General features: G+C 72.3%; 116 protein-coding genes (2 of these 116 only partly in view). 35 read left to right on the top strand and 81 right to left on the bottom strand.

All coding sequences use genetic code 11. The annotated features are described in order from the left end of the window. The 3 genes from ABEB17_RS17005 to ABEB17_RS16995 form a co-directional block, all read right to left on the bottom strand. Positions 1-6 carry the start of a saccharopine dehydrogenase family protein gene (locus tag ABEB17_RS17005; RefSeq protein WP_345717913.1) on the bottom strand. Its footprint begins 1,221 nt before the window's first position, so the window shows 6 of its 1,227 coding nt (coding positions 1-6); its start codon is at positions 4-6; its stop codon lies beyond the left edge, outside the window. A gap of 52 nt (positions 7-58) precedes the next feature. Next, positions 59-625, bottom strand: a complete 567-nt coding sequence (locus tag ABEB17_RS17000) for a class F sortase (protein WP_345717912.1) — start codon at positions 623-625, stop codon at positions 59-61. 96 nt (positions 626-721) lie between these two features. Next, positions 722-1,567 (bottom strand): DUF4397 domain-containing protein, encoded by an 846-nt coding sequence (locus tag ABEB17_RS16995; RefSeq protein WP_345717911.1) that lies wholly within the window; start codon positions 1,565-1,567, stop codon positions 722-724. Positions 1,568-1,696: 129 nt separating this feature from the next. Between ABEB17_RS16995 and ABEB17_RS16990 the strand changes: the two genes are divergently transcribed. Genes ABEB17_RS16990 through ABEB17_RS16980 form a run of 3 tightly spaced genes read left to right on the top strand, consistent with a single transcriptional unit; the run spans position 1,697 to position 5,292 of the window. After that, positions 1,697-2,506, top strand: coding sequence for a hypothetical protein (locus tag ABEB17_RS16990; protein ID WP_345717910.1), 810 nt, complete (start codon positions 1,697-1,699; stop codon positions 2,504-2,506). 42 nt (positions 2,507-2,548) lie between these two features. Next, positions 2,549-4,258 carry an APC family permease gene (locus ABEB17_RS16985; protein ID WP_345717909.1) on the top strand — a complete coding sequence of 570 codons (1,710 nt, stop codon included), beginning with the start codon at positions 2,549-2,551 and terminating at the stop codon, positions 4,256-4,258. Continuing rightward, positions 4,255-5,292 carry a P1 family peptidase gene (locus ABEB17_RS16980; protein ID WP_345717908.1) on the top strand — a complete coding sequence of 346 codons (1,038 nt, stop codon included), beginning with the start codon at positions 4,255-4,257 and terminating at the stop codon, positions 5,290-5,292. The genes ABEB17_RS16985 and ABEB17_RS16980 overlap by 4 nt, the downstream gene beginning before the upstream one ends. Before the next feature lie 15 nt (positions 5,293-5,307). On the opposite strand, the gene ABEB17_RS16975 is transcribed toward ABEB17_RS16980, so the two are convergent. Further along, positions 5,308-5,871, bottom strand: a complete 564-nt coding sequence (locus ABEB17_RS16975; RefSeq protein ID WP_345717907.1) for a DinB family protein — start codon at positions 5,869-5,871, stop codon at positions 5,308-5,310. 70 nt (positions 5,872-5,941) lie between these two features. After that, positions 5,942-6,973 carry an agmatinase gene (gene speB, locus ABEB17_RS16970; RefSeq protein ID WP_345717906.1) on the bottom strand — a complete coding sequence of 344 codons (1,032 nt, stop codon included), beginning with the start codon at positions 6,971-6,973 and terminating at the stop codon, positions 5,942-5,944. Positions 6,974-7,000: 27 nt separating this feature from the next. Between speB and ABEB17_RS16965 the strand changes: the two genes are divergently transcribed. After that, on the top strand, positions 7,001-7,375 hold the full coding sequence (locus tag ABEB17_RS16965; RefSeq protein WP_345717959.1) for a bleomycin resistance protein: 375 nt from the start codon (positions 7,001-7,003) through the stop codon (positions 7,373-7,375). Here ABEB17_RS16965 and ABEB17_RS16960 read toward each other — a convergent pair. From ABEB17_RS16960 to ABEB17_RS16930, 7 genes are all read right to left on the bottom strand, one after another. After that, positions 7,372-8,865: a CoA-acylating methylmalonate-semialdehyde dehydrogenase gene (locus ABEB17_RS16960; protein WP_345717905.1), complete on the bottom strand. Its 1,494-nt coding sequence runs from the start codon at positions 8,863-8,865 to the stop codon at positions 7,372-7,374. The two genes, ABEB17_RS16965 and ABEB17_RS16960, sit on opposite strands and share 4 nt — an antisense overlap. Before the next feature lie 103 nt (positions 8,866-8,968). Beyond that, entirely contained in the window at positions 8,969-10,363 is a 1,395-nt protein-coding gene (locus tag ABEB17_RS16955) for an NAD(P)/FAD-dependent oxidoreductase (protein ID WP_345717904.1), read from the bottom strand. Next, on the bottom strand, positions 10,360-11,166 hold the full coding sequence (locus ABEB17_RS16950; protein ID WP_345717958.1) for an ABC transporter permease: 807 nt from the start codon (positions 11,164-11,166) through the stop codon (positions 10,360-10,362). The genes ABEB17_RS16955 and ABEB17_RS16950 overlap by 4 nt, the downstream gene beginning before the upstream one ends. Positions 11,167-11,249: 83 nt before the next feature. Continuing rightward, entirely contained in the window at positions 11,250-12,197 is a 948-nt protein-coding gene (locus ABEB17_RS16945; protein WP_345717903.1) for an ABC transporter permease, read from the bottom strand. Next, positions 12,194-13,348, bottom strand: a complete 1,155-nt coding sequence (locus ABEB17_RS16940) for an ABC transporter ATP-binding protein (protein WP_378227162.1) — start codon at positions 13,346-13,348, stop codon at positions 12,194-12,196. Before ABEB17_RS16940 ends, ABEB17_RS16945 begins: the two co-directional genes overlap by 4 nt. Positions 13,349-13,350: 2 nt before the next feature. Further along, positions 13,351-14,562, bottom strand: coding sequence for a polyamine ABC transporter substrate-binding protein (locus tag ABEB17_RS16935; protein ID WP_345717901.1), 1,212 nt, complete (start codon positions 14,560-14,562; stop codon positions 13,351-13,353). Positions 14,563-14,608: 46 nt separating this feature from the next. After that, the gene (locus ABEB17_RS16930) at positions 14,609-16,111 is read right to left on the bottom strand and encodes an aminobutyraldehyde dehydrogenase (RefSeq protein WP_378227155.1); all 1,503 of its coding nucleotides are present in this window, start codon (positions 16,109-16,111) and stop codon (positions 14,609-14,611) included. Positions 16,112-16,373: 262 nt separating this feature from the next. On the opposite strand from ABEB17_RS16930, the gene ABEB17_RS16925 reads away from it, so the two are divergent. After that, positions 16,374-17,984: a PucR family transcriptional regulator gene (locus ABEB17_RS16925; RefSeq protein ID WP_345717900.1), complete on the top strand. Its 1,611-nt coding sequence runs from the start codon at positions 16,374-16,376 to the stop codon at positions 17,982-17,984. A 114-nt stretch (positions 17,985-18,098) separates the two neighbouring features. Here the strand turns inward: ABEB17_RS16925 and ABEB17_RS16920 are convergent, their stop codons facing one another. The 3 genes from ABEB17_RS16920 to ABEB17_RS16910 are packed head-to-tail and all read right to left on the bottom strand — an operon-like array spanning position 18,099 to position 20,670. Continuing rightward, a complete protein-coding gene (locus ABEB17_RS16920) occupies positions 18,099-18,737 on the bottom strand; it encodes a DUF998 domain-containing protein (protein WP_345717899.1) in 639 nt (212 codons plus the stop codon). Positions 18,738-18,760: 23 nt separating this feature from the next. Beyond that, on the bottom strand, positions 18,761-19,699 hold the full coding sequence (locus ABEB17_RS16915) for a phosphotransferase enzyme family protein (protein ID WP_345717898.1): 939 nt from the start codon (positions 19,697-19,699) through the stop codon (positions 18,761-18,763). 2 nt (positions 19,700-19,701) lie between these two features. Beyond that, the gene (locus ABEB17_RS16910) at positions 19,702-20,670 is read right to left on the bottom strand and encodes a helix-turn-helix transcriptional regulator (RefSeq protein ID WP_345717897.1); all 969 of its coding nucleotides are present in this window, start codon (positions 20,668-20,670) and stop codon (positions 19,702-19,704) included. A gap of 53 nt (positions 20,671-20,723) precedes the next feature. On the opposite strand from ABEB17_RS16910, the gene ABEB17_RS16905 reads away from it, so the two are divergent. Next, positions 20,724-21,011, top strand: a complete 288-nt coding sequence (locus tag ABEB17_RS16905) for a DUF1905 domain-containing protein (RefSeq protein WP_345717896.1) — start codon at positions 20,724-20,726, stop codon at positions 21,009-21,011. Between the two features lie 24 nt (positions 21,012-21,035). On the opposite strand, the gene ABEB17_RS16900 is transcribed toward ABEB17_RS16905, so the two are convergent. Together ABEB17_RS16900 and ABEB17_RS16895 are read right to left on the bottom strand one after the other, a co-directional pair. Beyond that, positions 21,036-22,217, bottom strand: a complete 1,182-nt coding sequence (locus ABEB17_RS16900; RefSeq protein ID WP_345717895.1) for a polyamine ABC transporter substrate-binding protein — start codon at positions 22,215-22,217, stop codon at positions 21,036-21,038. Next, positions 22,207-23,664 carry a gamma-aminobutyraldehyde dehydrogenase gene (locus ABEB17_RS16895; protein ID WP_345717894.1) on the bottom strand — a complete coding sequence of 486 codons (1,458 nt, stop codon included), beginning with the start codon at positions 23,662-23,664 and terminating at the stop codon, positions 22,207-22,209. Before ABEB17_RS16895 ends, ABEB17_RS16900 begins: the two co-directional genes overlap by 11 nt. 144 nt (positions 23,665-23,808) lie before the next feature. Here ABEB17_RS16895 and ABEB17_RS16890 point away from each other — a divergent pair, with 144 nt between their 5' ends. The 4 genes from ABEB17_RS16890 to ABEB17_RS16875 are packed head-to-tail and all read left to right on the top strand — an operon-like array spanning position 23,809 to position 27,766. After that, the gene (locus ABEB17_RS16890) at positions 23,809-24,297 is read left to right on the top strand and encodes an Lrp/AsnC family transcriptional regulator (protein WP_378227154.1); all 489 of its coding nucleotides are present in this window, start codon (positions 23,809-23,811) and stop codon (positions 24,295-24,297) included. Beyond that, on the top strand, positions 24,294-25,715 hold the full coding sequence (locus tag ABEB17_RS16885; protein WP_345717892.1) for an aspartate aminotransferase family protein: 1,422 nt from the start codon (positions 24,294-24,296) through the stop codon (positions 25,713-25,715). Before ABEB17_RS16890 ends, ABEB17_RS16885 begins: the two co-directional genes overlap by 4 nt. Before the next feature lie 10 nt (positions 25,716-25,725). Continuing rightward, a complete protein-coding gene (locus ABEB17_RS16880) occupies positions 25,726-26,385 on the top strand; it encodes a pyridoxamine 5'-phosphate oxidase family protein (protein ID WP_345717891.1) in 660 nt (219 codons plus the stop codon). Between the two features lies 1 nt (position 26,386). Continuing rightward, entirely contained in the window at positions 26,387-27,766 is a 1,380-nt protein-coding gene (locus tag ABEB17_RS16875; protein ID WP_378227153.1) for an NAD(P)/FAD-dependent oxidoreductase, read from the top strand. A gap of 2 nt (positions 27,767-27,768) precedes the next feature. Here the strand turns inward: ABEB17_RS16875 and ABEB17_RS16870 are convergent, their stop codons facing one another. The 3 genes from ABEB17_RS16870 to ABEB17_RS16860 all read right to left on the bottom strand — a co-directional run bounded on the left by ABEB17_RS16870 (position 27,769) and on the right by ABEB17_RS16860 (position 31,135). Next, entirely contained in the window at positions 27,769-29,406 is a 1,638-nt protein-coding gene (locus ABEB17_RS16870; RefSeq protein WP_345717890.1) for a tetratricopeptide repeat-containing diguanylate cyclase, read from the bottom strand. A 155-nt stretch (positions 29,407-29,561) separates the two neighbouring features. Further along, entirely contained in the window at positions 29,562-30,392 is an 831-nt protein-coding gene (locus tag ABEB17_RS16865; protein WP_345717889.1) for a sterol desaturase family protein, read from the bottom strand. Further along, positions 30,392-31,135, bottom strand: coding sequence for a FadR/GntR family transcriptional regulator (locus tag ABEB17_RS16860; RefSeq protein WP_345717888.1), 744 nt, complete (start codon positions 31,133-31,135; stop codon positions 30,392-30,394). Before ABEB17_RS16860 ends, ABEB17_RS16865 begins: the two co-directional genes overlap by 1 nt. A gap of 105 nt (positions 31,136-31,240) precedes the next feature. Here ABEB17_RS16860 and ABEB17_RS16855 point away from each other — a divergent pair, with 105 nt between their 5' ends. Beyond that, positions 31,241-31,768, top strand: coding sequence for a pyridoxamine 5'-phosphate oxidase family protein (locus tag ABEB17_RS16855; protein ID WP_345717887.1), 528 nt, complete (start codon positions 31,241-31,243; stop codon positions 31,766-31,768). A 12-nt stretch (positions 31,769-31,780) separates the two neighbouring features. Here the strand turns inward: ABEB17_RS16855 and ABEB17_RS16850 are convergent, their stop codons facing one another. Continuing rightward, the gene (locus ABEB17_RS16850) at positions 31,781-33,691 is read right to left on the bottom strand and encodes a propionyl-CoA synthetase (protein ID WP_345717886.1); all 1,911 of its coding nucleotides are present in this window, start codon (positions 33,689-33,691) and stop codon (positions 31,781-31,783) included. Positions 33,692-33,716: 25 nt separating this feature from the next. Here ABEB17_RS16850 and ABEB17_RS16845 point away from each other — a divergent pair, with 25 nt between their 5' ends. Both ABEB17_RS16845 and ABEB17_RS16840 read left to right on the top strand, forming a co-directional pair. After that, entirely contained in the window at positions 33,717-34,925 is a 1,209-nt protein-coding gene (locus tag ABEB17_RS16845; RefSeq protein ID WP_345717885.1) for a cysteine desulfurase-like protein, read from the top strand. 41 nt (positions 34,926-34,966) lie between these two features. Continuing rightward, complete coding sequence (locus ABEB17_RS16840) at positions 34,967-35,368, top strand: PPOX class F420-dependent oxidoreductase (protein WP_345717884.1); 402 nt, start codon at positions 34,967-34,969, stop codon at positions 35,366-35,368. On the opposite strand, the gene ABEB17_RS16835 is transcribed toward ABEB17_RS16840, so the two are convergent. The 9 genes from ABEB17_RS16835 to ABEB17_RS16795 form a co-directional block, all read right to left on the bottom strand. Beyond that, positions 35,325-35,975: a class I SAM-dependent methyltransferase gene (locus ABEB17_RS16835; RefSeq protein WP_345717883.1), complete on the bottom strand. Its 651-nt coding sequence runs from the start codon at positions 35,973-35,975 to the stop codon at positions 35,325-35,327. The two genes, ABEB17_RS16840 and ABEB17_RS16835, sit on opposite strands and share 44 nt — an antisense overlap. 29 nt (positions 35,976-36,004) lie before the next feature. After that, positions 36,005-36,541: a DivIVA domain-containing protein gene (locus ABEB17_RS16830; protein WP_345717882.1), complete on the bottom strand. Its 537-nt coding sequence runs from the start codon at positions 36,539-36,541 to the stop codon at positions 36,005-36,007. 133 nt (positions 36,542-36,674) lie between these two features. Continuing rightward, positions 36,675-37,790, bottom strand: coding sequence for a dual-specificity RNA methyltransferase RlmN (rlmN, locus tag ABEB17_RS16825; protein WP_345717881.1), 1,116 nt, complete (start codon positions 37,788-37,790; stop codon positions 36,675-36,677). Positions 37,791-37,814: 24 nt separating this feature from the next. Beyond that, entirely contained in the window at positions 37,815-38,693 is an 879-nt protein-coding gene (locus ABEB17_RS16820) for a phosphatidate cytidylyltransferase (protein WP_345717880.1), read from the bottom strand. A gap of 44 nt (positions 38,694-38,737) precedes the next feature. Continuing rightward, the gene (gene frr / locus ABEB17_RS16815; protein WP_345717879.1) at positions 38,738-39,295 is read right to left on the bottom strand and encodes a ribosome recycling factor; all 558 of its coding nucleotides are present in this window, start codon (positions 39,293-39,295) and stop codon (positions 38,738-38,740) included. 64 nt (positions 39,296-39,359) lie between these two features. Beyond that, positions 39,360-40,118 (bottom strand): UMP kinase, encoded by a 759-nt coding sequence (pyrH, locus tag ABEB17_RS16810; RefSeq protein WP_345717878.1) that lies wholly within the window; start codon positions 40,116-40,118, stop codon positions 39,360-39,362. Between the two features lie 164 nt (positions 40,119-40,282). Next, positions 40,283-41,110, bottom strand: a complete 828-nt coding sequence (tsf, locus tag ABEB17_RS16805) for a translation elongation factor Ts (protein ID WP_345717877.1) — start codon at positions 41,108-41,110, stop codon at positions 40,283-40,285. Positions 41,111-41,148: 38 nt separating this feature from the next. Continuing rightward, positions 41,149-42,165, bottom strand: coding sequence for a 30S ribosomal protein S2 (gene rpsB / locus ABEB17_RS16800; protein WP_345717876.1), 1,017 nt, complete (start codon positions 42,163-42,165; stop codon positions 41,149-41,151). Positions 42,166-42,371: 206 nt separating this feature from the next. Further along, complete coding sequence (locus ABEB17_RS16795; protein WP_345717875.1) at positions 42,372-43,721, bottom strand: MFS transporter; 1,350 nt, start codon at positions 43,719-43,721, stop codon at positions 42,372-42,374. A gap of 17 nt (positions 43,722-43,738) precedes the next feature. On the opposite strand from ABEB17_RS16795, the gene ABEB17_RS16790 reads away from it, so the two are divergent. Further along, entirely contained in the window at positions 43,739-44,926 is a 1,188-nt protein-coding gene (locus tag ABEB17_RS16790; RefSeq protein WP_345717874.1) for a pyridoxal phosphate-dependent aminotransferase, read from the top strand. Here ABEB17_RS16790 and ABEB17_RS16785 read toward each other — a convergent pair whose 3' ends face one another. Next, positions 44,927-45,655 carry an SDR family NAD(P)-dependent oxidoreductase gene (locus ABEB17_RS16785; protein WP_345717873.1) on the bottom strand — a complete coding sequence of 243 codons (729 nt, stop codon included), beginning with the start codon at positions 45,653-45,655 and terminating at the stop codon, positions 44,927-44,929. A 5-nt stretch (positions 45,656-45,660) separates the two neighbouring features. Further along, positions 45,661-46,287, bottom strand: coding sequence for a TMEM175 family protein (locus ABEB17_RS16780; RefSeq protein ID WP_345717872.1), 627 nt, complete (start codon positions 46,285-46,287; stop codon positions 45,661-45,663). Positions 46,288-46,430: 143 nt separating this feature from the next. Here ABEB17_RS16780 and ABEB17_RS16775 point away from each other — a divergent pair, with 143 nt between their 5' ends. After that, a complete protein-coding gene (locus ABEB17_RS16775) occupies positions 46,431-46,946 on the top strand; it encodes a M23 family metallopeptidase (RefSeq protein WP_345717871.1) in 516 nt (171 codons plus the stop codon). Here the strand turns inward: ABEB17_RS16775 and whiG are convergent. The 10 genes from whiG to ABEB17_RS16725 all read right to left on the bottom strand — a co-directional run bounded on the left by whiG (position 46,933) and on the right by ABEB17_RS16725 (position 56,636). Beyond that, the gene (gene whiG, locus ABEB17_RS16770; RefSeq protein ID WP_345717870.1) at positions 46,933-47,925 is read right to left on the bottom strand and encodes an RNA polymerase sigma factor WhiG; all 993 of its coding nucleotides are present in this window, start codon (positions 47,923-47,925) and stop codon (positions 46,933-46,935) included. The two genes, ABEB17_RS16775 and whiG, sit on opposite strands and share 14 nt — an antisense overlap. Beyond that, a complete protein-coding gene (locus ABEB17_RS16765; RefSeq protein ID WP_345717869.1) occupies positions 47,918-48,829 on the bottom strand; it encodes a tyrosine recombinase XerC in 912 nt (303 codons plus the stop codon). Before ABEB17_RS16765 ends, whiG begins: the two co-directional genes overlap by 8 nt. 9 nt (positions 48,830-48,838) lie before the next feature. After that, the gene (dprA, locus tag ABEB17_RS16760) at positions 48,839-49,972 is read right to left on the bottom strand and encodes a DNA-processing protein DprA (protein ID WP_345717868.1); all 1,134 of its coding nucleotides are present in this window, start codon (positions 49,970-49,972) and stop codon (positions 48,839-48,841) included. Then, positions 49,969-51,537, bottom strand: a complete 1,569-nt coding sequence (locus tag ABEB17_RS16755) for a YifB family Mg chelatase-like AAA ATPase (RefSeq protein ID WP_345717867.1) — start codon at positions 51,535-51,537, stop codon at positions 49,969-49,971. The genes dprA and ABEB17_RS16755 overlap by 4 nt, the downstream gene beginning before the upstream one ends. Further along, positions 51,538-51,894: a YraN family protein gene (locus tag ABEB17_RS16750; protein WP_345717866.1), complete on the bottom strand. Its 357-nt coding sequence runs from the start codon at positions 51,892-51,894 to the stop codon at positions 51,538-51,540. A 136-nt stretch (positions 51,895-52,030) separates the two neighbouring features. Then, positions 52,031-52,651: a response regulator transcription factor gene (locus tag ABEB17_RS16745; RefSeq protein ID WP_345717865.1), complete on the bottom strand. Its 621-nt coding sequence runs from the start codon at positions 52,649-52,651 to the stop codon at positions 52,031-52,033. Next, on the bottom strand, positions 52,648-53,835 hold the full coding sequence (locus ABEB17_RS16740) for a sensor histidine kinase (RefSeq protein WP_345717864.1): 1,188 nt from the start codon (positions 53,833-53,835) through the stop codon (positions 52,648-52,650). Before ABEB17_RS16740 ends, ABEB17_RS16745 begins: the two co-directional genes overlap by 4 nt. A 44-nt stretch (positions 53,836-53,879) precedes the next feature. Beyond that, positions 53,880-54,665, bottom strand: coding sequence for an ABC transporter permease (locus ABEB17_RS16735; RefSeq protein WP_345717863.1), 786 nt, complete (start codon positions 54,663-54,665; stop codon positions 53,880-53,882). Beyond that, a complete protein-coding gene (locus ABEB17_RS16730) occupies positions 54,662-55,639 on the bottom strand; it encodes an ABC transporter ATP-binding protein (protein WP_345717862.1) in 978 nt (325 codons plus the stop codon). Before ABEB17_RS16730 ends, ABEB17_RS16735 begins: the two co-directional genes overlap by 4 nt. Positions 55,640-55,724: 85 nt before the next feature. Continuing rightward, positions 55,725-56,636, bottom strand: a complete 912-nt coding sequence (locus ABEB17_RS16725; RefSeq protein WP_345717861.1) for a DMT family transporter — start codon at positions 56,634-56,636, stop codon at positions 55,725-55,727. 49 nt (positions 56,637-56,685) lie between these two features. Between ABEB17_RS16725 and ABEB17_RS16720 the strand changes: the two genes are divergently transcribed. Then, the gene (locus tag ABEB17_RS16720) at positions 56,686-57,633 is read left to right on the top strand and encodes a LysR family transcriptional regulator (RefSeq protein ID WP_345717860.1); all 948 of its coding nucleotides are present in this window, start codon (positions 56,686-56,688) and stop codon (positions 57,631-57,633) included. Between the two features lie 23 nt (positions 57,634-57,656). On the opposite strand, the gene ABEB17_RS16715 is transcribed toward ABEB17_RS16720, so the two are convergent. Together ABEB17_RS16715 and ABEB17_RS16710 are read right to left on the bottom strand one after the other, a co-directional pair. After that, a complete protein-coding gene (locus ABEB17_RS16715) occupies positions 57,657-59,054 on the bottom strand; it encodes a glycine--tRNA ligase (RefSeq protein WP_345717859.1) in 1,398 nt (465 codons plus the stop codon). 68 nt (positions 59,055-59,122) lie between these two features. Further along, entirely contained in the window at positions 59,123-59,494 is a 372-nt protein-coding gene (locus ABEB17_RS16710) for an antibiotic biosynthesis monooxygenase family protein (RefSeq protein ID WP_345717858.1), read from the bottom strand. Between the two features lie 46 nt (positions 59,495-59,540). Here ABEB17_RS16710 and ABEB17_RS16705 point away from each other — a divergent pair, with 46 nt between their 5' ends. The 5 genes from ABEB17_RS16705 to ABEB17_RS16685 are packed head-to-tail and all read left to right on the top strand — an operon-like array spanning position 59,541 to position 63,084. Next, on the top strand, positions 59,541-59,873 hold the full coding sequence (locus ABEB17_RS16705) for a DUF6703 family protein (protein WP_345717857.1): 333 nt from the start codon (positions 59,541-59,543) through the stop codon (positions 59,871-59,873). Between the two features lie 46 nt (positions 59,874-59,919). Next, complete coding sequence (locus ABEB17_RS16700) at positions 59,920-60,867, top strand: metal ABC transporter substrate-binding protein (RefSeq protein WP_345717856.1); 948 nt, start codon at positions 59,920-59,922, stop codon at positions 60,865-60,867. Continuing rightward, positions 60,864-61,655, top strand: coding sequence for a metal ABC transporter ATP-binding protein (locus ABEB17_RS16695; protein ID WP_345717855.1), 792 nt, complete (start codon positions 60,864-60,866; stop codon positions 61,653-61,655). Before ABEB17_RS16700 ends, ABEB17_RS16695 begins: the two co-directional genes overlap by 4 nt. Then, on the top strand, positions 61,655-62,698 hold the full coding sequence (locus ABEB17_RS16690; protein ID WP_345717854.1) for a metal ABC transporter permease: 1,044 nt from the start codon (positions 61,655-61,657) through the stop codon (positions 62,696-62,698). The genes ABEB17_RS16695 and ABEB17_RS16690 overlap by 1 nt, the downstream gene beginning before the upstream one ends. Further along, on the top strand, positions 62,695-63,084 hold the full coding sequence (locus ABEB17_RS16685) for a Fur family transcriptional regulator (RefSeq protein ID WP_345717853.1): 390 nt from the start codon (positions 62,695-62,697) through the stop codon (positions 63,082-63,084). Before ABEB17_RS16690 ends, ABEB17_RS16685 begins: the two co-directional genes overlap by 4 nt. Positions 63,085-63,153: 69 nt before the next feature. On the opposite strand, the gene ABEB17_RS16680 is transcribed toward ABEB17_RS16685, so the two are convergent. From ABEB17_RS16680 to ABEB17_RS16630, 11 genes are all read right to left on the bottom strand, one after another. After that, complete coding sequence (locus ABEB17_RS16680) at positions 63,154-63,984, bottom strand: isoprenyl transferase (RefSeq protein WP_378227150.1); 831 nt, start codon at positions 63,982-63,984, stop codon at positions 63,154-63,156. Further along, entirely contained in the window at positions 63,981-64,709 is a 729-nt protein-coding gene (recO, locus tag ABEB17_RS16675) for a DNA repair protein RecO (protein ID WP_345717852.1), read from the bottom strand. Before recO ends, ABEB17_RS16680 begins: the two co-directional genes overlap by 4 nt. A 65-nt stretch (positions 64,710-64,774) precedes the next feature. Continuing rightward, positions 64,775-66,364 (bottom strand): diguanylate cyclase, encoded by a 1,590-nt coding sequence (locus tag ABEB17_RS16670; RefSeq protein ID WP_345717851.1) that lies wholly within the window; start codon positions 66,362-66,364, stop codon positions 64,775-64,777. A gap of 94 nt (positions 66,365-66,458) precedes the next feature. Then, positions 66,459-68,243, bottom strand: coding sequence for a 2-isopropylmalate synthase (leuA, locus tag ABEB17_RS16665; protein ID WP_345717850.1), 1,785 nt, complete (start codon positions 68,241-68,243; stop codon positions 66,459-66,461). Between the two features lie 291 nt (positions 68,244-68,534). Beyond that, entirely contained in the window at positions 68,535-69,566 is a 1,032-nt protein-coding gene (locus ABEB17_RS16660) for an aspartate-semialdehyde dehydrogenase (protein ID WP_345717849.1), read from the bottom strand. A gap of 202 nt (positions 69,567-69,768) precedes the next feature. Further along, positions 69,769-70,695, bottom strand: coding sequence for a GTPase Era (era, locus tag ABEB17_RS16655; protein WP_345717848.1), 927 nt, complete (start codon positions 70,693-70,695; stop codon positions 69,769-69,771). Next, entirely contained in the window at positions 70,695-72,008 is a 1,314-nt protein-coding gene (locus ABEB17_RS16650) for a hemolysin family protein (RefSeq protein WP_345717847.1), read from the bottom strand. Before ABEB17_RS16650 ends, era begins: the two co-directional genes overlap by 1 nt. Continuing rightward, on the bottom strand, positions 72,005-72,472 hold the full coding sequence (gene ybeY / locus ABEB17_RS16645) for an rRNA maturation RNase YbeY (protein WP_345717846.1): 468 nt from the start codon (positions 72,470-72,472) through the stop codon (positions 72,005-72,007). Before ybeY ends, ABEB17_RS16650 begins: the two co-directional genes overlap by 4 nt. 4 nt (positions 72,473-72,476) lie before the next feature. After that, positions 72,477-73,556: a PhoH family protein gene (locus tag ABEB17_RS16640; RefSeq protein WP_345717845.1), complete on the bottom strand. Its 1,080-nt coding sequence runs from the start codon at positions 73,554-73,556 to the stop codon at positions 72,477-72,479. A gap of 118 nt (positions 73,557-73,674) precedes the next feature. Then, positions 73,675-75,030 carry a serine hydrolase domain-containing protein gene (locus tag ABEB17_RS16635; protein WP_345717844.1) on the bottom strand — a complete coding sequence of 452 codons (1,356 nt, stop codon included), beginning with the start codon at positions 75,028-75,030 and terminating at the stop codon, positions 73,675-73,677. A gap of 62 nt (positions 75,031-75,092) precedes the next feature. Next, on the bottom strand, positions 75,093-75,455 hold the full coding sequence (locus ABEB17_RS16630; protein ID WP_345717843.1) for an HIT domain-containing protein: 363 nt from the start codon (positions 75,453-75,455) through the stop codon (positions 75,093-75,095). A gap of 103 nt (positions 75,456-75,558) precedes the next feature. On the opposite strand from ABEB17_RS16630, the gene ABEB17_RS16625 reads away from it, so the two are divergent. Then, a complete protein-coding gene (locus ABEB17_RS16625; RefSeq protein WP_345717842.1) occupies positions 75,559-76,158 on the top strand; it encodes a SigE family RNA polymerase sigma factor in 600 nt (199 codons plus the stop codon). Beyond that, a complete protein-coding gene (locus tag ABEB17_RS16620; protein WP_345717841.1) occupies positions 76,155-77,375 on the top strand; it encodes a Gmad2 immunoglobulin-like domain-containing protein in 1,221 nt (406 codons plus the stop codon). Before ABEB17_RS16625 ends, ABEB17_RS16620 begins: the two co-directional genes overlap by 4 nt. Positions 77,376-77,458: 83 nt before the next feature. Here ABEB17_RS16620 and egtD read toward each other — a convergent pair whose 3' ends face one another. From egtD to hrcA, 7 genes are all read right to left on the bottom strand, one after another. After that, positions 77,459-78,427 carry an L-histidine N(alpha)-methyltransferase gene (gene egtD, locus ABEB17_RS16615; RefSeq protein ID WP_345717840.1) on the bottom strand — a complete coding sequence of 323 codons (969 nt, stop codon included), beginning with the start codon at positions 78,425-78,427 and terminating at the stop codon, positions 77,459-77,461. Further along, positions 78,424-79,119: an ergothioneine biosynthesis protein EgtC gene (gene egtC, locus ABEB17_RS16610; protein WP_345717839.1), complete on the bottom strand. Its 696-nt coding sequence runs from the start codon at positions 79,117-79,119 to the stop codon at positions 78,424-78,426. The genes egtD and egtC overlap by 4 nt, the downstream gene beginning before the upstream one ends. Beyond that, on the bottom strand, positions 79,120-80,436 hold the full coding sequence (gene egtB / locus ABEB17_RS16605; RefSeq protein WP_345717838.1) for an ergothioneine biosynthesis protein EgtB: 1,317 nt from the start codon (positions 80,434-80,436) through the stop codon (positions 79,120-79,122). Then, on the bottom strand, positions 80,429-81,748 hold the full coding sequence (gene egtA, locus ABEB17_RS16600) for an ergothioneine biosynthesis glutamate--cysteine ligase EgtA (RefSeq protein WP_345717837.1): 1,320 nt from the start codon (positions 81,746-81,748) through the stop codon (positions 80,429-80,431). Before egtA ends, egtB begins: the two co-directional genes overlap by 8 nt. 115 nt (positions 81,749-81,863) lie before the next feature. Then, on the bottom strand, positions 81,864-82,607 hold the full coding sequence (locus tag ABEB17_RS16595; protein ID WP_345717836.1) for a 16S rRNA (uracil(1498)-N(3))-methyltransferase: 744 nt from the start codon (positions 82,605-82,607) through the stop codon (positions 81,864-81,866). Beyond that, positions 82,604-83,731, bottom strand: coding sequence for a molecular chaperone DnaJ (gene dnaJ / locus ABEB17_RS16590; protein WP_345717835.1), 1,128 nt, complete (start codon positions 83,729-83,731; stop codon positions 82,604-82,606). Before dnaJ ends, ABEB17_RS16595 begins: the two co-directional genes overlap by 4 nt. Before the next feature lie 61 nt (positions 83,732-83,792). After that, positions 83,793-84,812 carry a heat-inducible transcriptional repressor HrcA gene (hrcA, locus tag ABEB17_RS16585; RefSeq protein WP_345717834.1) on the bottom strand — a complete coding sequence of 340 codons (1,020 nt, stop codon included), beginning with the start codon at positions 84,810-84,812 and terminating at the stop codon, positions 83,793-83,795. Positions 84,813-84,898: 86 nt separating this feature from the next. Here hrcA and ABEB17_RS16580 point away from each other — a divergent pair, with 86 nt between their 5' ends. From ABEB17_RS16580 to ABEB17_RS16570, 3 genes are all read left to right on the top strand, one after another. Then, positions 84,899-85,762: a DUF3097 domain-containing protein gene (locus tag ABEB17_RS16580; protein ID WP_345717833.1), complete on the top strand. Its 864-nt coding sequence runs from the start codon at positions 84,899-84,901 to the stop codon at positions 85,760-85,762. Between the two features lie 61 nt (positions 85,763-85,823). Continuing rightward, complete coding sequence (locus ABEB17_RS16575; protein WP_345717832.1) at positions 85,824-86,237, top strand: DUF4870 domain-containing protein; 414 nt, start codon at positions 85,824-85,826, stop codon at positions 86,235-86,237. Beyond that, positions 86,237-86,734: a DUF4870 domain-containing protein gene (locus ABEB17_RS16570; protein ID WP_345717831.1), complete on the top strand. Its 498-nt coding sequence runs from the start codon at positions 86,237-86,239 to the stop codon at positions 86,732-86,734. The genes ABEB17_RS16575 and ABEB17_RS16570 overlap by 1 nt, the downstream gene beginning before the upstream one ends. A gap of 18 nt (positions 86,735-86,752) precedes the next feature. Here the strand turns inward: ABEB17_RS16570 and hemW are convergent, their stop codons facing one another. From hemW to ABEB17_RS16555, 3 genes are read right to left on the bottom strand one after another with little or no spacing between them, the layout of a single operon-like run. Further along, positions 86,753-87,970, bottom strand: coding sequence for a radical SAM family heme chaperone HemW (gene hemW / locus ABEB17_RS16565; protein WP_345717830.1), 1,218 nt, complete (start codon positions 87,968-87,970; stop codon positions 86,753-86,755). Positions 87,971-87,984: 14 nt separating this feature from the next. Continuing rightward, positions 87,985-88,647, bottom strand: coding sequence for an MOSC domain-containing protein (locus ABEB17_RS16560; RefSeq protein WP_345717829.1), 663 nt, complete (start codon positions 88,645-88,647; stop codon positions 87,985-87,987). A 46-nt stretch (positions 88,648-88,693) separates the two neighbouring features. After that, positions 88,694-90,553 (bottom strand): AMP-dependent synthetase/ligase, encoded by a 1,860-nt coding sequence (locus ABEB17_RS16555; RefSeq protein WP_378227161.1) that lies wholly within the window; start codon positions 90,551-90,553, stop codon positions 88,694-88,696. Between the two features lie 263 nt (positions 90,554-90,816). Here ABEB17_RS16555 and ABEB17_RS16550 point away from each other — a divergent pair, with 263 nt between their 5' ends. Further along, positions 90,817-91,863, top strand: a complete 1,047-nt coding sequence (locus tag ABEB17_RS16550) for a M4 family metallopeptidase (protein WP_345717827.1) — start codon at positions 90,817-90,819, stop codon at positions 91,861-91,863. Further along, complete coding sequence (locus ABEB17_RS16545; RefSeq protein WP_345717826.1) at positions 91,860-92,171, top strand: protealysin inhibitor emfourin; 312 nt, start codon at positions 91,860-91,862, stop codon at positions 92,169-92,171. The genes ABEB17_RS16550 and ABEB17_RS16545 overlap by 4 nt, the downstream gene beginning before the upstream one ends. A gap of 29 nt (positions 92,172-92,200) precedes the next feature. Here the strand turns inward: ABEB17_RS16545 and ABEB17_RS16540 are convergent, their stop codons facing one another. The 6 genes from ABEB17_RS16540 to lepA form a co-directional block, all read right to left on the bottom strand. Beyond that, the gene (locus tag ABEB17_RS16540) at positions 92,201-93,037 is read right to left on the bottom strand and encodes an ABC transporter permease (protein ID WP_345717825.1); all 837 of its coding nucleotides are present in this window, start codon (positions 93,035-93,037) and stop codon (positions 92,201-92,203) included. Further along, positions 93,034-93,978 (bottom strand): ATP-binding cassette domain-containing protein, encoded by a 945-nt coding sequence (locus ABEB17_RS16535; RefSeq protein WP_345717824.1) that lies wholly within the window; start codon positions 93,976-93,978, stop codon positions 93,034-93,036. Before ABEB17_RS16535 ends, ABEB17_RS16540 begins: the two co-directional genes overlap by 4 nt. Beyond that, the gene (locus ABEB17_RS16530; protein WP_345717823.1) at positions 93,975-94,853 is read right to left on the bottom strand and encodes a DUF4097 family beta strand repeat-containing protein; all 879 of its coding nucleotides are present in this window, start codon (positions 94,851-94,853) and stop codon (positions 93,975-93,977) included. The genes ABEB17_RS16535 and ABEB17_RS16530 overlap by 4 nt, the downstream gene beginning before the upstream one ends. Positions 94,854-94,932: 79 nt before the next feature. Then, positions 94,933-95,421: a histidine kinase gene (locus ABEB17_RS16525; RefSeq protein WP_345717822.1), complete on the bottom strand. Its 489-nt coding sequence runs from the start codon at positions 95,419-95,421 to the stop codon at positions 94,933-94,935. 83 nt (positions 95,422-95,504) lie between these two features. After that, on the bottom strand, positions 95,505-97,901 hold the full coding sequence (locus ABEB17_RS16520) for a patatin-like protein (RefSeq protein WP_345717821.1): 2,397 nt from the start codon (positions 97,899-97,901) through the stop codon (positions 95,505-95,507). A 119-nt stretch (positions 97,902-98,020) separates the two neighbouring features. Next, positions 98,021-99,865, bottom strand: coding sequence for a translation elongation factor 4 (lepA, locus tag ABEB17_RS16515; RefSeq protein WP_345717954.1), 1,845 nt, complete (start codon positions 99,863-99,865; stop codon positions 98,021-98,023). 159 nt (positions 99,866-100,024) lie between these two features. On the opposite strand from lepA, the gene ABEB17_RS16510 reads away from it, so the two are divergent. Together ABEB17_RS16510 and ABEB17_RS16505 are read left to right on the top strand one after the other, a co-directional pair. Beyond that, entirely contained in the window at positions 100,025-101,002 is a 978-nt protein-coding gene (locus ABEB17_RS16510; RefSeq protein ID WP_345717820.1) for a GNAT family N-acetyltransferase, read from the top strand. Between the two features lie 30 nt (positions 101,003-101,032). Next, a complete protein-coding gene (locus tag ABEB17_RS16505; protein WP_345717819.1) occupies positions 101,033-101,257 on the top strand; it encodes a PLD nuclease N-terminal domain-containing protein in 225 nt (74 codons plus the stop codon). Between the two features lie 2 nt (positions 101,258-101,259). Here the strand turns inward: ABEB17_RS16505 and ABEB17_RS16500 are convergent, their stop codons facing one another. Beyond that, positions 101,260-101,736 (bottom strand): GNAT family N-acetyltransferase, encoded by a 477-nt coding sequence (locus ABEB17_RS16500; RefSeq protein ID WP_345717818.1) that lies wholly within the window; start codon positions 101,734-101,736, stop codon positions 101,260-101,262. A 147-nt stretch (positions 101,737-101,883) separates the two neighbouring features. Here ABEB17_RS16500 and ABEB17_RS16495 point away from each other — a divergent pair, with 147 nt between their 5' ends. From ABEB17_RS16495 to ABEB17_RS16485, 3 genes are read left to right on the top strand one after another with little or no spacing between them, the layout of a single operon-like run. After that, entirely contained in the window at positions 101,884-103,443 is a 1,560-nt protein-coding gene (locus tag ABEB17_RS16495; protein ID WP_345717817.1) for an MFS transporter, read from the top strand. A gap of 9 nt (positions 103,444-103,452) precedes the next feature. Next, complete coding sequence (locus tag ABEB17_RS16490; protein ID WP_345717816.1) at positions 103,453-103,692, top strand: hypothetical protein; 240 nt, start codon at positions 103,453-103,455, stop codon at positions 103,690-103,692. Next, the gene (locus ABEB17_RS16485; protein WP_345717815.1) at positions 103,689-103,976 is read left to right on the top strand and encodes a DUF1330 domain-containing protein; all 288 of its coding nucleotides are present in this window, start codon (positions 103,689-103,691) and stop codon (positions 103,974-103,976) included. The genes ABEB17_RS16490 and ABEB17_RS16485 overlap by 4 nt, the downstream gene beginning before the upstream one ends. Before the next feature lie 6 nt (positions 103,977-103,982). Here the strand turns inward: ABEB17_RS16485 and ABEB17_RS16480 are convergent, their stop codons facing one another. Then, positions 103,983-104,531 (bottom strand): Clp protease N-terminal domain-containing protein, encoded by a 549-nt coding sequence (locus ABEB17_RS16480; RefSeq protein ID WP_345717814.1) that lies wholly within the window; start codon positions 104,529-104,531, stop codon positions 103,983-103,985. A 2-nt stretch (positions 104,532-104,533) separates the two neighbouring features. Next, complete coding sequence (locus ABEB17_RS16475; protein ID WP_345717813.1) at positions 104,534-104,776, bottom strand: helix-turn-helix domain-containing protein; 243 nt, start codon at positions 104,774-104,776, stop codon at positions 104,534-104,536. A 786-nt stretch (positions 104,777-105,562) separates the two neighbouring features. Here ABEB17_RS16475 and ABEB17_RS16470 point away from each other — a divergent pair. Continuing rightward, positions 105,563-105,895, top strand: a complete 333-nt coding sequence (locus tag ABEB17_RS16470) for a hypothetical protein (RefSeq protein ID WP_345717812.1) — start codon at positions 105,563-105,565, stop codon at positions 105,893-105,895. Between the two features lie 128 nt (positions 105,896-106,023). On the opposite strand, the gene ABEB17_RS16465 is transcribed toward ABEB17_RS16470, so the two are convergent. Next, positions 106,024-106,872 (bottom strand): class I SAM-dependent methyltransferase, encoded by an 849-nt coding sequence (locus tag ABEB17_RS16465; RefSeq protein ID WP_345717811.1) that lies wholly within the window; start codon positions 106,870-106,872, stop codon positions 106,024-106,026. A gap of 76 nt (positions 106,873-106,948) precedes the next feature. On the opposite strand from ABEB17_RS16465, the gene ABEB17_RS16460 reads away from it, so the two are divergent. After that, positions 106,949-107,374 carry a YunG family protein gene (locus tag ABEB17_RS16460; RefSeq protein ID WP_345717810.1) on the top strand — a complete coding sequence of 142 codons (426 nt, stop codon included), beginning with the start codon at positions 106,949-106,951 and terminating at the stop codon, positions 107,372-107,374. On the opposite strand, the gene ABEB17_RS16455 is transcribed toward ABEB17_RS16460, so the two are convergent. The 6 genes from ABEB17_RS16455 to ABEB17_RS16430 all read right to left on the bottom strand — a co-directional run. Further along, on the bottom strand, positions 107,340-108,203 hold the full coding sequence (locus tag ABEB17_RS16455; protein ID WP_345717809.1) for a transglutaminase family protein: 864 nt from the start codon (positions 108,201-108,203) through the stop codon (positions 107,340-107,342). The genes ABEB17_RS16460 and ABEB17_RS16455 overlap by 35 nt on opposite strands. Beyond that, entirely contained in the window at positions 108,200-109,144 is a 945-nt protein-coding gene (locus ABEB17_RS16450; protein ID WP_345717808.1) for an alpha-E domain-containing protein, read from the bottom strand. The genes ABEB17_RS16455 and ABEB17_RS16450 overlap by 4 nt, the downstream gene beginning before the upstream one ends. Then, positions 109,138-110,688 carry a circularly permuted type 2 ATP-grasp protein gene (locus ABEB17_RS16445; protein WP_345717953.1) on the bottom strand — a complete coding sequence of 517 codons (1,551 nt, stop codon included), beginning with the start codon at positions 110,686-110,688 and terminating at the stop codon, positions 109,138-109,140. Before ABEB17_RS16445 ends, ABEB17_RS16450 begins: the two co-directional genes overlap by 7 nt. A 207-nt stretch (positions 110,689-110,895) precedes the next feature. Beyond that, positions 110,896-111,234 (bottom strand): MmcQ/YjbR family DNA-binding protein, encoded by a 339-nt coding sequence (locus tag ABEB17_RS16440; protein WP_345717807.1) that lies wholly within the window; start codon positions 111,232-111,234, stop codon positions 110,896-110,898. Positions 111,235-111,380: 146 nt separating this feature from the next. Beyond that, a complete protein-coding gene (locus tag ABEB17_RS16435) occupies positions 111,381-111,524 on the bottom strand; it encodes a hypothetical protein (protein ID WP_345717806.1) in 144 nt (47 codons plus the stop codon). Further along, positions 111,511-112,006 carry the final stretch of an MFS transporter gene (locus ABEB17_RS16430; protein ID WP_345717805.1) on the bottom strand. Its footprint extends 803 nt past the window's final position, so the window shows 496 of its 1,299 coding nt (coding positions 804-1,299); its start codon lies off the right edge, out of view; the stop codon is at positions 111,511-111,513. Before ABEB17_RS16430 ends, ABEB17_RS16435 begins: the two co-directional genes overlap by 14 nt.

Raw genomic sequence — 112,006 nt, 5'->3', positions numbered from 1 at the left:
GCGCATGACCGGACCCTAGCCCGCTCCGCCGTCCCGACGTGACGGCACCAGCCGGGGGTCAGGCCACCGGTGCGGCCACCACGACGAAGTTGTCCCGGTAGTGCCGGGTGGCCGGGTCGAACGGGCCCGAGCAGGTCACCAGCACCAGCCTGGACGGCGTCCGCTGGTCGAACAGCCGAGCGCCGCCGACCACAGCCCCGGCCAGGTCCCCCTTCGGGAGCTGGCGGGTCGCCGTCACCTGGTACGTCTGCGCCAGTCCGGCACCGTCGACCCGCACCCGGTCGCCCTTCCTCGAGCGCAGCACGCCGGCCATGTCGCCGATGCCCTGGGAGGCCGCGTCGACGTGGCCGACCAGCACCATCGACCCGTACCGGTCGCCCAGCCGGGCACCGCCGGACCACCACCCGGCCTGGTGCACGTCGTCCGGCACGGCGAGCCGTCCTCGGGCGTCCGCACCGACCGGGCGCACGACCATGCGGACTCCGTCCGGCAGCACGACCGCCTCCGGAACCGCCGTGCGCAGCTGGCTCGGTGCCGGCGCGCCCTGCCGGGCGGCACCTGCGGTGGCGGACGGCAACGGCGGCTGCGCCTCGGCGGACGCCCTGGCACTGCTCGACGTGCTCACCGCAGCCGGGTGGCCCCCGCTCGAGGTCGCGCAGCCCGCTCCCGTCGACAGCGCGAGCAGCGACAGCAGGAGCGCCGACGCTCGGCCCCGCACCGGCTAGCCGCGCTCGGGACGGCGAACCCGGCGGATGAGTCGACGGCGCGGCCCGGGGACGAGTGCCAGGGCGAGCAGGGCGGCCACCAGCGCGAAGGCGCCCGCTCGTCCGGTCGGCCCGCCGGTCGCGCCGGACGTGGTCAGCCCCGCCGCTGCTGCCTGACCACCGGTGCCGGACTCGACCCGCGTCGGGTCCCCGCCGCTCGAGCCGAGCCGGATGACCTGGACGATGGCGTTCATGCTCGCGTCCTGGGTGTCCCCCACGGCGTAGACGCGGGTCAGCGCGCCGGGCGTGACCTTGAGGGTCAACGGTCCGAGCACGCCGGGGCCGGTGGTCCCGGTCGGCACCACGTCCACCGAGTAGCTGCCCGACGGGACCTTCACCGAGCTGAACTCCCCGTTGGCGACGTTGGCGAACACCACCTTCTTGTCGACCCTGATGTCGGCCGGCCCGATCGCGGCGACGTGCGCCACCGTGATCCGGCCCTGACCGCTCGGCACCCGGCTCACGTCGTTCTCGAACACGGTCACCTCGGGGACCCGGCTCGCGCCGACCCGGCGGTGGATCACCACGTCGCTGCTAGCGGCCGTGACCGTCATCGAGCTCGTCGCCACGATCCGACCGGCGGACACGAACTCGACCTTGTGCGTGCCGCGAGGGACCAGCACCGGGCCGAGCTGGTGCGCCGCAGCGAGCGCACCGACCACCGAGCGCCCGTCGACGCGAACGCCGACGCTGTGCCCGGGCAATCCGTTGAGCAGGTAGATCCGAACGGAGGGGGTGGCAGCGGCGGCGACGCTCGACGGTGCCAGCAGCGCGCCGAGCATCGTGAGGGCAAGCCCAGCCAAGGTCACTCTGCGTCGTTGGTTCATCGGTGTCCGCTTCCCATGATCACGTTCCGTGGTGAATATCGCGGAATTGCACGGTACCGCCGCACGTGTCACCGTGCGACAGTTGCGGAAAGTAAGGAGGTGCCCGTGGCGCACTGGCTCGACCGCCTCGCCGGACACGTCCGCCTGCCCCAGTTCATGGCTCGACCCGTGCCCGGTGCACCACCGAGCCGGCGCCTCCTCTGGCTGCGCCGCAGCCTCGTCCCCGCCGCGCTGACCCTGCTGGTCGTGGCGCTCGCCGGTTCGACGGTCGCCGTCATCCGGTACGACCGACCGCCCCAGCTGGGCAGCCCCGGTCGGGTGACCGCCGACCTGCGGCCGACACCGGAGGAGGCGATCGCGCCGGCGGCATCGGGGATCCTGGTGTCCGCCACGCTCAAGGGCGACGGCACGATCGACGTGGTGGAACGCCTGCACCTGCGCGAGCCGCGGGACGTCGTCGTGCTCGGCGTGCAACGCCCGGCGGCGACCCAGGACCCGACGTCCGCGCCGGAACAGGTCCCGCAGGCGCTCGGCGTGACGCTGACCGCCGACGGCCGGCCGGTCACCGCGCCACGTCGGGTCACCACCGAACCCAGCTTCGTCGCCCTGACCTCGCCGTCGACCGAGCTGGTGCTGCGCTACCAGCTCGTCGGGACCACGGTCCGGTCCCGGCAGTCCGTGCCCGGGCGGGCACTGACCACCCTGGCGCCGATCGGCGCTGCCACCGAGGACGGGCTGGGCCTGACCGTCCAGCTGACCCCGCAAGGGTCGACGATCCTGAACCTCGTCTGCCCGGACCTGAGCGGGGCCAGGGCCGCCACCTGCGCCACGGAGACCGCCGGTCGTTGGCGGACGACGACGCCGCTGAGCGCGGCGCCGGGCGTGACCCTCGCCCAGGTCGACCTGGACCAGTGATCCGCTGCGACCCTACGCTCGGCACCGACCCGGGAGGTCACGATGGCTGAAGCCATGACGAACGCCGACACGGCGGCGTCCGGAAGCAAGGGCTTGAAGGGCGGCGCTCTCGGTCTGGTCTCGAGCGTCGTCATCGGCATGTCGAGCACCGCGCCGGCGTACAGCCTCGCTGCCAGCCTGGGCTTCGTCGTCGCGACGACCGCAGGTGACGGCATCGTCGGCGTGAAGGCGCCGGCCATCATGCTCCTCGCGTTCGTGCCGATGTACTTCATCGCGGTGGCCTACGCCGAGCTGAACAAGGCCGAGCCGGACTGCGGGACCACCTTCACCTGGGCCGCGCGGGCCTTCGGGGCACGAGTCGGGTGGATGGGCGGCTGGGGCATCATCGCCGCCGACGTGATCGTCATGGCCAACCTGGCCCAGATCGCCGGGTCGTACAGCTTCGAGCTGGTCGGCGCGGACTCGTTGGCGGACAGCACCTTCTGGAGCACGGTCGCCGGGATCGTGTGGATCATCCTGATGACGTACATCTGCTACCGCGGCATCGAGGTGTCCGCGCGCGTCCAGTACGCGTTGCTGAGCGTCGAGGTCACGGTGCTGGTCGTGTTCAGCGCCTACGCGCTGATCAAGGTCTACACCGGCAACGCCCCGCCGGGATCGCTGCACCCGAGCCTGTCCTGGCTGATCCCGACCGGCCTGCCGTTGAGCTCGGTCGTCACCGCCACGCTCATCGCGGTCTTCATCTACTGGGGCTGGGACACCGCGGTCGCCTGCAACGAGGAGAGCGACGACCCGGGCCGGACGCCGGGTCGGGCCGCCATCATCGCCACCGTCCTGCTGCTGGCCACCTACGCGATCGTCTCGATCGCCACCGTGGCGTTCGCCGGCGTCGGGACCAGCGGGATCGGGCTCGGCAACCTCGACAACGCCGACGACGTGTTCCGCGCGCTCGGCCAGACGGTGTTCGGCGACAGCACGTTCGGCCGCCTGATGGAGGGACTGCTGGTGATCAGCGTGCTCACGTCGGCGTCGGCCTCCACGCAGACCACGATCCTGCCGACCGCCCGCACCACGCTGTCGATGAGCGCCTACCGGGCCATCCCGGCACGGTTCGCGAGGATCCACCCGCGCTACCTGACGCCCAGTGTGTCGACCGTCTGGATGGGCGCGGTCTCCATCGTCTTCTACGTCGGCCTGACGCTGGTCAGCGAGAACATCCTGGCGGACTCGATCGCTGCCGTCGGGCTGCTCATCGCGTTCTACTACGGCCTCACCGGTTTCGCCTGCGTGTGGTTCTACCGGCGCACCCTCACCCGGAACTTCCGTGACCTGGTCATGCAGGGGGTGCTGCCGCTGGCCGGCGGCATCATGCTGCTCGGTGCCTTCGTCATCGCCGCCAAGCTCTACTCCCAGTCGGACTACGGCGAGACCACCCTGTTCGGCATCGGCGGGGTCTTCCTGCTCGGGATCGGCTCGCTGGTCCTCGGGGTCGTGCTGATGGAGGTCTACGCGCGGATCCGGCCGGACTTCTTCGCCGGGCGCACCCTGACCCGCGGGCAGGCCGAGCTCGTGCTGGCACCGGGCGTCGGTGCGGTGCCGCACATCGGGCTCCCCGACTCCGGGCAGATGCCCACCGTGATCGCACCGGACCTGTCCAACCTCCCTCCGGGCGAGAGCGCCGTCGATGCGCGTGAGGTGGTCGGGCTACCCGCCCGCGAGGAGGACGAGCGCGACGACCCGACCCCGTCGTGACGGTCAGCGGAGCGACCGACTCGCTGGTCGACGTCCCGGGGATCCGGGTCGGGCACGCCACCCACGCGGGTGACGGGTGGCTCACCGGATCGACCGTCGTGCTCACCGGCCCGGACGGCGCCGTGGGCGGGGTCGACGTCCGTGGCGGCGGCCCGGGCACCCGGGAGACCGACCTGCTGAACCCGTTGCACGGCAACGAGAGCGTGCACGCACTGCTGCTCACCGGCGGCAGCGCCTACGGGCTCAGCGCGGCGGACGGGGTGATGTCGGCCCTCGAGGACGCCGGGATCGGCTACCCCGTGGGGGCCGCCGGCATCGTGCCGATCGTGCCGGCCGCGGTCATCTTCGACCTCGGCCGCGGTGGCGGCGTCCGGGCACGGCCCGGCCCGGAGTCCGGACGGCTGGCCTGCGCGGACGCCTGGTCCGAGGCCGGCGGACTCGCTGTGCGGGAGGGCAACGTGGGCGCCGGGACCGGCGCGCTCGCCGGCGGGCTCAAGGGTGGCGTGGGCTCGGCCAGCCAGGTGCTCGACGACGGGACGGCGGTCGCCGCACTGGTCGTGGTCAACGCGGTCGGCTCGGTGCTCGACCCGCGGACCGGCGAGCTGTGGGGCGCCCGGCACCTGCTGACCGAACCGCCGCCACGGCCGGAGCCGGCTGCGCTGCAAGGGCATCGGGAGCGGGTCGAGGCGATGCGCCGCGCCCTGCTGCCGCCGGAGCCGCTGGCCACCACCCTGGTCGTGGTGGCCACCGACGCCGTCCTGACCAAGGCCCGTTGCGCGAAGGTCGCCGGGATCGCCCACGACGGCCTGGCCCGCGCCATCTCGCCCGTGCACACCATGTTCGACGGTGACACGGCCTTCGCGTTGTCCACCGCTCGACGTCCGGCGCCCGGCCCGGCGGCCCTGCACGAGCTGCTCGCGGCGGCCGCCGACTGCACGACGAGGGCCGTCGTGCGGGCCGTGCTGGCCGCCGAGTCCGTCGAGACCCCGGCCGGGCACTGGCCGTCGTACCGCGCGGAGCTGCTCGGCCGTTGATGAGCGGCGGCCGACTCAGCCCATCGACTTCTGACCGTCGATGGTCTCGCGCAGGATGTCGGCGTGGCCGGCGTGCTGCGCGGTCTCGGCCACGACGTGGGTGAACACCCGGCGCGCGCTCCAGGTCGCGCCGGGCTCGAACCACGGGGCCTGCGGGAGCGGCTGGCGGGCGTCGAGGTCGACGGCCGCGACCAGCTCGTCCGTGGCGTGGGCGACCTCGTCGTACGCGGCGAGCAGCCCGTCGAGGGTCTCGCCGTCGAGCATGCGGAAGCCGTCGGCGTACGCCTGCACCTCCGGCGGCGGGTTCGACCAGTCCACGGTGGCCCAGTCGACGTGCGCCGGGGCCGGGCCGTCGACGACGAAGCTGGCCCACTGGCGCTCGACGGCGCTCACGTGCTTGACCAGACCGCCGAGGCTGAGGCTGCTGGCCGTCGGGGTGAGCCGGGCCTGCTCGTCGGTGAGGCCGCGCACGGTGAACCGGAACAGCTCGCGGTGCTTGCGCAGTGCCTCGACGAGCTCGGCGCGCTGCGCGGCGTCGGCGTCGGACGGGGAGAAGGGTGAGGGCGTGTTCTGCGTCATGCCCCAACGCTAGAAGCAATAGCGGTCAGTTCCTGACCGCGACCACGACGATCGTGGGGATCCGCCTCGGTCAGGAGTCGCCGGGCCCACCGCGGTTGGCCAGCAGCGGCTGGCTCGGGTCCCAGGTCGTACCGTCCCGGGCGTCCTGGCGGCGGCGGGCGATGGCGGACAGCGACTCCAGCACCACCCGGTTCGCCAGGGCCGCGGTGATGTCGGCGTGGTCGTACGGCGGGCTGACCTCGACGACGTCCACCCCGACGACCGGCAGCTCCAGGCAGATCCGGCGGACGGCGTCCAGCAGCTGCCGGGCGGACAACCCGCCGGGCTCGGGGGTGCCGGTACCGGGCGCGTGCCCGGGGTCGCAGACGTCGATGTCGACCGACAGGAAGACGCCCTCGCACTCGTCGGTGGCGATCGCGAACGCCTCGGTCAGGCAGACGTCGAGGCCACGGTGGCCAATCTCGGTCATCTCGTAGGAGCGCATCGACTGCTCGGCCATCCAGTCCAGCGTGGCGGGCGGCGGCCAGTAGCCGCGCAGGCCGATCTGCAGGAACCGGTCCCCGCGCAGCGCCCCGGACTCGATCAGCCGCCGCATGGGCTGGCCGTGCCCCCACAGCGAACCGAACTCGATGTCGCCGGTGTCGGCGTGCGCATCGAAGTGGATCATCGACACCCGGCCGTGGCCGAGCACGTTCGCCACGCCCTTCGCGTCCGGGAACGCGATCGAGTGGTCGCCGCCGAGCACCACGGGGATGGCGCCTGCGCGGGTGACCTTCTCGACCGCTGCCTCGAGCGCGGGCAGGGCCACCTCGATGTCGCCGGAGTACATCTCGACGTCGCCGGCGTCCACCACCTTGAGGTCGACGAGGCCGTCCGTGCGCAGCGCGAGGCTGGGCCGCGAGCCGTCGTGGGCCAGGTAGTCCGTCATCCGGATCGCCTGCGGTCCGAACCGGGTGCCCGGGCGGTGCGACGTCCCCCCGTCGAACGGGGCCCCCACGATCACGACGTCCGCGTCGGCGTAGCTGGCGGGGTCGTCGAGGTCGCAGCGGTCGACACCCAGGAAGGTGAAGTCTGGCCCGTACTGCTGGCCGTAGCGCGTCATACGCCAGAGCCTAGTCTTGGGACCATGGTGACCTTTACCGGCCTGGCCTCGATCCTACCGGTGCGCGACCTGGCCCGAGCCCTGGATCTTTACTCCCGCATGGGGTTTCGCACCTCGCCGTACGAAGGTCCGGACGAGTACGGGTTCGCGGACCGGGACGGTGCCGCGCTGCACCTGGCGCACTCGACGTTCCACGACCCGGACGCGTCGTCCGTCATGGTCTACCTGTACGTCTCGGACGCCGACGCGCTGCACCAGGAGTGGACGACGGCCGGTATCGAAGGACGCCACCACGCGCCGAAGGACACGCCCTACGGGCTGCGCGAGGGCGCGTACGTCGACCCCGACGGCAACCTGCTGCGCTACGGCTCGTGGCTGCCCGGCTACCCCACCGTTCCCTAGGTGTTCTGCGGGAAGCCGAGGTTGAGCCCGCCGTGGCTCGGGTCCAGCCAGCGCGACGTGACGACCTTGCCGCGGGTGAAGAAGCGCACGCCGTCCTCGCCGTAGGCGTGCGAGTCACCGAACAGCGAGTCCTTCCACCCACCGAAGCTGTACTGCGCCACCGGCACGGGGATCGGTACGTTCACCCCGACCATGCCGACCTGGACCTCGTTCTGGAACCGCCGGGCCGCGCCGCCGTCGTTGGTGAAGATCGCCGTCCCGTTGCCGTACGGGTTGTCGTTGATCAGGGCCAGTCCCTCGTCGTAGGACCCGACCCGGACGACGGACAGCACCGGCCCGAAGATCTCATCGGTGTAGACGGACATCTGCGGGGTCACGTGGTCGAGCAGTGTCGGACCGAGCCAGAACCCTTCTGCCGCACCGTCGAACTCCCCCTCGCGCCCGTCCACCACGACCGTGGCGCCGGCCTCGCCACCGGCCTGGACGTAGGACGCCACCTTGTCCCGGTGCTGGCCGGTGACCAGCGGGCCCATGTCGCACCCGCGACGCCCGTCACCGGTACGCAGGGTCGCGACCCGGTCGGCGATGCGCGCCACCAGCTCGTCGGCGACCTGGTCCACCACGACGAGCGCCGAGATGGCCATGCACCGCTCCCCGGCGGAGCCGAACCCCGCGTTCACCGCGGCGTCCGCGGCCAGGTCGAGGTCGGCGTCCGGCAGGACCAGCATGTGGTTCTTGGCACCGCCCAGGGCCTGCACCCGCTTCCCGGCCCGGGTGCCCTTCTCGTACACGTAGCGAGCGATCGGCGTCGAGCCGACGAACGAGACGGCGGCGACGTCCGGGTGGTCCAGCAGCCGGTCGACCGCGACCTTGTCGCCGTGCACGACGGTGAACACCCCGGCGGGCAGCCCGGCCTCGGCCCACAGCTCGGCGAGCAGCAGGGACGCCGAGGGGTCCTTCTCGCTGGGCTTGAGCACGACGGCGTTGCCGGCGGCGATCGCCACCGGCACGAACCACAGCGGCACCATGGCCGGGAAGTTGAAGGGCGAGATCACCGCGACGACGCCGAGGGACTGCCGGATCGAGTAGACGTCCACCTTCGTCGAGACGTTCTCGCTGAACCCGCCCTTGAGCAGGTGCGGGACGCCGCAGGCGAACTCGACGACCTCGAGGCCGCGCTGGACCTCACCGGCCGCGTCCGAGAGCACCTTGCCGTGCTCGGCCGTGATGAGCGCGGCGACGTCAGCCGAGCGTTCCTCGAGCAGCTGGCGGAACCGGAAGAGCACCCGGGAGCGAGTAGCCAGGGACGACTGCCCCCACGCCTCGGCCGCCACGCTCGCGCTGGCGACGGCGAGATCCACCGTGGCGTCGTCCGCGAGGTCGACCGCACCGGTGACCTGGCCCGTCGCGGGGTCGAAGACGTCCCCACTGCGTTCGGTGGTCCCGCCGAAGGGCTTGCCGTCGATCCAGTGCGTGATCCGAGTCGTCATGCGGTAAGTCTGCGGGCTCAACGTCCCCGACACGGCTGACACCCTGTTGTCGGATCCCGGCGGTTGGCGCGCACCCTGTCAAGGGTGGCGGTGCCCACCTGGGTCAGGAGTCGAAGCCGAGACCGAACCGGTCGAGCGTGCGCAGCCAGACGCCGCGCCGGCCGTCCCGCTGGTCGGCCCGCGCGATGGCCTTGCGGGTGAGCTGGATGCCGGTCCACCGGAACGGCTCGGGCGGGAACGGCAGGGGCTTGCGACGCACCATCTCCAGCGCGGTGCGCTCGTTGTCCCGGCCGGCGAGCAGGTCCAGGCAGACCTGCGCCCCGAACCGGCTGGCTCCCACGCCGAGGCCCGTGTACCCCTGCACCGCCGCGACCCGACCGCCGTGGGTCAGGCCCCAGAACGCGCAGAACCGGGTACACGTGTCGATCGCCCCGCCCCAGGTGTGGGTGACCTGGACGCCGTCCAGCGCCGGGAAGGTCTCCACCAGGTGCTCGGCCAGGATCGCCTCGGTCCGGTCGCTGCGCGCGCGGCGCGCGCCCAGGTCGCTGCCGAAGTAGTACAGCGCGTCGTACCCGCCGAAGAGCAGCCGGTCGTCGTCCGTCAGCCGGTAGTAGTGGAACTGGTTCCCGGCGTCCCCGACGCCCATCCGGCCCGACCAGCCCAGGGCGGCCAGGGCGGACGCGTCCAGCGGTTCGGTGACGAGCACGTGGTCCCAGACCGGGACGACGTAGGGCCGGTAACGGCGCACCGGGGATGGGAAGACGTTGGTGCCCAGCACGACCTGGTTCGCCCGGACGCTGCCCGACGCGGTACGCACCACAACGCCCTGCGGCCCGAGGTCGTGCAGGTCCAGCACCCGGGTGGACTCCCGGATCCGACCGCCCAGACCCTCGACGGCCGCCGCGAGGCCCCAGACCAGCCGAGCCGGGTCGACCAGCGCGACGCTGGCCCGCTCCAGGCGTCCGCCCAGGTACGTGGGCGAGTCGACCAGCGCACGAGTCTGCCCGGCGTCCAGCAGGTGGGAGTCCAACCCGAGCGACCGCGCGGCCTCGTGCTCCTCGGCCAGGCCCTCGAGCTGCCAGGGCTCGACCGCGACGTCCAGCTCGCCGGTGCGCGCGAAGCCGCAGTCGATGCCGTACCGCACTATCGCCTGCTCGATGCCGTCGAGGTTCTCCAGGCCCAGCCGGGTCAGCGTCGCCATCTCGTCCGGCCACCGCTCCGTGCCGTTGGAGATCCCGTGGGTGAGGGACGCCGCGCAGAAGCCGCCGTTGCGCCCGGACGCCGCCCAACCCAGCCGGTACCCGTCCAGCACCAGGACGTCGCGGCCCGGCTGCTCCTCCAGTGCGAGCAGCGCGGCCCACAGCCCGGTCAGGCCGCCACCGACGACGACCAGGTCGGCCCGCACCTCGCCGTCGACCGGCGGTCGAGCTGCCGGTCGACGGTCGTGGTCCAACCAGAACGGCGTGGACGACGCGCCTGCGAGCCGGACGCCGCTCATGCCCGCTTGCGGCGCCCGCTCACCAGCTGAGCGCCCCCGACCGCGGCCAGGGCCAGCACGAACATCATGGTGCCGATCACGTTGATCTGCACCGGCGTCCCGCGGCTGGCCGCGCCCCAGATGAACATCGGGAAGGTGACCGACGACGAGCTCGCGTTGAAGTTCGTGATGATGTAGTCGTCGAACGACAGCGAGAACGACAGCAGCGCCGCAGCGGCGATGCCCGGCGCCACCAGCGGCAGCGTGACCCGCATGAAGGTCTGCCGCTCGTTGGCGTACAGGTCCATGGCGGCCTGCTCCAGGCGCGCGTCCAGGCCGGAGATCCGAGCCTTGACGGTCACCACCACGAACGACATGCAGAACATGATGTGCGCGATCAGGATCGTGTTGGTCCCCAGCGGCAGGCCCAGCCCGACGAACAGCGTCAGCAGGCTGGAACCCATGACCACCTCGGGCGTGGCCATCGGCAGGAAGATCAGCAGGTTCGTGCCGGACCGGCCACGGAACCGGTGCCGCGCCAGGGCGAACGCCACGAGGGTGCCGAGCACGGTCGCCCCGATCGTGGCGAGCAGACCGATCCGCAGGCTCAGCGCGAGGGACTGGCACATGCCCGGCGCGGCGCACGGGTGCAGCCACGCGTCGACCGAGAACTTCGTCCACTCGTAGTTGAAGCGCCCGTTCGGCTTGTTGAAGGAGAACAGGATCACCACGACGTTGGGCAGCAGCATGTACTGGAACACCAGCGCGGCGATGAGCGCGATGACGTGCTCGCGCAGCCAGGAGACGGGGCCCTGGCCGCGCATCGACGCGCGGATCAGCAGCGCCGCGAGGACGACGACGTTGGCGACGATCAGGACGACCATCAGGAGCGTCATGAGAGGGTCCATCAGACCAGCTCCTCCGTCCCGGCTCGGCGTACGTAGATCGACACCAGCAGCACGATCGACAACATCAGGACGAACGACAGCGCGGCGGCGGTCGGGTAGTCGAGCACCCGCAGGAACTGCCCGTCGATGACTTGGCCGATCATGGTGGTGTTCGTGCTCCCCAACAGCTTCGAGTTGATGTAGTCGCCGGCCGCCGGGATGAACGTCAGCAGCGTGCCGGCCACCAGGCCCGGCAGCGAGAGCGGGAACGTGATCTTGCGGAACCCGGTGAACGGCGAGGCGTACAGGTCCCCCGCCGCCTCGAGCAGGCGCGGGTCGAGGCGTTCCAGGCTGGCGTAGAGCGGCAGCACCATGAACGGCAGGAAGTTGTACGTCAGGCCAGCGATGACCGCGAACTTCGACGCCATCAGCTGGTCGTTGCTGGTCAGCCCGAGGAACTGCAGCACGTCCATCAGCCCGGTGACCTGGAAGAACTTCACGACCGGGCTGCTGTTGGACAGGATCGTCTGCCAGGCCAGGGTGCGGATCAGGAAGCTGGTGAAGAACGGCGCGATCACCAGCACCAGCAGGAAGTTCTTCCACTTGCCGGACTTGAACGCGATCGCGTAGGCCAGCGGGTAGCCGATCAGCGCACCGGCGATGGTGGCGGTCGCCGCGTAGCCGAACGAGCGCAGGAACTGCGGCCAGTAGCTCTGCAGCGCGTCCACGTAGGTCTGGAAGTGGAAGGTGAGCACGTAGCCCTGTTCCAGCGACCCGGTCTGCAGGGACGTCGAGGCCAGGAACACCATCGGGACGGCGAAGAAGATCGCCAGCCAGAGCATCCCGGGCAGCAGCAGCAGGTACGGCGTCCACCGACGTCCGGTCTTCTCGGCCGCAGCGTCCGGCGGCGGCCCGCCGGCACCGGGTGCGACGGACGTCGTCGCACCGCCGTGGGCGACGGCACTCATGACGAGGTGCCCGCCAGGACGGCGTCGCCGGTCTCGCGTTCCTCACCGGCGTGCGCGTCCTGCGCGGCATCCAGCGCGAACCCGTGCTGCGGGGCCCACTGCACGGTGACCTCGCCACCGGGTCGCAGCGGCGGCGTCCCGTCGTTCTGCTGGACGACGGTGATCTCCTGCCCCCACCCGAGCTTGACCAGGTACTGGGTCGAGACGCCGGTGAAGGACGCGTCGGTGACCGTGCCGGAGATCCGGTTGCCGGCGACGGCCGTCGAGTCGTCGCAGATCACCAGCTTCTCGGGCCGCACGCCGAACCACACGTCGCCCGTGGTCGTCGCGCTGCGGTCCTTCGGCAGCGCCAGCTGCGCCCCCTGGACGTCGATCACCAGGTTCTCGCCGTCGGACCCGGACACCTTCCCGGGCAACAGGTTCGACTGGCCGAGGAAGTTGGCCACGAAGGTGGTGCTGGGACGCTCGTACAGGGTCGCCGGGTCGCCGAGCTGCTCGATCACACCCGCGTTCATCACCGCGATGGTGTCGGCCATGGTCATGGCCTCCTCCTGGTCGTGGGTGACGTGCACGAACGTCAGGCCGACCTCGAGCTGGATGCGCTTCAGCTCGATCTGCATCTGCCGGCGCAGCTTGAGGTCGAGCGCGCCGAGCGGCTCGTCCAGCAGCAGCACGGACGGACGGTTGACGATGGCGCGGGCCAGCGCGATGCGCTGCTGCTGCCCGCCGGAGAGCTGACCGGGCTTGCGCAGGGCCAGGTGCGCGAGCTGGACGAGCTCGAGCGCCTCCATCGCGGTGGCCCGGGTGTTCTTCTTGTTGCGCCGACGCAGCCCGAACTCCACGTTCTCCACGATGTTCAGGTGCGGGAAGAGCGCGTAGCTCTGGAACACGGTGTTGACCGGGCGCTGGTAGGGCCGAGCCTCCGTGACGTCCTGGTCGCCGATCTTGATCGTGCCGGCCGTGGGGCGCTCGAGCCCGGCCACCATGCGCAACGTCGTCGTCTTTCCGCAGCCGGACGGGCCGAGCAGGGCGAAGAACGAGCCCTGCGGGATCGTCAGGTCGAGGTCGTCGACGGCGACGAAGTCCCCGAACGTCTTGGTCAGCGAGTGCAGCGTCAGGTCCCCACCGGGGTCGTCCTTGATCTGTGCCATCGTCATGCCCCGATCAGTGCCTGGAACTCTTGGTTGTACTTGGTCTCCTCGGCCTCGGTGAGGCCGCGGAACACGTGCGACTGCGCGAGGACGGCGTCGCTGGGGAAGATCAGCGGGTTGTTGGCCACGCTCGGGTCCTCGGCGAGCAGGACCTCCTTCGACCCCTTCACCGGCGAGATGTAGTTCACGTAGTCCTCGACCGCCGCCATCACCTTGGGGTCGTAGTAGTAGTTGATGAGCGCCTCGGCGTTCTTCTTGTGGCCCGCCTTGTTCGGGATCACGAAGTTGTCCGACCAGATCATGTGACCCGTCGAGGGCAGGACGTAGCCGAGGGCCGGGTTGTCGGCCTGGAGCTGGACGACGTCGCCCGTCCAGGCGATGCAGGCGGCGATGTCGCCGGCGGCCAGCGGCTTGCCGTACTCGTTGCCGGTGAACCCGCGCAGCTGCCCGGCGTCCTTGGCCTTCTTGATCTCGTCGATCGCGGCCTGGAAGTCGGCGTCGGTGAACTTGGCCGGGTCCTTGCCCATCGCCAGCAGCACGAGGCCGACCGTGTCGCGCATCTCGGTGAGCAGGGTGACCTTGCCCTTGAGCGCCGGGTCGGTGAGCAGCTGGTCGATGCTCTCGATCTTCTTGCCGTCGGTCGCCTTGGGGTTGTAGGCGATGCCGGTGAAGCCGCTCTGCCACGGCAGCGAGTACTGGCGGCCCGGGTCGAACTCGACCTGGGTGAGGGCGGTCTCGAGGTTCTTGGCGTTGGGGATGTTCGCCTTGTCGAGCTTCTGCACCCAGTTGAGCCGGATCAGCCGGGCGACCATCCAGTCGGTGCTGCACCAGGTGTCGCGGCCGGTGTCCTGCCCGGCCTGCAGCTGCGGCTTGACCTTGGCGAAGAACTCGTCGTTGTCGTTGTAGTCCTCGGCGTAGGTGACCTTGATGCCGGTCTGCTTCTCGAAGGCGTCCAGCGTCGGGTGCTTCTGCGTCTTGTCGTCCACGTCGATGTACTCGGGCCAGTTGGACCAGCGCACGATCTTCTCGGTGTCGGAGAGGTCCTTCGCGGCCTGGTCGCTCGGCGCCGTCTTGGTGGCCGTGCCCTTGGTGCCGCAGGAGGCCAGGGCCGTGGCCATCCCGAAGGCACCGACCGAGCTGAGCAGGGTGCGACGGCTCAGGGTGCCGCGCGCCAGGGCGACCTTCATCGGGTCGGGAGTCGGTCGGGGGCTCATGGGGTGGGTCCTTCCGGATGGGCAGCGGTGGATCGTCTGCAGTCGGTCACGTGTCGTGGCTGAACACGGTGCGGTGCCAGGGCTTTCGGGCCACCCCGGTCTGGTCGGTCATGACGTGCTTGATGCTCGTGTACTCCTCCAGCGAGTACACGCTCATGTCCTTGCCGAAGCCAGATGCCTTGACGCCCCCGTGCGGCATCTCGCTGATGATCGGGATGTGGTCGTTGACCCAGACACACCCGGCCCGGATCTGCCGGGTGGCCCGACCAGCACGGACGACGTCCCTGGTCCAGGCCGACGCGGCGAGCCCGTACGGCGTGTCGTTGGCCAGCTCGATCGCCTCGTCGTCCGTCTCGAAAGGGACCGCCACCAGCACCGGCCCGAACACCTCGTCGTGCCAGATCGGCGCCGTGCGGTCGATCCCGGCGACGAGCGTGGGCTCGTAGTACGCCCCCCGGGCCAGGTCCCCACCGGGTGCCTGACCACCGCAGACGATCTTGGCGCCGAGCTCGCGGGCCCGGTCGACGTGCCCCGCGACCCGGGCCTGGTGGGCGCGGCTGATCAGCGGGCCCTGGTCGGTCGCCGGGTCGAGCGGGTCCCCCAACCGCACGGCGGACATCAGGTCGGCGACCCCGGCGACGAAGTCGTCGAACAGCGACCGGTGCACGATGGCCCGGGTCGCGGCCGTGCAGTCCTGGCCGCTGTTGATCAGGGCGCCGGCCACGGCGCCGTGCACTGCGGCGTCCAGGTCGGCGTCGTCGAAGACCACGAAGGGCGCCTTGCCGCCGAGCTCGAGGTGCACGCGCTTGGCGGTGGGCGCCGCGAGCGCCATGACGCGCTGCCCGACGCCCGAGCTGCCGGTGAACGAGACCATCGCGACGCCGGGGTGCGAGACGAGGTGCTCGCCGGCATCCGGGCCGGCGCCCACGACGACGTTGACCACGCCGTCCGGGATCCCCGCGCGCTGTGCGGCCTCGGCCATCATCAGCGCCGTCAACGGGGTGAGCTCGCTGGGCTTGAGCACGATGGCGTTGCCGGCGGCGACGGCGGGCAGCATCTTCCAGGCGGCCATCTGGAGGGGGTAGTTCCACGGTGCGATGGAGCCGACGACGCCGAGTGCCTCGCGGCGGACCGCGGAGGTGTGGTCGGCGGAGTACTCGCCGGACGCCCGGCCCTCCAGCACGCGGGCGGCGCCGGCGAAGAAGGCGGTGTTGTCGATGGTGCCCGGGACGTCGAACTCGCGGCTGAGCCGGATCGGCTTGCCGGTCTGCGACGTCTCGACCTGGGCCAGCTCCTCGGCGACGGCCTCGAGCTCAGCGGCCCAGCGGTGCATGGCGGTGGACCGCTCGGCGGGGGTCGCCGCACCCCAGGCGGGCTGGGCGAGGGTGGCGGCCTGGACCGCCGCGTCGACGTCCGCCGGACCGGCCAGTGCGACGACGTCCACCTCGTCCCCGGTGGCGGGGTTCACCACGGGGTGCGCGGGCGCCGACCCGCTGGGCGCCGTGCGGCGGCCACCGATCCACTGGTGGCCCCGAGTCGATGTCGTCACGCCACCTCCTGATCTGTTCGGCGAGCCAACCGGCTGTGCGCCGATCCTGACACGCCACCTCGGTCCGTTCAAGGCTAATCAAAGGATTTCGTGGCTGAATCGCGTAACCTCAACGAAATCTAGCGTGTAACGGTTCGGTCACTACCGACCCGCGTTGTACCCGCACACACCCTCCCCGGTACGGTGGGATGCACAGTGCCTGTTCTCGGGCCGACGAGGCGACACAGTGTCGCCCGCTCGGCTCTCGTTCCCCGGAGGCTGGATGCTCCCGACGCTCAGCGCCGTGCTCGGCCTGCCCGTCCTCGCCGCCGGACGCCCCCGCGTCGTCGCCGGGGCGGAGCACCTCGGGCACGAGGTGCGCTGGGCGCACGTGGCCGAGGTCGCCGACATCAGTGAGCTGCTGCGGGGCAACGAGCTCATCCTCACCACCGGGGTCGCGCTGCCCCGGACGGACGACGGCATCGTCGCGTTCGTGCAGGGCCTGGCCGCCCTGCCCGTGGCCGGGCTGGTCGTCGAGCTCGGTCGCGCGTACGCCGGGCGGCTGCCCACGGCGATGGTGCGCGCCGCCGAGCGCTTCGGCCTGCCCCTGGTCGAGCTCACGCAGCCGGTGGCGTTCATCGAGGTCACCGAGGCCGTGCACTCGCTCATCATCGACGGCCAGATCAGCTCGCTGCGCCAGGCGCAGTCGCTGCACGAGACGTTCACCGAGCTCGCCGTCGAAGGGGCGGACACCGCCGAGGTGGTCCGTCAGGCGGCCCGGATGGCCGGCGCGCCCGTCGTCCTCGAGACGCCCAGCCACCTGGTGGTCGAGCACGACGCGGCCGGCACGGACGAGGCCGCCCTGCTCGCCCGCTGGCAGCAGCGCTCGCGCGCGGTGCGGGTCGAGGGGCGGGCCGGGGTCGACCCGGCGTCCGGCTGGGTGGTCGCAACCGTCGGTGCGCGCGGCGAGGACTGGGGGCGGCTGGTGCTGGTGCGCGGCATGGAAGACCCCCGTCCGCACGACCTGATGCTCGTCGAGCGCACGGCCACCACCCTGGCGCTGCAACGGCTGATCACCCGGGACCGCGAGGGCCTGGAGCGGCAGACCCACCGCACCCTGCTGACCGCGCTGATGGAGCACCAGCACCCGGACGCCGAGATCGGGCTCCGAGCCCGGGCGCTGGGGGTGACGCTGGACGGACGTCGGCTGCTGGGCGCCGTCGTCCGCTGGCGCGAGGGGCGGTCGGCGACCACGCTCGCCACCCAGGCTCGCCTGCGTGACCTCGCCGACGCCGTGGCCCAGGCCGCCCGGGACGCCTCCGCGCCGGCCCTGGTCGGCGCGATCGACGACCGCAGCGTCGGGTTGCTGCTGGCGCTGGACCGCCGCGACGGCGACGGCGCGGTCCTGGACGGGCTCAGCCGAGCCATCGAGCGCGTGGTCCGCTACCGGATGCCCGGCGAGGCGTCCGACCAGCTGCTGCTGGCCGCCGGCACGGTCGTGGCCGGCCTGCGGGACGCCCGGCGCAGCGTGGTCGAGGCGCAGCAGGTCGCTGATGCCGCGGCGCACCTGCCGCGGGTCGGTGGGTTCGTGCGGCTGCACGACGTCGGCGTCCGCGGGCTCCTGTCACTCCTGCGCGACGACCCCCGCGTCGAGACGTTCACCGAGCGTGAGCTCGGCCCGTTGCTGGACCGCGAGGACGACCTGCTCGAGGTGCTGCGCGCCTACCTCGCCTGCGGCCGCAACAAGTCCGCCGCCGCCGCGTCGATGCACCTGTCCCGGCCGGCGTTCTACGACCGGCTCACCCGGTTGGCCACTGTGCTGGACGAGGACCTGGACGACGTGGAGACCTGCCTCGCCCTGCACGTCGCGCTGCTGGCTCGCGACACCCGCTGACCCCTCGCCCGTTGATCACGTTCAGTGGGCGCACACCCGCTTCTCGAGGGTCCTTCACCTCGATAAGCGGGCCTGGACCCACTGAACGTGATCAACGACCGGGCGGCGGGCGCGTCAGGGACGGTCGGCGAAGAACAGGCCGCCCTTGACGAGCCAGGCGAACGAGAACGCGAAGGTGGCGATGGTCTCCCACCAGAACAGCAGGTGCACGGGCGACCTCAGCAGCACGAAGGCGACCAGCATCGACAGCGCCACGACGACGCCGCAGACCCGGTAGATGGTGTTGCGCAACGCCTTTCGGCTGCCCGGAGCGACAGGGTGGTCGCTGCGGGTGAACAAGAAGTACGCGAAGTACGCCAGGATCACGTAGAACCCACCGGCCGCCACGCCGTGCGCCACGTTCCAGACGGTCGTCGACGCGCCCGCCGCCACGGTGGGGCTGAGCGCGACGACGATGACCAGGACGCCGGCCAGCGTGCTGAGCCAGTTGTCGCGCCGGGCGTAGCGGTAGCAGAACAGGAACACGCCCTGCGCGCACAGGGATCCGACGAGGTAGTTGCGCATCGGCGTGTAGTAGAACGCGCTGATCGAGTCCGGCATCAACCCGTCGCCGAAGAAGTAGTGGCTGATGAACAGGACGACAGGCAAGGTGGCCCCGACAACGCCGACCGCGATCCGCACACCGAGGTAGGTCAGCACCCAGTCGGCCTCGTCCGGTGGCGGTGTCAGGGCAGCGGTCTGAGTGGTCGTCACCGCACCAGCATGGCCCGCCTCGCTCAGGTCACCCAGCCGAGCAGCTCGTCCAGCGCGTCGCGGGTGTGCGGCTCGTCGAACACCTCACTGATCCAGGCGGCAGCAGCGGCGCGGTCCGGCGAGCGCCGGTTCGGCTGCAGCCAGTCGGTGGCGGCGATCTCGGTGATGTGCCCGAGCTGCGCGATGAGCATCGAGAAGCGCCCGCGGCGGTCGACGCGACCCGGGCCGCCCGCCTCCCGGTACGCCTCCGCGAGCGCCCGGGCCCGACCGGCGTCCGAGCGTCCGAACTCGAAGAGGACGCAGGCCAGCTCCTGGCTGGGGTCGGCGGGCCCGCTGTTCTCCCAGTCCAGGACGCAGACGCCGCCGTCCGCCGTCGCCAGCACGTTGTCGGCCCACAGGTCGCAGTGGCAGAGCCGGACGTCCTGCGGCGGTTCGAGCCACGACTCGAGCGCGACCAGCTCGTCGCGCAGGTCGGCCAGCCGCTCCGCGAAGGGCGCGCCCGCCGCTCGCAGCTCAGTCACCAGCTCGTCCCAGCGGGCCGGGCCGACCGGCGCGCGGTGCCAGGCGGCGACGTCTGTCGACGTGGCGGTGGTCGGCACCTGGTGCAACTGCCCCACCACGTCGCCCACCAGGCCTGGGTCCAGCATCGGGTCCGGTGCCAGCACGTCCACCCAGCCGTACAGCCGGACCCGTCGGCCGGACACGGTCGCGAAGACCCGACCGTCGTCGGTCCGTCGCACCGCCGGGGTCGGCACACCGCACGCGTAGGCGGTCTCCTGGAACAGCGTCGACTCCCGGACGTCGTCCTCGCCGACCGGCTGGAACGGTGCCTTCACCGCCCATCGACCGTCCGGCGTCTCCAGCCGCCACACCTCGCCCTGCTTGCCCCGGGCCACGGGGCCGTCGGACAGCGTCACCGCGCCGTCCAGCCCGAAACGCCGGGCCAGCTCGGTCGCGTCCACCGTCAGCCGGCCTCGGTCGAGCCGGACGCCGTCGCCAGGCGCTCCCCCAGCGACCGGGCGCAGTCCTGGAGCTCGGGGCACCGCACGATCCGGAACGGTGCCCGGATCCGGGTCAGCTGCTCGGCGTACCAGTGCGGGTCGCTGGTGCTGCCGACCAGCCGGCACCCACCGTCCCCCGACGGTTCCAGCACCCCCAGCGACCGCGGCAGGCAGCGGGCCACCGCGTCGACGGCGGCGTCGATCACCACCTCGACGTCGAACTCCCACCCCGTGGCCAGGTGCGCCTCGAGCACCGCGACCGGGTCGAGGTCGACGGGCGGCTGGAACGTGTCCGGCAGGAGCTCGACACCGCGGACCCGGTCGATCCGGAACGCCCGCAGGGCGTCCTTGGCCAGGGCGTGGCAGAGCAGGTACCACCGCCCGTGCCGGACGACGACCGCCCACGGGTCGACGTCCATGACCCACTCCGAACCGGCCTCGGAGCGGTAGTCGAGCCGGACTCGCCGGTGCGCCGAGACGGCGTCCACCAGGTCGGCGGTGGTTCCGGGCTCGGGTCGGACGGCGGCCCGGTCCGGCGCGGGCGAGGTGGTCCGGCGAACGGCCTCGGCCTGGGCGGCGACGGGCTCGGGCAGGGCTCGCACGATCTTGCCCAGGGCGCTGCCCACCGGGTCGCTGGGGTCACTGGCCTCGTGGTGACCGTCCAGCACGGCCATCACCAGGCCGAGCGCCTCCGCCGAGCTGAACACGAGGGGCGGCAGCCGCAGCCCCCGACCGACCCGGTAGCCGCCGTAGGGGCCGCGGGTGGACTCGATCGGGATGCCCGCCTCGCGCAGGATCGTGATGTAGCGGCGGGCGGCCCGTTCCGAGACGCCGAGCTTGTCCGCGAGCCGTTCCGCGGTGACCCCGGGACTGCCCTGGACGAGCTCGAGGGTCAGCAGCGCCCGCGCGGTGGGGCTGAGATCGGCGGCCATGCACTCCTGCTTTCCGGAAGCGGAACGTCCGCCAGGGAGCCTAACCTGGCCCGATGGACCTCGAGCTGACCGGCGAGATCTGGTACTGGCGCGGCCCGTCGCCCTACCACTTCGTCACCGTCCCGGAGGACCAATGCGTCGAGCTGAAGGCGGCCGCCGCCGAGGTCAGCTACGGCTGGGGGGTCATCCCGGTCCGGGTGCAGCTCGGCGACACCGAGTGGACGACGTCCCTGTTCCCCAAGGCCGGGCGCTACCTCGTGCCGGTGAAGCAGGCGGTGCAGCGCGCCGAGGACCTCGAGCTCGGGGACGTCGTCACGGTCCGGCTGAGCGTGGACGTGTAGGACGGCGCTCGCCGCGGGCGCCGCCTACGTCTCGGTCGCCGCCGTGAACGCCGCTGTGAACGTCAGGTCCTCGGCGTCGGTGAGGTCGCGCTGCACCTTCAGTCGCTTCTTCGTCGCGTCGTCCGGGAACATCAGCGGGTTCTTCGCGAGATCGGGGTCGATCTTGTTCATCTCGTCCTGGGCGCCCTCGACCGGCGGGATGTACTGCACCCACGAAGCCAGCGCGGCGGCCACCTCGGGCCGGTAGTACCAGTCCACGAGCTGCTCCGCGTTGGCCTTGTGCGACACCGGCGCCGGCATCATGCAGTTGTCCGACCAGAGCTCGGCGCCGGCCTCGGGGACGACGAACTCGAGGTCCGGGTCGTCCAGCGCGAGCTGCAGCACGTCCCCGCTCCAGGCGAAGCAGGCCGCGGTCTGCCCCTTCGCCAGCGACGAGGTGTACTCGTTGCCGGTGAAGGCGCGGATCTGGCCCTTCGCGATCTGGTCCTTGAGGACGTCGAGCGCGCGGTTGAAGTCGGCCTCGGTGAAGGTGCCGATGTCGATGCCCAGCCCCAGCATGAGCAGCGGCATCGTCTCCTTCATGCCGGAGAACATGGTCACCTTGCCCTTGAGGTCCGGGGCGAACAGGTCCTTCACCTCGCGGATCTCGCGGCCGACGAGCTTCTTGTTGTAGGCGATGCCGGTCATCCCCGACGCCCACGGCAGGCTGTACTTGCGGCCCGGGTCGAACGAGACGTCGCGCAGCTGCGGCAGCAGGTTCGCCGTCACGTTCGGCATCTTCGAGTGGTCGAACTGGGTCACCCAGCTCTGCCGCATCATCCGCGAGGACATCCAGTCGCTGACCACGAACAGGTCGCGGCCGATGGACTGGCCGTTGGACGCCGCGGGCCGGATCTTGGCGAAGAACTCCTCGTTGTCGTTGACGTCCTCGGTGTAGTCGACGGCGATCCCGGTTGCCTTGGTGAACGCGTCCAGCGTCGGCCGCTTGCCGTCGTCGTCGTCGCTGACGTCGATGTACTGCGGCCAGTTGGAGAACTTCACCAGCTTCTCGGTCGCTGAGAGGTCGGGCGTGGTCGCGGGGCCGGACGAGCGCGCCGTCCCCTTGGTGCCGCAGGCGGCGAGCAGGGCGGCGAGCGCGGCGGTGGAGCCGCCGACGAACGCGCGCCGGGACAGCTGGCCGGGGCGGTACGCGATCTCAGGAGTCAAGGTTCGCCATGACGTGCTTGATCCGGGTGTAGTCCTCGAACCCGTACATCGACAGGTCCTTGCCGTAGCCGCTGTGCTTGAAGCCACCGTGCGGCATCTCCGCGACCAGCGGGATGTGCGTGTTGATCCACACGCAGCCGAAGTCCAGCTTCTTGCTCATCCGCATGGCCCGGCCGAAGTCCTTGGTCCAGACGGAGGAGGCCAGGGCGTACGGCACGCCGTTCGCCCAGGCCAGCGCCTGCTGCTCGTCGGTGAACCGCTGCACCGTGATCACCGGGCCGAAGATCTCGTTCTGGATCGCCTCGTCGTCCTGGTGCAGCCCGGAGACCACGGTGGGCTGCCAGAAGTAGCCGTCGCCCAGCCCGTCGACCCGGGCGCCGCCGGCGCCGATGGACGCGTGGTCGGGCAGCCGGTCGATGAAGCCGGACACGTGCCGCAGCTGGTTGGCGTTGTTGACCGGGCCGAGCAGCGCGTCCTCGTCGTCCGGCAGGCCGACCTTGGCGCCGCGGGCCTGCTCGGCCAGCGCGGCCACGAAGTCGTCGTGGATGCCCGGGCCGGCGAGCACCCGGGTCGCCGCCGTGCAGTCCTGGCCGGCGTTGAAGTAGCCGGCCACGGCGATGGCCTCCGCCGCCGCCTCGAGGTCGGCGTCGTCGAACACCACGACGGGCGCCTTGCCGCCGAGCTCGAGGTGCACTCGCTTGACGTCGCGCGCCGCGGCCTCGGCGACCTGCATGCCGGCCCGCACCGACCCGGTGATCGACACCATCGACGGGATCCTGTGCTCGATCATGGCGCGCCCGGTGTCCCGGTCGCCCGTGACGACGTTGAGCACACCCGGCGGCAGGAACTCGGCGGCGATCTCGGCCATCAGCAGGGTGGTCTCGGGGGTCGTGTCGCTCGGCTTCAGCACGACGGTGTTACCCGCGGCGATCGCCGGCGCGAACTTCCAGACGGCCATCATCATCGGGTAGTTCCACGGGGTCACCTGCCCGATCACGCCGATCGGCTCACGTCGGATCCACGACGTGTGCCCCGCCATGTACTCGCCCGCCGCGCGCCCCTCGAGCACGCGGGCCGCCCCGGCGAAGAACCGGATCTGGTCCACCATCGGCGGGATCTCCTCGCTCGTGGTGAGCGCGAAGGGCTTGCCCGTGTTCTGTGCCTCGAGCTTGACCAGCTCGTCGGCTCGGGCCTCGACGGCGTCCGCGATCTTGAGCAGCGCCTGCTGGCGCTCGCTCGGCGTCGTCTGGCCCCACGTCTCGAAGGCGGCGGCGGCCGCGGTGTAGGCCCGGTCGACGTCCTGCTCGGACGAGATCGGCGCATGCGCCACGACCTGCCCGGTGGACGGGTCGACCAGGTCGCTCGCCGCGTCCCCCACGGTGTCGACGTACTCACCGCCGACGAAGTTGCGAAGTCGGCGCGTTGCGGATGTGCTCGGGGCGCTCACAGCAGCTCCTGTCGTGGCGTGGATGGTCGACGATGGCGACACTAGCGCGCCGCAACCGGTATCGACAGTACAGGACCCACCACTAGTGGGAATTAGTCGTCAAATGACAAATCCGCGACGGATTCACTTGCCAGGGCCCGATCTGTGCGCGAGGATCGGGCCGTGACCTCGCGAACCGGCAACGGCCATCTTCTGGACGACGTGTCCAAGCGGATCATCGAACAGCTCCAGGAGGACGGTCGACGGCCCTACGCCGCGATCGGCAAGGCGGTCGGCCTGTCCGAGGCGGCCGTCCGGCAGCGCGTGCAACGGCTGCTGGACGCCGGGGTCATGCAGATCGTGGCGGTCACCGACCCCTTGCAGGTCGGTTTCAGCCGCCAGGCCATGATCGGCGTCCGCGCCGAGGGCGACCTGTCCGCCGTGGCGGACCGGCTCGCCGAGATGCCGGAGGTCGACTACGTCGTGGTCACCGCCGGCAGCTTCGACCTCCTGGTCGAGGCGGTCTGCGAGGACGACGACGCGCTCCTCGACCTGATCAGCACGAGGATCCGCACCGTCCCGGGCGTCCGGAGCACCGAGACGTTCGTGTACCTGAAGCTGCGCAAGCAGCTCTACAACTGGGGAACCCGATGACGAGCACATCGCAGGGCGTCAACGCTCCTGCTAGCGCCACCACCACGCCGCGCGGCACCAACCGCAGCGACGCGGCCCGTGACCACCTGTGGATGCACTTCACCCGGCACTCCACGTACGAGAACGGCGGTCAGGTGCCGATCATCGTGCGCGGTGAGGGCGCCTACATCTGGGACGACCAGGGACGGCGCTACCTCGACGGGCTGGCCGGGCTGTTCACCGTGCAGGCCGGCCACGGCCGCACCGAGCTCGCCGAGGCTGCCCGCAAGCAGGCGGAGCAGCTGGCGTTCTTCCCGCTGTGGTCCTACGCCCACCCGGCGGCCATCGACCTGGCCGAGCGGCTCGCGCACGAGGCCCCCGGCGACCTCAACCGCGTCTTCTTCACCACCGGCGGTGGTGAGGCGGTGGAGACCGCGTGGAAGCTGGCGAAGCAGTACTACAAGCTGATCGGCAAGCCCACCAAGCACAAGGTGATCAGCCGCAACGTCGCGTACCACGGCACGCCGCAGGGCGCGCTGTCCATCACCGGCATCCCGGACGCCAAGGTGCCGTTCGAGCCGCTGGTACCGGGCGCGCACAAGGTGCCGAACACCAACCTGTACCGGGCGCCCGAGCACCTGCGCGAGGACGCCAAGGCGTTCGGCCGCTGGGCCGCGGAGCGGATCGCCGAGGCCATCGAGTTCGAGGGCCCCGACTCGGTCGCGGCCGTCTTCCTCGAGCCGGTGCAGAACTCGGGCGGCTGCTTCCCGCCGCCGCCCGGGTACTTCGAGCGGGTCCGGGAGATCTGCGACGAGTACGACGTCCTGCTGGTCAGCGACGAGACGATCTGCGCGTTCGGCCGGATCGGGGAGATCTTCGCCTGCAACGACTTCGGCTACGTGCCGGACATCATCACCTGCGCGAAGGGCATGACCTCGGGCTACTCCCCCATCGGCGCGATGATCGCCTCCGAGCGTCTGTTCGAGCCGTTCAAGTCCGGCCACACGTCGTTCCTGCACGGCTACACCTTCGGCGGTCACCCGGTGTCGGCCGCGGTCGCGATGGCCAACCTGGACATCTTCGAGCGCGAGGGCCTGGTGCAGCACGTGCACGAGAACGCCCCGCACTTCCGCGCGGCGCTGGAGAAGCTGAACGACCTGCCGATCGTCGGCGACGTGCGCGGCGAGGGCTTCTTCTACGGCATCGAGCTCGTGAAGGACAAGAGCACCCGCGAGACGTTCAACGACGACGAGGCCGAGCGCCTGCTGCGCGGTTTCCTGTCCAAGGCGCTCTACGACGCCGGCCTGTACTGCCGGGCCGACGACCGCGGCGACCCGGTCATCCAGCTCGCGCCGCCGCTGATCATCGGCCAGACCGAGTTCGACGACATCGAGCAGCGGCTGCGTGGCGTGCTGACCGAGGCCTGGTCGCGGCTGTGAGCGCTCTGCTGTGAGCCCCCGGCAGCCGGCGCCCCGCACCCAGGTGCGCCGGCTGCCGGACAAGCAGTCGCACGACCGCGCAGGCCTGGACCGGTTGCTCGACCACGCCCTGGTCGCGCACGTCGCGGTCGTGGCGGACGACGGGCAGCCGTTCGTGCTGCCGGTCGGCTTCGCCCGGGACGGCGACCGGCTGATCCTGCACGGCAGCAACGCCTCGCGGTTGTTCCGTGGGCTGGCGGCCGGAGCGCCGACCTGCGTGAGCGTCACCGCGCTCGACGGGCTGGTGGTCGCACGCAGCCAGTTCGAGTCGTCCATGCACTACCGCAGCGCCATGGTGCTCGGCCGGTGCACCGAGCTCACGGGAGACGAGAAGTCCGCCGCGCTGGCGACCTTGACCGAGCACCTGATGCCCGGCCGGGGCGCCGACGCCCGGCCGCCCTCAGCCAAGGAGCTCGCCGCCACGTGCGTGCTCGCGATCCCGTTGCAGGAGTGGTCGTTGAAGGTCTCGGACTCGCCCCCGGACGACGCTGACGAGGACCTGGACCGTCCGGTCTGGGCCGGCGTCGTCCCCCTGCTGCACCACTTCGGCCACCCGGTCGACGCGCCGGACCTGCGCGCGCCGCGCCCGGTCCCGGCCTACGTGCGGTCCTGGCCCGACGGGAGGAGCTGACGTGGACGCCCCGCAGTACGTGCTCTGGCAGTCCCAGCTGGACGGCGGCCCCGCCGCCACGGGCAGCCGCGCACCGCTGGACGGCGACACCACCGCGGACGTGTGCATCGTCGGCGCCGGCTACACCGGGCTGTGGACGGCGTACTACCTGACCCGCCGCGACCCGTCGCTGGACGTGCTGGTCGTCGAGGCGAACAGCGCCGGCTTCGGCGCGAGCGGCCGCAACGGCGGCTGGTGCTCGGCGTTGCTGCCGCAGGGCGTCGAGGCCATGGCCCGCCGGCACGGGCGCCCGGCGGCCCTGGCCATGCGCCAGGCCATGGTGGACACCGTGCGCGAGGTCGGCGACGTCGTCGCCGCCGAGCAGATCGACTGCGACTTCCGGCTCGGCGGCACCGTCGTGGTCGCTCGCAACCCCGCCCAGCTCGCCCGGGCCCGAGCCGAGGTCGAGCACGACCGGGCCTGGGACGGCATCGACGGCCTCGAGCTGTTGGATGCCGGGCAGACCCGCGAGCACATCGGCGTGGACGGCGCGCTGGGTGCGACGTACACGCCGCACTGCGCCCGGATCCAGCCCGCCAAGCTGGCCCGCGGCCTGGCGGACGTCGTCGAGCGGTCCGGGGTGCGGATCGCCGAGGGCACCCGCGCCACGTCGGTCTCCACCGGCGAGGTGACCACCGAGAGCGGCCGGGTCCGCGCCCGGCACGTGCTGCGGGCCACCGAGGCCTGGACGCCGGCACTGCACGGGCACCGCCGCGAGGTCGTCCCGGTGTACTCACTGATCATCGCCACCGAGCCGCTGCCCCCAGACTTCTGGGACACCGCCGGGCTGGCCCGCGGTGAGACGTTCAGCGAGCACCGGCACGTCATCGTCTACGGCCAGCGCACCGCGGACGACCGGCTGGTCTTCGGTGGCCGCGGGGCGCCGTACCACTACGGATCGTCGATCCGCCCGCACTTCGACCAGGAGCCCGCGGTCTTCGCCGCGCTCCAGTCCGCGCTGGTCGACCTCTTCCCAGCGGTCGAGGGCGCCGAGATCACCCACCGCTGGGGCGGCCCCCTGGGCATCGCCCGGGACTGGCACGCCAGCGTCGGGTACGACCCGGCGTCCGGCCTGGGAGCCGCGGGCGGCTACGTCGGTGACGGGGTCTCGACCACGAACCTGGCCGGGCGCACCCTGGCCGACCTGGTCACCGGCACCGAGAGCGAGCTGACCCGGCTGCCCTGGGTGGGCCATCGCTCACGCCGCTGGGAGCCGGAACCGTTGCGCTGGCTGGGCGTGAACGCCGGGCTGCGGCTCGCGCAGATGGCGGACGCCGAGGAGGCCCGGACCGGTCGCCCGGCCCGGTTGGGCCGGGTGCTGGACGCGCTGACCGGCCACTGACGTCACCAGACGATGCGGTCCCGGCCGGCTGACTTGGCCCTGTAGACCCGCTGGTCGGCCTGGCCGAGCAGCTCGGCCTGGCTCGCGCCGACGTGCTCGCTGGTCGAGGCCAGGCCCATGCTCGCGCGGACTCGGACGGCGCCGGTCAGCGGCGTCCAGTCCTCGGCCCGCAGGGCGTCCTGCACGAGCTCGCAGTACACGAGCGCACCGCTGGTCGACGTCCCGGGGATGACCATGAGGAACTCCTCGCCGCCCATTCTGGCCACGAAGCCGTTGTCCCCCAACGCTTCGGTGAGGATCTGCGCGACGCGCTTGAGGACCTCGTCGCCGACCGCGTGCGAGCACTCGTCGTTGACCCGCTTGAAGTGGTCGAGGTCGACGAACACGACGCTGACCGGCTGGCCTGAGTCGGCGTGCAGCTGGAGCAGCACGGGCAGGTGGTCGTCGACGTGCCGGCGGTTGAACAGCCCCGTCAGCGGATCGCGCAGGGACAGGTCCCGGAAGCGCTGGGTCTCCTGCTGGGCCTGCTCGGTCTCGAACACGGCCTGCAGCACCCCGGCCCGGGAGTCGACCTCGGCCGAGCTCTGCGCCCGCACCTCCTCCATGTACTGCTTGAGCTGCTCGAACGCCGCCTTGTACTGGCCGTTCGCCGCGGACAGCTCCGCCTGCTCACCGCGGGCACGCACCAGGATCCCGTCCAGCCCCCGAGCCCGGGCGACGTCCCGCACCTGCGCGAGCGTCGACTCGGCGGCCACGAGGTCGCCGTTGCGTCGCTGGGCCTCGGCGAGGGTCAGCAGGCACTCGGCGCGCGCGTCCGGCTCCGGGGTGTCGAGCTGGATGAGCTCGTCGCGCACCGGGCGCAGGGTCTCGATGGCCTCGACGATCTGCCCGACCGCGACCTGGATGCTGGCGATGGTGTCCAGGTAGGGCAGGTACGGCTCCTCGCCGCTCTCGGCGAGCAGGCGGGTGAGCCGGTCCGCGGAGACCAGCGCCAGGTCGAGCTCGCCGCCCTGGTACTCCGCGTACGCGCGGTTGTTCACGGTGAGCAGGATCAGGTCCGGGCGCTCCATCCGGGTGGAGAGCTGCTCGATCGCGTTGAAGCGCTCACGGGCCTGCTCAGCCAGGCTCGGGATCCGGCCCTGGGCGATGGCCAGGGTCATCATGTGGTCGATCCGGATGCGCTCCGGGGTGGCGTCGTCCATCAGCTCGACGGCCCGCATGGCGTGGTCGAGGAAGGTCGAGAAGTCGCCCAGGTGGTCGAAGAACGAGGCGAGCAGCCGGTGGCTGCGCGCGAGCACGTGGTTCTGGTGCGGCGAGCGCTCGAAGGCCCACCGGTTGACCTGGCGGGCGATCCGGGCGGCGGCCACGGTCTGGCCGTCCCGGGCCTGCACGTCGGCCTGGACCAGCAGGGCGCGCATGCGCTGGTCCTCGACGCCGAGCCAGTCGGCGACCCGCTCGAGCGTGACGGCGGGGTCGTAGGCGATCGCGCCGCGCTCCCAGGGCACCATCTCCAGCTCGTCCAGCGCCCGGGCGACGTCCTCGACGGTCCACTCGTGGTCCGAGCGCGCGAGCACGGCCGCGGCGATGATCGCGGCGCGGTCGGTGCCCTGGTGCGGGCGCTCGGTCGAGTTGGCTGTCACGACAACTAAATCGACCCGTCGAGCCCGGTTCTGAACCTTTCGTGACGGTGGCCGTGCTCACAGCGCCGCCGCCGACCCCGCACATATCCCGCTATCCGGGGTCATCCGCGCCGAATGAGCCCGGATAGCGGGCTATGTGCGGTCAGGCGGGGCGGTCAGCTGGGGTTGGGTGTCCAGCCGGGGCCGCGCAGGAGGTGACCGAACCGGTCCCGCCAGCGGACGTCGGCCTTGAGGTCCCGCCAGATCGCGACGTACTCGTGGGTGGCCACCACCAGGGGGTTGTACGTGCGCAGCTGGTGGGTCAGCCCGTAGATCACCCGCTCACCCTCCGGCTCGAAGCTGCGGAACAGCCGGTCCCAGACGATCAGGATGCCGCCGTAGTTGCGGTCCAGGTAGACGCCGTTCATGCCGTGGTGCACGCGGTGGTGGGACGGCGTGTTCATCACCCACTCGACCGGCCGCGGGAGGTGGTCGACCCGCTCGGTGTGCAGGAAGAACTGGTAGAGCAGGCTGATGGACTGCTGCAGGAAGATCGCCCACGGCGGCACGCCGAGCAGCGCCAGGGGCAGCCAGAACGGCAGCCCGCTGAACGGCGTCCACGTCTGCCGCAGGGCCGTCGAGAAGTTGTAGAACTGGCTCGAGTGGTGCACGACGTGGCTGGCCCACAACAGCCGGACCTCGTGGTGGGCGCGGTGGAACCAGTAGTAGGCGATGTCGTCGGCGAAGAACAGCAGCACCCACGCCCACCAGTTCGACATGTCGACGCGCAGCGGGGTCAGCTCGTAGACGCCGGCGTAGATGATCAGCGCCACCGTCTTGTAGCCGATGCCGACCACGACGTTGCCGATCCCCATGGACAGGCTCGTGGCGGTGTCCCGGACCTCGTACCCGATCTCGTCGTCGTCCGGCGCGAACCACAGGGACACCAGCTCGATCAGGATGAACAGGACGAAGAACGGGATCGCCATGGCGATGATGTCGATCATCAGGCGCTCCTTCCCGGACGTCGGCGCCGGCGGCTCGCCGGCCTCTGCTGGATCTCTTGGTGGATGGTCAGGGCCTGGCTGAGCAGGGCGTCCGCGCAGGCCGCCGCGCGATCGGCGTCGCCCGCGGCGATGGCCTCGGCGAGGTCGGCGTGCGGCTGGACGTCGCCGCGGTCGTCGGCGAGCAGGGCATCCATCAGGTCCGGCTGGGCGTCGATGGACTCGACGAGGCTGTTCAGCGCCAACCGGAACGCGAGGTTGTCGCTGGCGTCCACCACCAGAGCCCAGAAGTCGCGGTCGGCGGTCGCGTCGGCGGGGTCCGCGTAACGGGTGGCTGCGGTCTGGATCGCCCGCCGGGTGCCGGCGTCCGCCCGTTCGGCGGCCCGACGCGCGGCGTCGACGCCGATGCAGCGGCGCATCTCGAGACCGTCCCGCACCAACCGCTCGAGCCCTTCGTCCCCCGATCGCGCGAGGTGCCCGAGCAGGTCGAGGCCGGCCGTGCGGCGGACGTCGAGCACCCGGGTGCCGCCGCCGTGCACGACCTGCACGAAACCGGCCTCCTGCAACCGTTTCACCGCCTCACGGACCGCGTGCCGGTTCACTGCGAACGACACCGCGAGCTCGCGCTCGGGCGGCAGCTGGTCGCCGGGCGCGTAGCCACCACCGAGGACCGCGTCCCGCAGCTGGGCGAAGACGGTGTCGCTCACGGACTGCCGGGCGACCGGAGTGAACTGCGCTGTGGCCATCCCTCGATGATGCAGCACACAGGTCGGCTCATCAAGAGGTTGGACCAATTGGCTCAGCAAGCGCGGTCAAGCCGGCTGTCGGTGACCGGTCGTACGGTGGTCGACATGTACGAGACGGACGACGAGCTGGCCGCCCTGCAGACGCTCCTGGACGCCTCGCACGGGACGGCGACGAAGCACCTGCGGGACATCATCAACGACGAGCGGACGCTGTCCGCCACGGACCTGGCCGCGCTGCTCACCGGCATGAAGGTGCTGAGCCTGGCCACGGTCACCGCGCGCGGCGAGCCACGGATCAGTGCGGTCGACGGGCACTTCCTGCACGCCACGTGGACGTTCAGCACCAGCGGTGCCGCCGCGAAGGCCAAGCACCTGGAGCACCGGCCCGCGGTCAGCGTCGCGCACATCGACAACGAGGAGATCGCGGTCTTCGGGCACGGACAGGCCGAGCGGATGAGCGAGGCCGACACCGACTGGGCGCAGACCCTGGAGCACTGGACGGCGCACTACGGCAGCTCGCCGCTGACCTGGGGTGACGACATCCGGTTCTACCGGTTCCGACCGCACTGGATCGTCGGCTACGCCTGGAAACGCTCCGAGGTGCTGGCCAAGCGCGGGATCACGCCCGCCTGATCTCAGGAGCGCCTATTCAGGGCCGCGAAGCACCGGGGTCAACGCGTCCAGGACGGACGCGTCCTCGATGGTGGAGGGCACGTTCGGCGGCAGACCGTCCGCGATCTCCCGCATGGTCTTGCGCAGGATCTTCCCGCTGCGCGTCTTGGGCAGGGCCGCGACCACGTCCACCTGGCGCAGGGCCGCGACGGCGCCGACCTCGTCGCGCACCCGCTGCACGCACTCGGCCGCGACGACCGCCGGATCCCAGTCGCCGCCACCCTTGAGTACCACCAGACCGCGCGGCACCTGACCCTTCAACGGGTCCGCCACCCCGATCACGGCGCACTCGGCCACGGCGGGGTGACCCGCAAGTGCGGCCTCGAGCGAGCCTGTCGAGAGCCGGTGACCGGCGACGTTCAGCACGTCGTCGGTGCGCCCCATCACGTAGACGTAGCCGTCGTCGTCGACGTAGCCGCCATCGCCGGTCAGGTAGTACCCGGGGAAGGCCGAGAGGTACGACGAGACGTACCGCTCGTCGTCCCCCCACAGCGTCGGCAGCGTGCCGGGCGGCATCGGCAGCTTGAGGCAGATGGCGCCCTCGGCGCCGGCCGCCACCTGCTCCCCGGCCGGGTCGAGCACCCGGACGTCGTAGCCGGGCATCGGCACGGACGGCGACCCGGCCTTGATCGGCAGCGCGTCCAGCCCGACCGGGTTGGCGCAGATCGGCCAGCCGGTCTCGGTCTGCCACCAGTTGTCGACCACGGGCACGCCGAGGCGCGACGTCGCCCACTCGTAGGTGTCCGGGTCGAGCCGTTCACCAGCCAGGAAGAGTGTGCGCAGCCCGGACAGGTCGTGCTCGGCCATCCGGGCGCCATCCGGGTCGTCCTTCTTGATGGCCCGGATCGCGGTGGGCGCGGTGAACATGGCCCTGACCCCGTGCTCCTCGACGACCCGCCAGAAGGCGGACGCGTCCGGCGTCCCGACCGGTTTGCCTTCGTACAGCACGGTGGTGCACCCCGTGAGCAGCGGCGCGTACACGATGTAGGAGTGGCCGACGACCCAGCCCACGTCGCTGGCGGTGAACCAGGTCTCACCGGGCCGCACGCCGTACACGTTGGTCATCGACCAGCGCAGGGCGACGGCGTGGCCGCCGTTGTCACGCACGATGCCCTTGGGCTTGCCCGTGGTGCCGCTGGTGTAGAGCACGTACAGCGGGTCGGTCGCCGCGACGGGCACGCACTCGGCCGGCGGCACAGCACCCTCGCGCATCACGGTCTTCCAGTCGAGGTCCCGTTCCCCCATCGCCGCCTCGACCTGGGGACGCTGCAGGATCACGCAGGCGTCCGGCGTGTGCGACGCCCGCTCGATGGCCGCGTCCAGCAGCGGCTTGTACTCGACGACGCGGGAGGGCTCGACGCCGCACGACGCCGACACGATCACCTTCGGTTGCGCGTCGTCGATGCGGGCCGCGAGCTCGGCCGGCGCGAACCCCCCGAACACCACCGAGTGCACCGCACCGATCCGCGCGCACGCGAGCATCGCGATCGCCGCCTCCGGCACCATCGGCAGGTAGATGACGACCCGGTCCCCCGGCTCGACCCCCAGCGCCCGCAGCACCCCGCCGAACCTCGCCACCTGGTCCAGGAGCTGCGCGTACGTCAGCGTGCGCTTCGTGCCCGTGACGGGCGAGTCGTGGATGAGGGCGGGCTGGTCCGCCCGCCCGGCGATGACGTGCCGGTCCACCGCGTTGTAGCAGGTGTTCAGGGTCGCGCCGCTGAACCAGCGGTAGAACGGCGGCCGGTCGTCGTCCAGCGCCCGCGTCGGCGCCTTGATCCAGTCGATCAGCCCGGCCGCCTCACCCCAGAAGCCGTCCGGATCGCGCAGGCTCCGCTCGTGCGCCGCCTGCCAGGCCCCGGACGCCGTCCTCTGCTCAGCCGTCATGGCCGCATCCTGCCAGGATCAGGCCATGGCGTACGACGTGAGCGCGCTGCGCGCGCAGTTCCCCTCCCTGTCCGGCGGCACCGCGCACTTCGACGGCCCCGGCGGGTCGCAGACCCCGCAGGCGGTGGCGGACGCCGTCGCGCGGGCGTTGACGTCACCCATCGCCAACCGCGGCACCGTCACCGCCGCCGAACGGGCGGCCGACGAGATCGTGATCGGGGCCCGGTCGGCGATGGCCGACCTGCTCGGCGCCGACGCCGGCGGCGTGGTCTTCGGCCGCAGCATGACCCAGCTGACCTACGACCTGGCCCGCACCCTCGCGGCCGACTGGGGCCCAGGCGACGAGGTCGTCGTCACCCGGCTCGACCACGACGCCAACATCCGCCCGTGGGTGCAGGCCGCCGAGGCCGCCGGCGCCACCGTCTGCTGGGCGCACTTCGACCCCGCCACCGGCGAGCTCACCGCGGACGACGTCAGCGAGGCCACCAGCCACCGCACCCGCCTCGTCGCGGTCACCGGCGCCTCGAACCTGATCGGCACCCGGCCGCCGGTCGCCGAGATCGCCCAGCGCGCGCACGACCTCGGCGCCCTCGTCTTCGTGGACGGCGTGCACCTCACCGCGCACGCGCCGGTGGACGTCGCCGAGCTCGGTGCCGACGTGTTCGCCTGCTCGCCGTACAAGTTCCTCGGACCGCACTGCGGCGTGCTGGCCGCCGACCCGGCGCTCCTGGCCCGGCTGCGCCCGGCCAAGCTGCTCCCCTCGTCGGACGCCGTGCCCGAGCGCTTCGAGCTGGGCACCTTGCCGTACGAGCTGCTCGCGGGAACGACGGCCGCCGTCGATGTGCTGGCCGGCCTCGCCCCGACCGGCGGCACCCGCCGCGAACGCCTGCTGGCCGCGATGGCCGACGTGGAGCGGCACGAGGACGCACTGCGCGAGCGCCTCGAGCGTGGACTGGCCGCGCTGCCGTCCGTCACCCGCTGGTCCCGCGCCGGCCACCGCACGCCGACTCTGCTGCTCACCTTCGAGGGACGGGACGCGTCCGAGGCCTACGCCTTCCTGGCCGGGCGAGGCGTCAACGCCCCCGCCAGCTCGTTCTACGCCATCGAGGCCTCGCGCTGGCTGGGGCTGGGTGACACCGGCGGCCTGCGGCTGGGGCTGGCGCCCTACTCCACCGAGGAGGACGTCGACCGCGTGCTGGCCGCGCTGGCCGAGTTCGTCGCGTCCGCGGGGTGAACGTGCCGTCGGCACGCCCGGCGAGGTGACAGGCTGTGCTCGTGCGCTTCGACCCCACCGCCCTGCCGCCCGCCGTCCTGGAGTTCCTGCGCGAACGGCACCTGGCCACCCTCACCACGCTGCGCTCGGACGGCACCCCGCACGTCGTGCCCGTCGGGTTCACCTGGGACGACGAGGGGCAGGTCGCCCGGGTGATCACTAGCGGGGACAGCCAGAAGGCGTACAACGCGCTGCGCGGTGGCCGGGCCGCGATCTGCCAGGTCGATGGCCGGCGTTGGCTGACCGTCGAGGGCGAGGCCTCCGTGCTGGTGCACCCGCAGGCCGTCACGGACGCCGAGCAGCGGTACGCCGAGCGCTACCGGGTGCCGCGCGAGAACCCGGCCCGGGTCGTCCTGCAGATCAGCGTGGACCGGGTGCTCGGGCTGGTCTCGCCCAGCTCTTGATCTCGTACGTCGGCGCGCCGTGCTGCCCCTGCGCCACATAGCTCGCCGAGCCCGACGGCTCCAGCCCGAGCTCGGCAGCCAGTGCCCCGAGCACCAGTGGGTCGTCGGTCACTTCCCTGGTCTCCGTGGTCACGGGCTGGGCCGTGGCTACGGCTCGCGACGAGGCGCTCTTGTTCACCGTGGTCACCAGCCGGCCACCAGGTTCGATGACCCGGGCCGCCTCACGGACGAGGTCGAGCGGGTTGTCGACCAGGTGGAGGACCCACGAGAGCACCACGGCCCGGCACCCGGCGTCCGGCAGCGGTAGCGCCGCGCCGTCGCCTTGCACGAGGCACCCCGGCAGCCGTGACCCGGCCTGTCGAAGCATGCCCAGCGACACGTCGACGCCCAGCACCGGGTAGCCCCGGCGCCGCAGCTCCCCGGCCACCACGGCCGTCCCGGTGCCCACCTCCAGCACCGGCCCGCCCGGCCCTCCGGGCGGACCCAGCAGCTGAGCGAACGCGGCCGCAGCCAGGGCCCCGCGCGGCTCGCCGCCACGGGTGGCGTCGTAACCTGCGGCCTCGCTGTCGTAGAACCGCCGCAACCAGGCCGTGCGATCGTCGCTCACCGACCCGGCACCCTCATGCCGCGATCCGCTCAGCTGACCCGGCTGATCACGGACACGACGCGGTCCAGGAACCGGTCGACCGCCTTCTCGCTGTAGCCGCGGGCGCCGCGGCGGCTGGCGAACACGGCGCCCCGCAGCTCCTCCGCGGACAGGGCGGTCGCACCGTCGAAGTACTCGGCGATGTCGTCGCACATCATGTCGACCTGCTCGACGTCGTACGAGCGCTCCCACGCGGAGCCGCGCGCGAACCGGTCGCCGTGCGGGCGGCTCAGCCGGGCCCGCAGCACCTGCGCCTGCGCCGTCACGTCCTTCACGAAGCCGCGCTCGCCGAGCGAGCGGCGCTCGCCGGAGCGCTCCGTGGCGGCGATCTCGTCCTCGAGGCGGTCCAGCGCGGCGTCCACCGGCTCGACCTGGTACCCGCCGAGCTTGAGGTCGAACCCGACGCTGCGGATCAGGTTCGAGCTGACGCTGCCGCCGAGCGCCCGCGCGATGAAGGCATCGACCTGGCTGACGTCGTACCCCCGGGCCAGCTTGCCGACCCTGCGAAAGCGCATCGGGGCGCTCATGCTCCGCTCCTCGTGATCTCGCCGCTGCTGGTCCGACGGCGGTCGCTCGACCGCGCTCAGCAAGGGTAACCGTGCGTGACCCGCCGGGCGTGCAGGCTGGTCCGGACGCGCTGTGCTCGTGCTCACGCCGTGCTCAGATCGTGTTCGCCGCGAGCTGGCCGCACGCGCCGTCGATGTCCTGCCCGCGGGTGTCCCGGATCGTGGTGGGGATGCCGCGGGCCTCCAGCGCCGCGACGAACGCCTTCTCGACCTTCGGGTCGCTCGCCGTCCACTTCGAACCGGGGGTCGGGTTGAGCGGGATGGGGTTGACGTGGATCCAGCCGCGGCCTCGCTGGTTGAGCAGCTTGCCCAGCAGGTCCGCCCGCCAGGCCTGGTCGTTGATGTCCCGGATGAGGGCGTACTCGATGCTGACCCGGCGCCCGGTGGCCTCGAAGTACCGGTAGGCGGCGTCCAGGGCCTCGCCCACCTTCCACCGGGTGTTGATGGGCACCAGCTCGTCCCGCAGCTCGTCGTCCGGAGCGTGCAGGCTCAGCGCGAGCGTGACCGGGATGCCCTCGGCGGTGAGCCTGTCCATCGCCGGCACCAGACCGACCGTCGACATCGTGATGCCGCGCGCACTCAGGCCCAGCCCCTCCGGGCTGGGGTCGACCAGCCGGCGGATGGCACCGATGGAGGCCTTGTAGTTGGCGAGCGCCTCCCCCATGCCCATGAACACCACGTTCATGGAGCGCTTGTGCCCGCCGTGCCGCGCCGCCACCAGCCGAGCGCCGCGCACCACCTGCTCGACGATCTCTGCGGTCGACATGTTGCGGGTCAGACCGGCCTGCCCGGTCGCGCAGAACGGACAGTTCATCCCGCAGCCGGCCTGGCTGGAGATGCAGATCGTGCTGCGGTTCGCGTAGTGCATCAGGACGCTCTCGACGATCGCCCCGTCGAAGAGCCGCCAGGCCGTCTTGATGGTGTCCCCGGCGTCCGCCTCACGCTCGGTGATGACTGTCATCAGCGTCGGCAGCAGCGCGGCGACCAGCTCGTCGCGCCCGCTGGCCGGGAGGTCGGTCATCTGCTCGGGCTCGACGACGAGTCGCTCGAAGTAGTGCGTGGACAGCTGCTTGGCGCGGAAGGCCGGCAGGCCCGCCTCGCGCACGGCGTCGGCTCGCTCGGCCAGGGTCAGGTCGGCCAGGTGTCGCGGCGGCTTGGCGCGCCGGGGCGCCGCGAAGGTCAGCTGGCCGGGCTTCGGGGTGGTGTCCATATCCGCCCCAGTCTCTCAGGTGGTTCAGACGAACAGGTGCAGCAGGAGCCAGACCACGGGTGCGGCGATCACCAGGGAGTCCAGCCGGTCCATCACGCCGCCGTGTCCGGGCAGCACCGACCCCATGTCCTTGATGCCCAGGTCGCGCTTGATCATCGACTCGGACAGGTCACCCAGCGTGGCGGTCAGGACGGCCGCGAGCCCGACGATCGGTCCTGCCCACCACGGCCCGTCGAGCAGCAGCGGGACGGTGAGGGTGCCGGCCACGACGCACGCGATCGCCGATCCGGCAAAGCCCTCCCAGGACTTCTTGGGGCTCACCGACGGCGCCATCGGGTGCTTGCCGGCCACGACGCCGAGCGCGTAGCCGCCGATGTCGCTGGAGATCGTCACCACGATGAACGTGAAGACCCGCCAGGGGCCGTCTTCCTCGGCGAGCATCAGGACCACGAAGCCGGCCAGCAGCGGCAGGTACGCGGCGGCGAAGATCCCGCCCGCGACGTCCCGCAGCGCGCCGTCCGGGCCTTCCGACGTCCGCCAGATGACCACCGCGACCGCGGTGAGCACGAAGCAGACCGCTAGGGCCTGCCCGCCCGCCGTGTAGGCGGCGACAAGCATGGCTACGGCCCCGACGGCCACCGGGACCAGCGGTACCTTGACGTGCCGCTCGGCCAGCGCGTTGGTCAGCTCCCAGAGCGCGAGGCAGACCGCGACGGCGACGACGGCCAGGAACGCCTCGCGCCGGATGAACAGGCTCGCGACGACCACCGCACCCAGGCCCACGCCCACGCCGACGGCGGCGGGCAGGTTGCGCCCGGCGCGGCCGTGCTGACGGGCAGCCCGAGCCGCGACCCTGGAGGTCGGCGCGGCGGGCTGTGGCGCGCTGCTGGGGCTGTCGGTCACGATGGGCACTCGAGCAGGACGGATTCGATCCAGCGGGGGCTGGGTCACACCGCCAGCAGCTCGGACTCCTTGTGCTTGAGCAGGTCGTCGACGGTGTCGACGTACTTCTTGGTGGTTCCCTCGAGCTCCTTCTCGGCCCGGTTCCCCTCGTCCTCGCCGACCTCGCCGTCCTTGATGAGGTGGTCGAGGGACTCCTTCGCCTTGCGGCGGATGTTGCGGATGGAGATCTTCGCGTCCTCGGCCTTGGTGCGGGCGAGCTTGACGTACTCCTTGCGCCGCTCCTCGGTGAGCTGCGGCAGGACCACCCGGATGACGGTGCCGTCGTTGGCCGGGTTCGCACCGAGGTCGCTGTCGCGCAGCGTCTTCTCGATCTCGCTCATCGCACTCTTGTCGTAGGGCGTGATGAGGATGGTGCGAGCCTCCGGCGTCTGGAAGGAGGCGAGCTGCATGAGCGGCGTGGGGCTGCCGTAGTAGTCGACGGTGAGCTTGGTGAACATCGCCGGGTTGGCGCGCCCGGTGCGGATCGCCGCGAAGTCCTCCTTGGCGACCTCGACGGCCTTGGTCATCTTCTCTTCCGCGTCGAAGAGCGTCTCGTCGATCACTCGAACTCCTTGGCTGTGGCGCTGTCGGACGGGTCGTGCGGGGTGGAGCAGCAGGTCGGTCCGGTCAGCCGGCGACGACCCGCGTGCCGATCTTCTCACCCTGGATCGCGCGTGCCACGTTGCCCGCCCCCTCCATGCCGAACACCACCATCGGCATCGCATTCTCCATGCACAGCGCGAACGCCGTGGCGTCGGCCACCCGCAGCCCCCGCTGCAGCGCCTCGGCGTAGGTGATCGTGTCGAGCTTCGTCGCGGTGGGGTCCTTGCGCGGGTCGGCCGTGTAGACGCCGTCCACGCCGTTCTTGCCCATCAGGACGACGTCGCACTTGGTCTCCAGCGCCCGCTGGGCCGCGACGGTGTCGGTGGAGAAGAACGGCAGCCCGGCGCCGGCGCCGAAGATGACCACACGGCCCTTCTCCATGTGCCGGATCGCGCGCCTCGGGATGTACGGCTCGGCGACCTGGCCCATCGTGATGGCGGTCTGCACGCGGGTTTCGACACCCTCCTTCTCGAGGAAGTCCTGCAGCGCCAGGCAGTTCATCACGATGCCGAGCATGCCCATGTAGTCGGCGCGAGAGCGGTCCATGCCGCGCTGCTGGAGCTCGGAGCCGCGGAAGAAGTTGCCGCCGCCGATGACCATGGCGACCTGGACGCCGGTAGCGACGGCCGCCGCGACCTCGCGCGCCATGGCGCGCACCACGTCCGGGTCCAGGCCGACGGCACCCCCGCCGAACGCCTCACCGGAGAGCTTGAGCAGGACTCGCTCGTAGACGAGGTCCTGCCTGTCCTGGCGGATCTCCAGGTCAGGGGCGGTCTGGCTCACGGTGCTCTCCACGCGGTGTTCCCCCAGGGTGTTCGTCAGGCGTCCAGGGCAGTCTGCCCTACCGGAGGGTCGTCGGGCTAACGCAGAACGGGTGACGAACGCCGCAGGCCCCGCCCACCGTGAGGTGGGCGGGGCCTGCGGGAACTGCTGTGCTCAGCTGGTGCTCAGGCGCCGACCCGGAACCGGGCGAACGCGAGCGGCTTGACGCCGGCCTCGGTCAGCACGGCGCCGACGGTCTTCTTGCTGTCCTTCGCGAAGGGCTGCTCGATGAGCACCTTCTCCTTGAAGAAGCCGTTCACCCGGCCCTCGACGATCTTGGGCAGGGCGCCCTCGGGCTTGCCCTCCTCGACCGCCGTGTCGTGCGCGATGCGCCGCTCGGTCTCAACCGTCTCGGCCGGGACCTCCTCGCGGGTGACGAACGCCGTCTCCGGGAACGCGGCGATGTGCATCGCCACGTCGCGGGCGACCGGCGTCTCGCCGTCCACCGCGAACAGCACGCCGACCTGCGGGGGCAGGTCCGGGCTGGTCTTGTGCAGGTACGACGCGACGGCCGCACCCTCGACGCGGGCGACGCGACGGACCTCGATCTTCTCGCCGATGGCCGCGTTGGCCTCGTCGAGGATCTCGCGGACCTTCTTGCCGTCCAGCTCCGAGTCGAGCAACGTCTCGGCGTCCGCGGCACCGATGGCCACGGCCTGGTCGAGCACGCGCTGCGCTACCGCCTGGAACTTGTCGCCCTTGGCCACGAAGTCGGTCTCGCAGTTGACCTCGACCAGGGTGCCCACGCCACCGTCGACGTGGATCGCGACCAGACCGTTGCTGGCGTTGCGGCTCTCGCGCTTGGCGACGCCCTTCTGACCCTTGACGCGCAGGTACTCGACGGCCTTCTCGCGGTCGCCGTCAGACTCGTCCAGGGCCTTCTTGACGTCCATCATCCCGGCGCCGGTCTGCTCGCGGAGCGCCTTGATGTCGTCCAACGTGTAGTTCGCCATGCGGGTGGTTCTTCCTCTCGAAGTGCGTGGGTGGTCGCTCAGGCCTGGTCGGCGTCGGTCGCCTCGGGGGCGGCCTCAGCAGCAGCCTCGGGGGCAGCCTCAGCAGCAGCCTCCGGGGCAGCCTCCGGGGCAGCCTCAGCAGCAGCGGCCTCAGCGGCGGGCGCCTCGGTCGCCTCGGCGGCGGCCTCGGCGTCCTGGCCGGCGGCCTGCTCGGCCACGACGGCCTCGGCGTCACCGGCGGCGGCGTGCGCGCCCTCGGGCTCACCGGACTGCGGCTGACCGGCGAGGAGCTCGCGTTCCCACTCGGCCAGCGGCTCGTCGCCGGCGACCTGGCCGGACTCGGCCGCAGCGGCGTCGCCACCGCGCGAGCGGGCCATCAGGCCCTCGGCCACGGCGTCCGCGACGACCCGGGTGAGCAGCGTGACGGAGCGGATCGCGTCGTCGTTGCCCGGGATCTTGTAGTCGACCTCGTCGGGGTCGCAGTTGGTGTCCAGGATCGCGACGATCGGGATGCCGAGCTTCTTCGCCTCGTCGACCGCCAGGTGCTCCTTCTTGGTGTCGACGATCCACACCGCGCTCGGCACCTTGGCCATGTCGCGGATACCGCCGAGGGTGCGCTCGAGCTTGTCCTTCTCGCGACGCAGGACGAGCAGCTCCTTCTTGGTCATGCCGCTGCCCGCGACGTCGTCGAAGTCGATGACCTCGAGCTCCTTAAGGCGCTGCAGACGCTTGTGCACGGTCTGGAAGTTGGTGAGCATGCCGCCGAGCCAACGCTGGTTGACGTAGGGCATGCCGACCCGGGTGGCCTGCTCGGCCACGGGCTCCTGCGCCTGCTTCTTGGTGCCGACGAAGAGGATCGAGCCGCCGTGGGCGACCGTCTCCTTGACGAACTCGAACGCGTTGTCGATGTACGTCAGCGACTGCTGCAGGTCGATGATGTAGATGCCGTTGCGCTCGGTGAAGATGAAGCGCTTCATCTTGGGGTTCCAGCGTCGGGTCTGGTGCCCGAAGTGCACGCCGCTCTCGAGGAGCTGGCGCATGGTGACGACGGCCATGCTTGGTGTCCTTTGTCGCTCGGTTGTCCGTGGTCGGCCGGTCGACCGCCACGCCTGGCGACCGCGACGCACTGAACCGGGCTGAGTTGTGCTGGGCCTGCCCGGACCGGGTGTGCGCCCCGGCGGTGCGGCGAGGAGTGCCCTCGTCACGGTGCCGGTCTGCGGACGCGCGAATTCGACCGATCGAGATCGGTCGTGAGGCCAGTCTACGCCAGAGTGGGAGGTGCTGGTGACGGGTCGGTCGGCGGGTGCGGTGCGTGGTACTCCGGCACCGGCTCTCCGGTGCGCGTCGTCTGGCTGGTGGGGTCCTCGCGCAAGCCGCGGACGGACGGCAGCGCAGCGGTGACCAGCGCCCACGCGACCCCGAGGCCGGATGCGACCACCATGGTCGTGGTCAGCCCCAGCCAGCTCGAGATCGGCCCGATGACGGCGAAGCCCAGCGGCATCCCGACCACCGAGCCGAAGAAGTCGAACGAGCTGACCCGGCTCAGTGCCTGCGGCGGGATCTCCCGGGCCAGCGTGGTGTCCCAGATGACGAAGAGCACGCTGATGCTGGCTCCGGAGATCGCGATGAGCCCGGCCATCGCGGCCAGCGGCAGCCAGGTGCCGACGATCAGCGGCTGCACCGAGCCACCGACCAGCAGGACCGCGCACCAGACGATCGGACGACGCGGCCGGGCCTTGAGAGCGGCGAGCGCGCCGAGCACGGCGCCCACCCCGAAGGCCGAGGTGATGACCGCCCAGGTCGTCGCGCCGTCGTACCGGCGGTCGGCGACCACCGGACCCAGCACGAGCAGGGCCGGTAGCACGACCGCGTGGTAGACCGTGAAGCCGATGATCATGGCGCCGAGCCAGGACCGTGAGGTCACCTCGCGGAACCCGCCGACCAGCTCGCCGACGAACGTCGAGCGCTCGGACGGCTCGCTCGGACGTGGGCGCAACCGCCACAGGAACGCGGCGCTGACGACGAACGTGGCGGCGTCCACGGCGATGGCGGCGCCGGGGCTGGCGGCGGCCACCAGCGCGCCGGCCACCAGCGGGGCCACGATCATGGCCGCGTTGTGGCTGAGCCCGACGAGTGCGTTGCCCTGGCCGAGGCGGCCGGGTGAGACGACCTGCGGCACCATGCCGGTGGCGGCCGGCTCGAAGAACGCCTGCGCGGCCCCGGAGAGGGCCGCCAGCACGGCCATCTGCCAGATCTGCGCGTTCCCGGTGATCAGCAGGACCGCGAGCAGCCCCTGGACGACGGCGCGCACCCCGTCCGCGGTGAGCATCACCCAGCGCCGGTCGAGCCGGTCCGCCCACACCCCGCCGACCAGCAGCAGCACCGCCAGGGGCACCGTGCCCGCGGCGACCACCAGACCGAGATCCGTGGCCGAGCCGGAGATCTCCAGCACCGCGAACGCGAGCGCGATCGGGGCGATGCGGTCGCCGAAGTGGCTGACCGCCTGGCCCAGCCAGTAGCGGCGGAAGACGGGCTCCGACAACGGCCCGAACCTGGCTCGCCAACCAGCGGGGGTCTCAGGACCCGTCCCCGGGCTGGTCTCGGTGCTCACCGTCGTAGTGTCGCGGCATGGACCTGCAGCCGCGTACTCCATTTCTCGTCGAGCGGATGCGTGGCTTCGGCACCACGATCTTCGCCGAGATGACCGCGCTCGCTCAGCGGACCGGCGCCATCAACCTGGGCCAGGGCTTCCCGGACACCGACGGGCCGACGTCCGTGCTCGAGGCGGCGGTCGACGCGATCCGCGGCGGTCGCAACCAGTACCCGCCGGGCCCCGGCGTCCCCGAGCTGCGCGAGGCGGTCGCCGGGCACCAGCAGCGGTTCTACGGGCTGAGCGTCGACCCGGACACCGAGGTGCTGGTCACCGCGGGGGCAACCGAGGCGATCGCGGCGAGCCTGCTCGCCCTCGTCGAGCCCGGCGACGAGGTCGTCGTGTTCGAGCCCTACTACGACTCCTACGCCGCGTCGGTGGCGCTGGCGGGTGGGGTCCGCCGGACCGTCGTGCTGCGCGCGCCGGACTTCGCGGTGGACGAGGCGGAGCTGCGTGCCGCCTTCAGCGGGCGCACCCGGGCGGTGCTGATGAACACCCCGCACAACCCGACCGGCAAGGTCTTCACCCGCGCCGAGCTCGAGCTGGTGGCCTCGCTGGCCCGCGAGCACGGCGCGCTCGTGGTCAGCGACGAGGTCTACGAGCACCTGCTGTTCTCGGACGGCCCGACCGGCGGCCAGCACCTCCCGATCGCCACGCTGCCCGGGATGGCCGAGCGCACGCTGACCATCTCGTCGGCGGGCAAGACGTTCTCGGTGACCGGCTGGAAGGTCGGCTGGGTGCACGGCCCGCGCGAGCTGGTGGACGCCGTCCGCGCGGTCAAGCAGTTCCTGACCTTCGTCGCGTCCGGGCCGTTCCAGCCGGCCGTGGCGCACGGGCTGGGGCTGCCGGACGAGGTGTACGCCGGGCTGGCCACGACGTTGCAGGCCGGCCGGGACCTGCTCTGCGCCGGACTGGCGGACGCGGGGTTCACCCCGATGGCGCCGGCCGGGACGTACTTCGTCGTCGTGGACGGGCGCGACCTCGGGTACGACGACGGGCTGGCCCTGTGCCGCGACCTGCCAGAGCTGGCCGGCGTAGTCGGGGTGCCCGTCGGGGTGTTCCACGACGACCCGGACGCCGGTCGCTCACTGGTGCGGTTCGCGTTCTGCAAGCGGCCCGAGGTGCTGCAGGAGGCCGCGCTGCGGCTGGCGAAGCTGCGCCGGTAGCTACATCCCGCCGGCGACCCGAAGGACCGCCCCGGTGGTGAACGAGGCGTCGTCCGAGAGGAGCCACGCCACCGCGCCGGCCACCTCGTCCGGTTGGCCGGACCGGCCCAGCGGGATCGTCGGCGCGAGCCGGGCCGGCCGCTGCGGGTCCGCGTGGAACTCGGTCCAGATGATCCCGGGCGCCACGCAGTTGACCCGGATGCCCGTGGCCGCCACCTCCTTGGCCAGGCCCACGGTCATCGCGTCCACCGCGGCCTTGGTTGCGGCGTAGTGGACGTACTGCCCCGGGCTGCCGAGGGTGGCCGCCGCCGACGAGATGTTCACGATGGCGCCGGAGCCGATCGGCGTCAGGTCGCGGATGGCCCGTCGGGCGCAGAGCAGGTAGCCGAGCACGTTGACCTCGATGGCCCGGCGCATGCCCTCGGCGTCGGCGTCCACGAGTGGTCCGTTCGGGCCGCTGACGCCGGCGTTGTTGACCAGTCCGGTGACGGTGCCGAGCGCGGCCGCGGCATCGAACAGCCGGTCGACGTCGGCCTCGCTCGTCGTGTCGACCTGCACCGCGACGGCCTGGCGGCCCAGCCCCCGCACTGCGGTCGCGACCTCCTCGGCGGCAGCCCCGTCGATCCGGTACCCGACCACGACGTCGTGCCCGTCGCTGGCGAGGCGCTCGCAGATCGCGGCACCGATGCCGCGACTGCCGCCCGTCACCACGGTCAGCGGTGCGCTCACGCCACTCACCGCTGGGCCCCGGCCCGCCGGGCGATGCGCACGGCGCGGCCGAACAGCGGGAAGAGCGCGAGCAGGAACATCGGGTAGTAGCCGGCCGCCGGGAACGCGAGCATGAGGCCCAGGGCCAGCAGGAGCAGCGCGGCGCTGATGGTGGCGGGCCGCGGGTCGTGGTCAGCGACCCCGTCCGTCACGTCCGGACGCCGGCCGAGCACGACCGCCACGAGGGCGAGGCACAGCGTGCTCACCGTGATGGTCCCGACGTAGAGGACCTTGGTCGTGGCCTGCTGCCCGGCCGTGGCGACCAGTGCGGTGGGGAACGGCAGGAAGACGATCGTGAACATCCAGACCACGAGAAGGCGCGACACCAGCGGATCGGCACGCAGCATGCGGCGCACGGCGTGGTGCTGGGAGGACCAGAGCTGGGCGATCACCACGAAGCTCAGCACGAACGACCAGAGCTGGTCCGAGTGCGTGTGGAGCAGCTCGCGGACTGAGTCGTCCTCGGTGACGTCGCTGGTCAGCTCGACGAGGGGCAGCACGAGCAGCGTGATCGCGATCGCGACGACGGCGTCGACGAAGGTCAGCAGCCGGTCCAGGTCGCGCTCGCGGACAGTCTCATGCTCGGTGGTCACGTTCCGAAGGCTAGCCAGGCTTCGTCCACCGGTGGGTGACCCGGCGTACAGCCGCGTCGTCCACAGGATCGGCCGTCGTCCCACCATGCACAGATCGCCCCGGCCCTCTCGTCCCGGTGAGCGCGTCGCGGTGAGGTGGAGCCATGGTTCGAGCAATGCTCCTGGCCGCTGCGGCGGCGATCACCGGGTCGGTATCGGGTGCACCTCTCACCGCCGGCGCTCCCCCGCCTGCGGTGCGGGTGTCCTCCTGGGGCTGGCCGCTCGCACCTCGGCCCGCGGTGGCCCGGCCGTTCCGCGCTCCCCCCACGCCGTGGAGCGCCGGGCACCGCGGTGTCGACCTGACCGGGCGCGTCGGCCAGCCGGTGCTGGCGGCCGGCGCCGGGCGCGTCGCCTTCGCCGGGCTCGTGGCCGGTCGCGGAGTCGTCGTGGTCAGCCATCCGGGTGGCCTGCGGACGTCCTACGAGCCGGTGGACCGCCGGTCGCTGGTGGGCACGCCGGTACGGGTCGGGACGCCGATCGGCGTCGTCGGCGCCCAGGTCGGGCACTGCGTCCCGCGCACCTGCCTGCACTGGGGTCTGCGGCGCGGCGAGACCTACCTCGACCCGCTGACCCTGGTGGGCGGCGGACCGCTGGTGCTGCTGCCGATCAGCCTGCGGTGACCTCGATGATCTTTCCGCGCAGCTGCAGGACCGCCTTGGTGTGCATCTGGCAGATCCGGGACTCGGTGACCCCGAGCACCTGGCCGATCTCGGCCAGGGTGAGGCCCTCGTAGTAGTAGAGGGTGACGACGATCTTCTCGCGCTCGGGGAGCTGGTTGATCGCGCGGGCCAGCAGGTACTTGGTCTCCTCGCCCTCGAACGCCAGGACGGGGTCCTCGGCGCCCTTGTCCTCGAGCGTGTCGCCCAGGGTGAGCGAGTCACCCTTCTCGCCGCCGACGCTGAGCAGCTCGTCCAGAGCGACCACGTTGACGTACGAGACCTGGCTGAAGATGTGGTGCAGGTCGCCGACCTTGATGCCCATGCGGCCCGCCACCTCAGCCTCGGTGGGCGTGCGGTGCAGCTCACCCTCGAGGTCGGCGTACGCGCGCTCGACCTCACGGGCCTTGTGCCGGACCGAGCGCGGGATCCAGTCGATCGCCCGCAGCTCGTCGATGATGGCGCCGCGGACCCGCGAGATGGCGTAGGTCTCGAACTTGATGGCCCGCTCGAGGTCGAACTTCTCCAGCGCGTCGATCAGGCCGAAGATCCCGTACGAGACGAGGTCAGCCTGCTCGATGTTCGGCGGCAGGCCGACACCGACGCGGCCGGCCACGTACTTGACGAGCGGCGAGTAGTGCAGGATCAGCTTCTCGCGGACCGCCGGGTCGCCATCGGCCTTGTACTGCCGCCACAGCTCCGCGATCGCCGCCGCATTGGCCGCGACGACGTCCTCGGGGTCGTCCTCCGGCTCGTCCGGCTTCTGGACCTCGTCCGTTGCCTCGGCACCATCGGTCGCCTCGGCATCATCGGTCGCCTCGGCGGCGGGCTCGACGGCAGCCGCACCCGACTCCGCACCCGGGTCCGTGGTGGCCGCGTCAGCTGCCTCCTGCTCGCCTGCTGCGTCGGTCTGCGGACTGACCGCAACCTCCGCCTCAGGCACGCGGGTGCGCCTGCTCATATGTCGCCTTCAGCCTCTCGACGGATACGTGGGTGTAGATCTGGGTCGTGGCGAGCGTAGCGTGGCCGAGCAGTTCTTGAACGGCTCTCAGGTCAGCTCCGCCTTCCAGCAGGTGCGTCGCCGCCGAGTGCCGCAGCCCGTGCGGGCCGACGTCGTCGGCCCCGGGGACGTGCTCGAGCAGCGAGTGCACCGCCGCCCGGACCTGTCGCTGGTCGGCGCGTCGTCCGCGTCGTCCGAGCAGCAGCGCCGGGCCGCTGTCGTGCGTGACCAGCAGCGGACGTCCGAGCGACAACCAGCTTCGCACGGCCTCCGCAGCGGGCACTCCAAACGGAACCACGCGCTGCTTGTTTCCCTTCCCGGTGACCCGCAGCACCCGCCGTTCGAGGTCCACGTCGTCCACGTCCAGGCCCACCAGCTCGCCCACGCGCACGCCGCTGGAGTACAGCAGCTCCAGGGCGAGCCGGTCACGCAGGTGGATGGGATCGCCGTCGTCCGCGGCCAGGCCGGCGACGTCGAGCAGGTCACTGGCCTGCTGCTGGGCCAGGACGCCGGGCAGCGTCCGGTCCCGGCGGGGCGCGGCGAGGCGCAAGGCCGGGTTCCGCGGCAGGCGACCCGCGCGGGTCGCCCAGGCGCAGAAGGTGCGGGCCGCTGCGGCGCGGCGGGCGATGGTCGACCGGGACAGGCCGGACGTGGTCTGCTCGGCGAGCCACGAGCGCAGCACCGGCAGGGTCAGGTCGGCGGTGCTCGTGCAGCCCCGGTCGACCATGAACTCGAACAACGCCCGGACGTCGGCCTCGTAGGCCCGCTGGGTGTGCGGCGACCGGTTGCGTTCGGCCGACAGGTGACGGACGAACTCCGCGAGGGTGTCGTCCAGCTCGGCCAGCATGCCTCCACGCTACGCACGGGAGGGCGCGGCGGATCGAACCCTGCGCCATCCGTGTGCGTGTCGCTCCGCGAGCCCGAGCAGGGCCAACCGCCCCAGGGCCGACTGGACGGTGGCTGGGTCGAGGCCGGAGGCCACGCACAGCCGGTCCAGCGGACGACCGCTGCGGACCGGCAGGGCGTCGGCCACCCGCAGCGCCACCTCGTCCAGCTCGTCGTAGGGCGAGGACGCACCAGGAGCCGGGGTCGCCGCGTCCGCACCCAGCGATCCGACCAGGTCGGCCAGCTCGGCAGCGTCGGTGACCAGGACCGCACGCCCCTCGCGGACGAGCTCGTGGCAGCCCGCCGAGGAGACCGACGTGATGGGTCCGGGCACGGCACCGACGGGACGGCCGAGTGCGGCCGCGCAGCGGGCCGTGCTGAGCGCGCCGCTGCGCATGGCCGCCTCGACCACGACGGTGCCCCGGGTCATCGCGGCGATCAACCGGTTGCGCTGAAGGAACCGGGACCTGGTGGGGGCCGAGCCAGGCGGCACCTCGCTGACGACGGCGCCCTCGCGGACCAGCACCGCCATCAGGCCCTCGTGTCCGCGCGGGTAGGCCCGGTCCACCCCGCCGGCGACGACGGCGACGCTGTCGCCGGCCGTGAGCGCACCGCGGTGGGCCACGCCGTCGATCCCGTAGGCCAGGCCACTGACGACCACGAACCCACGACCGGCCGCACCGCTGGCCAGGTCGCCGGCCACGTGCTCGCCGTACGCCGTGCTGGCGCGCGCCCCCACGATCGCGACCGAGCGGGCCGCCAGCGAGTCCAGGGCCAGCGGTCCACGGACCCACAGGCACGGCGGCGGCGCGGTCAGCTCGTCGAGGCCGGTGGGCCACTCGGGGTCACTCGGCAGGATCAGCCGGCCGCCCACCGACGCGAGGGTGCGCAGGTCGCGGGCCGGCTCCAGCTCGGCCAGCCTGGGCCGGAACCGCTCCATCCACTCCACGTCGCGGCTCACCAGGGCCCGCAGGGCCTCGCCTGGCCCGACCTGGGTCAGCAGCGCGTGCACCCGTAGGTCGCCGGGCTCGGCCAGGCGGCTCCAGGCCGCGCGGGCGAGCCGCTCGTCGTCCGGGTCGAAGGTCAGCCGCTCCGCCGCCCTCACGCCGCGGCCTGGTGCTGGCGCAGCGCGGCAGCCTGCTCGACGTCGTCCCTCGCCGGTCGGTCTCGACCGCCGAGGTCGGCCAGCGTCCACGCGGTCCGCAGCACCCGGTCGTAGCCGCGGACCGTGAGCGTGCCGCGCTCGATGGCGGCGTCGATCGTGCGCGTGGTCGCCGGGGGCAGCCGCCAGCCGCCGCGGCGCAGCTCGTGGCCGGGCACCTCCGCGTTGACCCGCCACGAGGTGCCGGCCCAGCGCGTCGCCTGAGCGGCCCGGGCCTCGCGCACCCGGCCGGCCACCCGCTCGGTCGGCTCCGGCGCCTCAGCGCCCGCCAGCACCGCTCGCGTCACCGGCAGCACCTGGACCTGCAGGTCCACCCGGTCCAGCAGCGGGCCGGACAGCCGGTGCAGGTAGCGCCGCCGGGCGATCGGCGTGCACGTGCAGTCGATGCCCTTGCCCGACGCGTTGCCGCACGGGCACGGGTTGGCCGCCATGACGAGCTGGAACCGCGCCGGGTACCGGGCGTGCCCGGCCGCGCGGTGGATGACCAGCTCGCCGTTCTCCAGCGGTTGGCGCAGGGCGTCCAGCACCCGCACGTCGAACTCGGGGGCCTCGTCCAGGAAGAGCACGCCGCGGTGCGCCCGGGACGCCGCACCCGGGCGCGGCACCCCGGACCCGCCGCCCACCACGGCGGCCGGCGACGACGTGTGGTGCGGGTCCACGAACGGCGGCCGGACGACGAGCCCGCGGCCGGCGGGCAGTGCACCCGCCAGGGAGTGCACCGCGGTGACCTCCAGCGCACTGGCGTCGTCCAGGTCGGGCAGCAGTCCGGGCAGCCGCGCGGCCAGCATCGTCTTACCCGCACCGGGCGGCCCGAGCAGGAAGAGGTGGTGGCGGCCGGCCGCTGCGACCTCGAGCGCGTGCCGGGCCTCGACCTGCCCCACCACGTCCGCGAGGTCCAGCGGCGCCGTCTCCACGTCGGCGACGGTCCCCGACCTGACGGGGTCGTCGTGGTCGTCGGAGCGGTCGTCCTCCGGGACGTCGAGATCCAGCGCCGGCTCGCCCCGGTACGCGGCCACCAGACCGGCCAGCGTGCGAGCGCCGAACACCTCGACGTCGGTCACCAGCGAGGCCTCCGCAACGTTCGCCATCGGCACCACCACCCGGCGCACCCCGGCCCGGGCCGCCGCCAACACCATCGGCAGCACGCCCCGCACCGCCCGGACTCTCCCGTCCAGGCCCAGCTCCCCCAGGTGCACCACGCCCTCGGGGGCGCGGTGCGGGATCACGTCACCGGCGGCGAGTACCGCGACCGCGATGGCCACGTCGAAGGACGTCCCCGCCTTCCGCAAGGACGCCGGCGACAGGTTGACCGTGATCCGTCGTGGCGGCAGGGCCACCTCGCTGTTGTGGCAGGCGGCCCGTACCCGGTCCCTTGCCTCACCCAGCGAGGCGTCCGGGAGGCCGGTCACCGTGAACGCCGGCAGCCCGCTGGCGACGTCCGCCTCGACGTCGACCACGTGACCGTCGATCCCGGACAACGTCACGCAGCGCGTCCGCCCCAGCGCCACTCAGGCCACCGCCCTCAGGTGCTCGACCAGGGCGCGACCGGTCGGCGGCCGCAGCACGCTCACGACGTCGATCCGCACGTGCGGCGGGTGCAGCCCGGACTCGGACAGCCAGCGAGCAGCGAGCCGCCGCAGCCGCGCCACCTTGCGCGCCGTCACCGCCTCGACCGGCTTCCCGCACACCGTCGAGCGGCGGGTCTTCACCTCGCAGACCACCAGCCAGTCGCCGTCCCGGGCGACGATGTCGATCTCGCCCAGCTCGCACCTCCAGTTGCGGCACAGCACCTGGTACCCCAGCTCGACCAGGTGACGCGCGGCGACGTCCTCGCCGTACCTGCCCAACGTGTCCTTCGCGGCCACGGAACCACCTCCGCGACCAACCTCGCGGGGCCGGCCCGCCGCCGACAGACGCGGCCGTCAGGTTGTGGACGGTGGGACGAACCGCCGTCCACAGGACAAGCGCGCACGGCACACCTGTGGACAGAGGTCGACCGACTCAGCTCAGCAGCCAGCCGTGGTCGTCGGCGATCCGGACGGCCTCCGCCCGGGTCCGTGCGCCGGTCTTGCCGATCGCGGCGGACAGGTGGTTGCGGACCGTCCCCTCGCTCAGGTGCACGACCGCCGCGATGTCCGCGACCGTGCCGCCGTCGCGGGCCGCCTGCAGGACCTCACCCTCGCGCCGGGTCAGCGGGGTGTCCCCCACGGCCAGCGTCTCGGCGGCCAGCGAGGGATCCACCACGCGCAGCCCGGCGTGCACCCGGCGCACCGCGTCCGCGAGCTGGCGGGCCGGCGTGTCCTTGACCACGAACCCGCTGGCCCCGGCCTCCATGGCCCGGCGCAGGTAGCCCGGGCGGCCGAAGGTGGTCACCATCAGCACCCGGCAACCGGGCATCGCGGCGCGCAGGCTCGCGGTCGCCGTGATGCCGTCCACGTCACCCATCTCGACGTCCAGCAGCGCGACGTCCGGGCGGGTCCGGCGGGCGGCCTCGACGACCTCCTCGCCGGAGCTGACCTCCGCGACGACGTCCAGGTCGGGTTCGAGCCGGAGCAGCGCCGCGAGCGCCCCACGGACGAGGGCCTGGTCGTCCGCGAGCAGCAACCGGATCGGCTCGCTCACGCCGGCACCTCCACCCGCAGGACGAAGCCGGCGTGGCCGTTGGCGATCGGGTTGGCGGCCGCACCGGATCCGACCGACATCGTGGCGCCCTGCTGCCCGGCCCGCTCGCGCAGCCCGGCGAGGCCGTGCCCCCCGGCGTGCTCGTCGGGAACCGGTCCACACCCGTCGTCCAGCACCTCGATCGCCCGTGGGGTCAGCCGGACGACGCAGCGCTCGGCCTGGCTGTGCCGCACCACGTTCGTGACGCCCTCGCGCAGCGTCCAGGCGAACAGCTCGCGCCAGGCGGGCGGCACGTCGTCGACGGACGAGGGCAGCTGGGCGGTGATGCCGGCGGCCTCGAGCGCCGTGCGCGCCCCGGCGAGCTCGCCGGCCAGGGTGACGCCGCGCACGCCGCCGATGGTGGCTCGCACGTCGGCCAGCGCCTCGCGGGCCAGCCGCTCGACGTCGCCGATCTCGGCGCGCGCCAGCTCCGCACCCTCCTGCTCGGCGATCCGCCCGGCCAGCTCGGCCTTCACCGTGATCACCGTCAGCGAGTGTCCGAGGATGTCGTGCAGGTCCCGCGCCATCCGGGCGCGCTCGTCGGCCACCGCCAGCCGCCCGATCTCCTCGCGGGCCCGCAGCAGGTCGGCGTTGCGGGCGATCACCTGGGTGATCCCCCATGAGGCGAGGCTCGCCACGATGACCTGGAACGCGAAGAAGTCGTCGGCCGTCCAGCCGGGCACCAGGCGCGGCACCACCTCGGACCCGATCGCCACGACGGCCACCACGGCGAGGGCCTCGCGACCGCCGAGCGCCATGACCGCCAGCACGGCGATGTAGATCGTGCCGCCGCCGATGTCGGAGCCTGCCGCGGGGGCGGCGAGCACCAGCAGCCCCGCCATCGCGAAGAGGCTCGCCCACATCCACCCGCGGGCGTGCGGCTCCCGGCGCCGGGTCGCCCTGGTCAGCAGGGCGCCGTTCACGAACAACGCGCCGAAGCAGAGCAGGGACAGCACACCGACCCACCGCCACGGCCCGTCCGAGCGCCAGGCGTCCAGCAGCGCCGGGATCAGGTAGACCAGCCAGACCCCCGCGAACAGCGCGGGGCGCAGCCGCCCGACCCCGCCGAACAGGTTCGGGTCCATGCCGGCCGGCTCGTCGGGGCAGGGGGGTCGGACGCCGGTCCCGGACGTGCCGCTGCTCACGGACCTCACCGTAGAGGTCCGTGAGCGCGGCGACAGCAGCTGGTTCACACCCGGGCCGTGTCCCGGCGGAAGCGCCACGCGGCGCCGGCCGCGAAGATCACGCCCCAGACCACGACGTTGACCAGGGCGCTCAGCTGCCAGTCCCCGGTCAGCGGCGCCCGGCACAGCTTGGCCAGGCCGTTCATCGGGGTGAACGCCGAGAAGGTGGCGAAGGTCGAGCCGTCGTCCAGCGGGATGAAGAGCCCGCCGGCGAAGGCCAGCAGCGCCAGCCCGGGTCCGAGGATCTGCATGACGTTCTCGCTGGGCAGCAGGTACCCCATGAACAGGCCGAAGGCCGCGAAGACGAGCGATCCGACCCAGGCGATGAGCCCGCACTCGACCCAGGCGCTGGCCGGCATCTGCGCGTGCTCCAGCCAGCCGACCGCGAAGACGACCACGACGGCGGCCAGGCCGAGCAGCATGGCGCAGGTCATCTTCATCGCGATGTAGGCGATCGGGCGCAGCGGGGTGAGCCGCAGTTGCCGGCTCCAGCCGACGGCCCGCTCGATGGACACGCTGGCGCCCCCGCTGGTGGTCGCGATCATGGCGCCGTAGACCGCCATGCTGACCATCACGTAGGCGGTGACGTTGCCGGTGCCGGCCGACTCGGTGCGGTAGCTCTTGCTGGTGCCGAAGGCCAGGAAGAACACTGCAGGCATCAGCAGGGTGAAGATGACGGTCCGGCGGTTGCGGACCAGCCGGCGCAGCTCGAGCCGCAGGAACGTCAGGCTGTAGCCGACCCGCGGCGTCCGCTCGTCCGCCAGGGTGCTGGTGGCGCTGACCGTGCTCATCGCTCGCTCCCGTTCTCGGTGCTCGTGTGGTCGCCGGTGAGGGCGATGAAGGCGTCCTCGAGACCGGTCGAGGTGATCTCGAGGTCGCGGGCGTCGGTCGCGGTCAGCAGGTGCCGGGCGATGGCGTCGGAGTCCTTGCCGCGCAGGAAGACCCGGCTCCCCCGTCGCTCAGCGCGCTCGACCCCCGGGAACCGCGCGAGCTCCACCTCGGAGGTCGTGGGCAGGGTCGCGGTGACCACCCGACCCGATGCCAGGTTCTTGATCTCGGCCGCGCTGCCGTCGGCGACGAGGCGCCCCTTGCTGACCAGGACGATCCGGTCCGCGTAGGCGTCTGCCTCGTCCAGGTAGTGGGTGGCGAACAGCACCGTCCGGCCCTGGGCGGCGTCCGTGCGGATCGCCGCCCAGAAGTCCCGCCGACCCTCGACGTCCATCCCGGTGGTCGGCTCGTCCAGCAGCAGCAGCTTGGGGTCCGGCAGCAGGGCCAGCGCGAAACGCAGCCGCTGCTGCTGGCCGCCGCTGCACTTGCCGACCATCCGGTCGCCGATGTCCGCGATCCCGGCGCGGTCGAGCACCTCGTCGACCGGTCGCGCGGAGCGGAACAGGGCCGCGAGCATCTGCACGGTCTCGCGGACCGTCACGTCCTTGAGCAGGCCGCCGGACTGCATGACCGCGGCGATCTCACCGCGGGCGACGGCCTCCTCCGGGTCGCGACCCAGGACGTGCACGGTGCCGCTGGTGGGGCGGGCCAGTCCCAGCAGCATGTCGATCGTCGTGGTCTTGCCGGCACCGTTGGGCCCGAGGAAGGCGACGATCTCGCCGCGCTCGACGGTCAGGTCGATGCCGTCGACGGCTCGGACGTCGCCGTAGTGCTTGCGCAGGTCGCGCAGCCGCAGGGCCGGCGCCCCGCTCGGTGACGAGGGGGCGGTGGCTTCGAAGGCGGTTGCTTCGACGTCGGTGGTGGCGTTCTCGCTCATGCCGTCCACGGTGTCGGTCAGGACGCCGGCAACCCCGGAGCGCTCGTCACGATCCACCCATGACGGGTGTCACGATCCCCGCGGCTCAGGTGGCTGCGGTGACGGGTGCGGGGCAGGGTGCGCTCTCGTCGAGGACCTCCTGCGCGGGCTGGCGACGGTTCACCAGCACCGACCCGGCGATCACCAGGGCGAACCCGCCGAGCGTCCATACCGTGACCTGCTCGCCGAGCACGAGGGCACCGGCCACGACCGCCACTGCCGGGTTGACGTAGGTGATGGTCGTGGCGCGCACCGGACCGATCTCGCCGACCAGGGCCACCAGCAGCAGGAACGCCGCGGCCGTGGACACCAGGGCCAGCAGGACGACGGCCAGGACGACCCGGCCCGACGGCATCGTGGAGGGCAGGCCGGGAACGGCGAACGGCAGGTAGCCCAGCGCGGCGGCGGTCAGCGAGAGGGCGACCACGCCGGGGCCGGGGACGTCGGAGAACCAGCGCGCCAGGAGTGCGGCGCCGAACGCGTACCCCACGACGACGACACCCATCTCGGCCACCGCGGACCACTGGCTACCGCTCACGTCCACCCCCACCAGCAGCCCGACGCCGGCGATGCCCACGAGCAGGCCGAGCCCGCCCAGCCGGCCCAGCTGCTCGCGCCGACCGGTGACCATGGCGACCCCGACCCCGACCAGCGGCACGGCGGCAACCAGCAGCGCGGTCAGCGAGCTGGACAGGTGCTGCTCGGCGCGGGACAGCAGCAGCCAGGGCACGGTGATCTCGACCGCCGTGAACACGAGCAGCTTGGGCCAGCGGGCCAGCACCGGCCGCACCCAGCCCCGGGCGATGGCGACGGGTAGCAGCAGGACGGCGGCGAGCGCCGTCCGGGCGAAGACGAGCGTGAGGGGGCTGAGCTCCTCGACCGCGATCTTGATCAGCAGGTACGGGATGCCCCAGGCGATCGACAGACCAGCGAACAGGAGCACCGCACGACGACTCATGGCCCCATTCTCGGGCCCCGCCACCGTTCAGTCCATCTACAATTCGTTCATGTCAACGTTGAGCCGGGACTTCACGATCGACCTGCGACGTCTCCGCGTCCTGCGCATGCTGGAGCAGCGGGGCACCGTCTCGGCGGCGGCCGCCGCCCTGCACCTGACCCCGTCCGCCGTCTCCCAGCAGATCGCCGGGCTGGCCCGCGAGACGGGCGTCCAGTTGCTCGAGAAGCGCGGTCGCGGCGTCCGGCTGACCAGCCGCGCCCGGCTGCTGCTGGAGCACGCCGCGGTGATCGAGCAGCAGCTGCAGGCCGCCCGCGCCGACCTCGCCACCTGGGACGCGGGGCAGGCCGGCCAGGTGAGCATCGCGTCGCTGTCGACGGGCATCAGCGCGATCGTGGCCCCAGCGCTGAAGTCCTTGTGCGACAGCCATCCTGGGCTCTCGCTGACCGTCGGCGAGTCGGAGCCGCCCGAGCTGTTCACGATGCTCGACCTCGGTGACGTCGACGTCGCCGTGACCGTCCACCACCGGCCGAGCCCGCCGTCGACCGACTCCCGCTACTACCGGATCGACCTGCTGGTCGACCCGCTCGACGCGGTGCTCCCCGCCGGCCACCCGCTCGCCGACCCCGCCGGCGTCCGGCTGATCGACCTGGCCGGCGAGCGGTGGGTCGCGGGCTACCCGGGTGGGTCCTGCGCGCAGCTGACCGACGCCGTCTGCACGAACGCGGGCTTCACCGCCGACGTCCGGCACCACGTCGGGGACTGGGTCGCCCTGGGCGCGCTGGTCGCGGCCGGCGCCGGCGTGGCGCTGGTGCCGCGACTCGCGCAGCCGCTGCCGGTCGAGGGGCTGGCCGTCGTCCCCGTGCTCGGGTCACCGGCGTCACGGCACTTCTACGCCGCCGTCCGGGCCGGTTCGCAGGACGACCCGGCCATCGCGCTCGTCCTCGAGCGCCTGCGCGCGGCCGCCGACGACTGGACGGCGGGCGCCTGCCGCAGCTAGCCCACTCGCGCTCGCGGGAGGCGTCAGCAGCCGACGAGGCGCGCGGCGAGGTAGCCCTCGACCTGGTCGAGCGCAATCCGCTCCTGCCCCATCGAGTCCCGCTCGCGCACCGTCACTGCCTGGTCGTCGAGCGTGTCGAAGTCCACCGTGAGGCAGAACGGCGTGCCGATCTCGTCCTGACGGCGGTAGCGGCGACCGATGGCCCCCGCGTCGTCGAACTCGATGTTCCAGTTGCGCCGCAACGCCGTTGCCAGGTCGCGGGCCTTCGGCGAGAGGTCGGCGTGCCGGGACAACGGCAGCACCGCGGCCTTCACCGGGGACAGCCTGGGGTCCAGCCGGAGCACGACGCGCTTGTCGACGCCACCCTTGGCGTTGGGTGCCTCGTCCTCGGAGTAGGCGTCCAGCAGGAAGGCCATCATCGAGCGGCCGATGCCCGCTGCCGGCTCGATCACGTAGGGCGTCCAGCGCTCGTTCTTGCCCTGGTCGAAGTACGACAGGTCGACGCCGGAGTGCTTGCTGTGCGTGGTGAGGTCGAAGTCGGTGCGGTTGGCGATGCCCTCGAGCTCGCCCCACTCCGAGCCCTGGAAGTGGAAGCGGTACTCGATGTCGACCGTGCGGGTCGAGTAGTGCGAGAGCTTCTCGGTCGGGTGCTCGTAGTGGCGCAGGTTCTCCGGGTCGATACCCAGGTCGACGTACCACTGGGTGCGGGTGTCGATCCAGGTCTGGTGCCACTCGGCGTCGGTGCCGGGCTCGACGAAGAACTCCATCTCCATCTGCTCGAACTCGCGGGTGCGGAAGATGAAGTTGCCCGGCGTGATCTCGTTGCGGAAGCTCTTGCCCGTCTGCGCGATGCCGAACGGAGGCTTCTTGCGCGCCGAGGTCATCACGTTGAGGAAGTTCAGGAAGATGCCCTGCGCGGTCTCGGGCCGCAGGTAGTGCAGCCCGGACTCGTCGTCCACGGCGCCGAGGTAGGTCTTCAACAGGCCGTTGAAGGCGCGCGGCGGCGTCCACGCCCCCCGGGTGCCGCAGTTCGGGCAGGCCACGTCGGCGAGGTCGACGTCGTCCGGGTTGTCCAGGCCCTTCTTGTCGGCCACGGCCTCCTGAAGGTGGTCCGCGCGGAAACGGCGGTGGCAGGACTGGCACTCGGTCAGCGGGTCGGTGAACGTCTCGACGTGCCCGCTGGCCACCCAGGTCTGGGTGGGCAGGATGACCGAGGAGTCCAGGCCGACGACGTCGTCCCGGCTGGTCACCATCGAGCGCCACCACTGGCGCTTGATGTTCTCCTTCAGCTCGACGCCCAGCGGACCGTAGTCCCACGCCGACTTGGTACCGCCGTAGATCTCACCGCACGGGTACACCAGGCCGCGCCGCTTGGCGAGGCTGACGACGGCATCGATGCGGGACTCGGGCTTGGCGGCCACGGGCGGATCACTCCATCAGAGCTCGGGTGACGCGCGTCGAGGCGGGCGACGCGCGGTGGTCAGCCAGGCTACCGGTCGCCGTGCCGCCCGGGCGAAGCGGTTCCGGCGCTCGGATCACGGTCGCTCGCGTGCTCGCTGAGCCCGTTCTCGTCGGCCTCCACGAGCGACTCGTACGCGGTCGGCTCGTCGATGGCGTGGTACATCACCGGCACGGCACGGAGCTTGACGTCGTACGACGACAGCGCACGGCGGTAGGCACCGGTCGTGTCCCACTCCGTCTGCAGCAACCACCGCTGCGGGTCGTCGATGGAGCGGCCGACGTGGCCACGCCGACAGCCCGGCTGGGCGCGCAACGCATCCAGCGCCTCGCGGGCCCGGCCGCGGAACGTCGGCTCGTCGCCGGGCGGGACTCGGTATCGGGTGACCACCACGAGCGGCACGACTACCTCCCCGGACGACGGATGCTGGCTCCTGGGAGGATGTCACGTGCCCTCATCGACACCAGCCCCCAGCCCCGCACCGTCCCCCGCGCCGTCCTCGTTGCGGCTCGCCGTGGCGCGAGCCAGCCACCCGGTGCTGTCCCGGATCTCGCGGCTGCCGCGTCCGGTCCCGTTCCTGGTGCTACTCGGCCTGCTGCTGGTCGGGCTCTTCCGCGGTGGTGTGGTCGGCGGGATCTGCACGGGCGTGGTGGCGCTGTTCGTGGCGTGGCTGCTCTACCTGAGCTGGCCGCGGCTGACCACGTCCGAGCGGCTCGGTCGTCTGGCTGTGCTGCTGCTCGCGGTGGCGCTGTCCGCGGTGCAGTTCTTCCCGAGGAGCTGACTCCAAAGATTGACAACCGTTCTCATAGTTGGTGAGAATGATTGTCATGATGAGGAGTCGGCCCCTAGCCGCCGCGGGCACTGCCCTGCTGGCGCTGGCCGGCCTGCTCGCCCTGAGCGCCTGCAGCGGCGACGCCGCTGCGCACTCCCCCCGTGCCGACGGGCGGCTGCACGTGACGGCCAGCTTCTACCCGCTGCAGTTCATCACCCAGCGGATCGGCGGGGACGCCGTCCGGGTCTCGTCGCTGACCCGGCCAGGCGCCGAACCGCACGACCTCGAGCTCACCCCCCGCGACGTCGCGCACCTGCAGGACTCCGACCTCGTGGTCTACCTCAGCGGGTTTCAGCCGGCCGTCGACGACGGCATCGCGGCCGCCGGCCCCCCGGCCACGTTCGACGCGGCACCGTCCGCCGACCTCAACCTCACGTTCACGCCCATCGAGGACGGAGCCAAGAAGCAGAACGAGGCCGGCAGCACCGACCCGCACTTCTGGCTCGACCCCGTGCGGCTCTCCGCCGTCGCCACCGCGCTGGAGGCCTCGATGGCCCGGTTGCGACCGGACGACGCCCCCGCCTTCGCGCGCAACCTGACGGCGCTGCGGGCCGAGCTGGCCGCGCTGGACGCCGACTACCGCCGTGGCCTGTCCGCCTGTGCGAACCCGGACCTGGTGACCAGCCACAACGCCTTCGGCTACCTCGCCCAGCGCTACGACCTGCGACAGGTGCCCATCACCGGCCTGAGCCCCGAGGCGGAGCCGCAGCCGCGAGAGCTCGCCGACGTCGTCGACTTCGTGGAGGCGAACCACGTGCGGACCATCTACTACGAGACCCTGGTCAGCCCGGCCGTGGCCGAGACCGTCGCCCGCGAGACCGGCGCGGCCGCCGCCGTCCTGGACCCCATCGAGGGCCTCACCGCCGAATCGGCCGGCACGACCTACTTCGAGGTCATGCGCGCCAACCTGGCCAACCTGCGCCACGGGCAGCCCTGCCGATGACGAGCCCCGCGGTCGTGCGCATGCGCGACGTGACCATCGGCTACGGCGACCGAGCCGTCGTCCGGAACGCGGACCTGACCGTCACCGACGGCGAGGTCGTCGCGGTGCTCGGCGCGAACGGCTCCGGCAAGACCACCCTGGTGCGCGGGCTGCTCGGGCTCGCCACCGTGATGAGCGGCGACGTCGAGCTGCTCGGTCACCCCCTGCGGCACCGGCGCGACCGCGCCGCCATCGGCTACGTCCCTCAGCGGCACACCGTCGGCGGCGCCATCGCCTCGACCGTGCGCGAGGTCGTCTCCTCCGGCCGGCTGCCCCGGCTCGGGCTGCTCGGCCGGCTCGGTGCGGCCGACCGCGCCGTCGTCACCGACGCCATCGACGCCGTGCGGCTGACCGGTTTCGCCGACACGAACGTCGCCGAGCTCTCCGGTGGCCAGCAGCGCCGCGTCCTCATCGCCCGAGCGCTGGCCGCCGAGCCCGGCGTGCTCGTCATGGACGAACCCACCGCCGGCGTGGACCAGGTCAGCCAGCAGGCCCTGGCCGACACCATCCGCCAGCTCGCCACCCGCGGCGTCCCGATGATCATCGTGACCCACGAGGTCGGCCCCCTCGCCGACGTCCTCACCCGCGCCGTCGTCGTCTCCGACGGGCGGATCACCTACGACGGGCCGCCACCCACGGTCCTGCCGCACGCGGCGCACTCCGCGGACCACCACCACCTGCCCGACCCGCACGCCGAGGACGCCAGACGTCCCTCGCCGTGGATCGAGCACCCCCTCGGCGGTGCGTGATGGTGGTCCTCGAGCTGCTGCAGTACGACTTCATGCGCCGGGCCCTGCTGGCCGGGCTGCTCGTCGGCCTGGCCGCGCCGGTCGTCGGGATCTTCCTCGTGCAGCGCCGGCTCGCCCTGATCGGCGACGGCATGGGACACGTCGCCCTGGCCGGGGTCGCGATCGGCATCGTCAGCGGGCGCGCACCGGTCTGGACGGCCCTGCTGGCCGCAGTCGCTGCGGCAGTGGCGATCGAGCTGATCCGGGCGCGCGGACGGACGAGCGGCGACGTGGCCCTGGCGGTGATGTTCTACGGCGGCATCGCGTTCGGCGTCGCGCTGATCTCGCGGTCTCCCGAAGGGACGCCGGCCAATCTGAACGCCTACCTGTTCGGCGCCATCACCACCACCAGTCCTCGCGACCTGGTGACCTTCGCCGCGCTCGCCGCGGTCGTCCTCGTGGTCACCGCGGTGCTCGCGCCGAGGCTGTTCGCCGTGGCCAACGACCCCGAGTACGCCCGGGCGGTCGGACTGCCGGTCCTCGGCCTCAACATGGTGCTCGCGGTCCTGACCGCCGTCACCGTCGTGGTGTCCATGCGGGTCGTCGGCCTGCTGCTGATCAGCGCCCTGATGATCGTGCCGAACGCCATCGCGCAGCTCGTCAGCCGCAGCTTCCGCACCTCGCTCCTGGTCGCCGTGGTCGTCGGCGTGCTGGTCAGCCTGTTCGGGATCAGCGCCAGCTTCTACACCAGCACCCCCTCGGGCGCCACGATCGTCGTCCTCGCGGTGACGGTATTCGCCGTGACGGCCGTCCTCGTCGGGCTGCGCGAGCGCTGGGCCGGGCACCGGCACCGGGTGGCCGAGGGGCAGCACGCGCACGAGCACGGCGAGAACTGCGGCCACCCCGCCGTGCTGCACGACGGGCATGTCGACTACCTGCACGGCGGGCACCTGCACGCCCCGCACGGCGGGCACTACGACGAGCACGACCACACCCACGACCACACCCACGACCACACCCACGACCACGCACCCGGGTCGCAGGCGCAGGAGGCGGAGCGATGACCGGCACGACCCGACGCGCCACCAAGCAGCGCGAGGCGGTGGAGTCGTACCTCTCGGACGGCGCGACCTTCGTCAGCGCGCAGCAGATCTACGCTGGGATGCGCGAGCAGGGCAGCACGATCGGGCTGGCGACCGTCTACCGCGCCCTGCAGGGCCTGGTCGAGGACGAGGGCGTGGACGCCCTGCGCACCGACGACGGCGAGGTCGTCTACCGCCGCTGCCGGTCCGGCTCGCACCACCACCACCTGGTCTGCCGCGAGTGCGGCCGGACCGTCGAGGTCGAAGGGCCGGCCGTCGAGCAGTGGGCCGACGCCGTCGCCGGCCAGCACGGCTTCCGCGACATCAGCCACACCCTCGAGCTGTTCGGCACCTGCGACCACCACTGATCCCGCACCATTCGCGCTACCCGTCGTGATGAGGCCCGGAAAACCACCAAGAGCGCGAATGGTGCGGGGTCAGAGGCCGGTGTCGTCCGGGGTGTCGACGGCGCCGCCGTACCGGCGCTCGCGGCTGGCGTACGTCTCGATGGCTCGCCACAGGTCACGCCGGTCGACGTCCGGCCACAGCACGTCGTCGAACACCATCTCGGCGTACGCCGACTGCCAGAGCAGGAAGTTCGAGGTCCGCTGCTCGCCCGACGAGCGCCAGAACAGGTCGACGTCCGGCATCGTGGGCTCGTCGAGGTAGCGGGCCAGCACCTTCTCGTCGACCCGGTCCGCCGACACCCGCCCGGCCGCGACGTCCTGCGCCAGCGCGCGAGCGGCGTCCGCGATCTCGGCCCGACCGCCGTAGTTCACGCACATCGTGAGCGTGAGCACCGTGTTGTCGCGGGTGAGCTCCTCGGCCGCCTCGAGCTCGCGGATCACGCTGCGCCACAGGCGAGGACGCCGCCCGGCCCAGCGCACCCGCACGCCCCACTCGTGCATCTCGTCGCGCCGGCGGCGGATGACGTCGCGGTTGAAGCCCATGAGGTAGCGCACCTCGTCCGGCGAGCGCCGCCAGTTCTCCGTCGAGAACGCGTACGCCGACAGGTGGGTGACGCCGACCTCGATGGCGCCGGCCACGACGTCCAGCAGGACCGCCTCACCGCGGGCATGGCCCTCGGTGCGCGGCAGCCCCCGCGCGTTCGCCCACCGTCCGTTGCCGTCCATCACGACGGCGACGTGCTTCGGCACGAGCTCGGCCGGGAGGTCGGGCGGCCGGGCGCCCGACGCGTGCGCCGGTGGGGCGATCGGGTCCGGACGAGTGGACGACGTCCCCGACCGGTCCGCGCGGCGCGCCCTCACAGGCGCTCCACGAGGCGCAGGGACCGCACGCCCCGCTCCAGGTGCCACTGCAGGTAGGCGGCGACCAGTCCGCTGCCCTCGCGGCGGTACCGCACCTCGCTGGCGTCCGCGACGTCCCAGTCACCGGCCAGCAACGCGGCCAGCAGCTCCAGCGTCGCCGGCGCCGGACCCACCGACCCGGCCGGGCGGCACGACGGGCAGACCACCCCACCCGAGGCCACCGCGAACGCGCGGTGCGGGCCTGGTGCACCGCAGCGCGAGCAGTCCACGAAGGACGGCGCCCAGCCGGCCACGGACAGCGAGCGCAGCAGGTAGGCGTCGAGCACCAGGCTGGGGTCGTGCGCGCCGTCGGAGAGGGTGCGCAGCCCACCGGCGAGCAGCAGGAACTGCTGGACCGCCGGCTCGCGCTCCTCGGTGAGCCGGTCGGCCGTCTCGAGCATGGCGGCACCCGCCGTGTACCGCGGGTAGTCACTGACCAGTCGCTCGCCGTAGGGCGCGATCGTCTCGGCCTGGGTCACCGTGTCGAGGTTGCGGCCCTCGTACAGCTGCACGTCGGTCATCATGAACGGCTCGAGCCGGGCCCCGAACCGGCTGCGGGTGCGGCGCACGCCCTTCGCCACGGCGCGCACCTTGCCGCGCTCACGCGTGAGCAGCGTGACGATGCGGTCCGCCTCACCCAACGAGTGGGTGCGCAGGACGATTGCCTCGTCGCGGTACAGGCTCACCCGGTGATTGTGCTACGTCCCACCGACAGCGGCCGCACCGCCACGCAGCACCGGCGGCGCGGGTGTCAGTAGACGGTGACCCGGTTGCGGCCGGACTCCTTCGCCGCGTACAGCGCGGCGTCCGCGTCCTTGAGCACGCGGTCCGGCGAGGCGTCGGACGCCGCGACGCCGACCGAGACGCTGACGGACAGCCCCTCGCGCAGGTCGTGCCAGGGCTCGCGGTGCACCGCGGCGCGAACCCGCTCGCCCACCGCTGCGGCCTCGGCCGCGTAGGTCGCCGGTAGGAGCACGACGAACTCGTCGCCGCCGAACCGCACCACCACGTCGTGCGTGCGGCAGTGCGCCCGCAGGATGTCGGCGATCCGGCGGAGCACCTCGTCGCCGACGGCGTGCGAGAACCGGTCGTTGACGTCCTTGAACAGGTCGACGTCCACGAACAACGCGGCGCCGCCCAGCGACTCCGCGATCCCGGCGTCCAGCATCCGCCGGTTGCCCAGCCCGGTGAGCGGGTCGATCATCGCGTCCCTGCCCAGCTGGGACGCCTCGGCCGCGAGCGCGCGCAGGCTGATCCGGTCGCGAAGCGCGAAGAACCGGCTCTCCCGCTCGATCCACAGCCGGTGCGAGGCCACCTGGGCCGACTGGCGGTAGTACTGGGTCGAGGGGTGCGTGCCGTGCTCGGCGACCTCGACCTCGGCCATCGTGACCAGGGCGGCGAGCTCCCAGACCACCCGGTCGGCGACCTGGACGCTCTCCACGACCCCGGCGAGCAGCTCACGCGCCTCGGCGAACTCGCCCCGCTCCCGCAGGCACAGCGCCCGACCGAGCTTGCCGATCTGCACCTCGGGCAGCTCGGGCCGCATGTCGAACCGGGCCGACGCGTGCCGCAGCCGAGCCTCGGCCAGGCCGACCTCACCCAGGTGCAGGTGGGTGTACGCCTCGACCATCTCGGCCCGGGCGTGCATCTCGTCGTCCTCGCCGGCCGTGAGCTGCATCATGTGCAGCGAGATCTCCGCGCTGCGCACGAAGTGCGGCCCGGCCTCGTCGACCCGGCCGTCGAGCTGCAGCGCCGTGGCCCAGGTCGTGTGCAGCACGGAGTACTCCTGCAGCACCAGGATCCGGGCGATCCGGGTCGCGGCGGTGTTCCCGCGCACCGCCGGGGCGGACAGGCAGAGCCGGAAGAGCGCGTCGGCGGGCACGAACAGCTGGGCGTGCCCCAGGGTGGCGGCCACGGCCATGGTGGCGCTGAGCTCGTTGTAGACGCGCGGGGGCTCGTGCTCGACCAGGCTGTACGCCTCCGCCAGCGCGTCCACCGCCGCCGACGCGCGGCCCAGCCGCAGCCCCGCGTCGCCGAGCAGGGACAGCGCCTTGGCCCGCCACGCGGCGTCCCAGGGGTCGATGACCGCGAGCAGGTTGTGGGCGGAGGTGATCGCCTCGTCCCACCGGCGCTGCTCGATCAGCGCGACGCCGCACGTGTAGTGCAGGAAGCGCAGCGTGCGCAGGTCACCGGCCCCGACGGCCACCGGGATGGCCTCCCGGGCCGCCCGGACGGCCCGCTCGGAGAACCCGTCCAGGTAGAGCTCGTGCGCCCAGTCGGACAGCAGGTCCAGGGGACCGAACTCGCTCGGGCACGTCACGACACCGTCGACCGAACTCACCACCCCTCGCCCCCGGCTGCACCGACAGGGTCAGTGTGCCCGGTGGAGGGACCGCCGCGCGGGCCATCGCGACAACTCGACGAGGTGTGCCGGCTCAGCCTTCGGGTTCAGCGACCGCCTCGACGTCCCGCGCCCAGCGGTTGACGGCCGAGACGACGGCCTTCAGCGACGCCGTCACGATGTTCGGGTCCACCCCGACACCCCACAGCACCCGCCCGTCCAGTGCGCACTCGACGTACGCGGCCGCCTTCGCGTCGCCACCCGCGCTCATCGCGTGCTCGTGGTAGTCGAGCACCCGGACGTCGACCCCGCGGTCGGCGAGCGCCTCGGTGAACGCCGCGATGGGGCCGTTGCCCCGCCCCTCGAGAGCGACCACCCGGCCGCCGTCCGACAGCTCGACGGCGAGCTGGTCCTGCCCCTGCTCGGACGTCGACAGCCTCGTGCTGCGCAGGGCGAACCGTCCCCAGGCCCGGGTCGGGTCCGGCAGGTACTCGTGGCTGAAGGCCGTCCAGAGCGCGGCCGCCGACACCTCGCCGCCCTCGTCGTCCGTCTGCCGCTGCACGACCCCGCTGAACTCGATCTGCAGCCGACGCGGCAGGTCGAGCTGGTGCTCGGACTTCATCAGGTAGGCGACGCCGCCCTTGCCGGACTGGCTGTTCACCCGGATCACGGCCTCGTACGTGCGCCCCACGTCCATCGGGTCGATCGGCAGGTACGGCACGGCCCACACGAGCTCGCCGATCTCCTTGCCCTGGTCGGCCGCGTCCTTCTCCAGCGCCTCCAGGCCCTTCTTGATCGCGTCCTGGTGCGAGCCGGAGAACGCGGTGTAGACGAGGTCGCCGCCGTAGGGGTGGCGCTCGGGCACGGGCAGCTGGTTGCAGTACTCGACGGTCCGCCGTACCTCGTCGATGTCGCTGAAGTCGATCTGCGGGTCGATGCCCTGGCTGAACAGGTTCAGCCCCAGCGTGACCAGGCAGACGTTGCCGGTCCGCTCGCCGTTGCCGAACAGGCAGCCCTCGATCCGGTCCGCGCCGGCCAGGTAGCCCAGCTCGGACGCCGCGACGCCCGTGCCCCGGTCGTTGTGCGGGTGCAGGCTCAGCACCACGCTGTCGCGGCGCGGCAGGTGCCGGTTCATCCACTCGATCGAGTCGGCGTACACGTTCGGCGTGGCCATCTCGACGGTGGCCGGCAGGTTGATGATCAGCGGACGGTCCGGCGTCGGGTCGATGACGTCGATCACCTTGCTGCAGACCTCGACGGCGTACTCGAGCTCGGTGCCGGTGTAGGACTCGGGCGAGTACTCGTAGTAGATCTCGGTGTCCGGCGTGATCATCTCGGCGTACTTCTTGGCCAGGCTGGCGCCCTGCGTCGCGATGTCGGTGATGCCGTCGCGGTCCAGCCCGAACACGACCCGGCGCTGCAACGTGGACGTCGAGTTGTAGAAGTGCACGATCGCCTGCTTGGCCCCGACCAGGGACTCGAAGGTGCGCTCGATGAGGTGCTCGCGGCACTGGGTCAGCACCTGGATCATCACGTCGCCGGGGATGAAGTCGCCCTCGATCAGCTGACGGACGAAGTCGAAGTCGGTCTGGCTGGCGCTCGGGAAGCCGACCTCGATCTCCTTGTAGCCCATCTTCACCAGCAGCTGGAACATCGCCAGCTTGCGGGGCGGGCTCATGGGGTCGATCAGTGCCTGGTTTCCGTCCCGCAGGTCGACGGCGCACCAGCGCGGCGCCTTGTCGATGGTGCGGTCCGGCCACGTCCGGTCGGGCAGGTCGACGGTGAACGTCTCGTGGTAGGGGCGGTACTTGTGCACCGGCATCACGGAGGGCAGCTGGGGCGTGCTCGCCCACCGGTCGGAGGTGGTGTCGTGCGTCATCGGGGTGGCCTTCGCTCGTGGGGGGTGACCGGCACGCCGAGATCCCGCGGCGAGGGGCCGGCCTGCTACGAAGCCCCGCCGCGGCGACGAAGGAGGAGGCTCGTCATCCGCACCCGGTTACCGTACGCCGGGCCGGTGACCGGCGTCCACGCAGTGAGCGTGCGCTCCCACATTCCGGACGCCCCCTCCCCGCCGTGATCATGCACGTTCGCCCCCGGGAGCGGGGTGAACGTGCATGATCACCGCGGGAGGACGGCGCGGGGGACGGCGCGGGGGACGGCGCGGGCTGCGTCAGGCGCGGCGGGCCAGGATCGCTTCGGCGATCTGGACGGCGTTGAGCGCGGCGCCCTTGCGCAGGTTGTCGCCGGAGACGAACAGGCTGAGCCCGCGGCCGCCGTCCACGGTGGGGTCGACGCGGATCCGGCCGACGAGGCTGGGGTCGCGGCCCGCGGCATCCAACGGCGTCGGGACGTCGGACAGCTCGACGCCGGGGGCGTCGGCCAGCAGCGCGGTGGCCTCGGCCGGTGACAGCGGGCGGGCGAACTCGGCGTTGATCGCCAGGCTGTGGCCGGTGAAGACGGGCACGCGGACGCAGGTCGCGGCGACGGCGAGGTCCGGGATGTGCAGGATCTTGCGGCTCTCGTTCCGGAGCTTCTGCTCCTCGTCGGTCTCGCCGGAGCCGTCGTCGACGATCGACCCGGCGAGCGGCAGGACGTTGAAGGCGATCGGCTTCACGTACGCGCTCGGTGCGGGCAGCTCGACGGCCCGGCCGTCGAAGGCCAGTGCTGCCGCGGAGTCGGCCACCTTGCGGACCTGCTCGTCGAGCTCGGTGACGCCCTTGCCGCCGGTCCCGGAGACCGCCTGGTAGGAGGAGACGTACAGCCGCACCAGCCCCGCGTGGCGGTGCAGTGGCGACAGCACGGGCATCGCGGCCATGGTGGTGCAGTTCGGGTTGGCGACGATGCCCTTGGGGAGGACGTCGAGGTCCTCGGGGTTGACCTCGCTCACCACGAGGGGGACGTCGGGGTCCATCCGCCAGGCGCTGGAGTTGTCGACCACCACGGCACCGGTCGCCGCGACGCGCGGCGCCAGCTCGAGCGAGGCGCCCTTGCCGTTGCTGAACAGCGCGATATCCAGCCCGGACAGATCGGCGGTCGCCGAGTCCTCGACCGTGACCTCGCCGTCGCCCCACGGCAACGTCGACCCCGCCGACCGGGCGGACGCGAAGAACCGCACGTCGTCCAGCGGAAAAGCACGCTCCGCCAACAGGGCCCGCATGACCCCACCGACCTGACCAGTAGCCCCAAACACACCTACGCGCATGCCACCAGAATAGGCGACCCCCACAGCGCAACGCCGCAGCGTCTCAAACCCCGACCGCGCGCACCCTCCCAGCGGTGATCATGCACGTTCACCCCGGGCGGTGGGGCGAACGTGCATGATCACGGCGGGGGTGGTGGGGCGAACGCGCATGATCACGGCGGGGGTGGTGGGGCGAACGTGCATGATCACGGCGGGGGTGGGGCTAGAAGCCCAGGCGCTGAAGCTGTTTGGGGTCGCGCTGCCAGTCCTTGGCGATCTTGACGTGCAGGTCGAGGAAGACCTTCTGGCCGAGCAGGGCCTCGATGCCGCGGCGGGCGTTCGTGCCGACCTCTTTGAGCCGGGCGCCGCCCTTGCCGATGATGATCCCCTTCTGCGAGGACCGTTCGACGAAGAGGATGACCCGGATCTCCAGCATCGGGTCGTGCTCGGGGCGGCCCTCACGGGGTGTCATCTCGTCGACGACGACGGCCAGGCTGTGCGGCAGCTCGTCGCGTACCCCTTCGAGCGCGGCCTCACGGATGAGCTCGGCGACCATCACGGCCTCGGGCTCGTCGGTGAGCTCGCCGCTGGGGTACATGACGGGCCCGGCGGGCAGGTGCTTGACGAGCAGGTCGGTGACGACGTCGACCTGCTCACCGCGGACGGCGGACACCGGGACGATGTCGTCCCACTCCCCCAGCCGGTCGATGGACAGCAGGTGCTCGGTGAGCCGCTGCCGGTCGACCATGTCGATCTTCGTCGCGATGGCCACGACCGGCGTACCGCGGCCCTCGCGCCGGATCGTGGCCAGCTCGGCGGCGATGAACCGGTCGCCGGGGCCGACCTTCTGGTCGGCGGGCAGGCAGAACCCGACCACGTCGACCTCCGTCAACGTCTCGCGGACGACATCGTTGAGGCGCTGCCCGAGCAGGGTCCTGGGCCGGTGCAGGCCGGGGGTGTCGACGAGCACGAGCTGGGCGTCGGGCCGGGTGATGATGCCGCGGATGGCGTGCCGGGTGGTCTGCGGCTTGGACGAGGTGATGGCGACCTTCTCGCCGACCAGCGCGTTCGTCAGGGTGGACTTGCCCGCGTTGGGTCGGCCGACGATGCAGGCGAAGCCGGACCGGTGGGCGACCTCAGCTGGCGACATCAGGCCAGTGTCGCAGGGTCGGCACGCTCGGCGTCCGCGTGCTGCTCCGCCCGTACGTCGCGCACCAGCACGGTGGCGATGCGGTGCCGGCGACCGGCCGGCCGTTCGGCCGTGAGCTCAAGCCCTTCGACGACGGCGCGGGCGCCCGGGATCGGCACCCGCCCGAGAGCCTTGCCGAGCAGGCCGCCCACGGTGTCGACGTCCTCGTCGTCCAGCTCGAGGTCGAACAGCTCGCCCAGCTCGTCGACGTGCATGGTGGCCAGCACCCGGAACCCACCGTCGTCCAGGGTCTCGTAGGCGTCCGCCTCACGGTCGTACTCGTCCGTGATCTCGCCGACGATCTCCTCGAGCACGTCCTCGATGGTGACCAGCCCGGCGGTGCCCCCGTACTCGTCGACGACGATGGCGACGTGCGTCTGGTCGCGCTGCATCTCGCGCAGCAGGTCGTCAACGGGCTTGCTCTCGGGCACGTAGTGCACGGGTCGCATCACGTCGCGCACCGGCACGGACTGCTCGGCCGCGGCGTCGCTGTAGACCCGCCGGGTCACGTCCTTCAGGTAGAGCATGCCCAGGACGTCGTCCGGTCCACCGTCGACGACGGGGATCCGGGAGAAGCCGGAGCGCAGGAACAGCGAGATCGCCTGGCGCAGGACCTTGTCGTGCTCGATGGTCACCATGTCGGTGCGCGGCACCATGACCTCGCGAACGATGGTGTCGCCGAGCTCGAAGACCGAGTGCAGCATCTGCTGCTCGGAGGCTTCGATGACCGCGTTCTCGCCGGCCAGGTCGAGCAGCTCGCGCAGCTCGGACTCGGTCGAGAACGGCCCGTCCCGGTAGCCGCGCCCGGGGGTGACCGCGTTGCCCAGCGCGACCAGCAGCCGGGCCAAAGGACCGAGCACCCGCGACAGCCAGAGCAGCACCGGGGCGCTCAGCAGGGCCACCGTCTCGGCGTGCTGGCGGCCGACGGTGCGCGGGCTGACGCCGACCAGCACGAACGAGGCGACCACCATGATCCCCGCGGCGACGAGCAGGGCGACCCACTGCCGGTCGAACGCGCCGGCGCAGGTGATCGTCACGAACACGGCCGCGAAGGACTCGCAGACCACCCGGACGAACGTCGACACGGACAGGTAGGGACCGCTCGTGCTGACCACGGTGAGCAGGGACGGCGAACCACGGCGTCCGTCGTCCACCAGCTGTTCGGCACGCACCCGGGTCACCTTCGACACCGAGGCCTCAGCGGCCGCCAGCGCGGCCGCGAACACCACGAGCAGGACGACCGCGAAGGCCAGCCGCAGATCGGGCGTGATCATGACTCGGGTCGGCCCCGGCCGGCCAGGAACGTGAGCAGCAGCCGTCGCTGGAGCTCGAACATCGCCTTCTCCTCGTCCGGTTCGGCGTGGTCGTAGCCGAGCAGGTGCAGGATGCCGTGCGTGGTCAGCAGCAGCAGCTCCTCCTCTGCCGTGTGGCCGGCCTGCACAGCCTGCGCCGCGGCAACGGTCGGGCAGAGCACGACGTCGCCCAGCAGCCCGGGCTCCGGCTCGACGTCGTCGCTGCCGGGGCGCAGCTCGTCCATCGGGAAGCTCATCACGTCGGTCGGGCCGGGCAGGTCCATCCACTGCACGTGGAGCCGCTCCATCGCGTCCTCGTCGACCAGCACGATGGACAGCTCGGCCTGCGGGTGCACCCGCAGCTCGTCCAGCACGTAGCGCGAGAGCCGCACCAGCTCGTGCTCGTCGCAGACGTAGCTGGTCTCGTTGTTGACCTCGATGCTCATCGGCTCATCGCCGGCCGCGACGGGCGGCCCGGTTGCCGGCGAGCGGCGCACCGGTGCGCAGCGCGTCCCAGCGCCCGTACGCGTCGACGATCTGCCCCACCAGGGGGTGCCGGACGACGTCCTGGCTGGTCAGGAGCGCGAAGTGCACGTCGTCGAGGTCGTCCAGGATGTCCTGCACGATGCGCAGCCCGGACGTCGTCCCGGCCGGCAGGTCGACCTGCGTGACGTCGCCGGTGACCACGATCTTCGAGCCGAACCCGAGCCGGGTGAGGAACATCTTCATCTGCTCGGCCGAGGTGTTCTGCGCCTCGTCGAGGATGATGAACGCGTCGTTCAGCGAGCGGCCGCGCATGTACGCCAGCGGCGCGACCTCGATCGTGCCGGCCGCCATCAGCCGCGGGATCGAGTCCGGGTCGAGCATGTCGTGCAGCGCGTCGTACAGCGGGCGCAGGTACGGATCGATCTTCTCCGTCAGCGTGCCCGGCAGGAAGCCCAGGCGCTCACCCGCCTCGACGGCCGGACGGGTCAGGATGATCCGGTTGACCCGCTTGGCCTGCAGCGCCTGCACGGCCTTGGCCATCGCCAGGTACGTCTTGCCGGTGCCGGCCGGGCCGATCCCGAACACCACCGTGTTGTCGTCGATCGCGTCGACGTACCGCTTCTGGTTCAACGTCTTCGGGCGGATCTTCTTACCGCGGTTGGACAGGATGTTCATGGTCAGGACGTCGGCGGGGCGCTCCGTCGTCTGCTGGCGCAGCATCGCGACGGACCGGTCGACCGCGTCGCGGGTCAGCGGCTGACCGGAGGCGATCACCACGAGCAGCTCGTCGACCAGCCGCTCGAGCAGGGCCACCTCGGCCGGGGGGCCGTTCAGCGTGATCTCGTTGCCGCGCACGTGCACGTCGAGCCGCGGGAACGCGCGCTCGATGGTGCGCAGCAGCTCGTCGCCGGGGCCGAGCAGGGAGACCATGGGGACCTCGGCGGCGACCACGATGGTGTGCGGCACCTGGGCGCCAGGGCTCGGGTCAGGGCCGGGGGTATCGCTGGGGGTCTCGCTCGAGGTATCAGTCGGTGTGTCGCTCATGGGCAGCCTGGTGGCCTGTCGATCCCTTCGTGGTGACGCCAAGACCCGACCATCGTAGCCGCGCGGACCGACAGGCCACCCGTCCATTTCGCCGCAGGACGGGCCAGCCGCTCCCCGCTCAGGCCCCGAAGGGCAGCGGCTGGCGGGTCATCGGGTACGTCGCCCAGTACAGCCGGGTGGGCAGCCCCGCCTCGTCCCGGACGACGCGCAGCGCCTCACCCTGCTCGCGCCCGGACACGACGCGCCACCGGTCCTCGCCGTCCCGTCGCAGCACCGCCGGGGGCCGGGACGCCGCAGCACCGGCCGCCCGCAGCTCCAGGTGGCCGCCCTCCTCGCCGTCGACGTCCGGCTCGCTGCCGGCGCGCCAGGACGCCGCGAACTCCATGCCCTCGGTCCACCAGGTACCGAGCAGACCTTCGACGTCGGCGGGAACCGCCGCTCCGGGCCGCCAGGCCGACGGCAGGTCCGGGACGGCGTCCAGCACGGTCTCGGCGAGATCGACCGCCAGGCTGAACGGGTCGGCCGCCCGGCTCGTGCTGGTCAGCGCGACGACACCGAGTCCGCTGTCCCGGTGCACGACCATGCTGGCCAGGAACCCCGGCATCGCGCCGTCGTGGCCGACGAAGAACCGCTCGCCACGCCGGTGCAGCATCAGCCCGAGGCCCCAGCCGAGGGTCCACTGCTGCAGGTCGGCCATCGCGTGCAGGTGGGTCATCTCGGCGACCGTCGAGGCCTTCAGCACGGCCTCGTCGGGCTCGGCCCAGAAGGCGGCCCAGCGGGCCAGGTCGGTCGTGGTCGTCCACAGCTCCGCGGCGGGGGCGAACGCGAAGCCGGGGAACAGCGGCTCGGGCCGCAGCCGGTCGGCGTACGGGTCGACGAAGTACCCACGTGCGGTCGGCGGCGTCGGGTCGACGGTCGTCCTGGTCAGGCCCAGCGGGCGCAGGACCCGGTCCGCGAGCACCTCGGCCCAGGTGCCGCCGCGCACCTGCGCCGCGACCTGCCCGAGCAGCGCGTACGCCAGGTTCGAGTAGTGCCAGCGCTGCTGCGGCGAGAGCACCGCGTCGGCGGCAGCCAGGTCGGCCAGCATCGTGTCGAGGTCCGGGCCCCGCAACGACTCCCAGACGTCCCCGACCGGCTCGCGCTGCAGCCCGGACAGGTGGCAGAGCATCCGGCGCAGGGTGACCTGGCCGTGCGCCGGGACGTCCAGGTGCGCCTCGAGCCGGTCGTCCAGGTCGAGCAGCCCGTCGTCGCGCGCCTGCAGCACCAGGGCCGCCGTGAACGTCTTGGTGATCGACCCCATCCGGTACTGGACGTCGGGCCCGGGCTCCAGCAGGGCCGGGTCCGCGGTGCCGTCGGGACCGAGGTCCGCCGAACCCGCCCAGGCATCCAACTGGACCTCACCGCGACGCACCACCCGCACCACGACGGACGGCGACCGCCAGTCCGTCTGGGCCCGTGAGACCTTGTGCTGCAACGACTCTGCGACATCCGTCGGCAGTGGGCGAGCCCCGTCGACAGGAGGCTGAGCGGCGGCCATCAGCCGGGCGGCCAGGTCAGGTCACGCCCGCCGAGCACGTGCCCGTGCACGTGGAAGACGCTCTGCTGCGCCTGGGCGCCGCTGTTGAAGACGAGGCGGAACTGGCCGCCGTTCTCGTCCGCGGCGACCGTGGCCGCCAGCCGGGCCACGGCGACGAGGGCCTCCGGGTCGCCCACGGCCAGCGTGGCGACGTCCGGGTAGTGCGCTCGCGGCACCACCAGAACGTGCAGAGGGGCCTGGGGATCCAGGTCGCGGAAGGCGATGGCCTGGTCGTCCTGCGCCACCACGTCGGCCGGGATCTCACCCGCGACGATGCGACAGAACGGGCACTGCGGGTCATGTGGACGCTGGTCGGTGCTCACCCGGCGAGATTACCGGCGCGTCGTTCGATGACAACCTTTCCGGTCGCCCGCGCGTGGGACCACCATGGAGGCGCTGCTCAGCCCGCGACGGGAGGTGACGGCGATGGCCTCGGACCAGGTCGCCGCGTCCACCGCCGCGTTGCCCGACGAGAGCGCCCGCTGGACCGCCGACGAGGCCCTCACCGAGCTCTACCGCGCGCACTGGCGCGCCCTGGTGCGCTTGTCGTACCTGCTCGTCCGCGACCTGCCGCTGGCCGAGGAGGTCGTCCAGGACGCCTTCATCGCCGTGCACCGTCGCTGGCGACGGATGGCCGACCACGACCAGGCCCTCGCCTACCTGCGGGTCGCCGTGGTCAACGGTTCGCGCAGCACGCTGCGCCGACGCAGCGTGCGTCAGCGCTGGGCCGCCGCGGGCGGCCCCACCGCCGGCGAGCCGCGTTCGCTCGCGGAGCGGGCCGGCCCCAGCGCCGAGGACGTCGTGCTGGCCGGCGCGCGGCGCCAGGCCGTGAACGACGCCCTGGCCAAGCTGCCTACCCGCCAGCGCGAGGTGCTCGTGCTGCGCTACCACCTGGGCCTGTCTGAGTCCGAGATCGCCCAGACCCTGCAGATCACCCGCGGCGCGGTGAAGAGCCACGCCCACCGCGCGATCGCCGCGGTGCGGGTCAGTCTGGCCGGGCTCGACGAGGGGACGGGCGCCCGATGAGCGACGACGGCACCGGCGCCACCCCGCCGCAGTGGCTGGGCGACCTGCCCGAGCCCGCGGACGACGCGGCCGTGGCGGCGGTGGTCGACACCCTGGAGCACGACGCGTCGGCGTTGCAGCCCGGCGACCGGATCGCCGAGCTCCGGGCGGCGACGACCGCCCGGCGCGAGCGACGGCCCTGGCTCGTCGCCGCGGCCGCCTGCACCGCGCTGGTCGCAGTGGCCGGCGGCGGGGCGTTGGCGCTGAACGGGTCGGGCACCGCGCTCTCCCCGCCGACCGGGCACAGCACGGACGTCGGCACCGCGCCGACCGTCGCCAGCCCACCGGTGACCGGCCCGCGGACGACGTCCTCCAGTGCCCCGAGCACGGCCTCGAGCGGCGGTGGCAACGCCGTGGCGTACGCGCTGCCGGTCTACTACGTGCAGCAGGACGGCGACGGGCTGCGGCTGGCCCGCGAGTGGCACCGGCGCACGCTCGCCAGCCCGCGCCAACGGATGCAGCAGGCCCTGGACGACGCCACCGACCCCACGGCGGTGCAGGAGGCGGCGCACGGCGCGCCGTGGCAACCGCGCACGGGGCCGTTGCGTCTCGAAGGTCCCGCTGACGGACTGCTGACCATCGACCTCCCGGCCACCGAGGGCGCGGCGCACGGCCGGAGCGCGGCGCAGGCCCGCCTCGCCGCCCAGCAGCTGGTCTGGACGGCGACCGCCGTGCAGCAGGACGCGTCCATGGGAGTGAGGATCCTGATCGGCGGCAGCCCGGGGCTGCTGTTCGGCTCGACGCCGGTCGGCGACGCCATGTTCCGCGACCCGGCCGTCGGACCGACCACCGCACCGGCATCCCAGGCGCCGTCATCCCAGGCGCCGTCCGGCCAAGCGCCGTCCGGCCAAGCGCCGTCCGGCCAATCCAGCGGCCAGCAGTCGGAAAGCATGGTCGCGATCGACAGTCCGCGGCCACAGGCTTCGCTGACCGCGCCGCTGACCGTCAGCGGTCGGGCGTGCGTCTTCGAGGCGGCGCTGTCCTGGGAGCTGCTGTCCGGCGCAGAGGTCGTCCGGTCCGGGCACCTCACGGCCAGCAGCGGCTGCCCGGACACCGGCGCCTGGTCGGTGCGGTTGGTGGACGTGCCCGCGGGCCAGTACACGTTCCGGGCCTACGCGCTACCGGCTTCCGGTTCGGGAGACCCGGTCCAGGACACCGTGGCGTTCACGGTCCGCTGAGCCCCGGCGGCGCCGGCTCGCAGGCGCGTCGGTCATCGTCCGGCGCACATCAGTGCCGACGGGTACAGTGCCGTCGTCCAGGCTCAGCGAGGCGTGCTGAGGCTGACCCCGAAGTCGCCCCGCGGGTCCGTCCACCACACCAGGGGGGCCAGCCCGGCCGCGGCGAGCTCGCGGCGGACGCCGGACTCGCGGAACTTGGCCGAGACCTCGGTGCGCATCAGCTCGCCAGCCGCGAAGTCGACGCGCAGGTCGAGCGCACCGACGGTGACGGTCTGCCGGCGGGTGGAGCGCAGGTGCATCTCGATCCACTCCTCGTGCTCGTCCCAGCGCGCGACGTGCTCGAAGGCGTCAAGGTCGAAGTCGGCGTCCAGCTCGGTGTTCACCACGGCCAGCACGTTCTTGTTGAAGGCGGCCGTCACCCCGCTGTCGTCGTCGTAGGCGGCCACCAGGCGATCGGCGTCCTTGACCAGGTCGGTGCCGAGCAGGAAGGCGTCGCCGCGGCGCAGGCCGGCCCCGATCGTGGCCAGGAACCGGGCGCGGGGGGCTGGCTCCAAGTTGCCGATGGTGGACCCGAGGAACGCCACCAGCCGCCGGCCGGTCACCGGCAGCCGGTCCAGGTGCCGCTCGAAGTCGCCCGCCACCGCCAGCACCTCGGTGCCGGGGTACTCGTCCGCCACGGCGGCGCCCGCCTGCCGGAGCACCACGGGGTCGACGTCGAAGGGCACGAACCGGCGCAGCCGGCCGGACGCCGCGAACGCGTCCAGCAGCAGACGGGTCTTCTCGGACGTTCCGCTGCCGATCTCGACCAGCGTGTCCGCCCCGGACAGCCGGACGATCTCGTCGGCCCGCTCCTGCAGCACCGCACGCTCGGCGTTCGTCGGGTAGTACTCGGGCAGCCGGGTGATCTCGTCGAACAGCTGGCTGCCGCGCTCGTCGTAGAACCACTTGGGCGGCAACGACTTCGGGGTCGCCGACAACCCGGCGCGGACGTCGTCCGCCAGGGCCTGGGCGCGGTCCGTCCCGGCGAGGTGGCTGGTCAGCGTGATCGTCATGCTGGGTTCTCCAGTGGGGTCACGGTGGTCCCGTCCGGGCTCACCTCGACGACGTGCCGGTCCGGCACGTCGATCCAGCGGGGGTCGTCGTCCAGCGGCTCGCTGGACAGGAGGGTGCCCTCGTCGGTGGTGATACGGCTGAGGGTGTCGCCCCAGGTCACCGCCACCAGCCGGCCGGGTCGGCCGAGCAGCAGGTTGAGGCGTGCGTCCGGGTCCGCGGCGCCGACCGCACGCACCGTGTCGGCGACGTGGTCCACCCCCTCGGCCACGACGTGCGCGCAGAGCAGTGCGGCGTCGCAGACCGACTCGGCGTCGGGTCGGCGCGGCAGCACGGACCGGTCCACCCGGCCGTTGTGCGAGCACAGCCACCCGTCGTGCAGGAACGGTGCGGTCGCGGACTCCTCGATCGGCATGCCGGCGGTGGCCGAGCGGACGGCCGCGACCACCAGCGGGGAGCTGATGGCCGGCGCCACCGAGGCGAAGGACCCGTCCTGCCACAGGGGCCGGGTCGACCGCCAGCGAGCCGGCTCGCCGTCCGGCCGCTCGAAGCCCACGCCCCAGCCGTCGGCGTTCATCAGGCCGTGCCGCTGCCGGCGCGGCGCGTACGACTGCACGAGCAGGGCGTGCGGCGACGCGAGCACCAGGTCGTGCAGCGTGCGGGGCCGGCCGAGCCAGCCCAGGTGCCGGCACACTCAGGCGTCCCAGGCCAGGCGCAGCCCGGTGAAGATCTGCCGGCGGATCGGCAGGTCCCAGTTGCGGAACGACGGCCGCACGGTGCTCGGCGCCACCGCCCAGGAGCCACCGCGGAGCACCCGGAAGTCGCCGCCGAAGAACGGCGCGCTGTAGGTGTCGTACACCATCGGGGCGAAGCCGGGCCACGGCTCGAACCGCGAGGACGTCCACTCCCACACGTCGCCGACGAGCTGCTCGACGCCGTACGCCGAGGCGCCGGACGGGTACGCGCCGACGGGAGCCGGGCGCAGCGCCGACCCGCCGAGGTTGGCTCGGCTCGGCGTCACGTCGTCGGCCCCCCAGGGCCAGCGGCGCCGGCGTCCGGCCGCCGGGTCCCACGCACACGCCTTCTCCCACTCCACCTCGGTGGGCAGCCGGGCGCCCGCCCAGCCGGCGAACGCCTCGGCCTCGAACCAGGAGACGTGCTGCACGGGCTCGTCGTCCGGCACGTCCTCGACCACGCCGAAGCGCACCCTGCTGCCGTCGGGGCGCCAGCTCATCGGCGCGTGCAGTCCCGACTGCACCCGGTGCTGCCACCCGCGCGCGGACCACCATCGCGGCTGGTCGTAGCCGCCGTCCGCGACGAAGGCCTTCCACTGCCCGTTCGTCACGGGGAACCGGGCGATCCGGAAGGCCGGGACGTCGACGACGTGTGCGGGCCGCTCGTTGTCCAGCGAGAACGGCTCGTCCGCGGCTTCCACGCCCAGCACGAACTCGCCGGCTGGCACCAGGCAGGAGTCGACCGCACCGGCCCGGGACCGGACGTCGTTCCCGGACCGACCGTCATCCGCGGTCAGCCGCGCGCCGCGGCCCACCGGCAGCGGGTCGCCGGCTCCCAGCAGGGGCGCGCCCTGACGCAGCTGGAGCGTCGCGAGCATGGTCTCGTCGTGCTGCTGCTCGTGCTGGACGACCATCCCGAAGGTGAACAGCTGCTCGTCGTCCGCTGCGTCCAGGGCATCGAGCACCCGGCCGCGCACCTCGAGGCAGAAGGAGCGCGCCTGCACGGGGGGCAGCAAGGGCAGCAGGGGGCGGTCGGCACGACGGTGCTTGAACGCGTCATACAGCTGGTCGACGTCCGGTCGCAGCAGGCCCGCGACCCGGGCGTCGCCGCCGCGGAGCAGCCAGAGCTCCTCCTGCTGGCCGATGTGCGCGAGGTCCCAGACCAGCGGACTCATCAGCGGGTCGTGCTGCCTCAGGAGCTCGGGCTCGTCCAGCTCGGTGAGGCTGAGCGTGCGGAGTCGGGCCGTCTCGAGGTCGCGGGCCACCAGCTCACGCATCGGCGTCCTCCCCCTCGTACGCCGGCGGGCAGGCCGCCAGCAGCGCTGCCTCGGGCCCGAACCGGGCCGCGGTGTCGGCGACGTCGTCGCCGGGCGAGCGCCCGGTGGCGACGAGGTCGGCCAGCTCGCCCACCTGGTCCGCCAGTGCCGCCGGCGCGTGCGCGGCCGCCGCTGCCAGGCAGGCCCGGGCGGCCACAGCCAGTCCGGGGTGCGTGAGCCCGTCTCGGGCGGCCGCCGTCCACTCCCGACCGACGGGCTCGGCCGCCGCCGCGGCCAGGTCCGCCGCCTGCGGGACGTCCATCAGGGTCACCAGGGTGGCGGCGAGGGCGCCCCACCAGCGCCGGGGAACGGCGTCCAGGTACCGCACCTCGATGAAGCCGCGCAGACGGGCCGGGGGGAACAGCGTCGTCAGGTGCAGGTCGACGTCACTGCGCTCGGGCAGGCGGTCGCCCAGCCGGACGGCGCCGCTCAGCCACTCGCGCAACGGGATCCGGGTTCGGACCGGGTCCACCCGGTCACCGGAGCGGACCAGCATCACCGGTGCGTCGAGCGCGTAGTCGGCCCACTCAGCGGCCGGATCTGGGCCGCCGCGCAACGGCCCGCACCGGAGCACGTCCAGGTCACCCCACACGCGCTGGCGGGTCGAGCGCCAGCCGGTGGCCCGGCCGGACAACCACGGTGAGCAGGCAGAGACCGCGACAAGCACCGGACCGAGCAGGTGCACGAGCTCGGTCCGCCGCGCCCACTCGTGGGTCGGCCCGGCCTCGAGGTTGACCTGCAGGGACGCCGTCGAGCACATCATCGACAGGCCGGCCGACGCCTGCCCGGTCGCCCGCCAGTGCTGCTCCATCGCGTCGTACCGCTGGCCCGGGTTGACCCGGGCGGCCTCCCGGAGCGGGTCGGCGCCGACCAGCGCCAGCCCCAAGCCGTGGGTGGCCAGGTGCCGGCGCAGCGCCGCGTGGTCCACGGCCACCCCCGCGACCGCCTCGCCGACGCCCGCCCCGGGCGGGCCCGACAGCTCCACCTGCCCGCCCGGCTCCAGGGTGACCACGCTGCCGCCCGGCAGGCGCGGCACCGAGTCCAGCGCCGCGTGCAGGTGAGCCCAGGACGGTCGCCGGGACGGCTCAGCCAGGTCGACGACGTGCGCCTCGAGCTCGAGCCCGACCGGCCCCGGTGAGCCCGCCCGCAGGGCTCCGGCGGCCACGTACGCGTGCGCCGCGTCCACGCTCAACGGCCGTCGGGCGTCCTCGTCCTGATCGGCGTCGGGCTCGACCTGTGGACCGGCGTCACCGAGCAGGCCTTCGGTGGCCATGGCGTCCCCCCGGACGTCGTCGTGGGCAAGGACCGCCGCGACATCGTCGGTGCGGCGGGTGCAGCAGGAGCATGCCTATCAACCACCGCCGACAACGGCAATCCCGACGAATCGCTCAGCGCCAGCGGAGAACCGAGCTCAGCACGGACAGCGCGGCCGGCCCAGCGGTCGACGAACGCAGCACCTCACGCCCGATCCGGCAGGTGGTCGCCCCCGCAAGCACCATGGCATCGACCTCGGCCGGACTGATGCCCCCCTCGGGACCGACCACCAGCAGCACCTCGCCGGCCAGAGGCACGTCCACCGAGGCCAGCGGTGCGGTGGCGTCCTCGTGCAGCACCACGGCGAGCGTCGACACCTGCACCCGACGCACCAGCGCAGTCCGGTCGACCAGTTCGCCGACCACCGGGACCCGGGCCCTGCGGGACTGCTTCGCCGCGGCCCGTACCGTCTGCTCCCACTTGCGCCGCGACCGCACCCCACGCTCGCCGCGCCAGACCACGACGCTGCGCTCGGCCTGCCAGGGCACCACCTCGTCGACGCCCAGCTCGGTGGCGGCCTCGATCGCCAGGTCGTCCCGCTCGCCCTTGGCCAGGGCCTGGACCAGGACGAAGCGCGGGGCCGGCTCGGGCACCTCGTCGCGGGCATCGACCCGCAGGGTGACCTCGTCGCGCCCGACGGCCAGCACGGTGCAGCGGGCCAGGACCCCCGACCCGTCGGCGACGTCGACGAGCTCGCCGACGGTGATCCGCCGCACCGTCGCGGCATGGCGCCCCTCCGGGCCGTCGAGCAGGACGGAGCCGCCTGGCCGGATGCCCTCCAGGGCGTCCGGCTCCACCAGGAACAGCGGCGCCGTCAACGCCCGCCCTGCAGGGCGTCCTTGAGCCGGCCGAACAGCCCGCTGCCGTGGCTCGCCAGCCGCCCCTCGGGCCGCTCCTCGCCGCGCAGCCTCGCCAGCTGGGTGAGCAGCGCCCGCTGCTCGTCGTCCAGGTTCTTGGGCGTGCTCACCTCGATGTGCACGACGAGGTCACCCCGGCCCAGGCCCCGCAACCGGGTCACCCCGAGCCCGCGCAGCGTGGTCACCTGACCGGACTGGGTCCCGGCGGCGACGTCCAGGGTCTGGTCGCCGTCCAGCGTGTCCAGCGTGATGCTCGTTCCCATCGCGGCCGCGGTCATCGGCAGCGACACGGTCGCGTGCAGGTCGTCCCCGCGGCGCACGAACGTCGGGTGCGCCGCGACCACGATCTCGACGTACAGGTCACCGGCGGGGCCGTTGCCGGCGCCCACCTCGCCCTCGCCGGCGAGCTGGATCCGGGTGCCGGTGTCGACACCGGCCGGGATCCGGATGGTCAGCGAGCGGCGCGAGCGCACCCGTCCCTCGCCGGAGCACTGGATGCACGGGTTCGCGATGACCGTGCCGAAGCCCTGGCAGGTCGCGCAGGGCCGGGAGGTCATCACGTTGCCCATGAACGAGCGCTGGACCTGCTGGACCTGGCCGCGTCCACCGCACACGTCGCAGGTGCGGGTCCCGGTGCCGGGCTGAGCGCCGTCACCGTGGCAGGTCGGGCAGCCCACCGCGGTGTCGACGGAGACCTCCTTCTCGGTGCCGAACACGGCGTCCCGCAGGTCGATCTGCACCCGGATCAGCGCGTCCTGACCCCGGCGTTGGCGCGATCTCGGGCCCCGCTCGGGCCCGCCCTGGCCGCCGAAGAACGCGTCCATGATGTCGGTGAACGAGAAGCCCTGGCCGAACCCACCGGCCGCCCCCGCCCCGAAGGCGTCGCCACCGCGGTCGTAGCCAGCCCGCTTCGCGGGGTCGCTGAGCACGTCGTACGCGGCGCTGACGGACTTGAACCGGTCCTCGGCCTCGGGCGTCGGGTTCACGTCGGGGTGCAGCTGACGGGCGAGCTTGCGGTACGCCTTCTTGATCTCCTCGGGCGTGGCGTCACGGGCGACGCCCAAGGTCTCGTAGTGGTCGCTCAAGGGTCCTTCTCTTCACACGGTCGGGATGGCGTGGTCTGCGGCTGCCGGACGGCGGGGCGGCCTACCCGTCGAGGGCCCGGGAGACGTAGCGGGCGACGGCGCGCACGGTGGCCATCGTGGTCGGGTAGTCCATCCTCGTCGGTCCGAGCACGCCCAGCGCGGCGACGACGTCCTGGCCGCTGCCGTAGCCGCTGCTCACCACCGAGGTGCCGTGCAGACCCTCGTGCTGGAGCTCGCTGCCGATCCGGACGGCGACCGCGTTCGGGTCGTGCGACAGCTCGCCGAGCAGCCGCAGCAGGACGACGTGCTCCTCGAGCGCGTCGAGGACGGGGCCGATGCTGTCCGGGAAGTCCTGGCCGAACCGCGCCAGGTTGTTCGCGCCGGCCAGCACCACCCGCTCCTCGCGCTCCTCGACGAGCGCGTCGTCCAGCGCGCGCACGATGGAGCGGACCAGGTCGCGGTCCTCGGCGGGGAGCTGCTCCGGCAGGTCCTGCAGGCGGGTCGCGGCGTCGGTGAGCAGCAGGCCGGCGGACTCGGCGTTGATCCGGGCCCGGATCTCACCCAGCACGGCGTCGTCCAGCACCGACTCCGTCTCGAGCACCCGCTGCTCGACCCGGCCGGTGCCGGCGATCACGACGACGAGCAGGCGCTGCGGCGCGATCGGGATGAGCTCGATGTGCCGGACCGTGGACCGGGTCAGCGAGGGGTACTGCATCACGGCGACCTGGTGGGTCAGCGAGGCCATCAGCCGGACCGTCCGGTCCACCACGTCGTCCAGGTCGACCGCCCCGGCCAGGAACCCGTGGATCGCCTGCTTCTCGGGCAACGACATGGGCTTGAAGGTGGACAGCCGGTCGACGAACACCCGGTAGCCGGCATCAGTCGGCACCCGGCCGGCACTGGTGTGCGGTTGGGTGATCAGGCCCTCGTCCTCGAGGGCGGCCATGTCGTTGCGGATCGTGGCGCTCGACACGCCGAGGCGGTGGCGTTCCACGAGGGCCTTGGAACCGACCGGCTCGCGGGTCTCCACGTAGTCCTCGACGATGGCGCGCAGCACGGCGAGCCGTCGCTCGTCGCTCACGGGCACCTCCTCGTCGTCGTCCGGCACCCAACCTGGCACTCCACGGGCGCGAGTGCCAGTCTACGTCCTCGCCTAGCATCGCCGCCGTGGACCGCTACGGGGACGACGTGCTGGCCGGGGACTGGAAGAAGCCTCCGCGCGGCCGCAGCACGCCGGTCAGCGCCGAGACCGGCCTGGTCGTCGAGGACGTCGAGACCGGCTGGTGCGGAGCGGTCGTGCGCACCGAGAAGGCGGGCGGCGTCCACGTCGTGCACCTGGAGGACCGCCGAGGCCGCACCCGAGGGTTCCCGCTCGGACCGGGGTTCCTGCTGGACGGCGCGCCCGTCGTGCTGGTGGCCCCGCGCGCCCCAGCTGCCCCGCCGGCACCGACCCGGACGGCGAGCGGCTCCCGGGCGGTCGCCGACCACCGGGCGCGGACGGCACGTGGGTCGCGGATCTGGGTGGAGGGCAAGCACGACGCCGAGCTCGTGGAGAAGGTCTGGGGGCACGACCTGCGGGTCGAGGGGGTCGTCGTCGAGATGCTGGACGGCGTCGACGACCTGGCCGCCGCGGTGCAGGACTTCTCCCCCGGGCCGGGACGCCGCCTGGGCGTGCTGGTGGACCACCTCGTCCCGGGCTCGAAGGAGTCCCGGCTCGTCGCCGAGGCCGTCCAGCAGCCCGGCCTTCGCGGGCAGCTGCTGGTGGTCGGCCACCCCTACGTGGACGTCTGGCAGTCGGTCCGCCCGCAGCGACTCGGCCTCACCGCCTGGCCCACGGTGCCGCGCGACGTCGAGTGGAAGCGTGGCGTGCTGGCCCACCTCGGCTGGCCGCACGCGGACCAGGCCGATGTCGCTCAGGGCTGGCGGCGGATCCTCGCCGAGGTCACGTCGTACACCGACCTCGAACCCGCGCTGCTCGGCCGGGTCGAGGAGCTCATCGACTTCGTCACGGCGGATTCCCAGGACCGATGACGCCACGGCCCGCACCCCCTACGCTGACCAGTCCAGTCGGCACACCACCTCAGGAGAGCACGTGAGCGAGCAGACGCCCGAGCAGCGGCCCGAGCCGACGCCTCCCCCGGCCGCCGCGCCCGCAGCGCCGGCACCGGGTGCTCCGCTGAACGACTCGGACGCGCGGCTGTGGGCGATGCTCGCCCACCTCGGCGGGATGGCGATCAGCTTCCTGGCGCCGCTCATCGTCTGGCTGATCTACCGCGAGCGCTCCGAGCTGGTCGACGACCAGGGCAAGGAGGCCCTGAACTTCCAGCTGACGGTCCTCATCGCGCTCGTCGCGGCCGGTGTCGTGGCGGGGATCACCTTGGGGCTGCTGAGCTTCCTGCCCGGCGTGGTGTGGGTCGCCAACGTCATCTTCTGCATCATCGGCGGGGTCGCCGCCAACCGCGGTGAGCACTACCGCTACCCGCTCACGCTGCGCCTGGTGAAGTGATGACGCAGCCGCCGTACCAGGGCCAGCCGCCGTACCAGGGCCAGCCGCCGTACCAGGGCCAGCCGCCGTACCAGGGCCAGCCGCCGTACCAGGGCCAGATGCCGTACCCGCCCGGTTACCCCGTGCCCCTCAACCCCTCCGACGAGCGGACCTGGGGCATGCTGGCCCACCTGTCGCCGTGGCTCGGCGGCGTCGTGGGCTTGCCGGTCCTCGGGCCGCTGGTGGTCTTCCTGATGTACAAGGAGCGTTCGCCGTTCGTGCGCCGGCACGCCGCCGGCGCCCTGAACTTCCAGATCATGCTGCTCATCGTGACCTTCGCGACGCTGGTGCTCGCGGTCCCGCTCGCCATCGTGACGATGGGGATCGGGCTGCTCATCATCATCCCGGTCGGTCTGGTCATCGTGATCGGCTCGGTCGTGCTGCAGATCATGGGAGCGGTCGCGGCCAACCGCGGGCAGGAGTTCCACTACCCGCTGACCCCGGACATGGTGCGCTGACCCGTCCGGCACGTCCGCTCAGGGCAGCAGTGCGCGGACCACCGCGTCCGCCAGCAGGCGGCCGCGGCGGGTGAGCACCGCGCGCCCGCCGATCGCGGCCGTGCCGTCCAACAGCCCGTCGGCCACCAACCCGGCGACCGCCCGGCGGCCGGGCCCGTCCAGCCCGGCCAGGTCCAGACCCTCGCGCAGCCGGACGCCGAGCAGCACCCGCTCGGCGTGCTGCTGGTCGGCGTCGAGCACCTCGCGCGCGGCGGCCGGGCTGACCCCGGCCGCGAGGCGATCGGCGTAGGCGCTGGGGTGCTTGACGTTCCACCAGCGCACGCCGCCGACATGGCTGTGCGCGCCCGGACCGACCCCCCACCAGTCACCGCCGGCCCAGTACCCGACGTTGTGCCGGCAGCGGGTCGCGGGCGACGTCGACCAGTTGCTGACCTCGTACCAGCCGAGCCCAGCACCGGTGAGCACCGCGTCGGCGAGCTCGTACTTGTCAGCCTCGTCGTCGTCGTCCGGCATGGTCACCTCGCCGCGGCGCACCCGGGTGGCCAGTCGGGTGCCCTGCTCGACCACGAGCGCGTACGCCGAGACGTGGTCTGGCTGGCACGCCAGCGCGGCGCGCAGGCTGGCCTCCCAGTCGCCCAGCGACTCCCCCGGCGTGCCGTAGATCAGGTCGAGGCTGACGTCGAGCCCGGCCGCCCGGGCCCACTGCACGACCCGCGGCACCCGCTCCGGGTCGTGCGTGCGGTCCAGCGTGGCCAGGACGTGCGGAACGGCCGACTGCATGCCGAAGCTGATCCGGGTGAAACCGCTGTCTCGCAACACCTTCAGCGACTCCGCAGTGACCGAGTCGGGGTTCGCCTCCGTTGTGACCTCGGCGCCGTCGGCCAGGCCGAAGGTGGCGCGCACGCCCTCGACGAGCAGGCCGAGGTCGGTCGGGTCCAGCAGGGTCGGTGTGCCACCGCCGACGAACACGGTCGCGGCGGGCGGGGCGTCCTCCCCGAGGACCCGACGGGCGAGCGCGAGCTCGCTCAACGCCGTCCGGGCGAAGGTCGCCTGGCTGGCCCCGCCGCCCAGCTCGGTGGCCGTGTAGGTGTTGAAGTCGCAGTACCCGCAGCGCACTGCGCAGAACGGCACGTGCAGGTAGACGCCGAAGGCAGTGTTCCCGAGGGAGTCGAGCGCGGACGACGGCAGCGCACCGTCCGCGGGCGCGGCGTCACCGTCGGGCAGGGCACTGGGCACCCGCCCATGGTCCCTCAGGCCGAGGCGGCCCGGGCCACCGCCTGCTCGCAGGACCGGCGCAGCTCGGGCTGCAGGGCGACCTCGCCGGCCGCCTGGGCGTCGAGCAGTCGCTGCGCCGCCACCGCCCCCACCCGCGGGAAGCAGTCGGCGATCGTGACTCCGTGGGCGGGGCGGTGCTCGATCGCGATGCGGTCGCCCGCCGCGATGCTGCCCTCGCGCAGGACCCGCAGGTACGAGCCCGGCGTCCCGTGCTCGGTGAACCGCTTGACCCAGTGCGGTTCGTTCATCCAGCGCTGGAAGGTCGCGCACGGCACCCGCGGCGAGGTCACCTCCAGCACGACGCCGTCCTCGTCCGCGCCGATCCGCCACCGCTCGCCGATCACGGCGGCGCTCAGGTCCAGGCCGGTGGTGCGCAGGTTCTCGCCGAACAGGCCCGGCTCGACGTCGCGGTCCAGCTCGCCCGCCCACCAGGACGCGTCCTCGCCGGCGAAGGCGTAGACCGCTTGGTCCGGCCCGCCGTGGTGCTCGACGTCCAGCTGCTTGTCCCCGTGCAGACCCAGGCGGCGCACGGCGACCTTGCCCGTGACGGGCCGCTTGTCGATGGCCGTCTCGCCGACGTCGCCGCCCTCGTCGGGGTGCACCTCGTGGACGACGCAGACCGCCTCGATCAGAGCCATGGCGATAGTGGACCACAGGCCGACCGGCGATGCGCAGGCGAGCCGCTCAGTCGGTGTAGAGGGTGTCCAGCAGGTCGACGTACCGCCGCTCGACGACGCGGCGGCGCAGCTTCAGGGACGGGGTGAGCTCGCCCTCCTCGACCGTCAGGTCGCGGGTGAGGATCTCGAAGCGCTTGATGGTCTCCCACCGGCCGAGACCCGCGTTGAGCTCCTCGATGTAGCCCTGGACCATCTCGCGCGCCGCCGGGGACGTCACGATCTCGTCGTACGGCGCCCCGGCCATGCCGTGGTGCTGGGCCCAGGTGGTCATCGCATCGGCATCCAGCGTGACGAGCGCGGTGATGTACTTGCGACCCTCGCCATGCACGACGATCTGGCTGGCGTAGGGGCAGACCGCCTTGAACCTCGCCTCGATCCCTTGCGGCGCAACGTACTTGCCGCCCGAGGTCTTGATCAGGTCCTTCTTGCGGTCGGTGATCCGCAGCTGGCCGTCGACGAACTCGCCGATGTCACCGGTGCTCAGCCAGCCGTCGTCGTCCAGCACCTGCGCGGTCTCGGCCGGTAGCCCGTGGTACCCGACCATCACACCGGGCCCCCGCAGCAGCACCTCGCCGTCCGCAGCCAGCCGCACCTGCGTTCCAGGGAAGGGCTGACCCACGGTGCCGAAGGCGATCGAGTCCGGACGGGTGATGAACGACGCCGCCGACGTCTCCGTGAGGCCGTAGCCCTCGAGCACCAGGATCCCGGCCGAGTGGAACCACTGCGCGACCTCCTGGCTCAGCGCGGCGGAGCCGGAGATGAAGAAGCGGACCCGACCACCGAACCGGCCGGAGATCTTGGACAGCACCAACCGGTGCGCCAGCGTGTGCTGCGCCGCGAGCAACGGGGTGGGGTGCTCGCCGCGCTGCTGCGCCTGCGAGACCTGGCGTCCGACGTCCATCGCCCACGCGGCCACCTTGGCCTTGACCGGGCTCTCCGCGTCCATCTGGGTGCGGACCCGGGCGTGCACCTTCTCGAAGATGCGGGGCGCTCCGGCCATGAACGTAGGACGGACCACGGCGAGGTTCTCGACCAGCCGGTCGAGGTCGCCGCTCACCGCGGTCGGGAATCCGACGGTCAGCTGGATCGTCAGCAGCACCTTGCCGAAGACGTGCGAGAGCGGCAGCCAGAGGTAGTGCAGGTCGTCCGGGGTCAGCAGCCCGCAGGCGGCGACGGCCGCGCCCTCGTAGATCCAGGACGAGTGCAGCAGCCGCACGCCCTTGGGTCGCCCCGTCGTGCCCGACGTGTAGATCAGTGTCGCCAGGTCGTCCGGGCGCACGGCGGCACTGGCGTCGCGCACGAGGTCCGGGGACTCGGCCAGCGCCCGACGACCCCTCTCGCGCAGCGTGTCCAGGGTGAGGACGTTCGAGTCGCCGGCGTGCTCGGAGTCCGGACCCAACGCGTCCGAGTCCAGCAGCACGACGGCGCGCAGGTGGGGTAGGGACGTCCAGTGGTCGCGGACCTTGCCGAGCTGCTCGGCGTCCTCGGCGAAGACGACCACGGACCCGCTGTCGGCCAGGATGAAGCGGACGTCGTCGGGCGGGGTGGAGGGGTAGACGGTCGTCGTTGCGCCGCCGGCCCGCAGGATCGCCAGGTCCGCCAGGATCCACTCCAGGCGGGTCCCGGAGGCGATGGCGACGGGTTGGGCGGGCGCGACGCCGAGGGAGATGAGCCCGGCGGCGATCTCGTCGACCACCTCGAGCGTGTCCCGCCAGGTCAGCGTCGTCCACGACCGGTCGGCCCGCTGCGAGCGGAACGCCTCGAGGTCGGGCGTGCTCGCCACCCGCCACGCCAGCAGCTCGCCGACGGACCCGGGCAGCTGGCGGAGGAGTCGGTCGAGCGCGACGAGCTCGGCCGGGCTGGCCACCGGTTCGGTCACCGGTTCGACGACCGGTGAACGCTGCTGCTGGGCTGCGGACGCGTCGGCCGTCGTCACGGGGTGTCCTTCCGGGTGGGAACGTGGACCGTCACCGATCCCAGCCGGTCGGGCGTCGGCGGTGACGTCGATCTGCGATGTGCAGAACAGTAAAGGACAGGTCAAGTCTGCGGGAGGGTCTTGATCAACTCACCTCATAGCGGATGTCACTGCCCGGCCCTAGGGTCGATGGTGGGACAAAGGAGGCGATCGGGATGAGATCGCAGTCGTGGTGCAGCATCGTGCCGCCGTACCTGCTCGAGCAGCTCGCCACCAACGGTGACCCCGACCAGGCCCTGCGGGCGACGCAGACGCTGGCGATCGACGTCCGGTACCGAGGCCTGCGGGCGAGCGGTCAGCTGACCACGGCGGCCGGGCAGGGTCCCCCGGCCCAGCCCCCGTCGCCCCGCCGGACCATCAGCGACGCCCACCGGTCGACCGACCTGCCCGGGGACGTCGTCCGCACCGAGGGGCAGCCGGCCACCGCCGACGTCTCGGTGGACGAGGCGTACGACGGCCTCGGGGCGACCTGGTCGCTGTACGACGAGGTGTACGGCCGGGACTCGATCGACGGCGAGGGGATGCCGCTGCAGGGCACCGTGCACTACGGCGAGGGGTACGACAACGCGTTCTGGGACGGCGAGCGCATGGTCTTCGGCGACGGTGACGGCGTGACGTTCAACCGGTTCACGGCGTCGGTCGACGTCATGGGCCACGAGCTCACCCACGGGGTGACCGAGCTGACCGCCGCGCTGGTGTACCAGGACCAGCCGGGCGCGCTGAACGAGAGCGTGTCCGACGTCTTCGGCTCGCTGGTCAAGCAGCGCGCCCTGGGTCAGGAGGCGGCCGCTGCGGACTGGTTGATCGGGGCCGGGCTCTTCACCCCGGCGGTCCAGGGGGTGGCGCTGCGCTCGATGCGGGCACCCGGCACCGCGTACGACGACGACGTCCTGGGCCAGGACCCGCAGCCGGCGACGATGGCTGGCTACGTGCAGACCAGCTCGGACAACGGCGGCGTGCACATCAACTCGGGCATCCCCAACCACGCCTTCTACCTGGCCGCCACGACGATCGGCGGCTTCGCCTGGGAACGGGCCGGGCAGGTCTGGTACGACACGCTGACCGGTGGCTCGCTCGCGTCCGACGTCGACTTCGCCGGGTTCGCCGCCGCGACCGTGACCGCGGCGGAGGCCAGGTTCGGCGCCAGCTCGGCCGAGGTCACCGCGATCCGCGGTGCCTGGACCCAGGTCGGCGTGGGGTGAGCGGCTCCGTCCCGCCCGAGTCGCCTGCTGAGCACGAGCGCCTGCACCTCGAACGCACCGGCGGCTTCGCGGGGATGCGGGTGGACCGGCAGGTCGACCTCGATGCGCTCGATCCCGAGGACGCTGCGGCCTGGCGGGCGCTGCTGGGCTCTCCGCTGCTGCGCGACCTCCCCGAGGAACCCCCGAAGCCGGACCGGTACGTCTATCGGCTGACCCACGAGCGGGCGGGCCTCGACGCGGTCGTCGCCGAGCAGCAGCTGCCCGACGACGTCCGCGACCTGCTGGAACGCACCCTGCGTCACCGCTAGAGCCCGGCCCGCAGGTTGCTGAGCGGGGGTCAGCGGACCGACTTCCGCTCGTAGATCGCCATCGACCAGGCGTACCCGGCGGCGGCGATGACGACGCACCACCCGATCGCGAGGACGGCGTTCGAGCCGATCGGGGTGCCGAGCAGCAGCCCGCGCAGCGTCTCGACGAAGGGCGTGAACGGCTGGTACTCGGCGAACCACTGCAACCCCGCCGGCATCGAGTCGGTCGGCACGAAGCCGCTGCCGAGGAAGGGCAGCAGGAGCAGCAGCATGGGCAGGTTGCTCGCCGTCTCGACCGTCTTCGACTGCATCCCCATCGCGACCGCGAGCCAGCTGATGGCGAACGCGATGAGCACGACCAGGCCGGCTGCGGCGAGCCACTGGACCGGTCCGGTGGTCGAGCGGAACCCGACGAGCAGGCCGACGCCCAGCACCACGACGACGCCGATGATGCCCTGGATGGTGTTGCCGAGGACGTGCCCGGCGAGCACCGCCGCCCGCGAGATCGCCATGGTGCGGAACCGCGCGGTGATGCCCTCGGTCATGTCCATCGCGACGGTCGTCGCGGCACCGCCGGCGGTGCCGGCGATGGTCATCGCCAGGATCCCCGGGATGACGTACGCGACGTACGCCGCCCGCCCGCCGCCCGGGTCCACGCCGGGCAGCCCGGCCCCGAGGGTGCCGCCGAACACGAACACGAACAGCAGCAGGAACACCACGGGCGCGCCGATGACGAACACGGTCAGGCCCGGGTAGCGGACGATGTGCAACAGGTTGCGCCGCAGCATCGTGACGGCGTCGGCGACCACGTGCGACGGGCGGCCGGTGCGCGCGGCGGTCGCGCGCTGGGTGGTGATGGTGGTCATGACGAGGTTCCCTTCTGGTCGACCCCGCCGGTGAGCGCGAAGAACACGTCGTCGAGGTCCGGGGTGTGGATACTGAGGTCGTCGACCTCGAGGTCGGCGGCGTCGAGGCGGTCCAGCAGGGTGCGCAGCGCGCCCACCCCGCCATTGCTCGGCACGGTGAGGGCGAGCCCGGCGTCGTCACGCGCGGACCCGTCGAGCAGGTGGGCGGCAGCGTCGAGGCCGGCCGCGTCGGCGAACCGGAGCCTGATGTGCCCGCCGGGCACGAGGCGCTTGAGCTCGTCCGGGGTCCCCTCGGCGACGATGCGGCCGCCGTCCAGGACGGCGACACGGTCCGCGAGCTCGTCCGCCTCGTCCAGGTACTGCGTGGTCAGCAGGACGCTCGTCCCGTCCGCGACGAGGCCGCGCACGATGTCCCACATCGTGTGCCGGCTCCGCGGGTCCAAGCCCGTGGTGGGCTCGTCGAGGAAGATGACGCTCGGGGTCGCGACGAGGGTCATCGCGAGGTCGAGCCGACGGCGCATCCCGCCGGAGTAGGTGGCGAGCGGCCGGCGCGCGGCCTCGACGAGGTCGAACTGCTCGAGCAGCTCGGCCACCCGCGCCTTCGACCGCCTCGCGCCGAGGTGGCGCAGGCGGGCCATCAGCAGCAGGTTCTCCTCACCGGTGAGCAGGCCGTCGACCGCGGAGAACTGGCCGGTCAGGCCGATCACCGCGCGCACGCCGTCCGGGTCACGGACGACGTCGCACCCGTTGACCGTGGCGGTCCCGGCGTCGGGGCGCACGAGCGTGCTGAGGATGTGCACGGTCGTCGTCTTGCCCGCGCCGTTCGGCCCGAGCAGCGCGGTGACGGTGCCCGCGGGCACGGTGAGGTCGACGTCGTCGAGCACGATCTTGTCGCCGTAGGACTTCCGCAACCCGCGGACGTCGATCGCTGTGCTGGTCATCGCTGCCGATCCTTTCTGGAGCTGTCGGTGGTGCCGGCGCGGTCGACGGTGATGTCGCCGAACTGGGTGCGCGCCCGCACCGAGACGGTCTGCTCGGACGCGCCGGGAGCACTGTCGCCGGCGAGCTGGTTGCGCACGTGCCCGTCCTTGGAGGCCAGGTCGAGCCACGCCGGGACGCCGGGCCGGACGCCGATGTCGACCGCGCCGAAACCGCTCTCGACCTCGATGGACCCGCTCGAGACCTCGTGCAGCCGGATGGCGCCGTACGCGGTCTTCGCCGTGACGGAGGCCAGGGCCCTCGTGATCTCGAGGTCGCCGTACGAGAGCTTCGCGTCGAGGTCGCCGCCGGACTCCTCGACCTGGATGGTGCCGTGCGACGCCTTGAGAACTGCGTCACCGGAGACGGTCCCGAGCCGGATCTGACCGTGCGACGCCGTGATCTCGACGCCGCCCTCGGCAGTGCCCAGACGCGTGTTGCCGTGCGAGGCGCGCAGCCACAGGTCGCCGGTGGTGTCGAGCTCCACGGGGCCCATCGAGCTCTTGATGCGGGTGGCGCCGAGGCGTCCGACGGTGCGCACTGCGCCGACCGCGACCTCGGCAGTGAGCCGTGAACCGGCCGGGACCTCGATCGTGAGGTCGATGGACTCGTTGGGGCCGAGCCACGAGAAGCGTGGCCGCGGCCCCCGGATGGTGAGGCGCTGGCCGTCGAACTCGACGTCGGTGGCCTCCGCGCCGCGGCGGTCGACCGCCTTCGCCGGGTTGGTGGGCGAGACGGTCACGACCGTGTCCGCGCGGTCGCTGGCGACGACCTCGATGGCCCCGACCTGGAGGTCGATGGCGACGTCGATCGGGGTGGTGGTGCTGTAGGTGGGCATGCTGACGCCTGCCTCTCTGTGGGTGTGTTCGTCCGGCCCCGCGGGTTCGCGTGGCTGGTGGTGTGGGGCTGACCCGGGGCTAGCGCGCCCAGCCGGCGAAGTTGTCCCCGGTGCGCAGCACGCGCTGCGCCGTGCGTCGCTGCTTGGGCTGCAGGGCCGCGGCGACGGCGCGGACCAGCCAGGTGTTGACCGACAGACCGTCGGCGGTCGCTGCCTCGTCGACCTGGGCCTTGAGGGCGTCCGGCAGGCGGAGCGTCGTGCGCGAGGTGCTGGTGTCGTCGAGGTCGACCGAGGCTGGCGGCCGGTCGTCCACGTCCGCCTCCGCGTTCGGCTGGCTGATGACGAACTCGACGTCGCGGCCGCGCAGGCGCAGGTCGACCGAACCCGGTGCAAGGTCGCGGGTGATCTCACCGACCGCGGCCGAGAGCACGTCGAGCAGCACGAGCCGCGTCGCGGCATCCAACCCGGCGGCCAGTCGCTCGGCAACGGCACGCGCGTCGTCCGAGCCGTTCTCCGCCGAGTGCACGAGCTGGCGCTGCAGGTCGCTGACGTACTGTCCGAGTTCCATGACACTAAAGTGACACCACAATGGTGTCATGTCAAGCGCTTGTCGTGCCCTGGTGGTGTCACACGACCAAAGTGGGCGTGAAGCTACGTCGACGGCAGCGTGCCGACGGCCGCCTGCAGGGTCGGCAGCAGCGCCCGATCCCGGACGAGGTCGGACTCGGCCGCCAGGATCGCGGTCAGGGCCGAGCGCAGCCGTGGCCCGGCCAGCCCGGCGGCGTCGGCGGCGTCCCGCGGGGTCGGTGGGGACTGACCGGGAGCGCTGGACCGCAGCGTCCGCAGCAGCAGCTCCGCAGAGTCCAGGCGCCCCCACAGGTAGTCGTTCTCCCGCCAGGAAGCGTCCGCGAACCCGCCGAAGTGGTGCAGCGAGACCCCCTTGAGCTTGCCACCGTCCGGAGTCGGCAACGCCATGGCGGCCAGCGGGCTGAACTGGCTCACCGTGATCGGGCTGAACTGCGGCAGCTGCGCCAGCGCCACGGTCGGGAAGATCAGCGCGTCCCACAGCGGGAAGCCCAGGTACCGCGAGAGCAGGCCTCGCCGATCGTCGGACGCCCAGGCGGCGGTGTGCTGCACGAAGCCTTGCCAGATGGGCGCCGTGCTGTCCTCCAGCTGCTCCTGCAGGCTGGCCCGGTAGGTGGAGAACAGAGTGGTGAACTCCGCGTCGTGGTCGGCGGCGAAGCCCTCGGGGTTGCCGAACACGTGGTCGTCGGTCAGGTCGGCGCCGAGGAAGGTCACTGCCGAGTCCGGCACCGCGTGCACCGCCTCCCGCGGCGCCGCCCGCAACTCCTCCAGCAGCTGCCAGGCCCTCGTCTTCAGTGCGTCCAGGTCGGCGCGCGGCGGACCGGTCGCCGTGTCGGTCGTGGCGTAGAGGGCGTTGATGCCGGACAGGATGAACATCAGCCGGCGCTCTCGGTAGGGGACGTCGACCGGGCCGAGCAGCTCGAGCAACCGGCTCTGGTCGACCTCGCGCCACTCGACGTGCCCGCGGGCCCACGCCGAGATGGCGGCGCGGACGAAGCTGGCCCGGCTCGACCCCGGCGGGTAGACGAACCGCTCGACCACCTCGTCGGCGAGCCGCACGCCGGCCACCTCGACCTTCAGCCGGCAGTAGGTGGCGAAGCCGGCCCCGACGAAGGCCGGTGCCGCGGCGTACAGGCTCGCGGCCAGGGTCTGCACGTCCTGCTGGTCGTTGATGTCCCACGCCTGGCCCGCCTGGGCCGACGAGCCCGAGGGGGCCGACGCCCAGGCCGCCTCGATCGCCGCGTCCACCTGCGCCGACTGCTGCTCGGCGATGGCGGCCAGCTCGGCGATGCGGGTGTTCAGGTCCCGCAGGGTCTCGAGCTCGCGCAGGATCGAGTGGCTGCCGCGGACGGAGCCGACGCTCTTCAGCAGACCCGACAGGTAGCCGGGCGCCGGCTCGGCCGCCAGCGGGCCGGGCACGGTGGTGTCGATCGCGCGACCGGGGTCGGGCTGGATGTAGACCAGCCGGCGCACCACCTCGGTCTCCGCACGCTTCTGGCTGATCGCCTCGACGACGAGGTCGAACGGCGCGTTGTCGAGCACTCCCCCGTCGACGAACCAGGCGTCCAGCGACTGCCCGGGGTCGCCGTACCGGCGGCGGAACTTCAGTGCCACCTGCTCGCCGTCCAGCGCCCGACCGGCCAGCTCGGTCTTGAAGCTGTTCAGGCTCACCGGCGGGAAGGCGCCGGGGAAGGACGACGTCGCCCGGGCCGCGAAGGCGAGGGTGCCGACGCTGTCCGCCCCGAACGTGTCGTCCTGGCCGTCGGTGCGCAGCTGGACGACCTGGGAGTGGTCCGTCTCGCGCTGGCTCGCGCCGCCGGCGCCGGTGGGCACCAGCGTGCGGAACCCCGCCAGGTCGGTGGTCGTGACGAACAGGTCCAGCGGAGTCGTCGGCTGCAGCAGGGTGCGACGGTCGGCGTCCACCGGCTTCTCCATGTCCGCGATCGCGTCGTACAGCAGTCGCGACATCCGGTCGCCGCGCAGCGGGGACACCGGCTTGCGCAGCCGCGGCAGCAGGCCGCCGACGGCGAGGGCCGCGCGGGTGCGCCAGCCGAGCAGCGGCGGCGCCTTGAGCAGCTTCTTCAGGTCGCCCTCGTCGATCCAGAGCCGCTTCAGCGCGTCCTGGGACCCGTTGCGCGCCAACACCTTTGCCAGGCAGACACCGTTGATCCCTCCGGCGGAGGTGCCGGCGATGATGTCGACGTTGACCGACAGCACGCGTCCCTCGCCGGCCAGGTCGCGCAGCGCCTCGAAGTAGGCGTGCTCGGAGTCGACGCGCTCGTCGAACGGGTTGTCGCCCTGCGGACCGAGCTCGTCGAAGCGACGCGAAGCCACCACGAGCTTGTGCAGCTCCTTGGCCACCCCGTGCATGTAGATGGCCAACGAGACGCCGCCGTAGCAGACCAGCGCCAGGCGCAGCTCGGTGACGGTCTTGGAACTGCCGGCGGTGTCGGACGCGGCCACGGTTGCTCCCTCAGAGCGCAGCCGGCGTCAGCATCCGGCGTGATCCGAGCCTGATCGCGCGCCCGTTCGGTGTCAACGATCGAGGGACGGTGGATCCCGCCGCTCGTCCGGGACGGCGGCTACTTCTTGGCCTTGTCCGGGACGGCCTCGTTGGACAGCGCGGCGATGAAGGCCTCCTGCGGCACCTCCACCCGGCCGACCATCTTCATCCGCTTCTTGCCTTCCTTCTGCTTCTCCAGCAGCTTGCGCTTGCGGGTGATGTCACCCCCGTAGCACTTGGCCAGGACGTCCTTGCGGATGGCGCGGATGGTCTCGCGGGCGATGATGCGCGAGCCGATGGCGGCCTGGATCGGCACCTCGAACTGCTGGCGCGGGATGAGCTCGCGCAGCTTGCCGGCCATCATCACGCCGTACGCGTAGGCCTTGTCCTGGTGGACGATCGTGCTGAACGCGTCGACCTGCTCGCCCTGCAGCAGGATGTCGACCTTCACCAGGTCGGACACCTGGTCGCCGTCCGGCTCGTAGTCCAGCGAGGCGTAGCCGCGGGTGCGTGACTTCAGCATGTCGAAGAAGTCGAACACGATCTCGGCGAGCGGCAACGTGTAGCGCATCTCGACGCGGTCCTCGGACAGGTAGTCCATGCCGCGCAGGGTGCCGCGCCGGGCCTGGCAGAGCTCCATGATCGTGCCCACGTAGTCGGACGGCGACAGGATCGTCGCCCGCACGACGGGCTCGCGCACCTCACGGATCTTGCCGACCGGGTACTCGGACGGGTTGGTCACGTTGATCTGGGTGCCGTCGTCCATCGTCACGTCGTAGACGGCGCTGGGCAGCGTGGAGATGAGGTCCAGGTCGAACTCGCGCTCGAGCCGCTCGCGGATGATCTCCAGGTGGAGCAGGCCCAGGAAGCCCACCCGGAAGCCGAAGCCGAGCGCCGCGGACGTCTCGGGCTCGTAGACGAGGGCGGCGTCGTTCAGCTTCAGCCGGTCGAGGGCGTCGCGCAGGATCGGGTAGTCCGAGCCGTCGATCGGGTACAGGCCGCTGAACACCATCGGCTTCGGGTCGCTGTACCCGGCGAGCGCGGTCTTCGCCGGCTTTCCGGCGTTGGTGACGGTGTCGCCGACCTTGGACTGGCGGACGTCCTTCACCCCGGTGATGAGGTAGCCGACTTCGCCGACGCCCAGACCCTTGGTGGGCTCGGGCTCGGGCGAGCTGACGCCGATCTCGAGCAGCTCGTGGTGCGCCTTCGTCGACATCATCACGATGCGCTCGCGCGGGCTGAGGTGGCCGTCGATGACGCGGACGTACGTGACGACGCCGCGGTAGGTGTCGTACACGGAGTCGAAGATCATCGCCCGGGCCGGTCCGTCCGGGTCCCCGGTGGGGGCCGGCAGCCGGCGGGTGATCGTGTCGAGCAGCGGCTCGACGCCCACGCCGGTCTTGCCGGAGACGAGCAGCACGTCCTCGGGCTCGCCGCCCACCAGGTGGGCGAGCTCGGCGGCGTACTTCTCGGGCTGCGCCGCCGGCAGGTCGATCTTGTTCAGCACCGGGATGATCGTGAGGTCGTTCTCCATCGCCAGGTACAGGTTGGCCAGCGTCTGCGCCTCGATGCCCTGCGCGGCGTCCACCAGGAGCACGGCGCCCTCGCAGGCGGCCAGCGAGCGCGACACCTCGTAGGTGAAGTCGACGTGCCCCGGCGTGTCGATCATGTTCAGCGCGAACGTCGTGCCGTCGAGCTCCCACGGCATCCGCACCGCCTGGCTCTTGATGGTGATGCCGCGCTCACGCTCGATGTCCATCCGGTCCAGGTACTGGGCGCGCATCGCCCTCGGGTCGACGACGCCGGTGATCTGCAGCATCCGGTCGGCCAGCGTCGACTTGCCGTGGTCGATGTGCGCGATGATGCAGAAGTTTCGGATCAGGTCCGGCGGCGTCGCGGCGGGCGGCAGCGCGGAGCGGGCCATGGGTGACACGAGCGGTGGACCTCATCTGGTCGGGGTCATGGATCACGTCGCGGACGACGGCCCAGTCTCCCACGCTGGCCCCGCAGCGGTCGCCATCCGGCGTCCGTGGGGACGAAAACACCGCGACGCCGCCCGGCAGCGCCTCCTACGCTGCCAGGCGTGGATCTCACCCTGCACCCGCTGACCAGCGCCGACGTGCCGGCCTGGGCCGAGCTGCTGACCGCGATCGAGGCCGTCGACCGCACCGGCGACCACTACGACGAGGGCGACCTGCAGGAGGAGCTCGCCAACCCGGAGGTCGAGGTCGGCAAGGACTTCGTGGGCGCCCGCGCCGGAGGCGAGCTCCTGGGCTACTTCTCCGTGCTGCCCCGGGGCGAGACCGGCAGCACGTTCAAGGTGCAGGTCGAGGGCGCCGTCCGCCCGGATGCCCGCGGTCGCGGCATCGGCACCGCGCTGGTCACCGCGATGCTGGACCGTGCCGTCGAGGCGGCGCGCGAGCGGCGCCCGGACCTGCCGGTCCGGGTCATCGTCACCGGCCTGTCCGCGAACACCGCGCAGGCGGAGCTGTTCGAGACGTTCGGCCTGCGCCCCGAGCGGTGGGAGTTCGCGATGCGGGTCCGGCTCGACCAGGTGCCGTCGGCGGACGGCGACGGCCCCTCGGTGGCCGGCTACGATCTGCGGCCCTACGAGGCGTCCATGGACCAGCCCGTGCTGGCGGCGCACAACTCCGCGTTCCTGGACCACCCGGACTTCACCCCGTGGTCAGCCGCCCTCTGGCACCAGTTCGTCACGGGGTCGAAGGCCTTCCGGCCCGACCTGTCGTTCGTGGCCGTGCCGGCCGGGACGGACACGATCGCGGCGTACCTGCAGACCGACGAGTACGAGGGGTACCAGGCCGCGACCGGACGGCGGGAGGCGTACGTCAGCAAGCTCGGCACCGTGCGCGGGCACCGGGGGCGCGGGCTGGCTTCGGGGCTGCTCAGCCACGCGCTGCGGGCCTACCAGGAAGCCGGGTACGACGAGTCCTCGCTGCACGTGGACTCGCAGAACCCGACGGGCGCCCTGGCCGTCTACCAGCGCGCCGGGTTCGAGGTCGAGACCCGGCTCACGAGCTACGCCGCCCTGCTCGGCGCGTGAGATCAGCGCGGCGGACGTAAGGTCGCAGACATGCTGAAGCGCAAGAAGCGGTGGAGCGAGCTCACCCCCGGCCAGCGCAAGGCCGCGGTGGTGGTCGGTGCGATCGAGATGGTGCTGACGGCGATCGCGGCGTCCGACCTCAGGCAGCGGCCGGCGGACCAGGTGCGCGGCCCGAAGCTGCTGTGGACCCTGGCGCTCGGCATCCAGCCCGTCGGCCCGATCGCTTACCTCGTCGCGGGCCGCCAGTCCGACTGAGCTCACAGGTCCATCGACAGCCAGACGCGGTCCCGCAAGGGGATGCCGTCGATGTCGATCGGGTCCGGGTACCCGGTGCTCGCGGTGAACGCGTCGCGTTCCACGCTGAGCATCCGGAACCCTCGGCGCTGGTAGAACCGCAGGTTGTCGGTACCCGCCGCGGCGGTGGACACCATCAGCGTCCGGCTCGCCTGCGAACGGCACTCGGCCACGGCCCGCTCGACCAGAGCCCGCCCGATTCCGTTGCCCCGGAAGGACTCCACGACCGCCAGGCTCTTCAGCTCCAGCACGTCGGACCGGTCGCCGTCCACCAGCTGCAGGTGACCGACGACGACACCGTCCACGACGGCCACGAGGACCCGCCCGAGCGGCAGGTAGGCGTCCAGCTGGAGGGCCGAGTCCTCGGCCAGCTCGAACATGGGTCGCAGGTCCTCCCGCGGGCCGGTGAACCAGCTGATCTCGGCGGTCTCCGCGTGCATCCGACCATCGTGAACCGCCCCCGCCCAGGAGTCGACGGCATTCCTGGGAATCCCTTTGCCCCTGGCGTGGTTGGTGGAGGAGAGTCGCTGCATCCCCGCTCCTGGCCTCGCGTGGCCAGACCGCGTCCCGCTGGAGGAACCGTGAGCGTGCCGACCACACCCGCCGACGAGCCTGACGCCGACGTCCCGACGGCCGCATCGGCTGCGACCGCACCGACGGAGGAGCCGGACCCGCGGCGGTGGTGGGCCCTGGCGGTGCTCGCCGCGGCTCAGCTGATGATCGTGCTCGACGCCTCCATCGTGAACATCGCGCTGCCGAGTGCGCAGGAGGACCTCGGCATCTCGAACGCCAACCGGCAGTGGGTCATCACGGCGTACACGCTCGCGTTCGGTGGGCTGCTGCTGCTCGGCGGGCGCATCGCGGACTACACCGGGCGCAAGCGCACGTTCATCATCGGTCTGCTGGGGTTCGCCGGAGCGTCCGCTCTCGGCGGCATCGCCTCCACCCAGGCGCTGCTGTTCGCGGCCCGCGGGTTGCAGGGTGCGTTCGCCGCGCTGATGGCGCCCGCGGCACTGTCGATCGTCACGGTGACCTTCACCGACCCCAAGGAGCGGGCCAAGGCCTTCGGCGTGTTCGGGGCGCTCGCGGGTGGTGGCGCTGCGATCGGCCTGGTCGTCGGTGGCGTGCTCACCGAGTACGCCTCCTGGCGCTGGTGCCTGCTCGTCAACACGCCGGTCGCGATCCTGGTGGCGGTGCTGGCCGTCCGGCTGGTGCACGAGAGCAGGGCCCCCGGGGACACCCGGTACGACGTCCCCGGTGTGCTGCTGTCCTCGCTCGGTCTCGTCTCGCTGGTGTACGGGTTCACCGAGGCGGCCAAGGCAGCGAACCCCGGCGACCGCAACGACACGTCGGTGCAGGGCTGGGGCGACTCCTCGACGATCACCTTCCTGGTGCTCGCCGTCGTCCTGCTGACTGCCTTCGTCATCTGGGAGACACGGGCGAAGAACCCGCTGCTGCCGTTGCGGATCGTGCTGGACCGCAACCGTGGCGGTGCGTACCTGGTGTTCCTGCTGGTCGGCGCCGGGCTGTTCGCGATGTTCCTGTTCCTGACGTACTACTTCCAGATCAACCTGGGCTACACGCCACTCAAGGCGGGGTTCGCGTTCCTGCCGTTCAGCGCCGGGCTGATACTGAGCGCCGGGGTCGTCGCGCAGCTCCTGCCCCGGCTCGGGCCACGGCCGATCATGGTTCCGGGACTGGCCCTGGCCGTCGTCGGCATGCTGTGGTTGACCCAGATCGACGCGACGACGCCGTACGTCACGCACGTGCTGCCGTCGCAGCTGGTGATGAGCGTCGGCCTGGCCGGCGTGTTCATCCCCGCCGCGAGCACCGCGTTGATCGGTGTCGGGCACCACGACGCCGGGGTGGCGAGCGCCGTCCTGAACACGTCCCAGCAGATCGGCGGCTCCCTGGGCACCGCGCTGCTGAACACGATCTTCGCCGGAGCCGTCACCGCCTACCTGGTCGACCACGTGCACAGTCCGCAGGATGCGCAGCGGATGGGTCCGGACGCACTGATCCACGGCTACCAGGTCGCCTTCTTCTGGGGCGCGGTCCTGTTCGCGCTCGCGCTGGTGGTGGCCGCGACGCTGATCAACGCGAAGAAGGAGGACATCCCGGCCGACGCCGCTGCGGGCGCCGCCTAGGATGAGCCGGTGGACGGTCTGGTCGCGCTGCTCGTCCTGCTCGTCCTGCTGGTCGCGCTGGCCGGGGCGCTAGCTGCCTTGTGGTGGTTTGCGAAGCGGGTCCGCCGGCGCGCTGGCGCCGGGTCCTTGATGGGGCCCTTCGACCAGATCTGGCGGCCGACCGCGCACCACGCGCGGGTGCGGGCACAGGAGCAGGACGAGCGAACCGTCACCTCGCCGTCGCCCGGTGATCCGCTGGAGCAGCCGTGATCCGGCTGTGCGTGCTGCTCTGGGAGCACCCGGACCGGGCCGACGCCGTCCGGCAGTACGAGGACGAGGTGCTGGCCCTGCTGCCCGATCACGGCGCCCGGCTGGTCTCGCGCGACGTCGTCTCGCCCCGGGTGGAGGGCGATCCGCTGGAGGTCCAGGTCATCGAGCTGCCGGACCAGCCGGCCCTCGACGCCTACCTGGCCGACCCGCGCCGCGTCGCGTTGACCGAGCAGCGGGACGCCGCCGTCGCGCGGACCCAGGTCCTGACGCTGGCCCGCCGCTGAGCGACCTCACCCGGTCTGGCGCAGCTCGTCGAGGACGACGTCCCGCACCTGGTCGTGCGTCAGGTCGAGCTCGGTGAACGTCCTGGCGACCGTCCCGGACTGCCCGCGCAGCAACCCCAGCAGCAGGTGCTCGGTGCCGATGTACTTGTGCTTCAACGCGATGGCCTCGCGCAGGGCGAGCTCGAGCGCCTTCTTGCCGTCGGTGGAGAACGGGATGTGCTTGCGACTCGTCCCGGTCGGCTCGGCGAGCGGGCCGAGGTCCGACTCGACCCGGCGCAGCACCTCCTCGGCGTCGATGCCGATGGCCCTCAGCGCCTCGAGGTCACCGTCGTCCAGGCTGCCCAGTGCCGACGTCCGCTGGCGCCGGACGGCGTCGCGCACGTCCTCCGCACCGCTCCCGAGCCGGACCAGGCAGCGCATCGCCAGGCTGTCCGGGTCGTCCAGCAGCCCGAGCAGCAGGTGCTCCGCCTCGACGCGGGTGGCGTGCTGCGCCCGCGCGTGGGTCTGGGCGGCGACGACGACCGTCCGTGCCCGGTTGGTGAACCGCTCCAACATGGTCAGTCCTCTCGACCTCGGCCGGCGAGCAGTCCTCGCCGTGCCGCATGCTTCTTGTGCACCGCCTGGCGGCTGACTCCCAGCACGTCAGCGACCTCCTGCCAGGACCAGCCCTGCGCCCTGGCGCTGGCCACCTGCGCCGCCTCGAGCTGCTCGAGGAGCTTGCGCAGGGCGGCGACGGCCCGCAGCCCGGTCCGGGGGTCGGGGGCGGCCGCCGCGGTGGCGAGCTTGGTGGCTTCCGACATGGCCGTCAACATACGTTGACAGGCAGATCCTGTCAACCTGTGTTGACACATGCCAGGTAACTCCCGTGCACCCGGTGCGCCCGAGCCGTCAGACTGGCGGCGTGGACGACACCGACGTGCTCCAGATCGACTACGGCGCAACGGTCGCGCGCCCAGGCTGGGAGGAGCTGCCGGACGCCGTGCGGCGAGCGGTCGGCGCGGCGGCCGGTTCGCCGGTGGTACGCGCCGAGCCGCCGGCGACCAGCGGGTTCAGCGGAGGCTTCGCGGCCGTCGTCCACCTGCGGGACGGCCGACAGGTCTTCGCCAAGGCGGGTTCCTCCCGCAACCCGCACCTGTGCACGGCCTACGCGCAGGAGGCGGTGGTGCTGCAGGCGCTGCCCGCCGATGTCCCCGCACCGGCGTTCGTGGGCGCGGGTCACCTGCTGCCGGGCGAGGCCGACGAGTACGAGTGGCGGATCGTGCTCGCCGACGTGCTGGACGGCGGGCTGCCGCAGCCCTGGACGGAGCAGAACCTGTCGGTCGTGCACGAGGCGTGCCTGGCGAGCGTCGAGGCGCTGACCCCCGTGCCGGATGCGCTGGAGCTGCCGTCCCTGGCCGAGGCGATCGGCGGCAAGCCCGACGTGCAGGCCTGCTTCCCGCGGCTGCTCGCGGGCGACCTGCGGCTGACCGCCGGTCAGCCGGGGTGGTTGCCGAGCCGGTACGCCGAGCTCGCCGACCTCGTCTCGGCGGCGCCAGCCCACCCTGGAGGGCGACACCGCCTGCCACACCGACCTGCGGGCCGACAACATGCTCGTCGGTCCCGCCGGCGCGGTGTTCGTGGACTGGAACTGGCTGATGCGCGGCGCCGGGTGGACCGACTTCGTCGGCCTGCTCCCACTCGCCCGCCGCGACGGTGTGGACGTCGAGGCCTGGCTGACCCGCAGCGCGTTGACCCGCGACGTCCCCCCGGCGTCCATCGACGCCTGGCTCGCCGTCATCGCGGCCTACATGCTGCCGAACGCCGACGAACCGGTCTGGCCCGGCGGTCCCCCGCTCGTGCGCGTGCACCAGCGGCTCTACGCCCGCACGTTCCTGGACTGGCTCGGCGCCCGCCGCGGCTGGACCACCGCCCAGCGTTGATCACGTTCAGTGGGTCTGGACCCGCTTCCCGAGGCGAACAACCCTCGAGAAGCGGATGCCAGCCTCGATCCGGGGGCGGGGCGAACGTGCATGATCACGGCGGTGTGGGGGGCTGGCTCCAGCGGGCGCTAGCGGCGGCCGAGGGTGTAGCGGACCTGCTGGCCGAGACGGATGCTGCCGTCGTCCCCACGCAGGTCGTCGAGCAGCCCGAACGCCTTGTCCCGCAACGCGTCCCGCTCGGCCGGCGGCACGCACTCCCACATGGCTCGCTGGCCGTGCGACCAGCTGAACTCGTGCCAGTGCTCCGGGTCGCGCAGCACGGCGTCCACGGTGGTGGTCTCGGTCCGGACGTCGAGCAGCCCGGCGGCCGCGAACAGCGACTCCACCCCCTCGTCGCTGGCGAACGGACCCCGTCGTCCGGAGGTCCGCGCGTCACGCATCTGCGGGGGCAGGTACGGCGTGAACACGTCGTCGATCTGCGTCCAGGCCGGCGCGCTCGGTCCGAACGTGGCGACGCCGAGCCGTCCCCCAGGTCGAAGCAGCCGGTGCCACCCGGCCAGCGCCGCCGCCGGATCCGGCAGGAAGAACAGCACCAGGGACGACGCGACGACGTCGTACTCCTTGTCGGCCAGGTCGGGAGCGCTGGCGTCGGCCACGTGCACGTCCACCTGCCGCAGACCGCGCTCCTCGGCGACGGCAGCCGTGGCGGCGACCATCTGCGGGGACAGGTCGATGCCGGTCACCCGACCGCTGGACCCCACCGCCTGCGCGAGCGGGAACAGGGCCGCGCCCTTGCCGCAGCCGATATCGAGGGCGCGCTCACCCCGGCGCGGCATCAGCGCCTCGACGAGCCCCTGCGCGATCGGCCCGAACCAGGGCACGCCCACGTTGTCATAGGTGTCGGCGGCCCGGTCGAACACGCCGACCACGCCCCCGGCCGGTCCACCCGAGGGCGGCGAGCTGGGCGATGTCGACATGCCACCGACTCTGTCAGCCCCCGCGGCCCGCGGGAAGGCCCTGGGCCTGTCGGTGCGGGCTGGCACGATCGCTCGCATGCCCACCTTCACCCTCAGCCAGGTCGAGCACGCCATCCGTGGCGCCTGGAGCGCCGAGACCACCTTCGCCAAGCCCGAGTACCTCGCCGGCGTTGCCAGCCCGGCCCGCGGGCAGTGCGGGCCGACCGCACTCGTCGTGCAGGATCTGCTGGGCGGCGACCTGGTCATGGCTGACCTGCTCGGCCCGAACGGCGACGGCGTGCACTACTGGAACAGGCTCGGTGCGCTGGACGTCGACCTCACCCGCGAGCAGCTGCTGCCCGGCGAGCTCCTGCAGGCCGAACGCGTGGTCGAGCGTCGCCGCCCCGCGCCCGACGGCCCCGCGGAGACCGCGTACCGGCTGCTGCACGACCGCGTGCTGCGCACGCTGGGCGTACCCGCGGGCCAGTTCAGCTCAGCGTCGTCACCGACACCTGCACCGTGAGCTGAGCGGCTCCACCGCCAGCGAGGATGCCGCGAACCGGCGGTACGTCGCCGTAGTCCCGGCCACGGCCCGTCACGATGTGCTGGTGTCCCGCGGGCTTGACGTTGGTCGGGTCCCAGCCGTACCACTCGCCAGCCCACCACTCGACCCATGCGTGACTCTCGCCGCGTTCGGTCTGGCCGATCTCGGCGTCCGCCTTCGGGTGCAGGTAGCCGGACACGTAGCGTGCCGGCAGGCCGACCGAGCGCAGCGCTCCCACGGCGAGCTGGGCGAAGTCCTGGCAGACCCCGCTCTGCGCGTCCCAGGCCTCCATCGCCAAGGTGTGCACCCCGGTCGAGCCCGGGCGGTAGGTCAGCCGGTCGGACACCAACTGGCAGACCGCCTGTGCCGCAACGGAAGGAGCGAGTCCGGCGGCGGCGTCCTGGGCCAGCGCGGCCAGCTCCTCGCTCGGCCGGCTGCGTTGGGTGGCCACCAGGAACTCGCACCACCGGTCGCGGACGGCGGGGTCGCGCACGGCGTCCCACCCGGCGTCCGGCGGTGTCCCGGCCGGTGCGACCACAGCGTCGACGGCACCCACGACCTCGAGCTCGTCGTGCTCGGTGTGCACCTCGAAGCCCACCACCCGGGTGCCCCAGTAGTCGACGTACTCGCGCCGCCAGGTCACCGGCTCGACGGACACCCGCGCGCTGAGCACCTGCTGGCGGGCGTCCGACGTGGGCAGCAGCCGGCACTCGTTGTAGGACGCCGAGACCGTGCTCTCGTAGCGGAACCGGCTGACGTGCTCGACACGGAGCCGCGGACCGGAGGGTCCCAGTGGGGCCAGGCTCACGAGACCTCCCGGACCCAGGACGTGGCCACACCACGGGGGAAGTAGCGCCGCGAGATCGCCTCGCTGGACTGGGACACCGCGCGCTGCAGCTCCTCCATCTCGCCTGCCGGGTCGAGCAGCATCTGGGACAGCGGGCGGTACTCCAGGTCGGTCCGCTGCCGACCGAGCAGGCGCCGGGCGTCGTCGCGCACCCCGAGCCGCCGGGTGGCCGAGACCGAGTCGACCTCCAACGCGGCCAGGCAGGACTCGGCGGTCAGCAGCGCGTTGACGACGGACCGCGGGAACAGCCGGTCCAGCAGCATGAACTCCAGGGCTCGGTCCTCGGTCGCGGCCGCTCCGAACGCTCGCACGAACGCCTCGTGCGCGCCGCAGGAGCGCAGCACCAGCGCCCAGGCCGGCCCCGACGAGCCGCGCAGGTCCTCCGACGCGAGCATCCGAGCGGTCATGTCGACGCGTTCGATGGACCGGCCCAGCAGCAGGAAGTGCCACGGCTCGTCACGGCTCATCGTGGAGTCGGCGATCCCCACGACCGTGGCGACCCGCTCCCGGACCCAGTCCATGAACTGGTGCGGACCACGCCCGGCGCGTCCGGTGGGCGTCAACGCGTTGTAGGTCGTGTTCAGCGACTCCCACATCTCGGTCGAGATCGTCTCGCGCGCCCGGCGGGCGTTGGCCCGGGCCGCGCGCAGCGAGTCCACGATCGAGCCGGGCTCACGCGCGTAGGCGAGACGGTTCAGCATGGTCAGCCGGGTGACCTTCTCCTCCAAGGCCACGGGTTCGGCGCCCATCACTCCCAGCAGCACCCGGCACGAGGCGTCCTCGTCGAGCCACGGGTCCTCCAGCAGCAGCTGGAGGTGGACGTCGAGGATGCGCGCCGTCCCGTCGGCCCGCTCCAGGTAGCGGCCGATCCAGAACATCGACTCGGCGATCCGGCTCAGCACGTCCGCTCCCCGCAGCCCTGCTGCCGTTGCTGGTGCCGTTGCTGGTGCCGTTGCTGCTGCTGTTGTTGCTGCTGCTCGCCGCGAGCGTCGTCCGGCGCCAGGTCCGGGCCAGCCATCTGGGCCTGCCGGGCCGGGCGCCGCGAGGGCCTCGGCGGGGTGGCGTCGTCCCCGATCACCCAGGTGTCCTTGGACCCGCCGCCCTGGCTGGAGTTGACGACCAGCTGGCCCTCGGGCATCGCGACCCGGGTCAGCCCGCCGGGCAGCACCCAGACCTCGTCGCCGCTGTTCACGGCGAACGGCCGCAGGTCGACGTGCCGCGGGGCCAGCTTGTCGTCGATCACGGTCGGGATGGTGGACAGCGAGATCACCGGCTGCGCGATCCAGCCGCGCGGGTCGGCGATCAGCCGCTGGCGCAGAACGTCCAGCTCGGCGCGGCTGGCGGCCGGTCCGATGACCAGCCCCTTGCCACCGGACCCGTCCACCGGCTTCACCACGAGCTCGTCGAGCCGGTCGAGCACCTCCTCCAGCGCCTCCGGCTCCTCCAGCCGCCAGGTGTCCACGTTGCGCAGCAACGGTTCCTCGGCCAGGTAGTACCGCGTCAGGTCCGGCAGGTAGGTGTAGACGAGCTTGTCGTCCGCGACGCCGTTGCCGACCGCGTTCGCCAGGGTCACGTTGCCGGCGCGGGCCACCGAGAGCAGCCCCGGGCAGCCGAGCATCGAGTCGGCCCGGAAGTGCACCGGGTCCAGGTACTCGTCGTCCACCCGCCGGTAGACCACGTCGACCCGCCGCTCACCGGACGTCGTCCGCATCCAGAGCCGCCCCCCGTGGCAGACCAGGTCGCTTCCCTCGACGAGCTCGACGCCCATGGTCCTTGCCAGCAGAGCGTGCTCGAAGTAGGCGCTGTTGAAGATGCCCGGGGTGAGCACCACCACGTTCGGGTCGGCCTCGGCATCCGGGGCGGTCGCGCGCAGGGCCGCGAGCAGACGACGCGGGTAGTCGTGCACCGGACGAACCCGCTGGGCCAGGAACGGCTCGGGGAGCACCTGGCTGACCGCCTGACGGTTCTCCAGCACGTAGCTGACCCCGGACGGCACCCGGACGTTGTCCTCCAGCACCCGGAACTCGCCGCGCTCGTCCCGGATCAGGTCGATGCCGGAGACGTGCACCCGCACTCCCGCAACCGGTTCTATCCCCGCCGCGGCGCGGTGGAAGTGCGCGGACGACGTCACGACCCGGCGCGGGATGACGCCGTCGCGCACCGCGGTCTGCGGGCCGTAGACGTCCTCCAGGAAGGCCTCGAGCGCGCGGACCCGTTGCGCCACACCGGCCTCGACCTCGGACCACTCCTGGGCGGTGATCACCCGTGGGACGACGTCGAGGGGGAACGGGCGCTCCTCGCCGCCGATGTCGAACGTGACCCCGGCGTCGAGGTAGGTGCGGGCGACGACGTCGACCCGGCCGCGCAGCTCTGCGCCGGTCAGCTTGCTCAGCGCGGCGTGCAGCTTCTCGTAGGCCGGTCGCGGTTGGCCCGGAGCGGCGTACATCTCGTCCCAGGCGGCTGCGCCGGGGCGTGGCCGTTCGCCCCCGGACGACGCCGGCGGGGGCGGCACGGACGCGGCCTGGCTCACCGGGCGCACGGTAGGTGCTCCAGATGTCGGGCACGTAACGTCGCCATCACGTGCCCACCCTGCCGTGACACGAACGCGCTGACCAGTGCCCGGGCCCTCCCGTCGTCCCAGCCGTCGGCGGACCTAGCTCGGGCGCTGGGACCTCGGCAGGCGCGCTACGACGTCCGCGTACGAGGCGTCGACGGCCTCGAGGACCTCGTCGTCGCTGATCGCGCCGTTCAGCGTCAGCGTGTTCCAGCCGTACCGCCCGATGTAGGCCATGACGCTGGCGTCGTCGGGGTACCTCTGGAGCCACTCGTCGGCCTCGTCCCGGGACCGGCCGCACTTCAGGCCCACGGACCCCTCGCCGGTGAAGGCGAAGATCTTCTCGCCGACCTTGGCGACGACGTCGCCCCCCCAGGGCTGGTCCTGCCAGGCGCCGGGCAGCGCCAAGCAGTGGTCGAGGAGCTGCTTGGCGTCCACCCGACCAGCCTCGGCGGGCCGCGACGCGTGGTCAACCCCTCCAGCTGAAGCGATTGGGTCGCTGCCGCGTGCAACCGAACGGGACCTGGGATACGAAGAGCGTTCACGAGCGACGGGAGGGCTCCATGCCGGTGACGGACCACACGCTAGAGGTCGGCGACGACGTGCACCTGATCGCCGGTGCGCATCGAGGTCACCGTGCGCAGCTGCTCCAGGTCGGGGACGACACGAGCAGCCGGCACACCGTGCGCTGCGAGGATGGCGACACCCTGCGGGTCAGCAAGGCGCACGTTCAGCGAGGCGACCAGGCGAGCTGAGCGCTATCGGGGCCCGCACGGTGGCCACCACCCCGGCCGCGCACCACGCGGCGAGGTAGATCGCTCCCCCGGCCGGCCAGCCGCGGTTCGCCAGGACGCTCCCGATCAGCGGCGCCGTACCGCCGACCAGTGCCGTCGCCAGCCCGTACGTCATCGCGACACCGGTCGCCCGCAGCTCGACGGGAAAGCGCTCGGCGAGGTACGCGCTGACCACCAGTGACCCCAGCAATGCCCCCACCACGACGTCGGCGACCAACAGCCCGGACGTCGAGCCCGAGCTCGCCAGCCCGTAGAGCGGCAGCACCAGGACGCCCAGCCCGACCGTCCCGGTCGCCAGCAGCGGTCGTCGGCCGACCCGGTCGGACAGCAGGCCCAGCAACGGCGCGGACAGCGCGGCGACCACCAGCCCCGCCCCCGCGCAGCCGAGCGCCACGGGCAGCCGATGCACGTCCTCG

The sequence above is a fragment of the Angustibacter luteus genome, assembly GCF_039541115.1.
GTDB classification, from domain to species: domain Bacteria; phylum Actinomycetota; class Actinomycetes; order Actinomycetales; family Angustibacteraceae; genus Angustibacter; species Angustibacter luteus.
This window is presented reverse-complemented; position numbering and strand designations above follow the sequence as displayed.

What these genes read in the sequence shown, in the direction of transcription:
- ABEB17_RS16525 (WP_345717822.1), bottom strand. Translation starts at nt 95,421, where the DNA reads ATGGAACTCGGACAGTACGTCAGCGACCTGCAGCGCCAGCTCGTGCAC.
- ABEB17_RS16775 (WP_345717871.1), top strand. Translation starts at nt 46,431, where the DNA reads ATGGTTCGAGCAATGCTCCTGGCCGCTGCGGCGGCGATCACCGGGTCG.
- ABEB17_RS16685 (WP_345717853.1), top strand. Translation starts at nt 62,695, where the DNA reads ATGACCGGCACGACCCGACGCGCCACCAAGCAGCGCGAGGCGGTGGAG.
- ABEB17_RS16940 (WP_378227162.1), bottom strand. Translation starts at nt 13,348, where the DNA reads ATGGCACAGATCAAGGACGACCCCGGTGGGGACCTGACGCTGCACTCG.
- egtA (WP_345717837.1), bottom strand. Translation starts at nt 81,748, where the DNA reads ATGGCCACCGAAGGCCTGCTCGGTGACGCCGGTCCACAGGTCGAGCCC.
- ABEB17_RS16530 (WP_345717823.1), bottom strand. Translation starts at nt 94,853, where the DNA reads ATGCCCACCTACAGCACCACCACCCCGATCGACGTCGCCATCGACCTC.
- ABEB17_RS16660 (WP_345717849.1), bottom strand. Translation starts at nt 69,566, where the DNA reads ATGCGCGTAGGTGTGTTTGGGGCTACTGGTCAGGTCGGTGGGGTCATG.
- egtD (WP_345717840.1), bottom strand. Translation starts at nt 78,427, where the DNA reads ATGACGATCACGCTGACCAGCCACCTCGCCGGGACGGACCGCGCCCAG.
- leuA (WP_345717850.1), bottom strand. Translation starts at nt 68,243, where the DNA reads ATGACGCACGACACCACCTCCGACCGGTGGGCGAGCACGCCCCAGCTG.
- ABEB17_RS16925 (WP_345717900.1), top strand. Translation starts at nt 16,374, where the DNA reads ATGCTCCCGACGCTCAGCGCCGTGCTCGGCCTGCCCGTCCTCGCCGCC.
- ABEB17_RS16690 (WP_345717854.1), top strand. Translation starts at nt 61,655, where the DNA reads ATGGTGGTCCTCGAGCTGCTGCAGTACGACTTCATGCGCCGGGCCCTG.
- ABEB17_RS16975 (WP_345717907.1), bottom strand. Translation starts at nt 5,871, where the DNA reads ATGACGCAGAACACGCCCTCACCCTTCTCCCCGTCCGACGCCGACGCC.
- ABEB17_RS16445 (WP_345717953.1), bottom strand. Translation starts at nt 110,688, where the DNA reads ATGTACGCCGCTCCGGGCCAACCGCGACCGGCCTACGAGAAGCTGCAC.
- ABEB17_RS16500 (WP_345717818.1), bottom strand. Translation starts at nt 101,736, where the DNA reads ATGCACGCGGAGACCGCCGAGATCAGCTGGTTCACCGGCCCGCGGGAG.
- ABEB17_RS16480 (WP_345717814.1), bottom strand. Translation starts at nt 104,531, where the DNA reads ATGTTGGAGCGGTTCACCAACCGGGCACGGACGGTCGTCGTCGCCGCC.
- ABEB17_RS16830 (WP_345717882.1), bottom strand. Translation starts at nt 36,541, where the DNA reads ATGAGCGCCCCGATGCGCTTTCGCAGGGTCGGCAAGCTGGCCCGGGGG.
- ABEB17_RS16720 (WP_345717860.1), top strand. Translation starts at nt 56,686, where the DNA reads ATGTCAACGTTGAGCCGGGACTTCACGATCGACCTGCGACGTCTCCGC.
- ABEB17_RS16560 (WP_345717829.1), bottom strand. Translation starts at nt 88,647, where the DNA reads ATGGCTCTGATCGAGGCGGTCTGCGTCGTCCACGAGGTGCACCCCGAC.
- ABEB17_RS16620 (WP_345717841.1), top strand. Translation starts at nt 76,155, where the DNA reads ATGAGCGACGACGGCACCGGCGCCACCCCGCCGCAGTGGCTGGGCGAC.
- ABEB17_RS16855 (WP_345717887.1), top strand. Translation starts at nt 31,241, where the DNA reads ATGTACGAGACGGACGACGAGCTGGCCGCCCTGCAGACGCTCCTGGAC.
- tsf (WP_345717877.1), bottom strand. Translation starts at nt 41,110, where the DNA reads ATGGCGAACTACACGTTGGACGACATCAAGGCGCTCCGCGAGCAGACC.
- ABEB17_RS16570 (WP_345717831.1), top strand. Translation starts at nt 86,237, where the DNA reads ATGACGCAGCCGCCGTACCAGGGCCAGCCGCCGTACCAGGGCCAGCCG.
- speB (WP_345717906.1), bottom strand. Translation starts at nt 6,973, where the DNA reads ATGACGCGCTACGGCCAGCAGTACGGGCCAGACTTCACCTTCCTGGGT.
- ABEB17_RS16935 (WP_345717901.1), bottom strand. Translation starts at nt 14,562, where the DNA reads ATGAGCCCCCGACCGACTCCCGACCCGATGAAGGTCGCCCTGGCGCGC.
- ABEB17_RS16845 (WP_345717885.1), top strand. Translation starts at nt 33,717, where the DNA reads ATGGCGTACGACGTGAGCGCGCTGCGCGCGCAGTTCCCCTCCCTGTCC.
- ABEB17_RS16695 (WP_345717855.1), top strand. Translation starts at nt 60,864, where the DNA reads ATGACGAGCCCCGCGGTCGTGCGCATGCGCGACGTGACCATCGGCTAC.
- ABEB17_RS16475 (WP_345717813.1), bottom strand. Translation starts at nt 104,776, where the DNA reads ATGTCGGAAGCCACCAAGCTCGCCACCGCGGCGGCCGCCCCCGACCCC.
- ABEB17_RS16650 (WP_345717847.1), bottom strand. Translation starts at nt 72,008, where the DNA reads ATGATCACGCCCGATCTGCGGCTGGCCTTCGCGGTCGTCCTGCTCGTG.
- ABEB17_RS16790 (WP_345717874.1), top strand. Translation starts at nt 43,739, where the DNA reads ATGGACCTGCAGCCGCGTACTCCATTTCTCGTCGAGCGGATGCGTGGC.
- ABEB17_RS16505 (WP_345717819.1), top strand. Translation starts at nt 101,033, where the DNA reads ATGCTGAAGCGCAAGAAGCGGTGGAGCGAGCTCACCCCCGGCCAGCGC.
- ABEB17_RS16765 (WP_345717869.1), bottom strand. Translation starts at nt 48,829, where the DNA reads ATGCTGGCCGAGCTGGACGACACCCTCGCGGAGTTCGTCCGTCACCTG.
- ABEB17_RS16945 (WP_345717903.1), bottom strand. Translation starts at nt 12,197, where the DNA reads ATGAGTGCCGTCGCCCACGGCGGTGCGACGACGTCCGTCGCACCCGGT.
- ABEB17_RS16640 (WP_345717845.1), bottom strand. Translation starts at nt 73,556, where the DNA reads ATGAGCGACACACCGACTGATACCTCGAGCGAGACCCCCAGCGATACC.
- era (WP_345717848.1), bottom strand. Translation starts at nt 70,695, where the DNA reads ATGTCGCCAGCTGAGGTCGCCCACCGGTCCGGCTTCGCCTGCATCGTC.
- lepA (WP_345717954.1), bottom strand. Translation starts at nt 99,865, where the DNA reads ATGGCCCGCTCCGCGCTGCCGCCCGCCGCGACGCCGCCGGACCTGATC.
- egtB (WP_345717838.1), bottom strand. Translation starts at nt 80,436, where the DNA reads ATGCGTGAGCTGGTGGCCCGCGACCTCGAGACGGCCCGACTCCGCACG.
- ABEB17_RS16540 (WP_345717825.1), bottom strand. Translation starts at nt 93,037, where the DNA reads ATGACCACCATCACCACCCAGCGCGCGACCGCCGCGCGCACCGGCCGC.
- ABEB17_RS16955 (WP_345717904.1), bottom strand. Translation starts at nt 10,363, where the DNA reads ATGAGCGGCGTCCGGCTCGCAGGCGCGTCGTCCACGCCGTTCTGGTTG.
- ABEB17_RS16860 (WP_345717888.1), bottom strand. Translation starts at nt 31,135, where the DNA reads ATGGCCACAGCGCAGTTCACTCCGGTCGCCCGGCAGTCCGTGAGCGAC.
- ABEB17_RS16865 (WP_345717889.1), bottom strand. Translation starts at nt 30,392, where the DNA reads ATGATCGACATCATCGCCATGGCGATCCCGTTCTTCGTCCTGTTCATC.
- ABEB17_RS16470 (WP_345717812.1), top strand. Translation starts at nt 105,563, where the DNA reads ATGCTCGTCGGTCCCGCCGGCGCGGTGTTCGTGGACTGGAACTGGCTG.
- ABEB17_RS16460 (WP_345717810.1), top strand. Translation starts at nt 106,949, where the DNA reads ATGCCCACCTTCACCCTCAGCCAGGTCGAGCACGCCATCCGTGGCGCC.
- rlmN (WP_345717881.1), bottom strand. Translation starts at nt 37,790, where the DNA reads ATGGACACCACCCCGAAGCCCGGCCAGCTGACCTTCGCGGCGCCCCGG.
- ABEB17_RS16465 (WP_345717811.1), bottom strand. Translation starts at nt 106,872, where the DNA reads ATGTCGACATCGCCCAGCTCGCCGCCCTCGGGTGGACCGGCCGGGGGC.
- ABEB17_RS16735 (WP_345717863.1), bottom strand. Translation starts at nt 54,665, where the DNA reads ATGAGCACGGTCAGCGCCACCAGCACCCTGGCGGACGAGCGGACGCCG.
- rpsB (WP_345717876.1), bottom strand. Translation starts at nt 42,165, where the DNA reads ATGGCCGTCGTCACCATGCGCCAGCTCCTCGAGAGCGGCGTGCACTTC.
- ABEB17_RS16725 (WP_345717861.1), bottom strand. Translation starts at nt 56,636, where the DNA reads ATGAGTCGTCGTGCGGTGCTCCTGTTCGCTGGTCTGTCGATCGCCTGG.
- ybeY (WP_345717846.1), bottom strand. Translation starts at nt 72,472, where the DNA reads ATGAGCATCGAGGTCAACAACGAGACCAGCTACGTCTGCGACGAGCAC.
- ABEB17_RS16885 (WP_345717892.1), top strand. Translation starts at nt 24,294, where the DNA reads ATGACGAGCACATCGCAGGGCGTCAACGCTCCTGCTAGCGCCACCACC.
- ABEB17_RS16960 (WP_345717905.1), bottom strand. Translation starts at nt 8,865, where the DNA reads ATGACGACTCGGATCACGCACTGGATCGACGGCAAGCCCTTCGGCGGG.
- ABEB17_RS16700 (WP_345717856.1), top strand. Translation starts at nt 59,920, where the DNA reads ATGATGAGGAGTCGGCCCCTAGCCGCCGCGGGCACTGCCCTGCTGGCG.
- ABEB17_RS16625 (WP_345717842.1), top strand. Translation starts at nt 75,559, where the DNA reads ATGGCCTCGGACCAGGTCGCCGCGTCCACCGCCGCGTTGCCCGACGAG.
- ABEB17_RS16535 (WP_345717824.1), bottom strand. Translation starts at nt 93,978, where the DNA reads ATGACCAGCACAGCGATCGACGTCCGCGGGTTGCGGAAGTCCTACGGC.
- ABEB17_RS16550 (WP_345717827.1), top strand. Translation starts at nt 90,817, where the DNA reads ATGAGATCGCAGTCGTGGTGCAGCATCGTGCCGCCGTACCTGCTCGAG.
- ABEB17_RS16730 (WP_345717862.1), bottom strand. Translation starts at nt 55,639, where the DNA reads ATGAGCGAGAACGCCACCACCGACGTCGAAGCAACCGCCTTCGAAGCC.
- ABEB17_RS16910 (WP_345717897.1), bottom strand. Translation starts at nt 20,670, where the DNA reads ATGGCCGCCGATCTCAGCCCCACCGCGCGGGCGCTGCTGACCCTCGAG.
- ABEB17_RS16905 (WP_345717896.1), top strand. Translation starts at nt 20,724, where the DNA reads ATGGACCTCGAGCTGACCGGCGAGATCTGGTACTGGCGCGGCCCGTCG.
- ABEB17_RS16985 (WP_345717909.1), top strand. Translation starts at nt 2,549, where the DNA reads ATGGCTGAAGCCATGACGAACGCCGACACGGCGGCGTCCGGAAGCAAG.
- ABEB17_RS16950 (WP_345717958.1), bottom strand. Translation starts at nt 11,166, where the DNA reads ATGCGCGGCCAGGGCCCCGTCTCCTGGCTGCGCGAGCACGTCATCGCG.
- ABEB17_RS16850 (WP_345717886.1), bottom strand. Translation starts at nt 33,691, where the DNA reads ATGACGGCTGAGCAGAGGACGGCGTCCGGGGCCTGGCAGGCGGCGCAC.